Consider the following 110,408-nt stretch of genomic DNA (forward strand, 5'->3'; position numbering starts at 1 on the left):
TTTGGTGGTCACAGCACAAGTGAAACACCCGATCCCATCCCGAACTCGGAAGTTAAGCACTGTCGCGCCAATGGTACTGCGTCTCAAGACGTGGGAGAGTAGGTCACCGCCAAACCTAGTAAAAAGCCAACATTCTCTCAATACGATAACAATACGCAAAACCGCCCCGTGCCTCACCAGGCCGGGGCGGTTTTGTCGTTGGAAGGGGGGGCGAAGGTCCTCGATATCGTGGACTGATCTGCTGAGGGACCACCACGCGCCTCACCCCCCCACCGCACATCCAAGAAACCGCTCCACCCGCAACTGGACATCCTCCCACATCGGCAGCACATCAGCCCTGTAATCCAGCACCACAGCGACACCGCTGGCACGCAGCTCGTGGGTGCAGCTGCGCCGGGACAGGCTCTTGGAGGGCGAACATTCGATGATTGCACGGGGTGTGCCATTGGGATGTATGCCGACATAGATTTCGCGTTGCGGGTTGGCATCCGTGTTGGTCATTGGAATCAGGCCCAGATCATTCGGGGCGGCTTTCGGCCCTCCTTCGGTCAGTGTTCTCGACCGTGTCTCCAGGTTTTGGAAGTCACCGATCAGAATGGTGATAAACGCTGCCTGTTCAGACGATCCCCGTTGCGTTGCAGACATCCTGCGCGCTTGCGCACGGCTAACAGGCAGGAAATTCGTCAGCATCACCCGCAACAGCACCGACCCGTGCCGCAACCCGCTTTGCTGATCGGCGCGATCTTCCAGATAATCACGGGGCAGGCTGATCTGCACTTCGCCTTCGGACCCCATATCGAGGTAGAGCACCACCATGTCCGCCTCCGCCGTGAACAGGTGACAGGGATCCATTGTGGGGGTGTTTAGAAGCGTATCGTAACTGACCGCGCGCGCGGGCAAGGTGTTTGCGAGCGCGATGAAGCAAGTGGTTATCAGTGCTGAACAAATCTTCACACCTAACTATGCGCTCGTTTCCGCGTTTCGGCAAATCGGGCGCCGGAGCGGACGGTTAGCTATGGGTTGGGGATTGATACGCGAAGCTGAAGCGTTTCCAGGCCCGGATTAATGGGCGCGATGTCACCATTCGACCGATGATCAAGCGAGAGGCTGTAACGCACCCCGTCCGCGCGCTCATATCCGGCATCTATGCCCGAACGAAACTCGACCGGATGGCCCAGCATTGGCCCATCATCGCGCAGCCAGATGCCGGGCATGAAGGAAAACTGCGCAAACGACCTCCCGCCCCACAAATGAAACGCATTCACCGCGCCCACACCGATCCACACATCGCCCAGACTGTCCACCGAGGCGCCGATGGAGGGTTGAAAAGGGCCGAAGCTGAGCGGCAGGTCGTGGCGATAGTAAGCCTCGGCCCCGATGGAATCGGCCTCGAATATCAGTTTTCCTGCTGAGGCAACATGGCGTGCCACGATGGATGCGGGTTTCATGCAACCCGTGTCGCAGTAATTGACCCACATATCGATCAAACCGGTCAGCAGAAACAAGACCGCGAGCGTGCCATCCATCGTGCATCCTTCCATGTTCTCAGACAAGTAACCTGAGCAAATAGCAAAGTCACGTGCCCGACATCACATCGGCTTGCCGTATCTTGCGGCTGCGGACATCTACCTGAAAGACGAAAGCACTCGCCTCAAGCATCGGCTTGCTCGGTCGTTGTTCTTGTATGCGCTGTGCAATGACCAAACTCGGGAAGACATACGAACTTGGCTGAACCAAGGAGTTGTTTCCGAGAGATGGTCATGGTGGTGGCTATTCTCGGCATGAAAACGATCTAGAACGCATTGGCAAAAAGTACCAACGTATCGCATTGGATGAGCTACAGGCTCGTTTGGCGGACAATTATTGGACTATTGAAGGTTGGCCGGAGCGGCCTCACCAATTCAAGTACAGCCACAATGAATATCGTAGAAATATTGAACCGACGGTCCTGCCGACGGAGACTAGGTACCACCCCGGGATGCGTCTGGATGCTGGCTGGATGTCTGAACCTAAGATCACACTCCCAAAGGTGCAGGAAGCCGATCTAAAACAATGGCCTTTCACCGAAGACCCAACACATTCTATGTCTGAAAAACTGGTACGTGTGGATGCAAACGGAAAGCGTTGGCTGGTCCTATACGAGTTCCACCAAGCGGAAGAACACTATAGCAAACCAACCAATCGTGGTCATGGCAAACGGTATGATGAATTCAGGTTCTTCTACTGTGTGCTTCTAAAGAAGGGATATGCGTCTGAGTTTGCCGCTTATCTCGAACGAGAAGGTCACTTGCACGTACATGACTTTCAACCACGTGGCTTCACAAATGGTCCCTACCTTGGCGAGGCGTATTGGCGTGATACCTGGCAAGGCGAAAAGTTTGATAAGCATATTTGGAAAGCCCCAGCGGGTTGTGAATTTGCCATACCGATTTCTAACTATCACTGGGAAAGCAATATCGACAAAACTCTACCCGACGGTTTCTCCAATTATATGCCGCAGAAATGGTTTGCGGATGAGCTTGGCGTGAACATGTCAGGGAGAGGGCCACAATATTTTGAAGACGCGAATGGCAACACAGTGCTTCAATCGCAGCGTCCTTGTGAGCATCAAACAGCAGTTGTGATCGATGAGGCAGTGCTACTGCGGTATGTAGATGAGCACGAGGCGGAGCCAGTATGGATAATGGTCGCTGAACGGAACACATGGCCCGGCGGCGTGAATGGCGAGTCCTGTTATCGTCGATCTGAAGGGGCAGTTTGGTTGGACGGGACGGATTGGCAGCAAGTTGGGTGGTACAATGATACAAACCGTTGATTTGACGTTTTCGGCTGAATCAGCGTTTTCTGAATGACCGCTTATTGCGTAGCTGCTTTTCGATACTGCACTCGCAGAGAACGTCGGCTTCCCGCCCCGACTCACATAATGCCTTTTTAGAGTCCTAAATGTAGCACCAGCGTAGCACCGCCCAAACCGGCAACGCAAAAAGCCACCCGAAGGTGGTCGTTAACGCATTGATCTTACTGGCTTTTGTTGGTTGCGGGAGTAGGATTTGAACCTACGACCTTCAGGTTATGAGCCTGACGAGCTACCGGGCTGCTCCATCCCGCGCCAATGCGGTGTATATAGGCCGCTGATTTCAGGACTACAAGCGCATTCGGCAAAAAAAACAGGAACAAAAAGGGAGCTTGAAAAGATGTGTGTCAGCCGAACGGCGCGCATCCGCGTTGATCTTTCTGATTGCGTCGGTGACCCGCCTCATCAAGAGGCGGGTCAAGTTTGGGCTATTCCGCGCCGATTGCATCAAGGCCAGCGCGCGCGCAGGTCTCGTCAATGGCACCCGATGGCGCGCCGCCGACACCGATGCCACCAACAAGTGCGCCACCGATCTTGATCGGCAAACCACCTGCTTGGATGACCAGACGGCTGTCCATATCACGCAGACCACCGTTCTCGGGTTTTTCGCCGATGAACCCAGCCAAGCCAGTCGTGTCACGTCCCATGCTTGCAGAGGTAAACGCCTTGCCGGTGCTTGATCCAACGGTGTGCGGGCCTGCGTTATCGGCGCGCAAAATGACTTTGGTCACGCCGCTGCGGGCGACAATCGCGACGCTGACGTTATAACCTTCGGCCGAGCAAGCCTCGACTGCGGTTTGAGCGGCTTGTGTCGCCATGCTGAGCGGAAGGTAGGGGGCCGTTGGCAAGTCCTGCGCAAAAGCGGCGACAGGCGTTAATATTGCGGCAGCAAGTGTAAGTGCGCGGATCATCGGATGTTTCCTTTTGTTGAACTGATGCTCCCGTTTTAACCCCAACCCTTTGGTCACAACATTCGTAGCACCCGCAAGGATCTCCGTATTTCTACTGATCGGCGTTCGCTTCCAGCCAGTATCGCGTTAATTCGGCCGCCGAAGACGTTCCTGCCTTCGCCGCAATCGCGGCGCGGTGGCTTTCGACCGTGCGCGGTGACAGGCCAAGCGCGTCGGCGATTTGCTTTGTGGTCAGACCCTTCGCAATCATCTCAAGCACCTCTAGTTCCCGCACCGAGAGATGCCGAACCAAGGCCACGGCTTCTGCCCGTTCCGCCAGGTCCTGTTGTTGCCGTGCAAGCTCTGCATGGCCCTTTTGAATCGCATCGATTAAATCTTGCTCGTCGATGGGCTTGCTGAGGAAATCAATCGCGCCATTGCGAAACGCACGCCTGCAAGCCTCGATATCGCCATGCCCGGAGATGACGACAGTGGGCCAAGTCATGCCTTGGTCGGTCAGTTTCTCTTGCAGCTTCAGGCCCGAGATCGCGGGCATCCGAATATCAAGGACAAGACATCCAGGTGCGAGACTTGCCGTCTGATTCAGGAAAACTTCAGGGGAAGCAAAGCTGCGCACCTGAAGCCCAACAGTCTCGAGCAAAAGCGTCAGGGCGCTGCGGACCGCTTTATCATCGTCGACCAAGTAGACATATTTGTTCATGGCGACATCGTCTTGGCTGATAATGGCAAGGTCAATCGGAACGTGGTCTTCGCAGTATCATCTATGAGAGCAATATCGCCCCCCATTTCCTCGACCAAGCGTTGACACAGGGCCAAACCGAGCCCCGTTCCGTCCGTCTTTCCGGTGACGAATGGTTCAAAGATACGTAGCTTGATCTCATCAGGAACGCCCGGCCCGGTGTCGGTGACATCCAAGATCGCCAACCCTCCATTAACCGCAGTTCGGATCGTGATTTGTGCGCCTTGCGAAGCATCAAGCGCATTGCGGACAAGGTTGAAGACGACCTGCTCCAGCTCAACCGGGTCGGCATCAATGAATAGCGGCGCTTCCTGAAGCGACAGCGTGATCGTGGCGTCGCAGCTCTTGGCTTCCAGCGCCAGCAAACGCTTTACGGATTCAGCTGCATCATGCAGCGCACAAGGTTTTGAGGGCGCGCGGTTTGGTTTGCTCCAACGCCGCAGGCGGTCAAGAATGTCTGCCGCCCGCTGTGCCTGCGCGATAGTGTCATCCAGCACTGTGCCCAAACGGTTAACGTCCCCCCGTCGCACCAGATGCCGCCCCGCCTGCGCTTGGCTGAGAATTGCTGTCAACGGCTGCGCCAACTCATGCGCCATACCGCTGGCCATTTCACCCATCGCATTGACGCGCGATGCGTGTGCCAATCGGGTCTCCTGTGCACTCAGTGTGGCTCGGCTTTCGGCGTCTTTGGTGCGCGCGCGTTGCTTTAGTCCGAGGACGGATACAAAAAACAAGGCTGAGACCAGCAAAACTGCGGTCAGGACCTTTCCCGGTGGCAAAATATCTGCAAGACGAATGCTAAGGGCGGTCTCAAAAATGAACGGCTGCGACTGGCTTCCAAGTTGTTTTGAAAACCCGGCTTCGCCATGCGGCAACTCACCAACCAGCGTAGTTTGCCCGTCTGGTGTCAGCAAGCGCAAAGAAACAGACGGCTCTTGCCAGAACGGATCGTCGGTCGCCAGCAGCGCGCGTGCATCAATGACCAATGCCAACGCGTGCTGTGCTGCATCTGTATTAGGTGTTCGTTTAATGACCATATAGTGGTTAGGCATGGCCGGCATTTGCTGCACCTGCAAGGCTCCGGTCGAGCCACGCGCCATTTGAACCACCAACGCCGCATCTTCGCTCGCAAGGCCCGGCAGCGTTTGGATCACCGGGTCTGACGGACTAAACGGGATCACATTTACCGAGGAAATGCGCGGATAGAACCGCATGATCGTTGTTGCCACGTCCAACAACAAATCCTGACGCGCGCTCCCACCGGCGATAAAGATCGCGGATAATGACGTCAGATGCGCATCATGCTGATCCGCGCGTTGAGAGGCCAAGCGGTGAAGCGTAGCGCTTTTGGTACTCAGTTCGCGCACCAAACTTTGTCGTTCGACAAGCGCCAGCCCACTAAGCGCAAATGCAACGGCAAGAGCCCATAGCCCAAGGTATCGCCAGGTATTGTTCGCGTTTGAAGACATCATGCGCCTTCATCGCAGGTGACGCAGCGATCACCAATCCGTATTTCTACGGTCTCCACGAGAGCCCGAGCAACGTCACACCTGCTGATGTTTAATTCGGGCGAGGGCAAAGCCATTCTAAATCAAAGGGAAAGGGTTAAACGAGAGACGCTCAAAACACGGGCTCGCATCACCGCAGACGCACGGCATAATCAAACCAACCAGATGAGCTACACGCTCTCTAAGTTTAGGCTGCATTCGAACCCAAAATAACTCTGCCGACGGACACGAAGCGATTGAAGATCAGACCAACAGCAACTGAAAGGAATCTAACATGTCACTTACAAGAGCGTTTTTCGCATCGACACTTCTGTCGGCGCTTGCCTTGCCATCCCTGGCGGATGACCACAATGTTCAGTCGACGACACTGGCAACTGGGTTGTATTTGCCAGAGATGAATTCTGTAGAAGGCCGAAGCCTTTTCGCCTCTAAAGGTTGCGTCGTTTGCCATTCCATCAATGGTGTCGGTGGAACGGACGCACCAGTGCTGGATGCTGAATTCATGGATGTTCCGATGAACCCGTTTGAATTTACTGCTCGCATGTGGCGCGGCGCAGAAACGATGGTTGAGATGCAGCGCGACGAGCTGGGTTATGTCATCGAACTTGATGGTGATGAATTGGCCGCAATCATTGCCTTTGTTCATGACGCCGAAGAGCAGGCGAAGTTTTCAGAGGAAGATATTCCGGACGAGATTGCGGCGATGATGGGTGATATGCATTAACGGTCAGGTCAACTGGATGGTTGCTGCGCCCGTTCCTGGCGGGGCGTGCAAGGTACTGGCTGATGCGGCTTTTCGGGGTCCTGACCGAGATTGACGTGAAGGCGACCATGAAAATGAAGTGTCTGACATCTGCACCTATCCGCCGCGCCACCCGTAAGCAATATTCTGCGGAAAAGAAAATCAGGATCATGCTGGACGGCCTGAAGGGCGAAGACAGCATTGCCGAGCTGTGCCGACGCGAGGAGATTTCCAAGGCATCCAATGCAAATGGCCCAAGGACTGCATGGAGGCTGGCGAGCGACGTCTGGCAGGCGATAGGGTGCAACCTGAAGCCGCGGTCTGAAGGAAGCTGTGGTCGAACAGACACTCGAACTGCGTCAGCTTAAAAAGGCATGCTGGGCGATGGGGGGGGCGACCCCGAATGGGATATGCCGCATCTGAGAAACTTGAAATCGTCGGGCCGCTTAAATGACCAGTCGGAGCGGCATCAAACTGTGACAGGTCCAGATCCACTATGAAAACTGTCGGAACCCCGCGGGCGTCTAAGACGTGCCGAGCTATTCTGGGGTCATGACTGGATTGGCGCTTGGTAGTAATCTTTCAAAAGCTCATAATCGGTCCTTGTATGTGAAAGAATGGCTGCCTGTGCCGTTGGGGAAAGCATATCAAATTCGACTTTCTCTCCTTCGGTCTGTTCACGCGGAAGGATGATCCGCCTTCCAACAAGGCTGCTCAGTTGTTCTTCCAACAAAGGAATGTCCTCCAACCTAAAGATGGCGTCAAACCGATCCAGATCGTTGCCAATAAATGTGCTGATGGGCGCCGTATGATGCCAAATAGAATAGGACAGAGTCTGGTATCGTTCGAGCTTGCAGAAAAAGGAATCCCGATCAGGATAGAGCGAGAGACCGGGATGTCGCAGATGAAAGAGCAGTTGTTCGAACCGACGCGGAGCAGCATTTTTGCGGATGTCGTGATGGTGATGTACGCGGTTACCATAGGCCGAAAGAAGCCGTGATATAGGGTCTCGGATGATCGCGTAACGCCAGAACCCCTCTGTCGCTTTGAAATCATCCTCGCGGATTGGGTAGGTTGGAAACTGAGGATGCACGTGATCGGGGTCGCCAGACCATTGCTTGCCATGTTCGAGTTCGTAAAGGACCATCTTCATTGATGTGCTTCCAGCCTTTGGAACACTGAAAAATGCCAGTTTATGAATATCAAGAATTGCAGCCGGCAATGTTCTACCCTCTACCTTCCAAAAAAGTTGCCAACCGCTTGTCGACCAAGGCTGCACCGTCTGCCAACTGGCTCTGCAGCGCTTCGACAGAAACGATGTTGTTTTCAAGGAATGTGAGCGTGCCGGTTTCCTGTAGTTCCGTGTATTGCTTGCGCCAAGTATTGCCAACAGAGTGATCGAGCTCGGTGTTGTTGGTGTAGGCCCGACCACCTTTTTCGATTTTGTGGATATACTGTTCGCGCGAACGCAAAGGAAAATGTAAGATTTCCAGATTTGACATTTGTATGCGCGGCCAGAGAAACCCGGACACTGCGTGGTTTCCTTGCGCGACCGTTAGCCCGGAATTAGCGCGATGGGCCACCTTGGGCGGCAGAGGTAGGCCAAGCGGGTTGGTGGAAGAGGACTTGCGGTAGACCATGCGCTGCCAGAATGGCGAGCCGTCATCTTCCAGGCAGATAAAATCGTGCCGATTTGCGGAGATTATGTTGTGCCACCATTGTCGCGCGAACCACTTTTTGAGGCTGGTTTCGGGTGCCATCCAAAACTCGTCGGCGTCACAGTGTATCACCCAGTCAGCACCAGCTTCATGGGCCATGGCGGCCATTCTGCTAACCCATCTCGATTGAGAGTAAGTATCGTCGGTCTCACGGATATATGTTGCCACACCCTGATCGACATAGGGCTGAATGATATCGGGCGAGCGGTCGACGCTGAGGTTGTCGGTGACAATTACATGATCAACGCCTTGGGCAAGATGATAGCTCAGATTGGCTTCGAGAATATCCTCTTCGTCACGGACAAGAAGAGTCATGAATAACGCCATATATTACTATCTTTCTTGTTTGATTGCAGGGCGGTTGACCCGTTGGTCTTCTCACATAACAACTACAGGTTTTAGCACATGCGGGTTTGGCCTCAAGGCACATTGATCCAGAGACGCTCTGTTCAACAGTGAAAAAGGCGACATTACACTTCCCGAAATCCATGTGAACGGCAAAGCCGAACGCGCGTGCAGGTTCTTCTTCTTTGGCGTTGTGCGTTACGTTGAATAGCTCTGCTTGGTGGCTGCGGGTGAGCGAACTGTCGAAAGCAAATTCAGCGCGTGTTTAGTGAGCTTCGGTGTCAGATCCCCTGATGGGCAGCGTGTTTTTCGAATGGCGGTCACAGGCAGAATATGGATGTTCAACGTTGTTTGAGGTCACGCCAGAAGTCACAATCCGCACAGGTGACAGCACGAAGTCAGGCTCATCCGACCGTCTCCGACCGTCCATGTCTTCGCGCCTTTGTGCCGACATCGCCCGACGCATTCTGAGTGATAACCTTGCTTTCGCAAAGTCCCGCGTCAGGCTTGCAACTCGTCCATCCAAGGAGGGTTCGCGCCAGCGCGTGACACCGTAAAGGCTGCGATCCGCGCACCAAGGGTCAAGGCGGCCTGCAATTGGTCTGCCGAGATTTCGCGTATGGCGGCCTTGTTCAGCAAACCCATTTCGGACAGCTTTGCCAACACGCCTGCGTTGAATGTGTCGCCTGCGCCAACGGTGTCAACGACCGTAACCCGTTGGCTGGGCGCAGATGCATCAACCCCGTTTGCCGCAAAGGCAACGGCCCCCTTGGACCCCTTGGTTACGATAACGACGGACGGTCCAGTCTCCAGCAGTTGCCCCGCCTTGCTGGCCAGATCGCCGGGACCGGGCTGAATCCAGTCAAGATCTTCATCCGACACTTTCACGATGTCCGACACGGCCAACATACGACTGAGACGGTGTTTGTAGCGTTCGACGTCCTCGATGAAACTGGGGCGAATGTTCGGGTCCAGCATGACAAATCGATCCCTCGCATCGCGTTCGGCAAGATGCGCATAGGTGTCGGCACCCGGTTCGCAGGCAAGGCTGATGCCACCAAAATAGAGCGTTGTTACGCCGTCTGGCAGAGTTGGTAGGTCACTTGGCGCGAGCATCCTACCCGCCGAGTTTTCGTCGAAGAAAGAGTATGTTGCGTGGCCGTCGGTCAGCTTGACGAAGGCCAGCGTCGTGTGGCGGTCGGACTTTATTGTCAACGATGTGTCAACATGACTGGCCCCAAGCGCCTGTTCCAGTTGGGTGCCGAACATGTCGGTCGATAGCCCGGTCAGCATCCCCGTGCTGACGCCCAACCGCCCCAAGGCAATGGCCGTATTGAACACAGCCCCGCCAGAATGCGGCACAAATCCATCTTGGCCCATCCGCGTTGGCGTGGGGATCATATCAATCAGTGCTTCGCCACAGCAGAGAATCATGTGCCAGTCCTTCGATTATCGGTTTGGATCATCATTTATAACGATATAAACTTGCCTCGAGTCAACAAAAGCCTGACGGAATTGGCATATTTGCAGATATTTATTAGGGTTTTGCGCCATTCTATCGTTAGCATTCTTATTGATTAAAACGTTAAAAATTGTATCCTAAAGGCCTAGCAGTCAGGTGAAGTGGATGTCAGCACAGAAAAACCGGCCCACGCAACGCACCATCGCCGATCGGTTGGGCATTTCGGTCGGCGCTGTCTCGCGCGCATTGGCAAATGACGTCAAGATGTCGGAACAGACCCGCGCCCAGGTGCGCAAGGCAGCCGAGGATTTGGGATACGCACCGGATCGCGCGGCACAACGCCTGCGCACAGGGCGAACTTTCGTGATCAATCTAATTCTTCCGCCACATAATGAGATTCTCGGGTTCGGGAACTTGCTTGTTGGTGGCATCAGCGCGGGATTGCTTGGCACGCCCTTTGACTTGCTGGTTTGGCCTGATCACGGGGCCGATAAATCGCTGGACCGGATCGAAAGGATCGTTCGGAACAATCTGGCGGACGGTATTATCTTTTCGCGCACCTGCCCGGATGACAGTCGCATCCGATTTCTGTCCGAGGCCGGGTTTCCCTTTGTCACGCATGGGCGATCTGAACTGGCTACGCCGCACGCTTTTGTTGACTTTGACAACCAGGCCTTTGGTAAGCAAGCCGCCGAATTGCTGATCGCGCGCGGGGCAAAGCGGTTGGCGATTCTTCTTCCTGAAGACCGGTTCATGTTTCATCATCACCTGCTGCATGGCTTCATGACGGCAGTGCGCGTCGCGGGGGTCGATCATGAGATCCTCAGCGGGATGACGCTGGATAGCGACGGACATGATATTTCGAAGCAGTTGGGCAAGCGGTTGCAGGCCGCAAACGCGCCGGATGGGTTGATCTTTCCGGGTGATGTATCTGCATTGGCTGGGCTGGCTGCCATTCAGGATGCGGGACTGATCGTGGGGCGCGATGTGCATGTTGTGGTCAAGCAGACCTCCGGCGTGTTCGACTTTGTCCGTCCGCGCGTGGACAGCCTGCATGAAGATTTATCAGCAGCGGGGCGGTCTTTGGCCCAAATGATTATTGATCGGATCAACGGGGTCCCGGCAGCCGATCTTCAGCTTGTTCATCCAGCTATGACCGCGCCAACCCAAACATCTGTCACCACGGGCTAGATACGCGCAGCTTAAGCACCCAATTCGCAGAGGTTTTCCATGACGACACATCATCCGCTTACGCCCGCGCCCCGACACCAATTCGGCACGCCCGAACATCGCGATCAACTGATCACCGACGCAAAGCGGCAGTTCGCATTCTTCAACGCAAGTCTGCGATCCAATGGTGGGTTCCATGTGCTTGGCCATGACGGCACACCCCTTTCGGGCACTCTGCAGGAGCTTCACACAACCACGCGTTTGACCCACGCCTATGCGTTGGGAAAACTGGCGGGGTTAAACGGATGCGATGCGGTGATTGACGCTGGGATGGACTATCTTTGGAGCCATCATCGCGACGCGGATCACGGCGGATATCTCTGGGCGTTGGATGGCGATGCGGTGCAGGATGATCGCAAGCTCGCTTATGGGCATGTGTTCGTGCTTCTGGCCGGGGCCAGCGCCAAGCTGGCCGGGCATCCCGACGCGGATCGCCTGATCGACGACGTGACAAATATTCTTGAACAGAAGTTTTGGGAAGACGATGCAGGGTTGTTCGCGGATGAATGGAACCGCGACTGGTCGCCGTTTTCGACTTACCGCGGCATGAACGCGAATATGCACGGGGTTGAGGCTTTGTTGACCGCCTATGAGGCAACCGGGCGAGATCGGTATCTGGAACAGGCCGGTCGCATTCTTGCATTCTTCATCGGCAAGATCGGCCCGCCGGAAAGCTGGCGTCTGCCCGAGCACTATATGGAAGACTGGCAGGTTGATCGAGGCTACTCCGGCAATCCCATGTTCCGTCCGGCCGGCACCACACCGGGCCATTCTTTCGAGCTTGCGCGGCTCCTGTTGCAGTATTGGGATCTGCGCGGGCGTCCTGACGATGGGTCATACGAAAGTGCATGGGCGCTGACTGAACGTGCATGGATTGATGCTTGGGATGTCAAAAAGGGCGGGCTGTTCTATACGCTGGACTTTGGCGGTGCACCCGCGATCCGGGACCGTTACTGGTGGCCGGTGACGGAAGCGATAGGCGTGCTTGCCAACTTCCTGAAGCTCGACGGATCAGGCTTGCAGAACGATTGGTACAGCCGCCTGTGGCAGTTTGCGGACATCCATTTCATCGACCATGAACGAGGCGGCTGGTATCCAGAGATTGACGCGACGGGTCAACCGTCGGTCACGCAATTCAATGGCAAACCCGACATCTATCACTCGATCCAGGCATGCCTGTTTCCCTTGACGCCTGGGTTGTCGTCCGTGGCGCTCAACCTAGGTGGAATTCTTGAAAACTAAGCGGAGAAATGCGCGCAATATGATGTGTGTCATTGTGTGACTTCTTCAAATCAGTGCAATGGATCGGTCTGACCGGGCAATCACTGATCGGCCCGACACGTCTGAAAGAGGATCAAATGTATAAGAAAATTCTTGTCCCGATGGCGCTGGACCACGGCATCTCACCCGAGACACTGGAGATCGCCAGAAACCTTCTGGCAGAAGGTGGCGACATTACCGCATTACACGTCCATGAAGCCCCGCAAGCGTCGGTCAGCGCCTATCTGAACGACGATATCGTAAAGGCTGGGCGCGACCACGCCCACAGCATGTTGATGAAAAAAACTGAAGGTTTGGAAGGGGTCACGCCCGTTCTGCTGACTGGACACACGGCACGCACAATCATCGACTATGCGCATGAGCACGACTTTGATTGCGTCGTGATTGGGTCGCACAAGCCGGGACTGAGCGACTTTTTCCTGGGATCGACCGCAGCGCGGGTGGTTCGGCATTGTCGGTGTGCCGTGCATGTTCAACGAACGCGAGACTGACAAACTGAACTGCCCGGTGGGGGTCCCGGGCAGTTCAGGGGGGTTCGTCAGATTACGTCGTTGAAGAGCTGTGTGATGTTTTCTTTGGTCAGTTCGATCGGGTTGCCGCCACATGAGGGGTCGATCAAGGCACCTTTTACCAGCGTGTCGATATCGGGGTTGCTGACGCCAAGCTCGCGGATCCGCTTGGGGATCGTCATGCTGTCGTTGAAGTCCTGCACGAAGGACTGGAAGCCGTCAAAGCCGCCCTTGATGCCCAGGTATCCGGCGGCCAGGTCGAAGCGGTCCTTGATCGCGGGTGCGTTGAAGCGCAACACCGCGGGCATGCAGATCGCGTTGGTTGTGCCATGATGGGTGTGATACATCGCGCCGATCGGGTGGCTCAGCGCATGGATCGCACCCAGCCCTTTCTGGAAGGCCGTCGCGCCCATGGCCGCCGCGCTCATCATATGGCTCCGCGCTTCGATGTCAGTGCCGTCCGCATAGGCGCGGCGCAGGTTGTCGATCACCAGCTTCATCCCTTCAAGTGCGATGCCCTGGCTCATCGGGTGATAATGCGGGCTTGAATAGGCCTCGACGCAATGGGCGAAGGCATCCAGCCCGGTGCCAGCGGTGATGAATTTCGGCATCCCGACGGTCAGTTCCGGGTCGCAGATCACCACACTGGGCAGCACCTTCGGGTGGAAGATGATCTTCTTCTCATGCGTGTCCGCATTGGTGATGACGCTGGCGCGCCCCACTTCGGACCCGGTGCCGGCCGTGGTCGGCACGGCAACGATGGGCGCGATGGCCCCCGCGTCGGCGCGGGTCCACCAATCGCCGATATCCTCAAAATCCCAGATCGGTCGGGTCTGACCGGCCATGAAGGCCACCATCTTGCCCAGATCCAGCCCCGAGCCGCCGCCAAAGGCGATCACCCCGTCATGGGCGCCCGCCTTGAAGGCTTCGACGCCCGCCACCAAGTTCGCCTCGTTCGGGTTGGGATCAACCTCAGAGAACAGACCGCTGCCCAGCCCGGCGGCGTCCATGATGTCCAGCGTGTTCTTGGTGATCGGCAGGTCGGCCAGACCCTTGTCCGTCACCAGAAGGGGGCGCTTTATCCCCGCCTGCGCGCAGGCCTCGGGCAGTTCCTTGATGCGGCCTGCACCAAACTTGATCGCGGTCGGATAGGACCAGTTTCCTTGAAGGCTCATGGTGTTACCTTTTTCAGATGATAGGATTTCGGACGGGTCAGGTTGTGGAAGCCGATCACCGACAACCCGCCTCCACGCCCGGTGTTCTTGCAGCCGGTCCAGCACAGGCCGGGATCAAGATAATCGGCCCGGTTCATGAAGACCGTGCCGGTCTCGACCTGATCGCCCACGGCTTGCGCACGCTCCAGGTTGCGCGTCCAAAGCGAAGCTGTCAGACCAAACTCGCTGTCATTCATCAGGCGGATCGCCTCGGCATCGTCCTTGACGGCCATGATCCCGACAACCGGCCCAAAACTCTCATCCCGCATCACCCGCATGTCATGGGTGACATTGGTCAGGATCTGCGGCGTCAGATAAGTCCCGCCATCATCTTCCGGGAAGGTGTCGATATGCGCTGTCGCGCCATCCGCCAGCGCCTCGTCAATCTGGGCGCGCACTTCGGCGGCGAACCGCACATGCGCCATCGGGCCAAGCGTGGTCTCCGGGTCCAGCGGGTTGCCCAGCTTGTAGCCTTTCACGATCTCGACCGCCTTGGCGACAAACGCGTCAAACAGGCTTTCATGCACATAGATCCGCTCGATCCCGCAGCAGCACTGGCCTGCGTTGAACATCGCCCCGTCGATCAGCGTCTCGACCGCCGCATCCAGATCGGCATCCTCCATCACATAGCCGGGGTCTTTACCGCCCAGTTCCGTGCCCACGCCGGTAAAGGTGCCAGCCGCCGCGCGCTCCATCGCCTGTCCACCACCGACCGAGCCGGTGAAGTTCACAAAATCGAACGCATTGCCCGCGATCAGATCATTGGTCACGTCATGCGACAGAAACACGTTCTGGAACACCTGCTCGGGAATGCCTGCCGCATGGAAGGCCGCCGCCATCCGTTCGCCCACCAGAAGCGTCTGGGTGGCGTGTTTCAGCATGACCGTATTGCCCGCAATCAGCGCAGGTGCCACCGTGTTGATCGCCGTCATGTAAGGATAGTTCCAGGGCGCGACCACGAACACGACCCCATGCGGCAGCCGCTTGATATAGCGCTTGAATGTCTCGTCCTCGCCAACCTCGATATCGGCCAGCGCCTCGGTCGCGATGCTGGCCATATGAGACGCACGTTCATTGAACCCGCCAAATTCGCCGCCATAGCGCACGGGGCGCCCCATCATATGGGCCAGCTCCGGCACGATCTCGTCATTCATCGCACCCACGGCGGCAACCCCCGCCATCACCAAATCAATCCGCTCCTGAAGCGGACGTGCCGCCCATGCAGCTTGCGCATCGCGCGCGCGCCCGACCGCCGCAACCGCATCGTCCCGCGACAGCGTCTCGCGCGTCGCAAAGACCGATCCATCAATCGGAGAGATACATTCCAATATCTGCTTCATTCTGTCCTCATTTCTGAAACACCCCCGCATTTTCTTGTTGAAAATATCCCGGGGGACGCCGAAGGCGGGGGGCAGCGCCCCCTTATGCCCTCTCAAACCCACGCGCAATCTCCCAATCGGTGACAACACGCTCAAACTCTTCGATCTCGACCTCCGCCGCGCGGGAATAGTGATCCACGACCTCATCCCCCATCGCGGCGCGCAACATGGTGGACCCATGCAGCGCATCGCGGGCGGTGTGCAGGTTGCCCGGGATCATGCCGGTATCACCTTGATAGACATCGCCCACGGTCGGGGGCTGAAGCTCCAACCCTTCCTCAATCCCTGCAATCCCGGCCGCCAGCATCCCGGCAATGGCCAGATAGGGGTTCATGTCGGACCCCGGAATGCGGCATTCCACGCGTATTGCCTTGGTGCCTTCGCCGCACAGCCGGAACCCCGCCGTGCGGTTGTCCACCGACCAGATGATCCGCGTCGGCGCAAACGTGCCCTTCATGAACCGCTTGTAGCTGTTGATATAGGGTGCCATGAAATAGGTGTAATCCGGCGCATATTTCAAAAGCCCCGCCATGTAGTTCTTCATCAGCGCCGACATGCCCAGCTTGTCATCGGCATCGGCAAAGGCGGGGTTGCCGTCTTTCCACAGCGACTGGTGCACATGGCTGGACGAACCGACCCTGTCATGGTGCCATTTCGGCAGGAAACTTGCGGCATGTCCCTGCTGCCATGCGATTTCCTTCACCGCGTGCTTGGCGATGGAGTGATAGGCTGCGGTCTCAAGTGCGGGCGCGTATTTGATGTTCAACTCTTCCTGCCCGCACTCCGCCTCGCCTTTCGAGTTCTCGATCGGCAGCCCGGCATTCCACAGGTGATTGCGGATCGGCCGCATCACGTGTTCTTCCTTCGTCGTTTGCAGGATGTGGTAATCTTCGTTGTAGCCCGAGATCGGGGCGAGGTCGCGAAAACCCGCTTTGCGAATCTCGTCAAAGCTCTTCTCGAACAGGAAAAACTCCAGCTCGGTCGCGCACATCGCATCAAAGCCCATCTCGGCCAGACGCGCCACCTGACGCTTCAGGATGGCGCGCGGCGAATGGGGCACGTCTTCATGCGTGTGGTGATCCAGCACATCGCACAGCACCAGCACCGTCCCGTCCAGCCAGGGCACCGGGCGCAGCGTGTCCAGATCAGGCTTCATCACATAATCGCCATACCCACGCGCCCAACCGGTCGAAACATAGCCATCAGGCGTCCCCATCTCCAGATCCGTCGCCAGAAGATAATTGCAGCAATGGGTTTCCTCCCAGGCCCCCGCTACAAAGTGACCCGCATGAAACCGCTTGCCCATCAAACGGCCCTGCATATCGACAAAACAAACCAGAACCGTGTCAACTGCGCCAGCAGCGACATGAGACTTCAGATCATCAAACGAAAGTGTGGGTGACATTTTGTGAAAACCTTTTGAAAGTGTGCCGGGCGGCGGACCGCCCGGCAATATGCGTGATGCAATGCTTATCCGTAGCGATACGGACGTCCAGCCTTCTGCATCGTTGCGTTATAGGTCTTGATGATGTCCACAACCTTCGCTTTGGTTTCGCTTTCCGCGGCGATTTCGTCCCAGAACTTCACGGCGGCTTCTTCGACCTGCGCCCATTCGGCATCCGGGATGGTTGTCAGTTCCATCTTGGGGCCATTTACCCGCAGGCTGGCCTCACCGCCCCAATACCACCACTGACGATAATAGTGCGATTGATCACAGCAAACCCGGAACAGTGTTTTCAGATCGTCCGGCAGTTCGTTCCAACGGTCCATATTGGCGAAGAACGACCCGGCCCATGCGCCCGAGATGTTGTTGGTCAGGAAATAGTTGGTCACATCGGCCCAGCCGACGGTGTAGTCCTCGGTGATGCCGGACCATGCGATACCGTCCAGTTCACCGGTCTGGACCGCGACCTCGATATCTTCCCACGGCAGCGTGACGGGAACGACCCCGAACTGCGTCAGGAACCGACCAGCGGTCGGGAAGGTGAAGATCCGTTTGCCCTTCAGATCTTCAAGCGAATTGATTGGATCCTTGGTGGCAAAATGGCACGGATCCCACGCGCCTGCGCTGATATGCTTCACGCCGACTTTGGAATATTCCTCGTCCCAGATTTCGTTCAGTCCGTATTGGTTGAACAGAACCGGCACATCCAGCGAATAGCGGGACGCAAACGGGAAATATCCGCCAAACACGGTCACTTCGGTCGGTGAAGCCATTGAATCGTCATCCGACTGCACCGCGTCGATCGTGCCGCGCTGCATGGCCTGGAACAGCTCGCCAGTCGGCACAAGCTGATCCGCAAAGAACAGCTCGATCTGCATCCGATCACCGGCGATCTGGTTGAACATGTCGATGGCCGGTTTGACAACGTGTTCCGCCAGCGCGGGGCCGGCATAGGTTTGCATCCGCCATGTGATGGTGGATTGCGCAAGAACAGGCGTTGCAAGCGGTGCGGCCAAGGCGCCCACACCGGCACCGGCGATAAACTTACGTCTAGTTGTCATTTGTCTTTCTCCTTGTTGCAAAAGTTACGGCCTGTTCTGTCAGGCTCTTTCGTCTAGTTTCCGTACACCCACCCCGGCAGCCACAGCGCGATTTCCGGGAACAGGATGACCAGTGTAAGGGCCAGCACCATCACCAACACGAATGGCAGGATCGAACCGTAAATGTCGCGCAATGTGATTTCCGGGGGGGCCATCGCGCGCATCAAAAACAAGTTATAGCCAAAAGGCGGCGTCATATATGCAATCTGAGTCGTGATTGTATAAAGCACACCATACCAGATCAGATCGAAACCAAGCGCCGAAACCAGCGGCACATAAAGGGGCGCGACGATCACCAGCATCGCCGTGTCATCCAGAAATGTTCCCATCAGGATGAAGCTAAGCTGCATCAGGATCAGAATGACCCATGGATTCAGCCCCAGACGTTCCGTGAACAGCGTTTCAATCGCCTTCACGGCACCCAACCCATCGAACACGGCGCCAAAGGCCAGAGCGGCAAGAATAATCCACATGAACATGCAACTGATGCCAAGGGTCATACGAACGGATGTCTCGAACACTTCCTTGGTCATGCGCCCTTTCAGGACCGCCGCAAGAAATGCGGTCAGGGCGCCAATGGCCGAGCTTTCAACCAGCGATGTCCAGCCGTTGACGAAGGGCACCATCATCGCAGCAAAGATCACCAAGGGTAGCATCCCCGCGCGCAGAAGCGCCAGCTTTTCGGACATGGGGATGTCGCGTTCCTCTTCTGGAAGGGCAGGGCCCAACTCGGGGTTCAGGTGGCAGCGCACGGCGATATAGATGATGAACATCGCGGCCATCATCAGACCGGGCAATACACCTGCAAGCCACAACTGTCCGACAGGTTGCCGCGCAATCATCGCATAGAGGACCAGAACCACCGACGGGGGAACGAGGATACCCAAGGACGATCCGGCCTGAATGACGCCCGTCACCATCTTCTTGTCATAGTTCCGTTTCAGCAGTTCCGGCAGCGCAATCGTCGCCCCGATGGCCATGCCCGCAACACTCAACCCGTTCATGGCTGAAATCAGGACCATCAGACCAATCGTGCCGATGGCCAGCCCACCTTTAAGCCCACCCATCCAGACGTGAAACATCTTGTAGAGATCATCCGCGATCTTGGATTCCGACAGCACGTAGCCCATGAAAATGAACATCGGCAGGGTCAGAAGCGGATACCATTTCATCAGCTTCATAGCCGAGGAAAAGGCAAGGTCGTAACCACCCCGGTCGCCCCAAAGCACCAATGCTGCAATCACCGCCACGAAACCGATGGCGCCGAACACGCGCTGTCCGGTCAACAGCATCGCCATCATGGTTGCGAACATGAAGATCGCAATCAACTCATACGACATTGTCGATCTCCTCGCCGCGCAGGCGCAGAATGTCTTTGAACAGTTCGGAAAGGGCCTGTAGCAACATCAGCGCGATACCGGTGCACATGATCACTTTGATCGGCCATAGATAGGGGCGCCATGCGGTCGGGCTGCGCTCGCCACCGTATTTGAACGAATAAAGCGTGCTGTCGATACCGCCCCACAAGAGCACCCCCAGATAAAAGATCAGGAACAGGACGGTGATCGTATCGATGGCGGCCTTGCGACGTGTGCTCCACCCGCCATACAGAAGGTCCATCCGCACGTTCGACCCCATCTGGATCGAGTATGGGCCACCCAGAATGTAATAGGCGACCATCGCGAACTGCGCCATTTCCAACGTCCAGAGCGACGGGTTGAAGAAGGTTTTCGAGATCGACGACCACAACAGGATCGCCATCATGACGAAGATGCCATACATGGTCACTCGTCCGATGCGATAGTTGATCTTGTCAACGATGCTGATGAATTTGCGAAGCGCTATCATGTTTTGACGGTTTCCGGTGTGGAGATGTGCGCAGCGACTTGCGACAGAGTGGTGACGAGATGATCGGCCATCGCCTCGGCGGTTGCGGGCGTGTCGATCAGGTCGTTGCGAATTTCGATCATGACATTGTCCAGCCCACGCGCCTCGCCGTGCTTGGCCAGTGTGTAGGTCACGCCGTCACGGGCGGCATAGGGTTCGTTTATTGCCGCGCGGTATGTGCCCCGGTCGCGTTCGATGTTGACGGCCATCGTGGCGGCTCTGCTGTTGTTGTCGTGCAGGTATCCGATGTCCAGCGTTCGGCGCTGACCGTGAAAAACGGGTGTAAAACTGTGCACCGTCACCAACAGCACCGGCGTGTCCACGCGCGCAATCTGTCTATCAATCGCGTAATCTACCGTCGCGTGAAATGGCGCATGGACCGTGTCGAAACGAGACTGTTTGTCAATATCGTTCAGGTCAACATTGCCGGGAATGTCGAATACCTCGCTGCGGGACGGGGTGCAATCTGGGGCTTCCATGGGTCGGTTGCAGTCGTAAACCAACCGAGAGATCTCACCCACGACAAGGGGGGCATCAAGCCCGGTGCTCAGACACTTGGCGACATCCAAAGCGCCGATATCCCACGCCACGTGTGAGCCTTGCGCATCTTCAGACAGTCCAAGCGCGTCAAGTTCTGGTGGGATGAATCGGGATGCGTGCTCGCAGACCAGCACTATGGGTGCCAGCCCTGTCGAACCGATCAGCGCAGCCGCTGGCCAAGCTGTCCTGAGCATATTTCTTGCCCCCCTGTTTCGCGTTGTGTAATTATCACTACAACGAGTCTGCTTGTGTCAAGATATATTCTGTAGCTATTGTTACAGTGCTGGTACTGTTGATTGGAATGGTGACAAATGGGAAAGAAGCCTCTCGTCAAAGACCAGATCCGCAAGAAGCAGGATGAACTGACGGCGGCTGAGCGGCGGCTGACCGCCACGCTTCTTGACGATTCTCTGGTTGCGGGTTTGCAGTCCATTACCAAGCTGGCCGAAAGCGCCGAGGTCTCAACCCCGACGATTATCCGGCTGGCCCGCAAACTGGGCTATCAGGGCTTCCCGGACCTGCAAGACGCCATCCGCGAAGAGATCGCCGCCCAAATGAAAGAACCATTGGCGAAGCTGGAAACGGCTGAGTTGTCGGCAGGCAAGGATCATATCATCAGTCGTTTTGCCGAAGCGGTGTCGCGCAATATCAACCGCAGTCTGGAACGGCTGGATCTGGACGAATTCGACAAGGCTGCGGCGCTTTTGTCGGACCTGAACCGACGTCTGTATCTGCTCGGTGGCCGGATCACCCGGTCCAATGCTCATTACTTTTTCAACCATCTTCAAATCATTCGCCCGGGCGTGACGCAGCTGGATTTCTCGCCCAGTGTCTGGCCGCAATCGCTGTTGGACATGGACGAGAATTCGACGCTCATCGTGTTCGACATCCGACGGTATGAAAAGGAACTGGAGCGTCTGGCCAAGCTGGTGGTTGATCATGGTGCAAACATCGTGCTTTTCACCGACCAATGGGGGTCGCCTATTGAACGTTACGCGACCTTCTGTTTCCGCAGCATGGTCGAAGTGCCGTCAAGCTGGGATTCGACCCTTGCCATCAACTTTCTGATTGAAGCGCTGGTGGCAGAAATCCAAAGCCGCAGCGACAGCACCGACCGCATCGCGGCCTTGGAAGACATGATAGGTGAATCGCGAATATTTCGCAGCAACTGACCTGTTGCCGGCGCTTGGGTCGTGGCGCGGTGGTGAATCAGCTGGCGTCAGGTTTGTCGATCAATCCCTGCATCTTGCCGATCGCTGATCGCATGATCTCTTCCAGTCCAATGCGCACTTTATCTGCAAAGGCGACAAACTGCTCTAGCGCGGGTTGGACAGCAGGGAAGCGTTCGCCGATTGTGGGTGCGAAGATGTAAAGAATGGCCAGCAAACACGCCAGAACCACAACAAGAATGAACCCGCGACGGAACCCACCTGCTGCAACTTCGGCACTGTCGGCGGGGTCGACAACAACTTCGCCCGACTCATCCGCTGGCGCGTCGAGCGTCGAGTTTATTTCTTCTATATCAGGAAGAACATTACGCGCCTTGATGTCGTCGGATGTGGGCGCGGTTTCGTTCCGTGCCGCCGCCTGCTCATCCGCCATGGTGTTTTTGATGTTGTCGGCAGTCGCCGCCGGGGCATCATCCAGGCCAAGGTCCGGTTGGGTTTCCAGACCCTCCCGTTCGCTTTCGCGGGCTTTGCGTTCACGCTCGGCCTCTTCTTGCAGGATACTGCGGACACCGTCGTCCAACTGCCGCGCAGGCAAGGCTTCCTCGGAACTGTCACTGACCGCAGAGCCATCGTCAGCCGGATGGTCGGGGGTGTCTTCCGCCGTATCTCCGGCGTCCGTCACTGCCTCGTCATCGAGATCGTCGATGTTGTCGAAAGGGGATTGGGTGATACCCGCTTCCGCGCTGGGCGGCAATTGAAACCACCCATGTCCGCAATTGGAACACTGAACGTCACGCCCGTTTTCGGGCATTACACGGTCGTCTACTTCGTACTGCGCGCCGCAACTTGGGCAAACCAGACGCATATGCTTTCCTCGATCCCCGGCATTCGGCCCGGGTTTTCCCTGCCATTTCCGCCTCAATATGCCAGTTTCGCTGCGAAAATCAAACCTTTGCAAGCTGTCCATTGAAACAAATGCATAGCTGAGGCAAAACTGTCGCCAAACAAAGGTGAGGGCATCATGTGATCGAGCTGGAACAAGTGTCTTACGGATATGGGGACCACACTCTTTTATCCGACATTTCCATGAAACTTGCGCCGGGTTCGTTTCACTTTTTGACAGGCCCTTCGGGTGCCGGGAAAACGACGTTGATCAAGCTGTGTTATGCAGAGCTGATCGCGACGCAGGGCAGGGTTTCGCTGTTTGATCAGGATGCGCAACGGATGTCCCGGGATGACGTCGCGAAGGCGCGCAGGCGGATCGGCGTTGTGCATCAGGATTGTCAGTTTCTGGATCATCTGGGTATTGCGGAAAACGTGTCCCTTCCCCTGACGGTTTCTGGGCGCAGCCTTGAGAACCCATCCGAACTTGATGACCTGCTGGCTTGGGTGGGGCTGACGGCGCAGCGCGACGCCAAGCCGCCAGAATTGTCAGGTGGTGAACGACAGAGGGCCGCCCTGGCCCGAGCAGTGGTGATGTCGCCGGATGTCATATTGGCGGATGAACCCACCGGGAACATTGATTGGGACATGTCGCTTCGGTTGCTCAGACTGCTGGTCGAATTGAACAAGATGGGCAAGACAGTGCTGATTGCCACCCATGACATGAACCTGATCCGATCTGCCAAGGCACAAATTCAGGCACGGGTGTTACGCATTTCGAACAAGCAGCTCCACCAGGCAGGAGCGGACCTATGAACGCGCGAATGAGCAGTCTGATGCATTTTCTTGCCGGTGACGCGCAGGCGGATCGGGTCGTGCCGCCAACCGGTTACACCGCCCGATTGACGGTGTTTGCGGCGGCGTCGATGGCGTTTTTAGCGGTGTTTGCCCTGGCGCTGTCTCTGGCAACGGGCCGGGTGGCCGATCGATGGGGCGAGGCGCTTGCCAAAAGCTTGACCATCCGCATCACCGCACCGGTTGATCAGATGGACGCACAGGTATTGGCCGTGATGGAAATTCTGGCGACCACACCGGGGATCAAGAACGCCCGCCCGCTTGGCGATGACGAGCAGCGCGCGCTTTTGGAGCCGTGGTTCGGGCCTGATCTGCCCCTGGATCAACTGCCCATCCCGAAACTGATCGAAGTTGTCGAGGATGGAGAGGGGTTCGACGCCGACGGGTTGCGCGCGCGGCTTGCGGGGGAAGCCCCCGGCGCGATCCTGGACGATCACACGCGCTGGCGCGAGCCGCTTGTGCGGGCGGCCAAGCGGCTTCGGGCGCTGGGCTTCGTGGCTATTGTTCTGATCGCGGCCTTGTCAGGTGTGGTGATCACCTTGGCAGCCTCGGCGGCGCTGGCGGCAAATGAACAGGTGATCCGCGTGCTGCGACTTGTCGGAGCTCGGGACAGATACATCGCACACGCCTTTGTGCGCCGCTATACGTTGCGGGCGCTGGGCGGGTCCTCCGTTGGGACCGTGCTGGGCGCGTTGGCGATCTTCTTGATGCCGTCGACGGGCGATCAGGGGAACTTTCTGACGGGGCTTGGGTTTGAAGGCTGGCAATGGCTGTGGCCCTTGCTGATCCCGCCCCTTGCGGCGCTGGTCGCCTTTGGAGCGACGCGACGAACCGCCCAGACCGTCTTGCAGGAGAAACGATAATGCGCCACGCAGTTCAATGGCTTCGGTCGCTTGTATTCATTGTTCAGATGTATCTGATGATGGCGGTGCTGGCCGTGTTCTTCACGCCGCTGGCGATCTGGAACCGTGACTTTGCCTTTTCTGCGATCCACACCTATTGCCGCTGGGTGCGCTGGACGGCGGGCTGGATGGTTGGGCTGCGCACGGAAATCCGGGGCGAGGTGCCAATGGACGAGGTGGTCATTGCTTCGAAACACCAGAGCTTTCTGGACATCATCATGATCACATCGGCCGTGCCCCGTCCGAAATTCATCATGAAAAGACAGCTCAAATGGGCACCGATTGTTGGATATTATGCCTATCGAATTGGGTGTGTGGCTGTTGATCGCGGCAAGCGCGGCGCGGCAATCAAGCAGATGCTGGCGGACGTGAAGTCAGGGACGGCTTTGCCGGGGCAACTGATCATTTTCCCGCAGGGCACACGTGTCGGGGCGGGCGAGACCAAGCCTTACAAGATCGGCACCGGCGTTCTGTATCGCGAAACCGGACAGCCCTGTGTGCCCGCCTCGACCAATGTGGGGATGTTCTGGAAGCGCCACGGTATCATGCGTTACCCGGGCCTTGCCGTGGTTGAGTTCCACCCGCGTATCGAGCCGGGATTGGAGCTGAATGACTTCATGAAACGGCTGGAAGCAACCGTCGAATCCGGGTCGAACGCCTTGATGAAAGAGGCGAAGTTGGAGGTGGACGCATTATGGATTTCCTGAACTCGATCGAGGAACTTGAGGCGCTGTATGGAGCCCCCAGCATAGGGTCGCAGGTCAAGGTTGCAGATCACCTAATGCCGACCTATCGAAAATGGATCGAGGCGTCTCGCTTCTGCGTGCTGTCTACGGTTGGACCCGAAGGCACCGATGGCACCCCGCGGGGCGATGACGGGCCTGTGGTCATGATCCTCGACGCGCAGACGCTGGCCCTTCCGGATTGGCGTGGGAACAATCGCATTGATAGTCTGCGCAACATCGTTCGTGACCCGCGTGTATCAGTTATGTTCATGGTGTCGGGTTCAACGAACGTGGTGCGCGTGAATGGCGAAGCCCGCCTGACAACTGATGGCGCTTTGCGTGCGCGGTTTGAAAAGGGGGGCAAGCTACCCCAGACAGTTGCCGTGATCCGAATACACGAGGTCTATGTGCAATGCGCAAAAGCCATCATGCGGTCGCGCCTTTGGGCCGCTGGCGATGATAGCGGCGATCTTCCCAGCATTGGTGACATATTGAAGGACATGAGCGCGGGGGAATTTGGCGGGGAAGCTTATGACAAGGAATGGCCGGACCGCGCCAAGTCGACGATGTGGTGATGGTATGCGGCGCGCCTAGCCCGCGCTGAACTGTTCAAACGCCTCGCGTGCCTTGGCGCTAAAGGCAATCGACGGGCCGCCACCCATGTAAGACGCCATCGCAAGTGCCTCGTTCAACTCGTCCAGTGTGGCACCCAGACGCACCAATGACCGCACGTGGAAGCCGATACAGCTGTCGCAGCGGGTCGAGATGGCGATGCCAAGCGCGATGAACTCCTTGGTCTTTTCGCTCAACGCGCCGTTCGTCTTGGCGGCTCCGCCCATCTGCGCAAAGCCCTTCATTGTTAAAGGCATGTCTTTGGCAAGATGGTTTATGTTGCCTTCGGTTTCGGCCAGAAATGCTTTCCAGTCCACGCAATGTCCTCCTTCTGGGGAAATCGTGACTTAGCTTGGCAAAACGGGGCAAGCCAACCCGCGCCACGAAGACGTGATGCAGGTATCGGCGGGGGCGTCGTGTCAGGCCGCCAGCCCCTTCGACCCCATTTTCAGGAACTTTTCGCGACGTTCCTTCATCAGCGCATCGCCTTTCTGGCGCTTCTTCAGTGCTTTCAGCTCGGCTTCGACAGCTTTTCCAACGGCGGCGATAGCCTCGGCGCGCCCGCGTTGCGCGCCACCCAGGGGTTCGGGGATGATCTGGTCGATCACGCCGAGCTGTTTCAGATCCTGCGCGGTCAGGCGCAGGGCCTCGGCGGCTTCGCGCATCTTCTCGGAATCTTTCCACAAGATCGAGGCGCAGCCTTCCGGGCTGATCACCGAATAGATCGAGTGTTCCAGCATCATCACCGTGTTGGCGGTCGCCAGCGCAACCGCACCGCCAGAGCCACCTTCGCCGATGATGACAGAGATCACCGGTGATTTCACATTCAGGCTGCGTTCGGTTGACCGCGCGATCGCCTCGGACTGGCCGCGTTCTTCCGCGCCTTTGCCGGGATAGGCACCGGGGGTGTCCACCAGCATCACGATGGGCAGGCCAAAGCGGTCGGCCAGATCCATCAGGCGAATGGCCTTGCGATAGCCTTCGGGCCGTGCCATGCCAAAATTGCGTTCAATCCGCGACTTCGTGTCGTTGCCCTTCTCTTGCCCCATCACCACAACCGGGATGTCGCCAAGACGAGCCAGTCCGCCCATAACGGCGTGGTCATCGGCGAAGTTTCTGTCTCCGGCCAGCGGGGTGTATTCTGTGAACAGCGCTTCGATATAGTCTTTGCAATGCGGACGGTCGGGGTGGCGCGCGACCAGACATTTCCGCCAGGGCGAGAGGTCTTTATAGAGATCTTTAAGCAGCGTGCTCGCTTTGGCATCCAACCCAGCGGCCTCGCCCTCCACATCCATCTCTTCGTTTGAACGGGCAAGGGCGCGAAGCTCTTCTGCCTTGCCTTCGATTTCAGCCAGCGGTTTTTCAAACTCAAGATAGTTGGTCATGGCCCTGCCCCATTGCATAATGTTCATGCCTATATGCCGCTTGCCGCGCGGCAATACAACTGTTGCTCGTTTTATCCGCTATGCAAATTGGCAAGATTTATGCAGCGACGGCAGCGTAGAAATGACGGGAAAGAGTAAGAGGGAGCGGCTATGCGATACGAAGATCGGCTGTTGCGGGTGCTGACCTATATCCACGACAACCCGGATGGGGATTTGTCACTGGATCGGTTGGCAGATGTCGCGGCGATGTCGCGGTTTCACTGGCGTCGCGTGTTCCATGCGATGACTGGCGAGACGTGCGCGCAAGTCGTTCGGCGTATGCGTCTGCATCGCGCTGCGGGACGGTTGGTTCGAGAACAGACCGCTGTAGAGAATATTGCGCAGGCGTGCGGCTATCCCAATCCGCGCAGTTTTACCCAAGCGTTTCGCGCCTCGTATGGTGTGTCCCCGATTGCCTTTCGCAAAATCGGCCGGCTGGACGCCCCGGCACTTTTACAACGAATAGGAGATTTGACGATGCATCCCGTGGAAATTCGCGATAACCCTACCCGTCGCTTGATCGGTTTGTCCCATAAAGGCGCATACATGAACATCGGCGAGAAATTCGAAGCCGCAGCGGCCATGATCGGAGCGCGGAACTTGTGGGAAGATTGCGGGCCGATGATCGGTGTCTATTTTGATGACCCGGACGCTGTTGATGAAAAAGACCTGCGCAGTTTTGCGGGGGCGGAATGGCGTGGTGGTGACATACCGGACGGGTTCGAAACCGTCGAGATCAGGGGGGGGCGAACGGCGGTGATGACCTACAAGGGGCCATATGCCACCCTGAAATCGGGGTATGATGCGCTCTATGGGGGCTGGCTGCCGACATCTGGGGAAACCCCGGCAGACGCCCCGTGTTACGAGATCAACCTGAACGATCCGCGCGACACCCCGCCCGATGAGTTACTGACCGATCTCTGCATGCCTCTGGCACAACATGGCGGAGTGTGGTGGGGATGTCCCCGCCACACTTGCCGGCGTGCCTTAGCTGCCTGCGATCAGTTCAGCCTGGGCCACGATAACCTCGGCCTGCTTGATCGACGCGATATCGACAAGACGGCCCTTATAGACCGTGGCGCCTTCGCCGTTGGCCTTGGCCTGCTCCATGGCGGCGAGGATCTCGCGCGCTTCAGACACGGCTTCGTCTGACGGAGTGAATACTTCGTTTGCCAGCGCAATCTGCTTGGGGTGGATCGCCCATTTTCCCACCATGCCCAACGTGGCCGAGCGTTTGGCTTGCGCGATGTAGCCCTCATCATCCGAAAAATCTCCGAACGGCCCATCGACCGGAAGGACGCCGTGCGTGCGGCAGGCGGCAACAATGGCGGCTTGTGCCCAGTGCCACGGGTCCGACCAATGCCTTTCGCCCCCACGCAGCATGTAGTAGTTTTCCTGCGTGCCGCCGATCCCGGTGGTTTGCATCCCCATCGACGCCGCGAAATCTGCCGCACCCAGGGACATGGCTTGCAGACGAGGCGACGAGGCCGCGATGGCTTCGACATGCGCGATGCCTGCGGCACTTTCGATAATCACTTCGAAGCTGATTGGTTTGCTGCGGCCTTTGGCGCGTTCGATGGCAGTGGCCAGCGCGTCGACGGCATAGATATCCTCGGCGCAGCCGACTTTGGGGATCATGATCTGATCCAGCCGGTCGCCCGCCTGTTCCAGCAGGTCCACCACGTCACGATACCAATAGGGCGTGTCCAATCCGTTGATCCGAACCGAAAGATACTTGTTGCCCCAATCGACGGTGTTGATCGCCTCGATCGCGTTGGCGCGGGCCGCGTCCTTGTCTGAAGGGGCAACGCTGTCCTCAAGGTCGATATTGATCACATCGGCTGCGGATGTCGCCATCTTCGCGAACAGCTTGGTGTTGGAGGCGGGGCCAAACAACTGGCAACGGTTCGGGCGGGCAGGAGCGGCGGGTTGGATGCGGAAGGACATGTGTCGCCTTTCGGTAATGAAGTTGCGATTTCTTGGACGCAATCGTTATTAAATTACCGTGCGGTTCGCAAGATCATTTTGCAGATGCAGAATCTTTGTGCTGCGGCGGCACAGAAGCGCAAGGGATTAAGCGTATTCTATAAATAAGCAGAAGAACCTTCGGCCAATTTTGTAGTTTATGAAGGAAAATTCTAAATATTTTCGAATGTCCGCCGATTCCGCAAGAAATTTGATGCGATCCTCGTGGATTATCCCTTAACAAGATTCGACGAGGGCGCGATCATGATCAAGACACCATATCTGTTGTTTCTGGGCGATGCACCCGATCAACTGGCCGCCAAGGTTGCGCAGGGCATCAAGGACTGGCGGCCTGAGAACGCCGTCGGACAATACCGCATGGATGGCTGCAAGGCGGATCTGGGCCTGACGGATATGACCCTGCGCGAAGCCAGGGCAGCCGGAGCCAAGACGCTTGTGATCGGTGTGGCCAACCGCGGTGGTGTGATTTCACAAGCCTGGAAAAAGGTGCTGGTAATGGCGCTTGAGGAAGGGTTCGATCTTGCATCGGGCCTGCACAACCTGCTGCGTGACGAGCCTGATTTGGCCGCCGTGGCACAAGCCACCGGGCGTGTCCTGCATGATGTGCGTCTGCCCGAGGTAAGATATCCCATCGCCAATGGCAAGAAACGCACCGGCAAGCGGTGTCTGGCGGTCGGTACGGATTGTTCGGTGGGCAAGATGTACACGGCGCTGGCAATGGACAAGGAAATGCGTGCGCGTGGTATGAACTGTTCATTCCGGGCCACTGGGCAAACGGGTATCCTGATCACCGGTGATGGTGCCCCCTTGGACGCCGTGGTGGCGGATTTCATGGCGGGATCGGTGGAATATATTTCACCTGACAATGACCCCGACCACTGGGATTTGATAGAGGGGCAGGGGTCACTGTTCCATGCCTCTTATTCCGGGGTGACGATGGCTCTGATTCACGGTGGCCAGCCTGACGCCCTGATCCTGTGCCACGAACCGACACGGGAACATATGCGTGGCCTGCCGGATTATCGGTTGCCAACGTTGGAAGACCTGCGCGATGTCGCTCTGACTTTGGCAAAGGTCGTGAATCCCGCCTGTCAGGTCATTGGCATTTCGGTCAACACACAGCACATGAGCGAGGCCGACGCCGCCGCCTATCTGGCCGAGTTGGAAACCCGGATGGGCCTGCCTGCCACTGATCCGTTTCGCTTCGGGGCTGAAAAGCTGGTCGATGCGCTGGCGACGGTCTAGGCTACCCGTTCAGGGCACCAGGGGGCGGCAATGAAGATTTCAGTCACGGCGGACATTTTCAAACTGGCCGAGGTGTTCACCATTTCGCGCGGGTCGCGGACTGAAGCCAAGGTTCTGACGGTTCGCGTCCAGGATGGCGACCATCAAGGGTGGGGCGAATGTGTGCCCTATGCGCGCTATGGCGAAACGCTGGACAGCGTCACGGATGAAATCATGGGGCTGCCTTCTGACGTGACCCGGCAGGCGCTCTATGATCTGTTGCCGGCTGGCGCGGCTCGCAACGCGGTCGATTGCGCCTTGTGGGATCTGTTAGCCAAGCGCTCAGGCAAGCGCGTGTGGGAACTGGCGGGCTTGCCCGCCCCCGGCCCCGAGATCACCGCTTACACCCTGTCTCTGGCAGACCCCGCCCAGATGCAGGCGCAGGCGGCAAAGCACGCCCATCGCCCGCTTCTGAAAATCAAGCTGGGCACGCCTGATGATATGCCCCGGCTTGAGGCCGTGCGCGCTGGTGCTCCCAATGCCAAGATCATCATCGACGCCAATGAAGGCTGGTCCGCCGATGTCTATGCCGACCTTGCCCCGCATTTGGTGCGGCTTGGTGTCAGCCTTGTCGAACAGCCCTTGCCCGCAGGCAAGGATGAGGCGCTGATTGGCATGGAGCGCCCCGTGCCGGTTTGTGCTGATGAAAGCTGCCATGATCGCACCAGCCTGCCAAAGCTGAAGGGCAAATATGACGTGGTGAATATCAAGCTGGACAAGACCGGCGGACTGACCGAGGCGCTGGCGCTGCGTGACGCGGCCGCGGCCGAAGGCTACAAGGTCATGGTGGGCTGCATGGTCGGATCGTCGCTGGCGATGGCGCCGGCCACACTGCTCGCGCAAGGGGCGATGGTCGCGGATCTGGATGGACCTCTGTTGCTGTCCCAGGATCGGGACACGCCGCTTGTGTTCGACGAAAAAGGCGTCCACCCGCCCACTTCGGCTTTGTGGGGGTGAGGGCTTAGCTTCGCCCTGCTATCTGGGTCAGGAACACGCCAAGCCCCATGACCGCGATCCCGGACAGACGCCAGAAGGAAAGCGGGCTGGGCTGCGCCCCGAACAGTCCATAATGGTCGATGGCGGCGGCGGAGATGAGTTGGCCCAGCAGCACGAAGAACACCGCATTGCCGACGCCAAAACTGGGGGCCACCCATGTGATCGTCAACACGTAGAAGGCGACAAGACAGCCTGCGAAGAACAAATGCGGCGGCGACCCGACAGCGCCCCTGAGCGAGCCACCGGAGAACAGGAACACAACCCCAGCGGTCAGAAGCGCCACCAGAAACAGGATCATCCCGGCCGCTATCGGCGACCCCATGCGCTGACCCAATGCGGCGTTCAATGCGGCCAGAACCGGGATGCCAATCCCGGCGGTCAGCATGATGGCAGCGGATTGTGTTGCGGTTGGCATTCGATTTCCCTTTTGCATCTTTCACGGACCCGAGTATCAACAGCCAGAACAGGAATTGCCGCACGGGTCAATGCGCCCGGCTCGCGTCACACCAAGGAGAGACGACATGACCCGCACCGTTTACGTGAACGGAGAGTATTTGCCCGAAACAGAGGCCAGGATCTCGATCTTTGACCGGGGATTCCTGTTCGCGGACGCTGTTTACGAAGTGACAAGCGTTCTGGGTGGCAAGATGATTGCCTTTGACGGCCATGCGGAACGGTTGAAACGGTCCCTGAGCGAGCTGGACATGGACAACCCGATCTCGACCGAAGATCTGTTGGAGGTTCATCGCGAACTGGTGCGCCTGAACGGGATCGACGAGGGGTTGATCTATCTGCAAATCTCGCGTGGCGCGGCATCGGATCGGGATTTCGCTTTTCCTGATCCCGACGAGGTGAAGCCGACTGTGGTTCTGTTCACGCAGTCGAAGCCGGGTCTTGCGGAAACCGTGAGGCCGATGAAAGTCATCTCGATCGACGATATTCGCTGGGGGCGCCGCGACATCAAGACGGTGCAATTGCTTTATCCGTCGATGGGCAAGATGATGGCCAAGGCGGCGGGGGCTGATGACGCCTGGATGGTCGAAGACGGCTATGTCACCGAAGGCACGTCGAACAACGTGTATATCGTGAAGGACGGCAAGATCATCACCCGCGCGCTGTCCAATGACATCCTGCACGGGATCACCCGCGCCGCCGTGCTGCGCTATGCCGAAGAGGCGCAGATGGAGGTTGAAGAACGCAACTTCACCATCGAAGAAGCCCAGAACGCTGACGAGGCGTTCTTTACCTCGGCGTCCGCTTTCGTGATGCCCGTGGTGCAGATTGACGACAAAAAACTGGGTGGCGGCGAACCGGGGCGGGTGGCATTGCGCTTGCGTGAAATCTATCTGGATGAAAGTCTGAAAACCGCGGTTTGAGGGATTCACGCCCCGCATATGCAATGCAAGCCCCTTACCAGATGCGTTGTCGATTGCTCCCAGCCTCGGTTGCGGCCTGAACCGGCGCATGACCCGCTACCCACCCTGAACAGTCCTTGCCACGTGATCAGCGTCCACATGCGGCAAATATTCGTGGCAGCATACAAGCTGCCGAGCTTGGGAGGGCCGACACATGATTGATCCGAAAACAATAGAGAGTATTGCCGCCGACGACACGGCTGCCTGAAATTCGAAATCTGCGGAGGCTGCGGCATCTTTCTATGCGCCAGAGGGCGAAATCAGCATCAATCGCGGAGAGCCTTGGTCAGGGCGATCGCGCGTGCGCGAGATGGCAACAGGCTTCTACGCCGATGTCCCCGATCTTACATTAACCTGCGATGACGTTCGATGGTCGGGCAATCACGTCATCTTCCTCTGGACCTCTACTGGCACGCGGCGACCTCCGGCAACCCCTTGAATATCCGTGGTTGGGAGGAGTGGGAGGTTAACGATGACCACAAAGTGATTGCGTCCCTCGGTTGGTTCGACGCCGAAGACGACGCAAGGCAAGCCGAAGGTTGACGCCTCCGAAGATACATTTCATTCGGCAAGGGGCTTGTCTGTCATTCGGACGCTTTCTTATCCAAAGCGAAAGCTGGTGGCGGTGACGCCGCCAAAGATACCTTCTTCGTGATAGGTGACGGTTGCCTGTTCACCCTCCGCCGCGCCCAAGGCCACAAACAGCGGGACCAGATGATCCTCTTCCTTGTGCGCGATACGGGCCGATGGGGCCTGTTCCCAATTCAAAAGAGCCCGCGTGCGGTCCTTTTCTGGAAGCGTCAGCACCTTGTTTAACCACGTGTCGAACTCGGTCGATGGCACCCGTGCCTCTGGCCCCATCAGTCGCAGGTTGTGATAACTCAGGCCCGACCCGACAATCAGAACGCCTTCGTCCCGTAGTGGGGCAAGTGCGCGTCCCAATGCAAAATGTGCTGCTGGATCATAACCGTGTTGAAGCGAGACCTGATAGGTCGGCATGTCTGCATCGGGATACATGACCGCCATGGGGGCAAACACCCCATGGTCAAACCCTTGAGCCGGGCTCAACGTGGCGGGTAAGTCCGCGGCCTTGATCAGATCAAGTGTGCGACGTGCAAGCTCCGGTGCTCCGGGGGCGGGATACTGAATCTCGTAGGTTTCTGGTGGGAATCCGGAATAGTCATAGACCATCGGTGGGTTGGCAGATGACATGACCGCGAACGCGGCTTCCTCCCAATGCCCCGAGACCATCAGGACGGCTTTCGGAACCTCGGGAAGATGATCCGGCATCGCGGCCAGCGATGTTTCCAGTTTGGCAAACATACGGCGCATGTTGGGGATCCACGGCCACGGGCCGCCGCCGTGTGAGATAAAGTAGGTGGGCATCCTGGACATATGTGTTCCTTTCCGATGCACATAAGTTAAGGAGTGCGAGCGTTTTGGAAAATGGCAAAATCCGAACAGCCGCCCCGCGAAAATGCACAGATATCAGGATTGGGTGAAGGCAAAACACCCTTGGCTCGGCCGCCAGGTCGCGCCTGCGACTTCGTAATCCGTGATCAACTCCGGGCGTTCAAAGTCCGCGCAAAGCAAGTAACCCGTATCTGACAGTCTCGCATACCGATACGGCACTTGCGATGTGCGATCGGCCAGAGGAAGGTCTGTTCCGCAATCTTCCACAGGTGTAAGGTTCAATGGCAAACCGCCGCTGACGCCTGAGACACAGTTGACGAAGCTAGCCAAACTGCGCAAATCGGCCAGTCGCGCCATATCCCGTTTTTCGGCACGGGCGGTGGTAGGGCCGCCGGTGACGGTCAGCCCGGCAATGACAGCGGCAACCACAACCACGCCGATTGCCAAGGGGACGATTGTGTCACGTTGCATTGCGCGCCTCGTCCGCTTCCTGCCGGACATAGGTAAAGATCGTTCCCGCGACCCCGGCAACCACCAAGGCTTTGAGGGTAAAGCGGGCTGTCAGGTCGCCACTAAGCAGCGCATAGATCACCGCCATCAGATCGCCGAGAAGCGAGACGGAGGCAAGAAACAGCGTGACATAGCCGAACCATTTGCGCACGCCCGACCGGCGCTTGCCGGGGTCCGCTTTGGTCGCCTGAACCGTCTGTCGGTTCAGCACCAGAAACGTCGGTGTGAACACGATCAGAGCCGCGATGGACCACCGGGTCGAATTCAGCGTGTAACGACCAGCATTTTCAGCGAGGGGGTCCGCCATCCAGTGGTCAATCAGGTTGTGCAACAGCGCGACCAGATGCCAGGCGGTCATCGCAAGGGCTGCAAACATCAGACCATAGAAAAACGCCTCTCGCGCTGAAACATAGGGGCGCGGACGCGGCACAGGTGTTGGAAAGTCTATATCCGCCCACGCATCCAAGGCTTCGGAAACCTCGTTCGGTGCCCAGCCGGATCGGGTCAGCGCAGTCCGAATGTCGTCTCGGCTTTTGCCCGCCGCCAGCGCATCGCGGGTAAACTCGGCAAGCTGGTCGGACGGACGCATCAGCCCTTATCGCCCAACACGTTTTCTTTGAACGCCACGTCAAACGCCGCCTGCTTTTCCGGGGTTGCGTCTGTCTGGAACTTGGCCTTCCAGTTTCCATAAGGCATCCCGTAGAACGCTTCGCGCCCGTCTTCCTTGGACATTTCAATGCCACGCGCGTTCGCGGCTTCCTGATACCAACGGGACAGGCAGTTGCGGCAAAACCCGGCCAGATTCATCATGTCGATGTTCTGAACGTCTTGTCGGTCTTCCATCAGGTGTTTTTGCAACCGACGAAAGGCGGCGGCTTCAATTTCAATACGGGTTTGGTCATCCATGGCAGATCCTTTCGGTCGATAGCGTCACTTCATCAGGTGGGAGCGAAACCTGCAAGGTCAAGCGACGCGCTGATCTTGGGGTCTTGGTTGTCAAAGACCGGTCTTTGCCAGTGTCTCGGTCAGGATCGGGGCCAGACGTTCTGCCCAACAGCGCTGCTGGTCCTCGGTTTCGATCAGGTCGTTTCGGATTTCGATCAACACATTGACCCGCCCGGTCAGAACCGCGTGGCGGTCGATGCTATCACCGTCCAGATGCCCGCCATAGGGTTCGTTCTCACCCACGCAGAGGTCGGGTTCTTCCCTGAGCCGCGCAATCAAGGGGCTGGCCAGACGGCTGTCGCGATCATGAAGGATGGCGATATGCCACGGACGTTTCTCGCGCCCCTTCAGCTGTGGGGTATAGGAATGCATGGCGAGGATCACGGAGTTACTCTGCCGTGCGGCAAGCCGCGCGATGGCCCGATGATAGGGGCGGTGAAATGCGTTCAACCTGCGGTCACGTTCTTCGCGGTCAACGTGGCGGTTGGCGGGAATGATGGTGCCGTCATAGAGCTTCATCACCAGCGTCGGATCGTCCTCGCCCCGGTTGGGGTCAATCACCAGGCGCGAAAAATTTGACAGGATGGCGGGGGCGTCCAGAAGCTCGGACAGGTGGCGTGTGACGCCTGCGGCACCGACATCGTAAGCGATGTGGCGGGCCATGTCTTCGGCCGCAACACCCAGATCGCCCGAGCCGACGCAAGGCGGCACAGTATTGGCGGCATGGTCGCAAGTGACCAACCAGCGCGAGGGTCGATCCTCGCCCAGAATCGCGTAGGGATGGTATGTCATATCTGTGTCATTCATGTTTGCCAGACCCGTTTATGCGAGGCATTTGGCGAGCGCCAGTTGTCAGCGCTAACATTTTGGGGCATAGAGCAATCAACCCGCTAAAAAGACCAATAATAAGGAGAAGTGCCCCGTGAGACGCCACCGGAACGTAAAAATCGTCGCCACACTTGGCCCGGCATCCAGCGACTACGACACGATTCGGGCGCTGTTCGAAGCTGGTGCGGACGTGTTTCGCATGAATATGTCGCACGGCACCCATGACGAACAACGCGCCCGCCATGCGCTTGTGCGACGTATTGAAAAGGACATGGAACGCCCGATTGCGATCCTTGCGGATTTGCAGGGGCCGAAATTGCGTTGCGGTGTCTTTTCAGCCGGGGCTGCCGACATCGAGGAAGGTCAGGATTTCCGCTTTGATCTGGACGAAACGCCGGGCGAAAGCCACCGCGTCTGCCTGCCACATCCCGAAATCTTTGCGGCGCTGAAACCCGGATCGACACTGCTTGTAAACGACGGCAAGCTGCGCCTGAAGGTCAGGGAGTGCGGTGAAGATTTTGCGAATTGCGTGGTTGAGGTCGGGGGCACCATCTCTGACCGAAAAGGCGTGAACGTGCCGGATGTGGTGTTGCCGCTGGCTGCTCTGTCAGACAAGGACCGCGCCGATCTGGAGTTCGCCTGCCAGTTGGGCGTGGATTGGTTGGCGCTAAGCTTTGTGCAGCGAGCAGCCGACGTTGAAGAGGCCCGCGAACTGGCACAGGGTCGCGCGGCAATCCTGTCGAAGATCGAAAAACCGGCTGCTGTTGATGCGTTCGATGCCATTCTAGAAGCATCCGATGGGATCATGGTTGCACGTGGCGATCTGGGCGTCGAACTGCCCGTTCATGCCGTTCCCCCGATCCAGAAGCGCTTGATCCAATTGTGCCGCCGTGCAGGTAAGCCGGTGATCGTCGCCACTCAGATGCTGGAAAGCATGATCGAAAGCCCGATGCCGACCCGTGCCGAGGTGTCCGATGTGGCAAACGCCATTTATGACGGTGCCGATGCGGTCATGTTATCGGCGGAAAGCGCTGCCGGGCAGTATCCGATCGAAGCCGTGTCGACGATGAACGCCGTCGCGATCGAGGTCGAACATGATCAGACCTATCTTGATATGGTCGAAGCCTCACGGGTTGCCACGCGCAGCGGGGTTGCCGACGGGATCGTCGCCGCCGCGCGTGAGATTGCCGAGACAACGGATATCAAGGCGATTTGTTGCTTTACGCAGTCAGGAACGACCGCTTTGCTGACCTCGCGGGAACGGCCGCGTGTGCCGATCATCGCATTGACTCCCTTGCGGGGCACCGCACGGCGGTTGTGCCTGTCCTGGGGCACCAATTGTTTTGTTACGCCAGACGAGGTGCTGCGATTCAAGGCCGCCGTCGTGTCTGCGGCGCGGGCAGCACGTAGTGCCGGTTTCGCCACGGAAGCTGACCAAATCGTCGTCACCGCCGGTGTGCCCTTCAATGTGCCGGGCACAACGAATATCCTTCGCGTCGCCCCTTGCGACGAACGGCAAATTTTTGCCACAGATCAGGAGTAATCTGTCTTCGACGCACCAGGGTGGGTGTGGAGGAGAGAGTTATGAGGGAAGACACGTTTCTGGTTGTCGGGATCATAGTGCTTGCATTATCGATCCCGTCATTCTTGTCCGCAATCCGGGAAGGCCGGGCGCCACGGGTGCCAGCGATCATGTTCATGATCGGGGGTGCACTTATCGCGCTTGCGATGATGAACCGCCCCGGCGGCTATCAGATCGAGGACATTTTTACCGCATTCCGCACCGTTTTCGGTCGATTGAAGGTGATGCTGGCCGCCTGACGGATTTGCCCGCTGAACAGGGTAAAAACCACTTGCCAGCCTGAACTTTTCCGCCTATACGCCGCACTTCATGCGCGACCGGCTCAAGTGGCATGCCGAGTCGTGCGGAAACCGAACCCATGAAGGAGACGGAAATGCCCAAAATGAAGACCAAATCGAGCGCCAAGAAGCGCTTCAAGGTGACAGCGACAGGCAAAGTCCTGGCAGGTCAGGCCGGCAAACGCCATGGCATGATCAAACGTCACAAGAAATTCATTCGTGATGCACGTGGCACCACAACCCTGTCCGCCCCCGACGCCAAGATCGTCAAGGGCTTCATGCCCTACGACCGCTAAGAGGAGATACGGATATGTCCCGCGTTAAAGGTGGAACCACAACCCACGCCCGTCACAAGAAAGTCGTCAAGGCCGCGAAAGGCTATTACGGCCGCCGTAAAAATACCTTCAAGGTGGCGCGTCAGGCCGTCGACAAGGCGAACCAATACGCAACCCGCGATCGCAAGAACCGCAAGCGCAACTTCCGCGCCCTGTGGATCCAGCGGATCAACGCGGCTGTGCGCACACATGACGAGGCTCTGACATACTCGCGCTTCATCAACGGCCTGAATCTGGCTGGCGTTGAAGTGGACCGCAAGGTTCTGGCCGATCTGGCCGTGCACGAGCCCGACGCTTTTGGTGCCATCGTCGAAAAGGCGAAGGCCGCGCTCGCGTAACTCCATATCGGAGAGACAATTTTGGAAGCCGCGGACCTTTTCAGGTCTCGCGGCTTCTTGCTTTCTGACGCCCCGTTTCGTAGCAGGGGCATGACGTAAACAAAGGGGTCCGGGATGGACGATCTGAGGCAAAAATACATCGACGCTGTGGCTGCCGCGTCTGACGAGACCGCATTGGAAGACATCCGCGTTCAGGCGGTCGGCAAAAAGGGCGAGGTCGCTCTGAAAATGCGCGAGCTGGGCAAAATGACGCCCGAGGAACGGCAGATCGCAGGCCCCAAGCTGAACGCGTTGAAGGACGAGATCAACTCGGCCATTTCCGCCAAGAAATCCGCCTTGGCCGATGCCGCCCTTGACGAACGTCTGCGCACCGAATGGCTGGACGTCACCTTGCCGGGGCGCCCGCAACGCCAGGGCACCATCCACCCGATATCACAGGTTACGGAAGAAATCAGCGCGATCTTTGGCGACATGGGCTTCTCGGTCGCCGAAGGGCCTCAGGTTGAAAGCGACTGGTATAATTTCGACGCCCTGAACATCCCGGCAGAACACCCAACCCGGACCGAGATGGACACATTCTATATGACGATGCCGGACGGCGACAACCGCCCGCCGCATGTGCTGCGCACCCATACCAGCCCTGTGCAAATCCGCGCGATGGAGATGCAAGGCGCGCCGATCCGGGTGATCGCGCCCGGTCGTGTGTATCGCGCCGATTACGACCAGACTCACACGCCGATGTTCCACCAACTTGAAGGATTGGCGATTGACAAAGACATCTCGATGGCCAACCTGAAATGGGTGTTGGAAGAATTCTGCCGCGCGTTCTTTGAACTTGACGGGATCGAGCTGCGCTTCCGTGCCTCGCATTTTCCCTTCACGGAACCATCTGCCGAGGTCGACATCCGCTGCTCCTGGGCTGGCGGCACACTGAAACTGGGCGAAGGTGATGATTGGATGGAAATCTTGGGCAGCGGCATGGTGCATCCGCACGTGCTGAAATCGGCAGGCGTGGACCCCGACGAATGGCAAGGTTTCGCCTTCGGCATGGGCATCGACCGTCTGGCCATGCTGAAATACGGCATCCCCGACCTGCGTGCGTTCTTTGATTCAGACCTGCGTTGGCTCAGGCATTATGGCTTCGCGGCGCTTGACGTGCCGACGATGCGTGGGGGGCTGTCACGCTGATGCCCATTTGGATAAATATCAGTGTGGTTCTTTTGATGTGCCTGGTTGTTGTCTGGTGCGCACGTTCTCTGAGCAAGTCCATCGATCGCTCGATGGAAGCATCTGACGATGATGAAAGAGACGACGATGCAGGATGATATGGAAGACCTACAAGTCACATATCCCGGTGCGGGCACCTTCAAGTTCGGCGATAGCGCCGACTTGTCGGCCCGGTTGATCGACCTTGTGCGAACTGGCAGAAAACGAGCCACATGCGGCGCTTTGGCAGACTTCGAAGGTGAACCGGAAGCATTGCCGCAGGTTGGTCGCACCGATATCGCCACCAATTGGGATGGCACCCCTGCGCTGGTGATCAAAACAGTGAGCGTGCAAGAGATCCGCTTTTGCGACGTCACGGAAGATATGGCCTTGGCCGAGGGTGAAGACGACACGCTCTCCGGGTGGCGCAATGGTCACGAGGCCTATTTCGCCCGCAACGGCGGGTTCGACCCGGAAATGATGCTGGTGTTTGAGCATTTTGACCTGATTGAGGATTTGGCAGACCGCTGAGCGGTGCCATCGGAGGAAAGATATGAAATTCACCATTTCCTGGCTGAAAGACCACCTCGACACCGACGCAAGCGTCGATGAAATTGCCGAGGCCTGCACCGATCTGGGGCTTGAGGTTGAAGGCATCTACAATCCCTTGGACCGTCTGGGCGCGTTCACCTTGGCGCGCGTCAAATCCGCTGAAAAGCACCCCGATGCCGATCGTCTGCGCGTTTGCACGGTGGAAACCGACGACGGCGACAAGACCATCGTCTGCGGCGCGCCCAATGCGCGGGAGGGCATCACCGTGGTGCTCGCCAAACCCGGTGATTATGTGCCGGGCATTGACGTAACTCTTTCCGTCGGCAAAATCCGCGGCGTTGAAAGCCATGGCATGATGGCGTCCGAGCGCGAGTTGGAGTTGTCCGACGAACATGACGGCATTATCGAACTGCCCTCGGGCGAGGTGGGCGAGAAGTTCGTCGATTGGCTTGCCGCCAATGACCCCGACAGGGTCGATCCAGTCATCGAGATCGCGATTACGCCGAACCGCCCCGACGCGCTGGGCGTGCGCGGGATTGCGCGTGACTTGGCGGCCCGGGGTCTGGGCGTGCTGAAGCCATTGAAAGAGCATAGGGTCAAAGGCAACTTCCCCAGTCCGATCATTGTAACGATTGACGAGGATACGCGCGACGACAACCCGCTGTTCATGGGACGCTTGGTCAAGGGTGTGAAGAACGGCCCTTCGCCCGCATGGTTGCAAGCGCGACTGCGCGCGGTTGGGTTGCGCCCTATCTCGGCCTTGGTCGATATCACCAACTTCTTTACCTATGACATGAACCGCCCGCTGCACGTTTTCGACGCCGACAAGGTCAATGGCAACCTGCGCGTGCACCGCGCCAAAGGGGGCGAAATTCTCGTTGGTCTGGACGAGAAGGAATACACATTCGCGCCCGGTATGGTCGTGATTTCGGATGAGACTGGTGTGGAGTCCATCGGCGGTATCATGGGCGGTCTGCCCACAGGCTGCACGGACGAAACCACCAACGTATTCCTTGAGGCTGCGTTTTGGGACACGACCCAAATCGCCCGCACCGGGCGTGCGCTGAAGATCAATTCCGACGCGCGATATCGCAACGAACGCGGCATTGATCCGGAATACAACGTCCAAGCGATCGAGGCCGCGACCCAGATGATCCTTGATCTGTGCGGAGGGGAAGCCTCCGACGTTGTGATGGCGGGCGAGGTGCCGGACACACGCCGCGCCTATAAGCTTGACACCGACCGGGTGCAGTCGCTGGTCGGCATGGACATTCCGGCGGACGAGCAGCGCAGGACGCTGACCGCGCTGGGCTTCACCATCAAGGATGGCATGGCCCATGTGCCAAGCTGGCGTCCTGACGTGCAAGGCTCGGCCGATCTGGTGGAAGAAGTCGCGCGGGTGGCGTCCCTGACCAAGTTGGTCGGAAAGCCCTTGTCGCGCGCCCATGTTGGCGTGCCCAAAGCGATCCTGACGCCCATGCAGAAGCGCGAAGGTATGGCACGGCGGACCATTGCCGCGCTGGGCTATAATGAATGCGTGACTTACAGCTTCATTGATGCCGAAAGCGCTAAGCACTTTGGCGGTGGGGCAGATGTGACGCAGCTGCAAAACCCGATCTCAAGCGAGATGAGCCATATGCGCCCGTCCCTGCTGCCCGGTCTGCTGCAAGCCGCCGCCCGCAATCAGGCGCGTGGTTTCATGGATTTGGCGCTGTTCGAGGTTGGACCCGTTTTCCACGGTGGTGAGCCGGAAGAATATGAGCAGATGGTCACCGGCATCCTTGTCGGCCATACCGGTCCGCGCGACCGGTTCGGCGCGCGGCGTCCGGTTGATACCTATGACGCCAAGGCGGATGTCGAGGCGGTTCTGAACGCCATCGGCGCACCTGCCAAGCTGAGCTATCTGCGCGACATGAACGCGTGGTGGCATCCGGGGCGCTCGGCCAAGCTGGGTCTGGGACCGAAGAACATCCTTGGTGCGTTTGGTGAATTGCATCCGAAAGCCATCGCGGGCATGGACGTGAAAGGCCCGGTTGTGGCCTTTGCCGTGCATCTGACGAAAGTGCCGTTCCCGAAAGCCAAGGGCACGGGACGTGGTGCGCTGGGCGCGAGCGATTTGCAACCCGTGGAACGGGATTTCGCCTTCGTGGTGGATGCCGACCTGGAAGCGATCAATCTGGTGAACGCGGCCGCTGGCGCGGACAAGGCGCTGATCACTGAAGTGAATGTCTTTGACGAGTTTATCGGTGGATCGCTGGGGGAAGGCAAAAAGTCCCTCGCCATCACCGTGCGTCTGCAACCGCGTGATGCCACTTTGACCGACAAGGACATCGAAGCGGTCAGCGCAAAGATCGTCGAGAAGGTGGGCAAGGCCACCGGCGGCACTTTGCGCGGCTGATCTGACTTGCATGGCCCTGCGGGGCTGCGCCTATAAGGAGGAAAGACATGACCCTAAACGTATATCTATCCGGCGAAATCCACACCGATTGGCGCGAGCAGATCATCGACGGTGCAAACGGGTTGGATGTCACGTTTTCGGCCCCTGTGACCGACCACGATGCGTCCGACGATTGCGGCGTGACCATTCTTGGGGCCGAGGACAGCAAGTATTGGCACGACCATAAAGGTGCGATGATCAATGCCATCCGCACCCGTAAGGCAATCGAAGATGCCGATGTGGTCGTTGTCCGGTTTGGCGAAAAATATCGCCAATGGAATGCAGCTTTCGATGCCGGCTATGCCGCTGCAAAAGGCAAGTCCCTGATCGTTTTGCAGCAGCCGGAACATGACCATCCGCTGAAAGAGGTCGACGCCGCCGCCCTCGCCGTTGCGCGCGAACCACACCAGGTGGTCGAAATCTTGCGCTATGTTCTGACCGGTGGCCTGGGTAGTTAAAGAACCCTCAACAATCTACGGTTACTGGCGCACTGTTTTTCCCCGCGAAACAATATGCAAACGTGAATGCTTTGCGCTAGGCTTCGTGCAGGCTGGCGGAAACGTGCTGGCGACTAATGTGTAGTGAGGACAGTATGCTTCAAGAATTCAAAGACTTCATCGCCAAGGGCAATGTCATGGACATGGCCGTTGGTATTATCATCGGTGCAGCGTTCACCGCCATTGTCAGCTCGTTGGTGGCTGACCTGATCAATCCGATTATCGGATTGTTCCTTGGTGGTATCGACTTCACCAATATGTATGCAACCCTGTCCGGTTCCGTCCCGGAAGGTGCGTCGCTGGAAGCTGCACGTGAAAGTGGCGCTGCCGTTTTTGCCTATGGCTCGTTCATCATGGCAATCATCAACTTCCTGATCATCGCATTTGTCGTGTTCATGCTGGTGCGCTTCGTCAACAAGGCCAAAGATGCCGCGGCGAAGGAAGAGGAGGCGGCAGAGGAAGCACCTGCCGGGCCTTCCGAGGTCGATCTGCTGGTCGAAATCCGCGATGCGTTGAAGAAGTAAACGCGCCGCAGACTTTTTTTTTGAAGGGCGTCCCGAACCGGGCGCCCTTTTTTCTTCAGCCTTTTTCCAACGAGGGCACGCAATATCTATGTTTTTCGTTTGACACCGGGGGCGGGCCGGAATATCTGGACCTCCGATGTGAGATGGCGTGGTAGCTCAGCTGGTTAGAGCACAGCACTCATAATGCTGGGGTCGGCGGTTCAAGTCCGCCCCACGCTACCACATCCAGACAGTCGCCTGAGATGCAAAGAAAAGCCCTGCCATGTGCGGGGCTTCTTTCTTTTCTGGGGTCATTCCCGATGATAGGTCAGCGCGTTTCTGATGAACAATCGCAGCGGTTCGGTTGGCAGGGCTTGCCCGTCTTGAAACAGGATCGCGCGATTGCCGTCGAAGGTGAGCCCATCAGCGAACAGGCTGCGAAACTCTGCAATCAGGGTGGTCTGGCAATGGACGTAGAGCGCAAAACCACCTGTCTTGGGCACACCCAGCCGGATCGTGGTGCCAGACTTGCTGTCGGGCGTCAGATAGGCGGGTTGGCCCCATTTCAACGTCTCTTCAATACGGCCAACTCCCGGCGTGTCACGGACGGTTTCGAATATCAAATCGCGCAATTCCAGAAGCCCTGCGCGCGCGTCGCCTGGGAAGCCGGCGAACGTGTCGGCGACGGCTGCGTTTTGGAAAGAGCGTGAAAGATCGGGCATTTCGGAAAGGTGCGGCGACGCGCCATTGGTGTCAAAGAAAAAAGCCCCGCGAGGTGGCAGGGCTTTTTCGTTTCTTAACGTAAGATCAGATTTTCAGCGCGTCTGCGCCCGAGATATAGTCCAATCCAAGGGCTTCACCCACCGCGGCGTAGGTCAGCTTGCCCGCATGCACGTTCAAGCCGTTCAGCAGGTGTTCGTCATCCGCGCAGGCTTGCTTCCAGCCCTTGCCGGCCAGCGCCAGCATGAACGGCATCGTCGCATTGCCAAGCGCGATGGTCGAGGTGCGGGCGACCGCCCCCGGCATGTTGGCGACGCAGTAATGCATGATGCCGTCCACGTCATAGATCGGGTCGGCGTGGGTGGTGGCTTTTGATGTTTCAAAGCACCCACCTTGGTCGATGGCCACGTCGACCAGAACGGCACCGGGCTTCATGGTGGACAACTGGTCACGACTGATCAGCTTTGGTGCAGCCGCACCCGGGATCAGGACAGCGCCGATGACCATGTCTGCGGTGGTAATCAGCTCCGCCGTGGCAGCGGCGGTCGAGTACTGGTTCTTGAACGTGCCGCCAAAAACATCGTCCAGATACCGCAGGCGTGGCAGCGAACGGTCCAGAACGGTCACATCCGCGCCCATGCCAGCGGCGATCTTGGCGGCGTGGGTGCCGACGACACCGCCGCCGATCACGACAACCTTCGCAGGTCCCACACCGGGCACACCGCCCATCAGGACGCCACGGCCGCCATTGGCCTTCTGCAAGGTCCACGACCCGACCTGAGGGGCCAGCCGCCCCGCAACCTCGGACATCGGGGCCAGCAGCGGCAGGCCGCCGCTGCGGTCGGTCACGGTTTCATAGGCGATCGCCGTGCATCCGCTGTCCAACAGGTCCTTTGTCTGCTCGGGATCGGGGGCCAGGTGCAGATAGGTGAACAGAAGCTGACCTTCGCGCAGCATCTTGCGCTCGACCGCTTGGGGTTCTTTCACCTTCACGATCATATCAGCCTTGGCAAACACCTCTTCTGCGGTGTCCAGAACAGTGGCGCCAATGGCGGCATAGTCCTCATCCGTGAACCCGGCACCAATGCCTGCGTTGGTCTCGACGATGACGCTGTGACCGCGTGCGATCGCCTCGCCTGCCGCAGCGGGCGTCAGACCAACGCGAAATTCCTGCGGTTTGATTTCTTTCGGGCATCCGATCAGCATGGGGTTTCCTCCTCATTCCCTGTTGTCGGTTAATGTCGTATCTCAGGGTGTCAGTTTACTCGGTTGCTTACGCAATTGCTTTGAAAAGAAGAGTCGCTGCTGTTAGAAAGCGTCGAAGAAAACATCGAATAACGCGCAATACGCGCAAGAAATTTGTGAGATTATGGAACTGGACAGCATAGACCGTCGTATTCTCAGAGTGCTTCAGCGCACCGGCCGCATGTCCAATTCGGACCTGTCTGAAAAGATCAACCTGTCCCCTTCGGCATGCCATCGGCGTGTACAACGGCTGGAGGCGGAAGGATATATTCGCGACTATGTCGCCTTGTTGGACGCGCGCAAGATGGGTTGCCCCTCGACAATTTTTGTCGAGATCACGTTGTCTGGTCAGGCCGATGAATTGCTGGATGCTTTTGAACGCGAAGTGGCGTTGATCCCGGATGTTTTGGAATGTCATCTGATGGCCGGATCGGCGGATTATATCCTGAAGGTTGTCGCGGCCGATACCGAGGATTTTGCCCGCATCCACCGCCAACACCTGTCTCGTCTGCCTGGCGTGCAAGGGATGCAAAGCTCGTTCGCCTTGCGCACGGTGTTCAAGACCACGGCGCTGCCGGTTTAGGCGGCGCGCGCGGCCAGCGGCTGCTCTTTCACCGGCAGGTGAACGATTGCCGAGAACGCGCCGACGCCCACGCCAATCCACCACACCATGGTGTAGTCGCCAAACACGTCATACATCCGCCCGCCCAGCCAGACGCCCAGAAAGCTGCCCAACTGGTGCGAGAAGAAGACGATCCCGTAAAGCGTGCCCATATAGCGCAGCCCATAGATATGCGCGACCAGACCCGAGGTCAGCGGCACCGTAGCCAGCCACAGCGACCCCATCGCAATTGAAAAGACGATGACCGAGGTCGGTGTGATCGGCATCAGGATGAACATTCCGGCCACCACCGTCCGCGCCGCATAGATACCGGCCAGCAGATATTTTTTTGAGTATGTCTTGCCCAGATACCCCGCCAAAAGCGTGCCCGCGATATTGGCCAGCCCGATCAGTGAGATCGAGATCGCCCCAAGGGCCGAGGTGGTCGAGACGCCGATCGCTGCCAGCGTGCCGGACGGATCAATCGCGCCACTCATCTCGGTTACGAGGGCCGGGAAGTGAGCGGTGATGAATGCCAGTTGATAACCGCAGGAAAAGAAACCCAGAAAGATCAGCGAAAAGCTGGGGTCGCGCATCGCCTTGTTTAGGACCTGCCCCATGCTGTCCTCAAGCTCGGAGCGGGCGGCCATCGGTTGGGTCTTCATCAGGGGCAGCAGCGCCAGTGTCGCAAGGATCGCAGCGGCAAACACGATGAACACATTCTGCCAGGGCATGAAGCCCAGCAGATATTCTGCCAGCGGTGCACCAAACACCTGACCGGCTGACCCCGCAGCGGTCGCAATTGCCAACGACATTGACCGGTTCTCTTCGCTCGCTGCCCGCCCAACCACGGCCAGAATCACGCCAAAACCTGTGCCTGCGATCCCGAAGCCGACGGCGATTTCCAGCAATTGGTGGGCGCCGGGAGTGACCGCCTGGGATGACGTCACCAGACCGACCGCATAAAGCAGCGCCCCCATGATGATCGCTTTGCGATCCCCAATCTTTTCCGCAATCGCACCAAAGATGGGCTGACCGATGCCCCAAGCCAGATTCTGAATGGCGATAGCCAGCGAGAACTCGGCGCGTGGCCAGTTGAATTCGGCAGCAATCGGAATCTGAAACACCCCGAAACTCGCGCGGATGGCGAAGCTGACGAGGATAATCAGGCAACCGGCTACCAGGACAGGTGTAATCAGGGGCGCGCGCGTTTGAATCATTCAGGCAAAATCCGCGAAGTCGACCGATTGGTCAATTCTTCGTTTCTGATCTGTCACTTCACCTTTCCTTATGTGTGGAAGCGATTTATTCCTCGGCCATGGCAAACCTGATCGAGATTTACGAAGCCCTCGCCCGGAAGGGCGAGATCACCCGAGACCCGGCGCAAGTGGCGGCCCTGCCGGTGCTTGAAGACATCCGCGTTCATCTTGATGCGGCACCTGTGCGCAAGCGCGGGATATTGGGTGGGCTTTTCCATTCCAAACCTGAAGACGTGCCGCAGGGGCTGTATCTGTGGGGCGGTGTGGGGCGCGGCAAATCCATGTTGATGGATCTGTTTGTGGACAGCCTGGATGCCCGCGCCAAGCGCCGGGTCCATTTTCATGCCTTCATGCAAGAGGTGCACGAGGGCATGGCCGTTGCGCGCAAGTCTGGCATCGACGACCCGCTTGGCCCGGTGGCCCAACAGATTGCGGCCGATGTGCGTCTGTTCGCGTTTGATGAAATGCAAATCTCAGACATCACCGATGCGATGCTGGTGGGTCGGTTATTCGAGAAGCTGTTTGATGCAGGCGTCGTGGTGGTGACAACATCGAACCGCCATCCGGATGACCTGTATAAGGACGGGTTGAACCGACAACTTTTCGTGCCCTTCATAGAACTGATCAAAGAGCAGATGGTGGTGCATGAACTGGTCAGTCCAAATGACTACCGTCAGGACCGTCTGGCAGGCGAGCAGGTCTATTTCACCCCGGCAAGCGTTGACGCGCGCAAGGCCATTGATGCGATCTGGCGTGATCTGACGGGTGGCGAGGCCGCGCCGCTAATCCTGACGGTGAAAGGGCGGGACGTGGTTCTGCCGGCTTATCGCAATGGCGCGGCGCGGGCTGGTTTCCACGACCTGTGCGGGGCGATGTTGGGGCCGGGTGATTATCTGACCATCGCTCGAAATATAAAACTGTTGGTGCTGGAAAATATCCCGCGCCTTAGCAGGTCGAATTTCAACGAGGCGAAGCGCTTCGTGACGCTGATCGACGCGCTGTATGAGGCGAATGTCCGGCTGATCGCCTCTGCCGCCGCCCAGCCAGAGATGTTGTATGTCGAAGGCGAAGGATCGTTCGAGTTTGAGCGCACGGCCAGCCGTTTGCGCGAAATGCAGGACAAAGATTGGGGCAGCGAATGAAACGGGGCCGCCATTGGCGACCCCAAGGTCTTGTCCTGCCCGCCTAACTTAGCGCATCGCGACCAAAACCCGAACTTAGCCACCCGCGTTCAGGGACAACACATTCGGGCGCCGAAAAACGAGCCTAATGTGGTGAACCTGTGCCGGAAGCGGGAGTGGAAAGGGTGGTCTTTGCTTCAGTCACGGCCAAGCTTGTGATCACAAACCGATTTACGCCTTTCCGTGACAACCGAAACATAAGACCCCCTGGTCAAAGTACTGCTCGACAAGCCGTTCACTTATTGTGAACTTTACCTGAAGAATACCCTATTAGTAGTGGCTAACTGCTTATTCTGTCAACATATTGTGTCGAATCATATTCCGATTCGCCAAACCCGGAAAAAGTGATTCTTTTCGGGGGGTTGATGGATGAAGTGAATCCCAATGAAGCACATTGCGGAAAAATAATTTGTGATCACGGCAATCTTTTGTGCATATTCTTGGGGGTGGAATGGCCTAGCCGTTCATTTTCAGAACCGACCCGGCCAGATACAGTGAACCGCAGATCAAGATGCGACTGTCCGGGTCAGTCTTTCTGATCGCGACAATGGCGTCCAGCACGGACGCCGCCTCTGACGCATCAAGCCCCACATTTCGGGCTTCGCGGGCCGTGACATCGGCGGTCAGCGTATTTGCTTCGCCGGGAATGGACACTGCCGTCAGGCTGTCCGCCACACGTGCCAAAGGGCGCAGATAGCCTGCGATGTCCTTGGTGTTCAACATTCCGCAGATCAGATGGGTCGGGCGGTCGGGCAGGTCTGCCAGCACCTTGGCCAGCGTATCACCCGCAGCAGGGTTGTGGCCGCCGTCCAACCAAAGCTCGGTGTCCCCGGCAGCATCGACAAGCGGGCCGTGGCGCAAGCGTTGCATTCTGGCAGGCCAGGTCACATCGCGCATCGCCGCTTCGCATGCCGTATCGTCGTATCCCAACTGGCGCAGGGCGGCGATGGCGGCGCCTGCGTTTTCCAACTGATGGGGGCCGATCAGGGCGGGCATCGGCAGGTCCAGCAACCCGGTTTCGTCCTGAAAGATGAACCGCCCGTGTTCTTGACCCATATGCCAGTGCTGTCCATGCGCCAACAACGGGCAACCCAGCCGGGCGGCGCGCGCCTCGATCACCTCAAGGGCTTCTTCGGGCTGTGGTCCAACGATGCACGGCACCCCACGCTTCAGAATACCCGCCTTTTCCCCTGCGATGGCGGAAAGCGTGTCACCCAGAAACTGTGTGTGGTCGATCGAGATCGGGGTGATAATTGTCAATTCAGGCTTCGACACAACATTGGTGGCATCAAGCCGCCCGCCCAGACCGGTCTCCAGTAGTGTATAGTCGGCAGGCGTTTCGACAAAGGCCATCAGAGCTGCCACAGTCGTGATCTCGAAATAGGTGATGGTGTCGCCGCCATTGGCCGCATAGGCACGGTCCAGCACTTCAGTCAGGGTATCTTCACTGATCAGTTCGCCCGCCAACCGGATACGTTCATGGAAGCGCGCCAAATGCGGCGAGGTATAGGCATGAACCCGTTTTCCGGCACCTTCCAGCCCGGCGCGCAGCATCGCAAGGGTCGAGCCTTTGCCATTGGTGCCCGCCAGATGGATGACCGGTGGCAGTCTGTCCTGAGGATTGTCGACCGCATGCAAAAGACGCCAGACTCGGTCCAGCGTCAGATCAATGATCTTTGGGTGAAGGGACATCATCCGATCAAGGATGATATCCGAACCGCTTTCGCTCACGCTTTCTTCGCCTTCGTTTCCGCATCGACTTTCGGTTCGACTTTCGGTTCGGCGGGGGCAGTTTTGGCGTCGACTTTCGGCGCTGCAACGTCTTCTGGTTTTGGCAGATCGCCTTTCACTGCCGGGCCTTTGCCCGTCAGCATACGCAGGATGGTGACGAGTTCGTCTTTCATGTCCTTGCGGTGGGTCACACGGTCCAGCATCCCATGATCAAGCAAGTATTCGGCCCGTTGGAATCCGTCCGGCAGTTTCTCGCGGATCGTCTGTTCAATGACACGCGGACCGGCAAAGCAGATCAGCGCATTGGGTTCAGCAATGTGTACGTCTCCCAGCATCGCATAGGATGCGGTCACACCGCCGGTGGTGGGGTGGGTCAAGACCACGATATAAGGCAGTCCGGCTTCCTTCAGCATCTGCACCGCAACCGTTGTGCGCGGCATTTGCATCAAGCTCAGAATACCTTCCTGCATCCGCGCACCACCGGCGGCGGAAAACAGGACAAGCGGACGCTTGGCAGTGACGGCACGTTCAGCGGCGGCAATGATGGCATTACCCACATACATGCCCATGGACCCGCCCATGAAGCTGAAGTCCTGTGCCGCGGCCACGATCGGGGTGCGGCCAATTTCGCCTTCAGCAACCAGCATCGCCTCACGTTCGCCGGTATCCTTTCGGGCGGTCTTCATGCGTTCCGGGTATTTCTTCTGGTCTTTGAAATGCAATGGGTCGTCGACGGGGGCCGGGACGTTGACCTCGGTAAAGACGCCACCGTCAAACAGTGCGGTGAACCGTTCACGGGGCGTGATACCCATGTGATGATCGCAACTGGTGCATACGTTCAGATTCTCGGTAAATTCGCGGTGAAACAGCATCGTTCCGCATTCTGAGCATTTGGTCCACAAATTCTCAGGCACTTCGCGGCGCGAAAAAAGCGAGTTGATGCGGGGGCGGACGTAATTCGAGATCCAGTTCATCGCCTGTCTTCCTTGGTCGTTTGGTTTTAACTAGTCCGCCTGTTCGGCATTTGCAATTGGCTGGTTGCGCTGGGTCATCCACCACCACAGGGCAAAGGCGGCGACAACCACCGTAGTCTGAGACAGGATGGACCATGTCATTTGTGCACTGGTCAGGTCCATTTCGGTCAGGAAAAGCGAAAAGCCATCCAGCGTGCCCTTGGTGCCGGAAAAGATCAGCATGGCGTTGTTGCCAAAGTGCAAACCGGCAGCAGCACCGATATTTCCCGTGCGCAGTGTGACAACGGCCAGCAGGATACCGATAGTCGCTGTGTGCGTGACGTAGAATATGCTGTTGATGCCATAGGTGGCGGGATCATAGTGCAGCACCCCAAACGCAAGCGAAGGCAAGATTGCACATATCCAGATCGACCGAAATCGCGCGCGGAGTTGTTGAAGGACATAACCCCGAAACACCAGTTCCTCGGCGAAGATTTGCATCAGCACCAATATCAGCGCGGGCACAACCAACAGCGCCCAATTCACAAAGGGAATGGATTGTTGGGCTGAGGTTTCCTGTGCAGGTGACAGGAACAAGGGTTGAAGCAGTTGCACCAGGATCGCCGCGATGCTGATCCCGATGGCGATCAGCAGTCCGCGTCTGAAATGGAGCCAATTTACGCGAAGGGCGGGTCCAAACAAACTACGGTATCCGCGTTTGTGCAGCAGCCTGACTGTCACCCATAGCCCCAGATGATACCCCAGGAAAGTCAGGAAAAACACCGCTGCCTCGGCAGGGGTCGAGGCACCGAGCATACTGCCGGGATCGGTGCCAAGCAGATTGGCTCCAACGATTAAAATCGCAAAGGTCACGGCAAAAAACACCGCATGAATGATGATGATGCCAATGATCGTTCGCCACAATTGAATGTGGGGGAAAGCCGGAGACCAGAACGCTTTGGCGATCAAAAGACTGTCGGAAAAGGGGGAAACGGACACATGGATACCTGACGATGTAAACTCATTTACCCTATGATGAGGGCGATCTGATGGATGGACAACCGGGAAAAGTTGGTGGAAATTTGTGCACGTTGATGTGATGCCCGGATTGTGTTGCCTCGGGTGGGGGGAAGTAATGGTTGAAAAATCCATGAGCTGCGGAACCGCTGCGTGGCGCGTCGGTCTGGCGCTGAGTATGTTCTTGGGTCTGACCGGCTGCCTTGGTGGGGGGGAAACTGGACCCAACTTGTCGGAAAGCCCCATTTTCTCGGCAGAGCGAGCGACGCCGCGAGAGGATCTGGTTCGGAGCAAGGCCGTCATGGGCGGGGCAGTGACGATTGCCGCCCCCAAAGGATTCTGTATCGACACATCGGCGCATCAGGACACAGAAGCAGGCGCGTTCCTACCGATCGGAGCGTGTGCGGCCTTGACCAAAAACCCAGCAGACCCCAAGCCCGGAAAGCCTGCATTCCTGACCGCCACTGTCCTTCCGATGCCCATTCAAGCCTCCGCATTGCCAGATGAACCGGAGGCCCGACTGCGCGAGGCGCGCGGCTTTGTGCAAAGCGATGCTGGTCGCGCGGCGCTCAGCCGGGTGGGAAAGTCGGAGACTGTCACTTTGCTGGACGTGAAGTCGGCGTCTGGTGTGCTTTATGTCCGGGTCAGGGATACGTCGGACGGTCTGCCCCCGGCCCTGTCGAACACCACATGGCGGGCGTTTCTTGAGGTGAACGGGCGACTTGTCACGGCCAGCGCCACCGCATTCGCGGATCAGCCGCTCGGACCGGGAAAGGGGTATGAGCTGCTGCGAGAATTTGTCGCCCGGATTCGCAAGGCAAACAAGCGCTCCAATGGCGCTGGCGGCGTGAAAGGTTGGCTAGGTGGTTTGCGCAACTGACCCTATTCTGTTCTAAGAATGACTGCGGGCAGGCGGACGAATCTTAGCAGGGCGACACCACAATATGGCGCGACGTGTGAACGGAATCCTTGATCATTGGCTTCAGCGCCGGTCTTTGCTGCGCTGGCAATCTGTTCTGCGACAGGCTGACACTCTTGATCTTGCGGCGCTGCGCGGTGTTCGCACACATGCGCGCGCGCTGCGCGAAGCGCTGGATCGCGTGTTGCATGTGGCAGATGGGCGGCTGACTTTACCTTTGATCGGTTCGGACGCCATTCAAAAACCATTGCACAGTGATTGGGCATATCGTCCGGAACTGTGGCGTGGCCCACTTTCACCGCCGGGGCAATCCGCCGTAGAAAGCAAGACGAACTTCGGCAGTGAAGCAACGGTGTTTCACGATTGCCGGGTTTCGGAGCTGACGGTCCGGCAGGTCCGAAATACGCGTGAAAGTGACCTTGCGCCGTTCGGTCTGAGGATGGATGTCTTCGGGTTTGACGGATCGTTTCTGTCGCTCGTGGTCGAGCTTCCGAAAACCGCTGTCGAGGGGTTGAAACGCAATCACCTTGTGCGTCTGATGACACTGATCGAGATGGAAAAACCGTTGGAGGTTTTCGCGCGTCTGAACGTTCAGCACGGGCCGAACACCGAACAGATTGTCCGCGCCCTGCCGACTGATGAAACCGAGGCCATTGTGGAATTCGATCTTGCCTATACCAATCTGAACGAGAAACGGGTCGACCGCATGTGGGTTGATCTGGTGTTCGAGAATCCCGAGATGAGCCAGGTGATCCTGCGCGACGTGACATTCAGTCGTCGCCCGCGGGCAGAGGTCTGATAAGGAGCGTGAAGTGACAAAACCCCAGTTGGTAAAGGCACGTATACAAGCCGGCGTATGGGAAGGTGTTCTGACGATCGGGAATGCGCAGGACGACCCGCCAGATCTTCAGGTGACGCATCTGTCGCAGAAAATCAATGGTGTGACAGTGGCACCTCACCCGGATCAAAATGGCGCTTTCGTGGTGAAAGTGCCGATCCCAGCGGAGTTGCTGACCGATGGCGTTCAGACTTTCCTGATCACCGACAAGAACAGTGGTGCGACACTCAATTCGTTTTCGATCATGACCGGGCAACCGCTTGAGACGGACATCAGGGCCGAGGTCGATCTGTTGCGCGCAGAGCTGGACATGCTCAAACGCGCGTTTCGGCGGCACTGCATGGAAACCAGCTAACAATGTCCCGGCTGTTGGTCAGCGCGTGCCTGATGGGACAGAAGGTGCGGTATGACGGGCAGTCCAAGACATTTCTGCACGCTTGTTTGACGCGCTGGAAGGCCGAAGGCCGACTCGTGCCGTTTTGCCCGGAACTAGCCGGAGGCTTGGCGGTTCCGCGTCTGCCCGCCGAGATAGAGCCGGACTATGGTGGTGACGATGTTCTGGCCGGACGTGCCAGAGTATTGGACAACGCCGGGACCAATGTTACCGCCGCCTTCGTTACAGGTGCGAAGCGCGCTGTAGAAATGGCACGATCCCAAGGCTGCACCTATGCCTTGTTGACCGAGGCCAGCCCGTCTTGCGGATCGACGCTGCTTTATAGCGGGCATCACGATGGCGCGCAGCGGATCGGGTTCGGCGTTACCACTGCTGCATTGCGGGCCGCAGGTGTGGCCGTTTATGCTCCCAATCAGATCGACGCCCTGACCAGAGATTGCGCGTGGTAAACCCGCCCGGTTACGCAGCGTTTTGAATGACAGCGCGCGACCCCTCGTACAAGTTTGCCGCAACTGACAGGAGACCGCCAGCATGACCAGCTATCCGACCCTACTTGCCCCCCTTGATTTGGGCTTTACGACCCTGAAGAACCGCGTGCTTATGGGGTCTATGCACACAGGGCTTGAAGAACGTGGCGACTGGCCGCGCGTGGCTGAATTCTATGCCGAACGCGCCCGGGGTGGGGCGGCGTTGATCGTGACCGGTGGTATGGCTCCGAACCCCGAAGGTGGCGTGTATCCCGGTGCGGCAGGTCTTTACACCGACGAAGACATTGCCAATCACCGGATCGTCACGGATCGTGTGCACGCTGAGGGCGGCAAGATTGCGATGCAGATCCTTCACGCCGGGCGCTATGCCTATGGACCGGATTGCGTTTCGGCCAGCCCAATCAAATCACCAATTTCACCTTTCCCGCCGAAGGAACTGGACGAAGACGGCATCCAGAAACAGATCGCCGATTTCGCCACCGCCGCCGCCCGCGCGAAAGAGGCTGGCTATGACGGTGTCGAGGTTATGGGGTCGGAAGGCTATTTCCTGAACCAGTTCCTTGTCACCCACACCAACAAGCGCGAAGACCGCTGGGGTGGGCCGTATGAAAACCGGATGCGCTTGCCGATCGAGGTGGTGAAATCCGTGCGCGCCGCTGTTGGTCCCGAGTTCATCATCATCTATCGCTTGTCGATGATTGACCTTGTCCCCAACGGCTCGACCTTTGACGAGGTCGTGCAATTGGCGAAAGAGATCGAGAAGGCCGGCGCCACGATCATCAACACCGGCATTGGCTGGCACGAGGCACGTATCCCGACAATTGCAACCTCGGTCCCGCGCGCCGCTTTTACATGGGTCACGAAAAAGCTGATGGGGCGGGTGTCGCTGCCAATCATCACATCAAACCGGATCAACCACCCGGACGTGGCCGAAGAGGTGCTCGCCGGTGGCGCGGCGGACATGGTGTCGATGGCACGCCCATTTCTTGCCGACCCGGCGTTTGTTGCGAAAGCCGCCGAGGGCCGGGCTGGCGACATCGCACCTTGCATCGCGTGCAATCAAGCCTGTCTGGACCATACGTTCGGTGGCAAGATCTCGACCTGCCTTGTAAACCCGCGGGCCTGTTACGAGACAGAACTGCGCTATGACATGACCGACACGCCCAAATCCATCGCCATTGTGGGCGCGGGGCCTGCGGGTCTGTCCACGGCGCTTGTGGCCGACCAACGAGGTCACAGGGTTACGTTGTTTGATCGCGCCGATCAGGTGGGTGGGCAGTTGAACATGGCCAAGAAAATCCCCGGCAAAGAGGAATTCATCGGTCTGGTCGAATGGTATGAACGGCAGGTTGCGGCATCAGAGATTGACCTGCAACTGGGAAAAGAGGTGACTTCGGACGACCTTGATGGCTTTGACGAGGTGATCATCGCCACCGGTGTCATCCCCCGCGATCCGGGGATCGAGGGGCAGGAGTCCGACAACGTCCTGTCTTATATCGACGTCTTGCGCCACGAGGTGCCAGTGGGCGACCGTGTGGCGATCATCGGGGCAGGGGGTATCGGTTTCGATGTGGCCGAATATCTGACCCAAGCGGGTGACAGCCCGACCGAAAACCTTGACGAATGGCTGATCGAATGGGGCGTGACCGACCCGGCCAAGGCGCGTGGCGGGTTGTCACCGGATGGTCCGAAACCCGAAGCGCCTGCGCGCCATGTGACGCTGATGCAGCGCAAGGCCAAGACGCTGGGCAAGGGGCTTGGCAAGACCACCGGTTGGATTCACCGCGCGACCCTGAAAATGAAAGGGGTCGAGATGGTGGGCGGTGTGAATTACGAGCGGATTACCGATAATGGGCTGATGGTCTCAACTGGTGAAGCGCGGGATAACCCGCGTATGATCGAGGCGGACAATATCATCCTGTGTGCCGGTCAGGTCAGTGACCGCAGTCTTGCCGACGCGCTTGTGGCGCGAGGAAAGTCACCGCATGTGATCGGTGGCGCGGATGTGGCGACAGAACTTGACGCCAAGCGGGCAATCGACCAAGGATCGCGCCTGGCGGCCGCTCTTTGATCTGAACCACTGATCTTGAGGCGTTTGCTTCGGAGGTCACATGGTTTTCTTAGCCGTCTTTGCAGGTCTTATGCCCAGCTTCCTTCTTGTGGGGTTGGGTGGAGTTCTTCGCAAGCGTCTGTCTGAAAACGCGTGGCAAGGTCTGGATCGGCTGAATTTCGAGATCCTGTTTCCCGCGCTTTTGTTCGTGGCGGCTGCCAGCCGCCCCATCGACCCGGAAAAGCTTTTCATCATGGCACCTGTTGTTTGGTCCATCCTGTCTGTTGGATTGATCATGGGTTGGCTTGTTCGCGGTGTCGGGCCAGACCGGTTTCTGGATTTCGCGGGCACGTGGCAGGTTTGCTGGCGGTTCAACACGGCCCTGGGTCTGGTCGCTGTCGAGCTTCTGACCCATGGCGGCGCAGGCGAGATGGCTGTGGCGGTCGGCATGGGCGTCCCTGTGGCAAATCTGTTTGCGGTGTCCGCCCTGTCGCACGGCGGTGCGTTGGGCTTTGGGGCGACCGTGACCAAGGTGGTCCTGAACCCGTTTCTGCTGGCCAGTCTTGGCGGTGTCGTGTTTGGCTTGATGGGCTGGCGCTTACCCACCCCGATCATGGTCCCGATCGAGATGTTGGCGCGCGCAGCCATCCCCATCGCGCTTTTGTCGATTGGTGCGACCATGAACTGGGGTGCGTTGGCGCGGCTGGACCGGTTCAGCGGGGCGATCTGTGCGATAAAACTGGTGGTGCTGCCTGTATTTGCTTTGGGTGTCAGCCTGGTCCTGTCGCTGGATCCAGCCATTGCATCGGTGCTGATCGTGTTTGCAGCCCTTCCGACGGCCTCGGCGGCGCATGTATTGGCGTCGGCCTTCGGGGCAAACCGAAATCTGGTCGCGACCTTGATCGCCCAGACAACTTTGTTGGCTGCCATCACCCTGCCAATCTGGATCAGTATCGCAGAGCTAACCTTTTCAACACGATAGCCGACCGCGGTCGTTTCCAGAGCCATAACGATCCCGCAATTACCCCCGTATTGTCGGTTGTTCTTCACAGTCTTGCCCCAATTGGCCGGGATAAACGAGCGCACTGGGGTGAACTTGTTGGAAAGAGTGAAATGGATCGACTGACCGAAATGGAAGCCTTTGCCACCGTAGTGGACCAAGGCGGTTTCACGGATGCTGCCAAGAAGATGGGTATCTCGAAATCTGCGGTTTCCAAGCATGTCTCAAGTCTTGAGGCACGCCTCGGTGCCCGGCTTTTGAACCGCACGACACGGCGGGTCAGCCCGACGGAAATTGGCCTTGCCTATTACGATCGCGCGCGGCGCGTCTTGAATGATGCAGGCGAAGCGGATGCGCTCGTGACGTCCATGCAGTCGGCCCCGTCCGGTATCCTGCGCATTTCCGTAGCGACCGATTTTGGTGTTAATCACCTAAGCCCTGTGCTGGGAGAATTCTTACATGATTTCCCCGATGTGCATGTGAATCTGGATTTGGCCAACCGCTACGTTGAGTTGATTTCCGAGGGGTTCGATATGGCTATCCGTGTGGGCGAGTTGGAAGACAGCTCGCTTCGCGCCCGCAAAATCTCAACGACCACCCGCCGGATGGTTGGCAGCCCCGAATATTTCGAGCAGTATGGCCGCCCCACTCGCATCGACGACCTGAACGAACACAAACTCCTGCATTACTCGAACCAAAGTTCGGGCAATGTTTGGAAAGTTCCGGCCCCGTCAGGCGAGGTGCGGCAGGTCCGGTCTGCTGGCTGGCTGAGTGTGAATGACGGACAGTCGCTTCTGAATGCGGCCATTTCCGGTCTTGGAATCGCCTATTTGCCCAGTTTCCTTTATTCCGATGCGTTGGAGCAGGGGTTGGTCGTCGATGCGATCCCCGACTTGCCCCAGGATGTGCAGGGTATCTATGCCGTCTATCCTCCGGGCCGGTTCACTCAACCCAAAGTCCGCGCGTTTATCGATTTTCTGGTTCACGCCTTTGCCGATAAAGGGCCCGACAACTGGTAATTGGACCAGCGTCTAGTCAGTGCTGATCAATACCGCTTCTACCCGTCGGTTCATCTCGCGACCTTCTGCTGTCAGGTTGGGGGCGAGCGGCATCAGAAAGCCAACACCCTCGGCAGATAATTGCGCGGGGTTCACCTCGTATTGCTGGATCAGGCTGTTCATCACTGCGGTTGCCCGTTTGCGTGACAGTGTGACATTGCCTGCAAGGCTGCCCTCTGCATCTGTGTGGCCCACCAGAATGATCTCTCGCTCGGGGTTCCGATTTAGATAGGTCGCAAGTTCGTTCAGGACAGGCACGTTGCCGTCGGTCAATTCAGAAGACCCGGTCGCGAAGCTTAGCCCGTCAAGCACGGTGCGTCCGTTGTTTTCCAACAGCGCGCCAATGGGTCCGGATGATGGGATGCGCACAGCTGTTTGAGCCGAGATCGCCGGTGCCTTGGATGCCGCGCTGTCTTCCGGGTTGAGCTGCAACACTTCAATAAAAGCTGCCTCTTTCGAGCGACTGACCAGGACACTGGTCAGCTGACCCTCCTTGCGCGCGCTAAGATAATGATAATCGCCAAGGTCTACGAACATGTCAGGCGCTTTGAAATGACCCACGCCGAAGCGGAAATCATAGCCGCCGCAGGACACGGACTGACACTGAAACAATATGTCGAACCCATCCTGAATCAACTGGTCGCGCAGGCCGAGGAGGATCTGAAAGCTGGTTTGGCTGGTGCCATCCACTTTCCACGCCTGACGAACAATCTGACCTTCGGCGACGATGGAAGGCACCGCCTCGCCATTGAAGCGCTCTGTTGCAATGGTGGCGCGACCTGCGTCGTCGCGCTCTTCCGCGCGCAGTTTCGCCCCGGCTGGCAGATTGAACGCCTGGACAGGTTGCGCTGCACCGGTGGCAAACATCAGCACGGTTGCCAGCCAAAGGAATCGGGACAAGATCGTCATCGATTCTGGGCGTGATATTCGACGTTTGGTTGCATCCCGACAGCCGATGCCATGCGGTTGGACATCGAGAAAAACCCGACCGTAGCTGCAATATCCCAGACGTCCCGATCCGAGAACCCGGCTTGCCGCAATGCGTTGCGATCCGCCTCGGTTATTTCGGAGGATGCCTTGGCAACTTTCTCGGCAAAACCCAGCATTGCATGCTGACGGTTGTCCAGATCGGCCATGCGCCAGTTCATGACCATCGCTTCCCCCAGTTGCGGATTGCCGGACAGGGCGCGCACGGCGGCACCATGGGCGACCTGACAATACCAGCAGCGATTGATCGAGCTGACGACAACGGCGATCATCTCGCGCTCCAGCTTTGACAACCCGCTGTCGCCCAACATCAATTCGTTATACATCGCCGAAAACGCGCGCAATTTTTCCATGTCGAACGCATAGGCTTTCAGCACATTCGGGACGAGGCCAAGTTTCTCGTCGCAGATGTCGAAGTATTTCTGAATGTCCTCGGGCAACGGGTCGACCATCGGCAGGTCAAGCGCCGTCACACCATTGTTTTTGCGCGGCATGGGTGGTTCCCTTTATTGTGGTTTGGTGCGGTAATGGTAATGCCCGATCAAGTGCATCCCAATATTGGCATAAAGAGGATTTGCCGCGTGGTTGCCTTGGGTCACGATCAGGGCAACATACTTTGCCCCTTGAGCCTTCGCCCAGATCGCTGCCTGCTTCAGCAGGTTCAAACCCGTTCCCATCCGGCGCATTTCCTTGTCTACATGCAAGGCATGGACCATCGCGATCTCTCCGTGCAGGCCGACAAATCCAACACCTGACGGGGCATCGTCGGTGCGGGCCAGCAAACCCGTTTTGGGGCACTTGGCACGTTCCATCACGGCACGCCGTTCTTTGCCAACGCCACCAGCTTCCCACAGTTCATCCATGATCGACAGACTCGGCCAGATGGAAAAGGCCGAGACAGGTGGCGGGGCATTCTGGGTCAGCTCTTCAACCTCGATCACCCAGAAATTAACCGGATCGACAATCTGATAGCCGTGTTTTTCAAGCATATCGTCCAGATGCTCATCGCCATGACGGATTTGAAACAACGGATCCATCCCAAGCTCGCGCATGGCTTTTTCCGCGACGGGCAGGTCCGCTTCGGTGGTTGGCCAGTTTTCCGTCGCAGCCGAGACACGCTTGCCCCCACCAGCGCCATCACGGATGACCCATGCGCCGACGCGTTTTGTTTCGGCAGGTGGCCAAGTCGCTTCGCAAGCTTCAATAACTTTGTCAACGCTGGGAAGATTGTGTTTCATATGTCCTCCGAAAATAGTTGGGACAGGGTTTGGACGGCAGCATCAAGCCGGGCGGGATCTGTGCCCCGGATCACGATGTTCGCGCCGAAAATACCGTTTTGAATGAATGGATATGATCCGAAACTCAGGTCCGCGTTTTTGTTCGCCAGTTGCCCCAACGGGCCGGCGATCTCGCCTTCCCCGCGTTCGATCCGGATCGAACGGGATTGCAGAGGCGCACCCCCTGTCAAGTCGGGTATAACACTATCGACCATTGCCTTGAATACAGACGGAACGCCCGCCATCACATGCACGTTTTCCAGCGTGAAGCCGGGTGCGATCGACACTGGATTGTCAATCAACGTCGCGTGGTCCGGGATTCGCGCCATGCGCTGGCGTGCAGCGTTGAACTCCTGTCCCTGCCGTGCGTAATGGGCGGCCAACAGGTCGCGCGCATCGTCGCGGATGTCGATATGGTCATCAAAAGCGCGTGCGATGCAGTCTGCGGTGATGTCGTCATGGGTGGGGCCGATCCCGCCCGAAGTAAAGACGTGGTCATAGCTTTTGGAAAGCGCTATTACCGCTGTCTCGATCGCCGGGGCGTCGTCGGACACGACGCGCACTTCTTTCAGGTCAATGCCGTGCTCGGTCAGTTTACCCGCCAGGTAATGCATGTTTGCATCCCTTGTCCGGCCTGACAAAATCTCGTCTCCGATCACCAACATGGCGGCTGTCGGGTTTGGCATTGCTTGCTCCTTTCCTTCTTCCGGTATAGGCCCGCTCCATGCAATTTCCCAGCCCCCTTGTGCCCGCCAGACTCATTCGACGTTACAAACGTTTTTTGGCCGATTGCCTGCTGGAAGATGGTCGTGAAGTGGTTGCGCATTGTGCCAATCCCGGCTCGATGATGGGTCTGGCTGATCCGGGCATGAAAATCTGGCTGGAACCGAATGACGACCCCAAGAAGAAGCTGAAATTCGGCTGGCGGTTGGTGGACCATGAGAACGGGCATATGACGGGGGTCGATACGTCGGTGCCGAACCGCGCGCTGCGGGTGGCGCTGGACACGCGTTCGGTCGCGGGCTTGGGGGATTATCACACCGTCCGGCCCGAGGTGAAATATGGTGACAACAGCCGCATTGATTTTCTGTTGGAAGGCGATGATCGGCTGACCTATGTCGAGGTGAAATCCGTGACGCTGTCGCGCCAACCCGGTCTGGCCGAGTTTCCCGACAGCGTGACCGCCCGTGGCACCAAACATTTGGGCGAGTTGGCGAATATGGTTGCGCAGGGCCATCGCGCCGTGATGCTTTATCTGGTGCAGCGCACCGATTGTGATCGGTTTGATCTGGCACGCGATATTGACCCGGTCTATGGCGCGGCATTCGATGCAGCGCGCGCGGCAGGCGTTGAAACGATAGCTCTTGGCACGCGGGTCAGCCCCGAGGGTATTGAAATTGCAGGCCCTCTGGCGTCTTTGGCCTGAACATCCTATTTAGGGGCGAAGCAAGAGGACCAAACCATGGACGATACCATGCGCGTGACCAAAGAAGGCATTCGCCTATACGACACTTCCGATTTTACCGGGATGCATGCGGCAGGCCGTTTGGCCGCCGATATTCTTGACCGGATCGCGCCGATGGTAAAACCGGGCGTGACCACCGCCGAGCTTGACGCCGCGATTGAGGCTATGGTGGACGAGGCGGGCGCGGTTTCGGCAACGATTGGCTATAAAGGCTACAAACACGCGTCCTGCATTTCGCTGAACCATGTCGTCTGTCACGGTATCCCCGGATCGAAAACGCCCAAGGGCAAGAACGAAAAATCGGCTCGCAGACATGACGAACTGATTGACGGCGACATCCTGAATGTCGATGTGACGGTGATCGTGGACGGATGGTATGGCGACACCAGTCGAATGTATAAGGCTGGCACGATCAAACCCTTTGCCGAGCGTCTTATTCAAGTGACGCATGATGCGTTGATGAAAGGGATCGAGGCCGTGCGCCCCGGAAACACCTTCGGCGACATCGGGCACGCCATCCAGTCTCATGTGGAAAGCCAGCGCATGTCGGTGGTGCGCGACTTCTGCGGCCACGGTCTGGGGCAAGTGTTCCATGCCCCGCCGAACGTATTGCATTATGGGCGTCCCGGTATGGGTCCGGTGCTGGAAGAAGGCATGTTCTTCACCATTGAACCGATGGTCAATCTGGGCCGGCCGGAAACCAAGATCCTTGCGGATGACTGGACAGCGATCACCCGCGATAAATCGCTGTCTGCGCAGTTCGAACACTCGGTCGGTGTCACGGCAGATGGGTGCGATATCTTCACGTTGTCGCCTGCCGGAAAGTTCCACCCGACTTGGGATTAGGCTGCTGAAAACGCACAGATCGAGATTGTCGTATCCCCATATCGTCGCACATCAAGCAATTCGACCCCGTCCGGGGGCGTGACCGCCACGTTATCCTCCCACACGATCAGCGCATCTGGCGCAACCCAGCCCCCTTGCATGGCGGCGGTCAAAGCCTTTTCCCCCAGCCCTTTTCCATAGGGTGGATCCAGAAACACAAGATTATGGGGTTGGCCACCTCCCAACCGTGTCGCGTCGCGTTTGATAATGGTGGTTTCATCCGAACAACGACATTTCGCAATGTTCTCGCGGATCAGAGACAGGGATTTGCGGCCATCATCGACAAACGTCACATGGTTAGCACCGCGCGACAGGGCTTCCAGCCCCAGCGCGCCGGTGCCCGCAAACAGGTCCAGAACCCACGCGTCCTGAATTGGGTCGCCAAACCGCCCCCCGGTCAGCATCGAGAACAGGCTTTCGCGCACACGGTCAGTGGTGGGCCGCAGATGCGCACCGGCATCACCTTTGCCGACATTGGCCAGAGACAACCCGCGAAAACGCCCGGCAATAATCCTCATTTCAACAGCGGTTTCAGGTCAGCGGTTGGGTCGGCAATGATCGCCTTGTCCGGCGACTTGCTGCCTTCGATCAAACGTTTGCCGATCATATAGGCGCGCGGATCGTTCATCGCGTCCACCGCCAGAAGCGTATCACCCTGATAATACCAGAAGCTCATGCTGCCCTCGTGTTCGCCTGTCCGCGACACGATGTTGTCATAGCCTGCGTTCAGACCTGCGATTTGCAGTTTTACCTCATACTGATCCGACCAGAACCACGGTTTGGCAACATATTTGACGTTTTCGCCCATCATGTTGCGCGCGACCACCTCTGCCTGATCAATGGCATTGGGCACGCTTTCCAGCCGGATACGCGTGCCGCGATAGGGGAAAGAGGCGCAATCGCCCGCCGCCCAGATTGCAGGGTCTGACGTGCGGCCTTGCGCGTCGGTCTTAATTCCGTTGTCAATCTCAAGCCCGGCTGCTTCGGCCAGTGAGGTGCACGGAGATATCCCCACACCAACCACCGCGAAATCAACGTCAAGCGAGCTGCCGTCCGACAACACTGCTCCCGTCACACGACCGTCGCCGGTCAGCCGATCCAGCCCGACCCCTTCGCGAATATCAACCCCGTGGGCGCGATGCAGGGTGCGGAAATAATCCGACGTCTCAGGTGCGGCGACCCGTTGCAGGATGCGATCTGCCATTTCCACCAGCGTAACCCCAAGACCCTTCTTGGCGGCAACCGAGGCAGCTTCCAGTCCGATGTAGCCGCCACCAATGATCAACACGCGGCGGTCTTGCGCGAACTCGGCGGCCATTCTGTCGACGTCTTCCAGTGTGCGCACCACATGCACACCCTCAAGCGTGCCGCCAATCGCGGCGGGCAGGTGTCGCGGTGCAGATCCCGTGGTCAGAGCCAGTTGATCGTAAGGAACGCGTTCATCACCGATCACCACCTCGCGCGACGCTGCATCAATCGCGTCCACACGGGTGTCTAGTCGTAGCGTGATGTTGTTCTCCGAATAAAAGCTCTCGGGGCGTAGATAAAGGCGTTCCAACTCCATCTGACCCAGCAGATACGCCTTTGACAGCGGGGGGCGTTGGTAGGGCGGTGCAGGCTCGGCCCCGATCAGGGTGATGTCTCCGTCAAATCCGGAATTCCGCAGCTTTGCAACCAAGGACGCACCGGCTTGCCCGGCGCCGATGACAACAATGTGAGACATGTTGGGTTTCCATTCTTACTGACCTGACGCGGTTTTCAGACTATGACTGGAGGAACCGGAAACACAATCAGGGATGTTGAAAATGACACTTTCAGTAGGTGACAAACTGCCCGACGCGACCTTGTTGCGGATGGGTGCGGACGGACCAGAATCGGTCGAGCTTTCGTCACTGACGAAGGGGAACAGGGTGGTGATATTCGCGTTGCCTGGTGCCTATACCGGCACTTGCACGACGGCGCATGTTCCCAGCTTCATACGGACAAAACCGGAGTTCGATAAGAAAGGCGTCGACGCGGTGGTTTGTATTTCCGTCAATGACCCGTTCGTCATGGACGCATGGGGCGAAAGCACAGGTGCGGCTGCGGCAGGTATCACCATGTTAGGCGATGCAGAAGGTACGTTTACACGAGCTGTCGGTATGAGCTTCGACGCCCCACCTGCGGGCTTGATTAACCGCTCGCGCCGTTATGCGCTGTATGCGGAAGACGGTGTGGTCAAAGTGCTGAATGCCGAAGAAAACGCCGGGGTATGCGAAACCTCGGGCGGCGAGGCATTGTTGGCGGACCTGCCGGCCTAGTCACGCTCGTGCATGTCCGTCTTTCGAAAGGGGCCGTAGGAGGTCAGGATGTCGATATCCCCTTCAACGGCCTCTTTCTCGGCGGTCACAAATTGTTCGACCGCATCGCGAAATCCGGGTTCAGCGATCCAGTGCAATGAATGAGTCGCCACGGGCAGATACCCGCGCGCCAGTTTGTGTTCGCCTTGCGCACCGGCCTCGACCCTGCGCATCCCGTGCGAGATTGCGAAGTCGATCGCTTGATAATAGCAAAGCTCGAAATGCAGACAGGGGAAATGTTCCAACGCGCCCCAATAGCGCCCGAACAGCGTTTCGCGCCCGATCACGTTCAGCGCACCGGCAACAGCGCGGTCGCCCTCCACCGCCAAGACCAGCAGCACATCATCGCGCATTGTTTGATGCATCTCGTCAAAGAAGGCACGCGTCAGGTAAGGGCGACCCCATTTGCGCGCACCAGTATCCTGATAAAACCGCCAGAACGTGTCCCAATGGTGGGATTTTATGGCGTCGCCGGTCAGAGCGACGATCCTGCCACCAAAGTCCTGCGCCTGCCGTCTCTCTTTCCTGATCTGTTTGCGCTTTCGCGAACTCAGGCTGTCCAGAAACGCATCGAACGTCTGATATCCATGGTTTTCCCAATGAAACTGTTGCCCGATCCGATGAAGAAGTCCCATTTGTTCGCCCGCTTTCGCCTCTTCGCTTGTGCAGAAGGTGACGTGTGCAGAACTCAGGCCGTTCTCTGTGGCGATCTTGACAATGCCCTGCACCAATCCGGCCTGTCCAACGGTTTCGTAACCGGGTCGGGTCAGAAAGCGGCGGCCGCTGACGGGGGTAAAAGGAACCGCAACTTGCAGTTTCGGATAGTATCGCCCGCCCGCCCGTTCATAGGCATCTGCCCAACTGTAATCGAACACATACTCACCCTGACTGTGGGCCTTTGCATAGACCGGCGCGACGGCGATGATCTGCGCTTCTGCATGGACACTCAGGAAATGTGGCTGCCAGCCGGTGCCCTCGCCGACGCTGCGTGATGCTTCCAGCGCGGTCAGGAAGCGATGCGTCGTGAACGGATCGACAGGGCGTCCGCCGTCCGCCGTTTCAGGACAGGCGCAGGCATCCCAGTCCTTGGATGCAATACTGGCAAGGCTTTGATGGGTGCGGATTTCGATCTGAGTATCTGTCACCGTGACATTGGGCCTAACCCCACAAGCGCGGTCAAGCCGCATAGCCTTCAAAGGTGATGTTGTCGGCAATCTTGCGCGCTTCGATCTCGGCGGCTTTTGATTTGACCGTCCAGCACAGAACGGGCACGCCTTTTGCCTTCAACCTTGCGACAGCAGGGCTGCGAAGGTCCTGAATGTCATGGCTGATGAAACTTGCCTTCACCCGATCAAAATCAGGGATATCGCGAAGGTAGCGGCGTGTGGCGGCTGGCAGAAGCGGGTTGTCTTTTTCAAGAAAAGCCTCGGTGGTCAGGCCCAGGGCACAGGTCGGATCAAGTGCGCCGAGCGCAGCGACCGAATGCGGGTTGAACGACATGACAGCCACGTCGCCCGCATAGCCGGCAAGAGCACTGGCCACGGCGTATTCAAGCTGTCCGGTTCGTGGCCCCATTGCCCCATCCTGATCCTTCATTTCCACCAGCAAGGGCACGCGACCGGACACGATCCGAAGCACCTCTTCAAAAGTTGGAATGCCTTCGTCGCCATGATACAATGTAATACCGCCCAGTTCATCAGATGTACGTTGCTGGATTGGCCCGGACTGACCGGTCAAACGCCGCAGGTCATAGTCATGAAAAACCATGGCCTGCGCGTCTTTTGACAGTTGCAGATCAACCTCGATCCCATAGCCCGCCGCAATGGCCGCATGGATCGCTGCGCGTGAGTTTTCGGGACGACCCGCTGTCACATCGTGCAGTGCGCGGTGGGCAATCGGGCGTGCCAGAAAGCTGGCAGGCAGGGGAACTGGTGAACGGGTCATTTGATCTGGAAAATGCCCTCGATCTCGACCGCGACTCCAAATGGCAGGCTGGCGGCCGAAACGGCTGAACGCGCGTGTCGCCCAACATCCCCAAGCGCTTCGACCATGAAGTCCGACGCCCCGTTTATCACCTTAGGCTGGTCGCCAAACTCGTCCGTTGAGTTGACGAAGCCGACCAGTTTGACAACTTGTTGAAGGCGGTCCAGATCGCCATCACAGGCCGCTTTCACCTGTGCCAGCAGACTGATCGCGCAGCTGCGGGCGGCTTGGGCGCCTTCTTCGGCGGTCATGGTCTTACCCAGTTTTCCTGTCAGGAACGCGCCGTCTTTCATCGAGATCTGCCCCGATACATGCACCAGATCGCCGATTTTAACATAAGGCACATAGTTTGCAGCCGGTGCTGGTGCATCGGGAAGGGTGACACCCAGGTCTGCAAGTCGGGTTTCAAATTTGCTCATCTCGCGTCCTTTTCGATTGTCTTCGCGCTTGGCGTAGGGCGGTTGCTGGGACGCTAGCTTGCCATCCGTTTCCTGAAAAGGGTGAAAGCGATCATCACAACGAGCCTGCCAGCCCGGACGGGTTATTTTTCGCGCAGAGCGGTGCGGAAAAACGCGGTGAAAGGCTGCAACAGGTAAGATATCGGGCTGCGATCTGCGATCTTGATGAATACTTTGACCGGCATTCCAGGAAGTAGAATGGTATCGGTGGGCAAACGGGCACGTTGAGTCCGGTCAATGCCGATCTCAACCTCGAAATAGCCTTGCCCGGTTTGTTCGTTCGTGACCGCATCAGCCGATATCTTTTTGACCCTTGCTGTCACATCCGAACCATTTCGGGCCGCAATGGCCGGGAAGGTCAGCGTTACCGCTTGGCCGATAAAAAGCTGGTCAATATCTTGTGGGCTGATCCGCGCTGCGACCCGCAATGCGTCGTCCTGGGGGATGAGGGTCAGAATGGGCTGACCGGGCTGGATCACGGATTGTGGTGTCTGGATCACCAGTTGATGAACGAGACCGGAGACCGGGGCGCGAACGGTCAACCGCTCCTCCTCAAATTTGATGCTACGAAGTTTTTCGGACAGTTCGGCAGCTTTGGACTGTAAATCCCGCAACTCCGCAATCACCTGCTCACGATGCTCCGCGTCAAAAGACAGTTTTTGCAATCGGGTTTCAGTCAGCCGCAATTCCGCCTCGGCTCTGGTTGCAGCGATTTCGGCCAATCGGCCGGTCAGAACAGCCTCTTCCCGTTCAAGGGCCGCGATTCGGGGATACTGCGTCAATCCCTGATCCAGCAGATCACGTTGCCGCTGCAAATCTTCTCGAAGAAGGGCGATCTGTCGCGTCAACGCAACTGTTTGTGCATCCAACCCGCTTTTCTGCTGGTCGATTTGTGATGCACGCTGGTCCAGTTGAGCAGATCGGGTTTGGGTCAGTTCGCGGCGCGACAGAAACAGTCGGGTCTGCCCTTGCATTATCTCGGTCAGACTTGGACGATCCAGTGCGATCTGTTGCAGCGTGGATGGATAGATGACAGACGGCGCGTCGTCCCGTTCCGCCTTCAGACGAGCGATCCGTGCCAAGGTGTCGACCAGTTGGTTTTCCAGCACGGCGCGTCGCGACTGTTGGCGCGTATCGTCAAGCGTTAGAAGGATGTCGCCCGCGCTGACCATATCGCCATCGATTACCTTGACCGAGGTAACGACGCCGCCTTCGGGGTGTCGGACCGTATGGTTCGCGCGATCCGGGCGAACGATGCCATCGGCGACCACGGCACTCGCGATCTGCGCAGAGACAGACCATGCGCCAAAGCCAATGAGAAGGACCGCCAACGTAAGGAATCCGAACAACGTGATACCGCGAACTGACAGATCAGGCGTTGGCATCGCTACCTCGCTCAACATTGTGCAGGGCATGAAGCTGATAGGCGTTCCGCACGGTTTTCCTGAGGATGTCTTCGCGTGGTCCGAAGTCAGTGATGCGACCGCGATCAAGCACCATCAACAGGTCGCAATGCTGGATGACCGAGGGGCGGTGGGCCATGATCACGACCACCCCACCGCGCGCTTTCACACCTTGTATCGCGACGCTAAGTGCTTCTGATCCGTCAAGGTCGAGGTTCGAATTTGGCTCGTCCAGCACGACCAAAGGCGGCGCGCCATACAGCGCGCGCGCCAGGCAGATTCGCTGCAACTGGCCGCCGGAAATCGGGCTGTTTCCGGGCGTGACCACGGTGTCATAACCGTCAGGCAGGGACAGGATCACTTGATGCGCGCCCGCGGCGGTGGCCGCGGCCACAACATCGGCGTCGTCTGTATCCGGGTGAAATCCAGCAATGTTCTCGGCCACAGTCCCGTCAAAAAAAACAACCCGTTGTGGCAAATAGCCGATAGATCGACCAAGCTGGGCCGGGCCATAGTGATGGAGCGCCGCACCGTCCAACCGCACAGAGCCAGCCGACGGGCGGAGCGCACCAGTCATGACTTGTGCCAGTGTCGATTTTCCAGCGCCTGAGGGGCCAATAACCCCCAGTGCCGTGCCCGGCGACAACATGAAGGATATATTCTGCAAGACCGCAAAGCTCTGACCCGTTGGGATGACGGTGACGTTGCTGACCTGCACATTGGCTGCGGGAGTGGGAAGAGTTGTTCTTGTGGCCCCAACAGGCGCGTCTGAAAGATGCTGAGCCAGTGATTGCCAGGCTGCCTTTGCCTGTTGCGCGACGGGCCACTGACCGACGGCAATATCAATTGGGCCAAGCGCGCGCGAAAGCAGAATGGATCCGGCAATCATGGCACCCGGCGATATCGCACCCTGCAATGCCAGATAAGCCCCCAAACCCAGCATCGCCGACTGAAGAAACTGCCGGAAAGTTTTTGTCATCACGGCGAACAGACTTTGCTGGTCCGAGAGGCTCAACCCAGTGCCCAACGCGACAATGCGAAGTCGTTTCCAGCGGAGAGTTGTGGTTTCTGACAGCCCAAGCGCACGAACCAATTGCCCTTCGGTCTGCAACCGCCCCGCCATCTGATCGGCGTGCAGGGTCTGGTTTCTTAATACGGCCATTGGACCCCGTGTGAGCCATTGGTTAAGCGACGTAATCGTTACCAGAATCACGCCGCCCGATACCGCCAACGCACCCAGCCATGGATGAAACACCGTGATCGCCAGCAGAAAGACAGGCGTCCAGGGAAGATCAAAGAAAGCGGTCATGACCGGGCTTGAGAAGAGCCGCCGGATTGCATCGACATCGCGCACCGCGCTTGCAGTGACTGGCCGATCCTGGGGCTTCTGTTCCGAGTTCAGGTTCAAAAGGAAGATGCGTTCATCAAGGTCTGCTTGGAAACGGGCACCCGCGCGGGCCAGCAGGCGACCGCGCGCATAGTCAAGGCAACCCATCATAAGGAACAGAAACGCCATGAGGAGCGTAAGGGTGGCGAGAGTTGCTTCGGACCCGCTGCTCAGGACGCGATCATATATCTGCAACATGTAGATCGGTGCCGTCAGCGTCAAAAGATTGACAAAAATGGAAAAGATTGCCGCGTTTATCAGCAGCCCGCGCATCCTGTGTCGGATCTTGCGCAGCTCTTTCTGACCGTAAGCGTGTTGCTGGTGTCCCATTTGATCTGACCTGATGAAGGCCGCCATATGCGGTGCGCAGGCAGAGCGCGCTGGCTTCGGCGGGATTCGGCTTGTAAACTGTCGCCAAATAGACACATTAAAAGCTGCAAATCCCTTAACGGCTTTGCATTGAAACACTGCGCATTATGTGTCACCTCAACGTCCGACTGCCGCCAAAATAAAGATATCACTGTGACCAAACCGATTTCGAAGACTTTTCCGGCGATGGCTGGCCTGTTGCTTCTGACACTTGGGGCTTGTGCGCAGGCACCGGCGCCTTCGGGCTATGACGACCCGCATGAGGTGCAGAACCGCCGCACCCATGAGGCGAACGTTGATCTGGATCGCGCACTGATTTCACCGGCATCGACGGCTTATGGCGAGATTCTGCCGCGCGGTGTTCGCGATACGATCTCGGTTTTTTCGGACAATGCCGGATTGCCAGGCGTCGTGGCCAACAACATCCTGCAAGGCAATGTCGAAGATGCCGTTCACAATACCGTGCGGTTCCTGTTCAATTCGACCTTCGGGCTGTTGGGCATGGTAGACGTAGCAACCGAGATTGGTCTTGAAGAACGCGACAGCGATTTCGGCGAAACGCTACATGTCTGGGGTGCGTCTGAAGGCGATTATGTGGTGCTGCCGTTCTTCGGACCGTCGACTGAGCGGGACGGATTTGGCATTCTTGTCGACTTCGTGCTGAACCCACTGAGCTTGGCTTTGCCGACCGAAGTAAAACACCTTCCCAAGGTCACTTGGGTTCTGGCAAAGTTTGGCGACCGTTACACGTTCGGCGATACGATTGACGAGTTCTACTATAATGAAGACGGGTATGAGTTGATGCGGCTCTATTACCTTGATTCGCGCCGGTATGAGCTTGGCATCGAGGTCGAGGACAATGAGCTTGAGGATATTTATGATGCGTATGATGGGTAACGAAACCTCACTGACACGCCGCGCTGTTCTGGGCGGACTGGCCGGACTGGGTGTTTTGGCCCTGTTGCCGGGCCGCGCGATGGCGGCAATCGACGCCGCGAAAGCAGAAAACCTGATCGGTCAGGTTGTCAGCGATATCAACGGGATCATCAATTCCGGCACATCCGAAGCGACGATGATCAAAAGGTTCGAGAACGTATTTGCAAAATATGCGGATGTGGACTTCATCGCGTTGTCGGCGCTTGGCCCGGATGGTCGTTCAGCCAGCGCGTCGCAGAAAAGCGCATTCGTCAAAGCCTTCCGCGCCTATATCGCCCGCCGCTATGGCAGCCGTTTCCGCGAGTTTGAGGGTGGAAGCATCAACGTTGTCAGCTCGAAGCAGGTGAAAAGCCGATTTGAGGTTCTGACCAAGACCCAGCTCAAGGGAAAATCTCCGTTTGATGTGGTGTTTGTGGTATCGGCCAAGAACGGCAAGTTCATCGACATGCAGGTCGAAGGGATTTCGATCGTGAAGTCCGAACGCAAAGAAATCGGCGCGATGCTGGATCGCCGTGGTGGCGACCTGAACCAGTTGATTGCGGATCTCAAGGCCGGCTGACCCAGCCGCCCGTTCTTTCAGGCTTCAAACACCCCTGCGGTTGCGCAGGGGTGTTTTTCGGTTTTGGGGCATCATCTCCGCTGGGTTGCAAAAGATTGCAGGCGCAAGTATTTGAACGAAGCCGAGCAATGGAGGCAAGCAATGACAGGTGCGAACTGGCCCGGACGGACGCAGAAGGAAAGCCTTGGTTTTCTGTCACAAGTGTTGGCGCGTCGCGTGGATGAAGCGATGAAAAAGCAGTTGGCCGGTTTGGACCTGGATTTCCGGTTCTTCATGACCCTGATGCAGCTTCTTGCGCAGGATGGACAAAGCCAGCGAGAGTTGGGTTCAAAGCTGAACCTTCCCGAATATCAGGTCAGCCGAAATCTGGACGCCATGGCAAACGGCGGTTTGATTGAACGGCGCACAAACCCGTCCAGCCGCCGCACAACACAAGTGTTCCTGACGATCAAAGGGCGCACGCTTGCTGAAAAACTGCCGCCCCTGATCACCGATCTGAATGATCGCTTTTTAAGTGTGCTCACCCGTGATGAGCGCGTGATGCTGATCAACATGCTGCAACGGATACTGTCTCTAACGGATTGAAGTCTGTGTCAAAATTCGCGGCCTCAGTTCTTTCCAAAGATCGAGCGGAGCACACCAATCAGCGCGTCTTCGACCGCTTGGCCGACATTCTGCCCGCCTTGTGGGCGGTTGCCCTGTCCCTGGACAACGCGGCCATCCGATGTGATCACGCTCCCATCGAACTGCGGTGCGCTTCCCGGTCGGATCATTGGAAGCGGCGAGGGCACAAGCTCTGATTGGATGCGGACCATGGCTTCGCGCCACATCTGGGCGGGCAATCCGCCGCCGGTGACACCTTTCAGGGGCGTGTTGTCGTCATAACCCATCCACACGCCCATCACATAATCAGCTGTAAATCCAATGAACCATGCGTCGCGAGACGACGTCGTTGTGCCGGTCTTGCCTGCAATCTCAAGCCCTTCGATCTTGGCGCGACGTCCGCTGCCGGCTTCGACGACGCGGCTCATCATATAGATGAGTTGCTGTGCCGCCTGTTGCGAGATGACACGCTCGCCGATCCCGCCGGTCTGTGTCATCAAGGGGTCACTTTCGCCGACAAGGCTTAGTTCCGTTAAACCATAGGGGATCACCGCCGAACCACCGTTCAGAATGCCCGCAAAGGCACCTGTGGTTTCAAGCAATGTGCTCTCTGATGCCCCCAAAGCCAGCGCGGGGCCAGCCGCCAGATCGCTTTCGATGCCGAACATCGAGGCGACACTGCGCACGGCCTCCAGCCCCACGTCCTGGGCCACCTTCACGGCTGGAACGTTTAACGACCGGGCCAGTGCATCGGTCAGACTAACATTGCCATAATGCTGACGGGTATAGTTTTTCGGGCACCATTCACCCGACCCAGCGACGTTTACGCAATAGGGCTCATCGAGAATGAAATCATCCCAGCGATAGCCCATATCCAGCGCGGCCGCATAAACGAAGGGTTTGAATGCGGACCCGGTTTGACGTTTCGCCTGTGTTGCCCGGTTGAACGCGCCCGTCACTTTGGTTTCGCGCCCGCCGACCATACCGCGCACGGCGCCATCTGAGCTCATGACCACAATTGCAGCTTCTGCATCGGAGCCTTCAGAGATCTTGGTGGCGAAGATTTCTGCCATTGCCTCTTCGGCGGCTGTCTGTATCCGGGGGTCCAATGTGGTCTTGATGATCACGTCTTCGGTCGTCTTGCGCGTCAGGAAAGCAGGCAGGTCGCCCATAATCCAGTCGGCGAAATATCCACCGGTCTGTGCCTTCGCAGCACCGGACAGGGTGGCTGGGTTGGCTTGGTATTGTGCAGCATCCGCGTCGCTCAGATATCCCTGTTCATTCATCAGGCGCAGAACCGTTGCAGCCCGATCCTGTGATCGCTTCAGATCGGCAGTGGGTGCATAGACTGACGGTTTCGGCAACATGCCCGCCAGCATCGCAGCCTGAGCGGGGTTCAAGTCTGACGCAGGGATGGCAAAGTATCGCTGCGCTGCGGCATCAAACCCATACGAACCGGCGCCAAGATAGGCACGATTCAGATAGATGGTCAGGATTTCGTCTTTTGAGAACTTGGTCTCAAGCGCCAGCGCATAGACGGCTTCCTTGATCTTGCGGCGCAGCGAGCCTTGGCGACAATCGGCCTCATAGGCTGCTTCGTTTTTCCATTGGTCCGGGTCAAAAGGCACACCCAGACAAAGAAGTTTTGCGACCTGTTGGGTGAGCGTCGAGCCACCGTTACCTGACAAGGGGCCGCGACCTTCACTCAGGTTGATGCGAATGGCGCTCGCGATGCCGCGTGGGCTGATGCCCAAATGGCCGTAGAATCGCTTGTCTTCGCTGGCGACAACGGCGTCGCGCAGATAAGGGCTGACGGTTTCTGTGGTGATCGTGCGGCCACGTTGATCTCCGCGCCATGCGTAAACCGCGCCGTAACGGTCGAGAATCGTAACAGATCCCTTTGCCCGCCCGTCCAGAAGCGCATTCAAATCAGGAATTGTGGACGCGAAATAGAATACAGCAATCGCGACAATCAGCGCGACCACGGCCGCGCTTTTCCATGTCAGCCGCCAGATTAACCGAACGACCCAGCCGACCAAGAAAATCGGCCAGCCCAGAATACCCTTGGGCCGCTGTGTCCGTGCGGTGCGTTTGGTGGCGGGTTTACGTGTCTTGCGCCGAACGGGCTTCTTGGCCGCTGGCTTGGTTTTTGAATACCGCTTGTCTGCCACCAATTTGGGGCGCTTTGGTCCGGTTGGGCTCATGATACTGGTTCCGCGTCTGCTCGGTTGATCCAGATTAACGAATCGATTTCGAAGAGTGTAGCCGGTTCATCCGGCGCCTGCGACTTTTCGCAACGTCTAAAATTTAAGCACATCATTGTGCATGCGCAGCATTTTTTGCGCAACCACAGTTTTGGGCGTCGGCGAAGCTATGCCAACCCTGTCCTTCACCCGGTTCTGACGCACTGAATAGCACGGAAGGTATGCCGTTCCGTGCGTGCCCGGGATGTGGGACAGAAAGGAAAAGATCGTGAAACTGATCATAGCAGCGATCAAACCGTTCAAGCTGGAAGAGGTGCGCGAGGCGCTGACCTCGGTCGGGGTGACGGGGATGATGGTCACAGAAATAAAAGGATTCGGCGCGCAATCGGGCCATACCGAGATTTATCGCGGTGCGGAATATGCCGTGAATTTCCTGCCAAAAGTAAAGCTGGAGATCGTCGTTGACGATGATCTGGCACCTGATGTTGTCGAAACCATCGCCAAGTCGGCGCACACCGGCAAAATCGGCGACGGCAAAATCTTCACCCTCGATGTGGGCGACGCCTTGCGCGTGCGCACCGGCGAGACCGGCTTGGAAGCCCTTTGAGCGCGCGAAAGGAAATACAATGAAACATAAACTTGTAATATCGACAGCCCTGCTGGCAGCATTGCCCGGCTTGGCTTTGGCCCAAGAGGCGGGCGGCGAGGCCGCCGCCCATACGCAATTCATCCTCACATCCGTGCTGTTTCTTCTGGGTGGCATCATGGTGTTCTGGATGGCCGCAGGTTTTTCAATGTTGGAGGCTGGTCTTGTCCGTTCAAAGAACGTGACCATGCAGCTGACCAAGAATGTCGCGCTCTTTTCCATCGCGGCAATCATGTATTGGCTCGCGGGCTATGGCATCATGTATCCCGGTGAATGGCTGATCGAAGGCTGGCTTGGGCCGTTCTTTGCCGTGACGTCGCTCGATCCGGTTGGTGTTGCTGCCGATGCGGTGGACATTGGCTATGCCTCCGGCGCGTCTGACTTCTTTTTCCAGTTGATGTTTTGCGCCACCACGGCGTCGATTGTGTCGGGAACGCTGGCCGAACGCATCAAGCTGTGGCCGTTCCTTGCTTTCGTGGTCGTTCTGACCGGCTTTATTTATCCGATCGAAGCAAGTTGGCAGTGGGGCGGCGGCTGGTTGTCGGAAGCGGGTTTCTCGGACTTCGCAGGTTCCACCCTTGTGCACGCTGCCGGTGGCTTCGCCGCTCTGGCAGGTGTCCTGACCCTTGGTCCGCGCATTGGTAAATACAAAGACGGTCGCACCGTACCGATGCCGGGGTCGAACCTGCCGCTCGCAACGCTGGGGACATTCATCCTGTGGCTGGGCTGGTTCGGGTTCAATGGTGGTTCGCAACTGGCGATGGGCACGATCTCGGACGTGTCGGACGTGGCGCGGATCTTTGCCAATACCAACATGGCCGCAGCTTCGGGTGCCGTCGTTGCGATGATCATGACGCAGCTTCTGTTCAAGAAAGTCGATCTGACGATGACCCTGAACGGTGCACTGGCGGGTCTGGTGTCGATCACGGCAGAACCGCTGGCCCCGTCACTGTTCCAAGCACTGATCATCGGCGGTATCGGTGGGGTGATCGTGGTCTTTGTCGTGCCGCTGCTGGACAAGCTGAAGATCGACGACGTGGTCGGTGCGATCCCGGTTCACCTTGCGGCAGGTTTCTGGGGCACGTTCATCGTGGCCTGGACCAACGCAGACGCCAGCTATGGCACCCAGATCATGGGGTTCCTTGCCATCGGCATCTTTGTCTTCGTGGTCAGCTTCATCGTCTTTGCGATCATCAAGGCGACGATGGGTCTGCGTGTCAGCGAAGAGGAAGAAGTCAACGGGCTGGACATGGCCGAGCTGGGCATGGAAGCCTATCCCGAGTTCACCAACGGGTGATCAGAATAAATGTGCCGGGGATCAACCCCGGCACGCGTTGGCCGCGCAAAGCCAGGGCCAACAGGGAGAGAGAAGGGGGCAATCGCCTCCTTCTCTTTGTTTTTGCTAAGGGGGTGTTGGATGCTACTGTCAGATTGATCCACCGTGTTCCGATCTGCGGTAAAAGGAGAACTGACATGGAAATCACCATCGAGACTACGATTGACGCCCCCATCGATGCCGTTTGGACTGCCTGGACCACCCCAGAGGCGATCATTCAATGGAACGCAGCGTCAGATGATTGGCACACCACCAAATCCAGTGTGGATTTGAAAGTCGGAGGTGAATTCAGCAGTCGCATGGAAGCCAAGGATGGCTCCATGGGGTTTGACTTCTCCGGAACCTACACGCGCATCGAAAAACCAAACCTGCTTGAGGCAGAGTTTGGTGGGCGGAAGCTGCGTGTTCAGTTTTCTGAAGCAGGTGGAAAAACAACGATACGCGAAACGTTCGAGCCAGAGGACCAGAACTCTGCCGACATGCAGCGCGCCGGTTGGCAGGCGATACTGGATAACTTCAAGCGTTTTGTCGAAGCAGAAAGCGGAAACGCCTCCCGATAGATGTGTCGAGGTGCGTTGGATAACGTGTTACACCCCAACCTTCACAATCGCTTCTGCCAACAACGGCACCGTCTCTTCATTCAGACCCGCGATGTTCATCCGCGAGTCTCCGACCATATAGATGCCGTGATCGACGCGCAGCGCCTCGACCTGTTCAGGTGTTACACCAAGACGCGAGAACATGCCGCGGTGTTCGGCAATGAAGCCAAAGCGGTCTGACCCGGTGCGCGCGCGCAATTCGCTCGCCAGTTTTTCACGCAGGGACAACATGCCGGTGCGGACCTCTTCCAGCTCGGCCATCCAGTCGGCGCGCAGGCCGTCATCCTCAAGGATCATGGTCACAAGACGCGCGCCGTGATCGGGCGGGAAGCTGAAGTTCTGACGGTTCAGGTGGGTCAGGTTCTGCTGGGTGATGCCAGCCTGTTCAGCATTTTGCGAGATGCCGATCAGAAGCCCGGTGCGTTCGCGGTAGATGCCGAAGTTTTTCGAACAACTCGCCGCAATCAATGCCTCGGGAACCGTTTGCGCGATCAAACGAACACCGGCGGCATCCTGATCCAGCCCATCACCAAAGCCCTGATAGGCGATGTCGATCAGTGGCGTTGCACCTTTTTCGACGATCAGCGCGGCCACTTCTTTCCATTGCGGCAAGGTCAGGTTCGCGCCGGTCGGGTTGTGACAGCAGCCGTGTAACAGCACCGCGTCACCCGCCTTGATGCCCTTCAGGTCTTCCATCATTCCGTCGAAATCAACAGCGCGGCTTTCATTGTCGAAATAGCGATACTCGGCCATTTTCATGCCCAGATGCTTGATGATCGACGGGTGGTTCGGCCACGTGGGTGCGGACAGCCAGATCGTCGCGTCGGGAGAGGCCATCTTGATCAGCTCGACCGCTTGGTGAATGGCACCCGTGCCGCCTGGCTGGGCGGCCATGGACAGGCGGTCAGCACCGACACTTTCGCCCAAAACCAGACCAGACAGAGCGCGACAATACGCCGGGTCGCCAGCCAACCCGGTATAGGATTTCGTGCTTTCAAGATCCCACAACACCTTCTCGGCGGCTTTCACAGCGCGCATGACCGGGGTCACGCCTTGCGCATTCTTGTAAACCCCGACGCCAAGGTCGATTTTTCCTTCACGCGGGTCTTCGCGGTATTGGCTCATCAGCGCAATGATCTTGTCTTTGGGCTGAGGGTTCAGATTGTTGAACATCGTCTATTCTCCGGTCTCGACTTTCAGGTCGTTATACATGCCCCACTCGGCCCAACTTCCGTCATAGACGGCGTGGCGGTCATGGCCCATTCGCTCCAGCGCCAGCGCAAGGATCGCTGCGGTCACGCCCGATCCGCAGCTTAGGATCGCGGGCTTTTCAAGGTCCGCGCCCGCAGCTTCAAAGATGCCACGCATCTCCTCCGGAGATTTCATTGTGCCGTCGTCGTTCAGCAAACTGCCAAACGGCACATTCCTTGAGTTCGGGATATGGCCCGCACGCAACCCTTCGCGCGGCTCGGGCGCATCGCCGCGGAACCGTTCGGCAGACCGGGCGTCGATGATCTGATGATCGCCCAGCTTTGACGCTGCTGCAACCTGTGTGACGTCTTTCACCATATGGGCCTGTCGCACGACTGTCATGTGACGGTCGCGGACGACAGGGGGCAGGTCTTCGATGGGATGCCCCTCGGCCTGCCATTTCGGAAAACCGCCGTCCAACACGGCGATGTCCCTGTGGCCCATCAGGCGGAACATCCACCAGACACGCGCGGCGGAAAACAGACCCATACCATCATAGACGACGATCTGATGGCCATCGCCGATGCCCATGGCGCGGACGCGGGACATGAATTTTTCAACCGGGGGCATCATGTGCGGAAGGTCTGATCGCAGGTCTGCAATTTCATCTATGTCGAAATAGCGAGCGCCAGGAATATGTGCCGCGTCGTATTCGGCACGCGCGTCGCGGCCCATGTCCGGCATATACCAACTGGCGTCGATCACGCGCAGGTCCGGGTCTTTCAGATGCTTGGCAAGCCAGTCGGTTGAAACCAGCGTTCTTGGGTCGCTATGCGGCATGACTTTCCCTCCGGTCAGTTTGCCATATCTGCCTAGTGTGCAAGGCGCAGATACGCAAGTCTGCGTGCGCAAACATCGGAATGGGGCGGAAAAAAGGGAAGGCCGAAGCCTTCCCCTGTCACGCGTCATTAAAAATGTCTTCTTGCCCTATTTCACGTTCTGGTCAGGCCGGTTGGCAAATTTACCGTCGGGTGTGTTGGAACGCCTCAAAACGGCAGCGCCTTTGGTCACATTTATCAAACATCATTTACAGGGGGATATGTAAGGGGAATTGCAACCCGTGCCTCCCCTTACCGTCTGGTATTGTTGCGGAAATCCGCCTGTCGCCTAGGTGGAACCAACGCGCCGCAATGCCATCTCCAATGCCTCGCGAAACCGCGCGCGATCGGATTTTGAGAACGCGCGCCCGGCACCCTGCCGAAACGGGTCGGCGGCGCGCAAGTCTGTCATCAAATCCCGCATCGCAAGCTGTTCGCGCACATTGCTTTCGGTGAACCGCTCGCCGGAATGGCGTAACACCTGCGCCCCGGCTTCGACGCATTTGGCGGCAAGCGGGATATCACCCGTGACCACCACGTCTGATGGCCCCGCGCGATCTGCGATCCACATATCGGCCACGTCCGGCCCATCAGGAACATAGACCATTTCGACCAAGGGGTTTTGCGACGGACGCAACCCGCCATTGGATACGAAAAACACTTTGGTCTTGTGACGGGTGGCCACGGCTTCAGCTTCGGCCTTTACCGGGCAGGCGTCGGCATCCACAAAGACGACCACGTCAGATCAAGCCCAGAGCGCTTCGGCGTGGAAGCCAACATGTTCTTCCATGAACGAGGACACGAAGAAATAGCTGTGGTCATAGCCGGGCTGCATACGGAATACGGCTTGCTGGCGTCTGCTCGCGATAGCGTGGGCCAACGTTTCGGGGCGCAGAAGGTCGATGAACTGATCCTTGGTGCCGGTGTCGATCAACATCGGACCATCGAACCCGCGCTGGCGCATCAGGTGGCTTGCATCATGGGCCAACCAATCGGCATCTTCTTCATCGCCCAGATATGCCTCAAGCTGTTTGCGGCCCCAATCTGACGCGGTCGGATTGCAGATCGGAGAAAAGGCAGACACGGACCTGAACTGCTCGGGCAGGGTCATTGCGATGGTCAGGGCACCGTGCCCCCCCATCGAATGACCGGTGATGCCTTGTCGTTCAGGGTCCAGCGCGAAGTGGTCGAACACCAGCGCGGGCAAGTCTTCGATTATGTAATCCCACATCTGGAAGTTCGCGGCCCATGGATCCTGCGTGGCATTGAGGTAAAAGCCTGCACCTTTCCCCAGATCATAGGCGTCATCATCTGCCACATGATCCCCTCGTGGACTGGTGTCTGGAAAAATCAGGGCGATGCCATGTTCCGCCGCCCAGCATTGCGCGCCGGCCTTGGTCATGGCGTTTTCATGAGTGCAGGTCAGACCAGATAGAAACCAAAGAACAGGCACGGGGCCGTCTTGTGCCTCGACCGGGCTGAACAGCCCAAATGTCATGTCGGTGCCGGTCGCTTTTGATGCGTGTTTATAGACGCCTTGCGTGCCTCCGAAACAGGCGTTTTCTGATAACGTTTCCATCTGCGGCTCCCTCAACTGATGTGGGTGAGCTAACTAGACACGTGGTGCCAGTGCAATGGGAAATATGCGGACGAAAAAACAGATCATCGCGACCGACCAGAAAACGCCCCCAAGATGATAGAAATACGTGGGATCGCCGGTCCAGTCAGCAGTGACGCGCAGGACCGCGCCGACATGCACGAAATTCAGATACACGCGGTCGAATCGTGTGCCTTCGATTGGTCGGCCCGAATGACCCAAAAGGGCGCGTAGCATCATGATCATGGTGATCGAACCAATGGCACCTGCGCCAAGCGCATGGTGAACCTGCCCGATATTTGCAAGATTAGTCAGCGACGCCAGCGCCAGAAGCGTCATCGAGATCGGAAGCCACGCATAGCCCGCGTGCTGTGCAAACAAAAGCGGCTCTTGCGTGACGGCAAAGCCCCGCCAGCGTGATAAACGCAGGGCAAGGGCGATCGCAGCCAAGGCGGCCAGTATACCGGTGACAACACCCGGGTCGAACACGATCCAACTGGCAGCCGTTGCCGCGCTTAGGCCAATGGCAGCTTGATCGACCGGGCCAAATTCGGCGGGCAGGTTCTTGACCCCACGCTTTTTCAGCCAATTGCGGCTGAACGCCGGGGTCACTCGACCGCCGATGTGAACCATCAGGATAAATGTCAGGGCAAAGCCCATGGACAGCCCAAGCTGAGCATCTGACATCAAAAAGACGGCTTGCGCCAGACCCAGAGCGAGCACGACGCCAGCGACGACATAGTTGCGGCGGTTGCGGGCGGCAATCAGATCGCGCTGCACCAGCAGAGCAACAATCGGCAGAAAAGCCAAAGCCACAGTGTGTGACAGCGCACCGTCAGGGGCGGCAAACATGGCGATACGCGCGGTCAGCCAAAGGCCAAACAGACCCGCAACCGTTTTGGGCCCCAAGGCTGGGCGTCCCGTCCAGTTTGGGATTGCGGTGAACAGGAAACCTGCGATAGCGGCGGGCACATAGCCCCACAGCATCTCGTGTTGGTGCCACAGCAGGGGGTTGTTCATACGTTCAACCACACCGGCGTGATAGATCAACCATATGGGAATGGCAGTGCCGGCGAACAACGCCGCGAATGGAAAGAACAGGCGATATGCGCCGGACAGAAGGATCATGGGGACAACCAGGCAAGAATGGCAGAAACGGTTAGAATCGATGCGCTTGTCGATATCAGGATAGCCGACGAAACGCGCTGCGGCGCAACGCCGTAGTGCTGGGCCAGGATATAGACGTTGCCCGCCACCGGAAGCCCTGCTGCGGCGACCATGACACTGGCCGAGAACATGTCCACCGGAAAGACAAGGAATGCCAGAATGCCGACGGCCAGCGGGTGCAGGATCAGCTTGGCGAAAGACAGCCATACCGCAGTTCTGATCCGTTCGGCGGATTTGGCCGCAAGGGATGCGCCAATGGCAAACAAGGCACCGGGCGTCGAGGCACCTGCGAGCAGGTCCAGAAACCGACTGACCGGTTCTGGCAAAGCCCAGCCGGATGCCGCCCACGCAAACCCAAGCGCCATCGAGACAATCATCGGGTTGGTAATCAACCCTTTACCCACCGTTCCCAGAACCGCCGGGCTGATCCGCCCATCGCGCGATCCTGTGATCAGGATCACGATCAGACTGCCGAACAGGAACAGATCGACGGCCAGAACCAGCATCACGGGGCCTATGGCCGCTTCGCCCATAAGCAGCGCCAGCATCGGCACCCCCAGAAAGCCGGTGTTGCCAATGACCGCGCATTGCGCTTCGACGGCTGCTTCTTCCAGCCCGCGTCTGCGGAACAGGGCGACGGCAGTGGCCAACAGATAGACTGCCCCACCGCCAAGCGCGTAGGCCCAGATGAATGGCCAACTGACGACCTCGGACAGGCCAAGATTGGCGGAAAAGCGAAACAGCATGGCCGAAAGCGCGAAGTAGAATACGAAGCGCGTCAGATAGGCCGTGGCCTCAGGCGGGAAAAAGCCGCGCGCAGCGGCCCCGAAACCCAGTCCGATGACGGCAAAGAAAGGGAGTGTTTGCAACAGAACATCTATCATTGCCCAGCCCTAGCATGAGGATTACGCATTGACGAGATGTCTGTGCATCTTGCGGTGTGCAAACGCTTTTTGTGCGGCGAAGCTGACGTCAACCGCCCCCGATCAACGCCCCCGCAGCAAAGACCAGCGCGCCGCCAACGACCACTTGCAGCGTGGCTCGCATGAACGGGGTTTGCATAAAACGGTTCTGGATCCAGACGATGGCCCAAAGCTCGATGAACACGACAATAATGGCGATGGTCGTCGCGGTCCAGAAATCGGTGATCAGATAGGGCAGGGCATGTCCAAGCCCGCCCAGCGTCGTCATGATGCCGGACGCAAAGCCGCGCTTCACGGGGCTGCCGCGCCCCGACAGTTCGCCGTCGTCTGACGCGGCCTCGGTGAAGCCCATCGAAATGCCGGCGCCAACACTGGCAGCCAGCCCCACAAGAAAGGTTGTGTGCGTGTCCTGCGTGGCGAAGGCGGTGGCAAAGATTGGTGCAAGGGTCGAGACCGACCCATCCATCAAGCCCGCAAGGCCCGGTTGCACCCATGTCAAAACGAACTGGCGATGGGCGTCTGCATCTTCTTCCGACCGGGCATCGCCGCTCAGGTGGTCGGCTTCCAACTGCCCTGCGACATTGCCGTGGTCGGCTTCGGCGGCGGCAAGATCACCCAACAGCTTGCGGACATTGGCATCCGACGTGCGATCAGCGGCCTTGCGATAGAACTGTTCGGCCTGTCGTTCCATCTCGCGGGCCTCGCCCCGGATGGTTTCAAGCCCCAGATTTTCCACCAGCCACACCGGGCGGCGGGCATAGAACCCCGCGACATGCTCGCGCCGGATCAGTGGGATCATATCCCCAAACCGTGCCTTGTGGGCATCAATCAACAAGCGCCGATGCTCGTCCTCTTCCTCGGCCATGCCATCAAACACCTTGGCCGAGGCTGGATAGTCTGTGCGCAGGAGTTCGGCATACTGACGATAAATACGCGCGTCGTCTTCCTCGTTCGAGATGGCAAGGGCGAGAATTTCCTGTTCAGACAGGTCCGAAAAACGACGACGGTTAAGGGTGCCAGATAGCATGACATAGGCTCCTAAATTAGAACGGTTCTAATTTATGGGTTTTTCTCTGCGACACAACCCCACAAAAAAAAGTGGGGCAGGCGACCTTGCGGTGTCCTGCCACCTTTTACGTTTCTTCCAGTCAGGTGGTGCGTCAATAAAGGACGACGCCGCGGATGCTTTCACCCGCATGCATCAAGTCGAACCCCTTGTTGATGTCGTCCAGACCCATTGTGTGGGTGATCATCGGGTCAATCTCGATCTTGCCGTCCATATACCAATCGACGATCTGCGGCACGTCTGTGCGACCTCGCGCGCCACCGAAGGCTGTGCCGCGCCAGACACGTCCCGTGACCAGCTGGAAGGGGCGGGTCGAGATTTCGGCACCGGCAGGCGCCACGCCGATGATGACGCTTTCGCCCCATCCCTTGTGCGCGCTTTCCAATGCGGTGCGCATGACGCCGACATTCCCGGTGGCATCGAAGGTATAATCCGCGCCACCGCCTGTTAGTTCGACCAGATGGGCGACCAGATCACCCTCGACTTTCGAGGGGTTCACGAAATGGGTCATGCCGAACCGGGTCGCCATCTCGATTTTTGAATCGTTCAGGTCCACACCGACGATCTGATCCGCCCCGGCCATACGCAGGCCCTGCAACACGTTCAGGCCGATCCCTCCCAGCCCGAACACAATCGCGGTGGATCCGATTTCGACCTTCGCGGTGTTGATCACAGCGCCAATGCCCGTGGTCACGCCGCAACCGATATAGCAAATCTTGTCAAACGGAGCGTCCTTGCGCACTTTCGCCAATGCTATTTCGGGCAGCACAGTGTGGTTCGCAAATGTGGAACAGCCCATATAATGCAGGATCGGCGTTCCATCGAGCATCGAGAAGCGGCTGGTCCCGTCAGGCATCAGGCCCTGTCCCTGTGTCGATCGGATCGACTGGCACAGGTTGGTTTTTGGGTTCAGACAGTACTCGCATTCACGACATTCGGGTGTGTAAAGCGGGATCACGTGATCGCCAACCTGAAGTGAGGTGACACCTGGCCCGACCTCGACCACCACACCGGCACCTTCATGGCCCAGGATCGCGGGAAACAAGCCTTCTGGGTCTGCACCTGACAGGGTAAACAGATCGGTGTGACAAAGACCGGTGGCCTTGATCTCTACCAGAACCTCGCCCGCTTTCGGGCCGTCAAGGTTCACCTCCATAATCTCAAGCGGTTTGCCGGCTTCCACGGCGACGGCTGCACGGGTGCGCATGGTGTCTCTCCTATTCTATGTTACAGGCAGGTTGCGGGAAAGGCGCGGGATTTTCAACCTCGGTGCGACCTGCCCTTGCCATGTCACGACATTGCAAGGCAAATAGGGGGTATGAGGCTCTTCACTTTCCTGACCACCCTTTTGGCCCTGACCGGATGTCTGGCAACAACGCCTCCGGTGCCAGCGCCAGACACCTTCATCCCCAATTGTGGGCAGGACCGTTTCCGCGGACTGGTTGGACAGGATGCGGGAACCCTGCGCGAAGTTGACCTGCCACATGCGACGAGGGTCGTGAAACCCGGTATAACGCTGACACAGGATTATCGCCCCGACAGGCTGAATATCTCTGTTGATGAGGATGGCATCATCGACCGGGTCTGGTGTTCCTGACCCAATGATACAAAAGGGCGCCCGCATCCAAGACGCCCAATCCAAGCCCATCAATCGAGCCATAGTGTTTACGATGACCGCGATGGCAAGCCTTGCAGGTGATGCCGATTGGTCCCTAAGTCGCGTTCAAGGTGCAGGCGGCGCGTCATAGCGCGTGGATTCCACCCAGAACCAGGTCCGTGACAAGGTCGGCATATTCGTCACGATCCAGCCCTTTGCCGGGCCGGTTCCACATGTAATACCAGTTCAGGATGCCGAAAACCGACATCGTTACCGCGCGCAGGTTGCGGTTGCCCTCAAATGCCTCGGGTGCTTCGTTTTGCAGGGCGGCGCCCATCATGTCGATCAGGCGGCGCTGAAGATTGATCAGTGGGGCCTGCTGATCCGGTTCCAGCACGGAAAGGCTGTCCAGTTGCAGTTTGTGTTCGGCATCTGCACCGCGATAGGCCTGAAGGATCGCCCGTACAAGACCGCGCAACCCGTCGGTGCGCGGGGCGGCTTCGACCTCGGCCACGAGCCCAGATAGATGCGTGTCGAGGATGTCGAAAAGCAGCGCTTCCTTGCTGTCGTAATAGTGATAGATCAGCGCTTTCGACACGCCACAATGCTTGGCCGCCGCTGTCATCGAGGCGCGGTCGAACCCGTGTTCAGCGAAATAGGCGGCCGCCCCCTTGCGGATAGCGGCGCGTTTCTCTTCATGGTCGCGGGCGATCCCTCGTGGCATCGGTCACTCCTTCGGGCGGTTGTCGACGACCCTTACAGCTTTCCCTTCACTGCGTGCAACCTTGCCCCCGTCGGCAACATGCACCTTGGCGCTGACACCGACATTGGATTTGATCTTGGCCGACAAGGCGCGGGCGGCCGCCTCGGCACCCTCTTGCGGCAGCCCCTCGGCCATCTCGACGTGAACATGCATCTCGTCCATCCGGCCGGGGCGGGTCAGTTCGATCTGGAAATGCGGGCTGAGGGCGGGAACGTCCATCAACTGTTCTTCGATCTGGGTCGGGAAAACGTTGACGCCGCGCAGAATGATCATGTCATCCGACCGCCCGGTGATCTTTTCCATCCGCCGCATCGACCGCGCGGTGCCCGGCAACAGGCGGGTCAGGTCGCGGGTGCGATAGCGGATGATCGGAAAGCCTTCCTTGGTCAGTGAGGTGAACACAAGCTCGCCCAGTTCGCCATCCTCGACCACCTCGCCGGTGTCCGGGTTGATGATCTCGGGATAGAAATGGTCTTCCCAGATGTGCAGGCCGTCCTTGGTTTCGACGCATTCATTGGCGACGCCCGGCCCGATTACCTCGGACAGGCCATAGATATCGACCGCGTGCATGTCGAACGCTTCCTCAATCTCGCGGCGCATGTTGTTGGTCCATGGCTCGGCCCCGAAAATACCGACCTTCAGCGGGCTCTTGCGTGGATCAAGCCCCTGCTTTGCGTATTCGTCCAGGATCGAAAGCGCGTAAGACGGCGTCACGGTGATGCCATCGGCGCGGAAATCTTCGATCAGGCGCACTTGGCGTTGGGTCATGCCGCCGGACACGGGAACCACCGTCAGACCCAGCGCCTCGGCCCCGCCATGCACGCCCAAACCACCTGTAAACAGACCATAACCATAAGCGTTGTGCAGCACATCGCCCGGGCGCAGCCCCGAGGCGCGCATACAGCGCGCGACCACCGTGGACCACATCGCCAGATCGTTTTTGGTATAGCCAACCACCGTCGGCTGTCCTGTCGTGCCCGAGCTCGCGTGAACGCGCGCAATCGCGCTTCGTGGCACGGCAAACAGACCAAACGGGTAATTGTCGCGCAGGTCTTGTTTCACGGTGAAGGGGAACTTTGCCAGGTCAGACAGGTTTTGCAGATCGTCGGGGTGCACGCCCGCGTCATCGAAGCTTTTGCGATAAAACGGCACATTGTCATAGGCGTGTTTCAACGACCACTTCATGCGCTGAAGCTGAAGGGCGGCGATCTCGTCGCGCGATGCGATTTCGATCGGGTCCAGGTCTTCCTTGCGGGGCGTCAGGTCCTTCATGTCTCTCCTCCGGCGGGTCGGCGTCCCGCCCAATGTCAGGCGTCTTCGTCGAAATGCGTGCCGGAAATCTGGCGCGAATGGCCGCGAAAAAGGGCCACATTGCGCCCGTCTTCTCCGGTGACGGTTACGTCATAGATCCCGGATCGCCCGGTCCGGCTTGTCTCGCTGGCCGTTGCGGTCAGCAATTCACCCAGTTTGCCGGGCATTAGGTAGGTGATCGAGTTGTGTTGCGCGACAACACAGTGGTTGTAGCTGTTGCAAGCAAAGGCGAAGGCGCTGTCGGCCAAGGTGAATATGAACCCGCCGTGACATATCCCGTGCCCATTCACCATATTGCCGCGAACTTTCATCGAGATAACAGCATGTCCAGGGCCGATCCGGTCCAATGACATGCCCAAGCCTTGCGAGGCGGGATCGTCGTCCCACATCGCCTTGGCGGCGCGTTCTGCACGGTCTTGTGGCGTCATGTTCCCCCCCCCCACGTGTTCTGACGAGGATGCACAAAGCTGACCGTTCGGTCAATAGTGTTGTGTCATTGCACGCGCCCGCCCGGTCGCATCGTTGTCGGTGTCGGATAATGTGCGGAAAACGGACGCCCTAAGAAAGTAGACCCGGTGCCGCAAACTGGGTGGGGGCTGTTACCACGACACCGGGCTGAGCTCACGCTCTCTCTACAGGCTCAGATATGGCGGGTTAACGCGGCGTCAAAAAGGAAGCCCTGTGGTTTCTTCCGCACGAAAACGCGACCAAATCTGGGCAGGGATTGATTTGTTCACCTTTGATCGGCAAGCTGAAGGTATGAACATGCAAAACTTGACGCCCTTCCCCGGGCAGGGCCAACCGGACGACCAAGTTGTCTTTCATCGTAGGGAACTTGGCACCATTATGGGCCTTTATGGACGCATGGTCGCCGCTGGCGAATGGCGTGATTATGGGATGAGCTTTCTGCGCGAGGTTGCGATTTTCTCGGTATTTCGGCGCACTGCGGAAACGCCTCTTTACCGGATCGAAAAACGCCCCAAGCTGCGGAATCGACAGGGGCAGTATGCGGTGATCGGTATGGACGGGCGCATCCTGAAACGTGGCAGCGATTTGCAGGCTGTGCTCAGGGTGCTGGAACGAAAGCTGATCCGTGCCGTTGAATAAAGGTCAGAGCCGCCGACGCGCCGTGACCGGCCCGTCGCCTTGCGCTTCGATGCGGGCGACCCCGGCGGCGATGTCTTCATAGGCAACGGCCATATGATATGCGTTGGCATGGATCATGCGCATTTGATCGACCACCACTGCAACATGACCCTTCCAGAACAACAGATCACCGCGTTCAAGCGGTGCGTCCTCGGCAATTGCGGTGCCCAGCGTTTCCTGCATGTCGCTGTCACCGGGGCACTCATAGCCCGCTGCCAGAAGCGCGGCTTGCACCAGACCCGAACAATCGATGCCCGCGCGCGAGTTGCCGCCCCACAGGTAGGGCGTGCCCAGAAACAGCTCGGCATTGGTGACAGTATCGCCATGCGGCGTCCCAACCGGGCAAAGATGCGCTGTCGGCACGAAAAGCCCGGTATCGGTCTCCGAAAACCGATTGGCAGTGGCGACGATGGTTACTTGTGCACCAAATGACAGCGCATCCACTTCGTGTTGTTTCATGTCGGGGGCAGGGTAGAGATGCGAGCCAAGCGTGCAGACCCAATGAGTTGCCCGCACGTCGTCAGTCAGGCAAGCCGAGGCGATATAGCCGACATATCCGTCCTTTTCGGCCTGCATGAAGGCAAAGCCATCGTGGTCCTCCAACTGCAACACGCGTTCGCCAAACAGCGCCTGACGGTTGCGCGAGCCGTTCGGGGCTTTCAGTATATCCACCACACCACCCGCGATACGGCGCCATGTGCCTTGCGTATATTCAGGTGCATCGACTTGGTCGCGCAGGCTTTCATGCGCGACGCGCGCGTTGGCGGGGGTCAGGCGGGCATCCATCACAGATCCAACATGTCAGGAAGGGCCGCCAGCAGTGCTCGTGCGCCCATTCCGACCCCGCCCTTGGGGCGGGCAGGGGCGGCGTTGGGGTTCCAGCCATAGATGTCGAAATGCATATACCGCAAAGTGTCCGTGACAAATCGGTTCAGAAACAGCGCCGCGGTGATCGAGCCGGCAAAGCCACCCTTGGGCGCGTTGTCCAGATCGGCGATGCCGGGTTCAATCATCGTTTCATAGGGCTTCCACAGGGGCATTTCCCATACCGGGTCCGCGGCCGCAGTGGCCCCCTTGCGCAGCGCATCGGCATCGGCTGGCTGGGTCGCATAGAAGGGCGACAGGTCCGGGCCGACCGCGACCCGCGCGGCCCCGGTCAACGTCGCCATCGATACAATCAGCTCGGGCTTTTCTTCATCCGCCAAGGCCAGCGCATCGGCCAGGACCAGACGCCCTTCGGCATCGGTGTTGTTCACCTCGACCGTCAGACCCTTGCGCGAGGTCAGGATGTCGCCGGGGCGAAACGCATTGCCCGCGACCGCGTTTTCCACAGCCGGGATCAGGACCCGAAGCTGTAGTTTCAGCCCAAGCGCCATGATCATATGCGCCAGACCCAGCACGGTGGCCGCCCCGCCCATGTCCTTTTTCATCAAGCCCATGGACGCACCGGGTTTCAGGTTCAGCCCCCCGGTATCAAAACAAACGCCTTTGCCAACCAGTGTCAGCTTCGGGCCTGTCTCCCCCCAGCGCAGATCGATCAGCCGGGGCGCACGGTCCGCGGCACGGCCCACCGCATGGATCATTGGCAAGTTGTCCCTGAGCAGCGCATCGCCTGTGGTGATAGTGACCTTGGCGCCATGATCCTTCGCCAATGTGGTGATCGCTTGCTCCAGTTGGTCTGGCCCCAAATCTTCAGTCGGCGTGTTGATCAGATCGCGGGTCAGCGATTCACCCGCCGCGATCACCTCAAGCCGCTTTGCATCAATTCCGTCGGGTGCGACGATCATCGCTTCGGGCCGTTTCTGGTCGGCGTATCGGTCGAACCGATACCCTTCCAAAAGCCAGCCAAGCGCGGCTTCTTCCAGCGCGGTCGGGTCCAACGCGTGTTGTAGGCGATAGGTGCCTTTGGGCAGCTTGGCGCGTGCCGCAGCCATACCAAAGCGGTTGCGTGAACGGGCCGCCTCGTCACCATTGCCGACCAAGGCCAGCGCAGGCACGCCGTCTTCGTCCGGCACCACCAAAACTTCACCCAACGTTCCCTGAAAGCCATTTGCGCGTGCCCAGACGCGTGCGGGTTCCGGCAGGGCGCTCAGAACGGTTTCATCACCTTTTTCGATCGCAATCAGGGGAATGGCGTCCGGAGTCTCAGGGGCAAATGTCAGGGTCATCTTGGCCTCGGATATGTTGTTGCGAAGACAACTTAACGCGACAGCGCGGCACCGCAAGGCAAAGGCACGGGTCGGCTTGGAACCGCTTAGATCGACATATCCTGAATGTCCCACACGGCAATCAGGCTGCGTTCACTGATCCGGCCCAAACGCGCCACCGTTGCGTTGAAGGCCGGAAGGTCGCTTGTGTTGGACAGATCAAGCACATCGCGGGCCACCCGGCCAAGGCTTGTCATGCCGATTCTGTTGGCAATCGCGATCAGATTTCGCACCTGATCACGCAGATCTTCGGTTCGCCCTTGTCGGTGTGATTTCTGAACATCGGCCATGCCGATTGCCAAATCCTCAAGGGCCTGATTGACCTCTTTATCGGCACGCACCGGGCCCCATTGCACATACATGCGTTCCAATTGCGTGCGATCCAGCCGCACGGTTTCCCTGTGGCTTAACTTTACAACGACAGTCACCTGTTCACCCCTAGTAATATTCCCTCTCGTGGTGATCGTGACGTAACGGCCTCAAGAATTCGTATATGGATACTGCAAAATTTTCTCGAATTTCATACGATTGCCACCTACATACGGGGCAACAGGAATTGGAGGACATCATGGAACGCGCGCAACCGCTGCCCAACTATCTTGCTCAACGTTACCATGGCTGGAAGGCCACGGGGTATGCCGATAACCAATCCTGGTATCGACAACTTGCTGAACAGGGACAGCATCCGCGCGCCATGGTCATATCCTGCTGTGATTCTCGCGTTCACGTCACGGCGATTTTCGGCGCGGATCAGGGCGAGTTCTTCATTCACCGCAACATCGCAAACCTTGTTCCGCCATACGCGCCGGACGGTGATTACCACGGCACATCGGCGGCGATCGAATATGCCGTGACCGCCTTGAAGGTCGCCCATCTGATCGTGCTGGGTCATTCCAGCTGTGGCGGCGTGCATGGGTTTCACGAAATGTGCCATGGCCGCGCACCGGAACTGTCCGAAAAAACGTCCTTTGTAGGGCGTTGGATCGACATTCTAAAACCGGGGTATGAGCGTCTTGGCGGCAACGACGCCGAGATCGACAGCGCAACGCTTGAAAAAGAAGCCGTGCTTGTGTCGATGGAAAATCTGCTGACCTTTCCGTTTGTTCAGGACGCTGTGGCAGACGGCAAGCTGACGCTACATGGGTTGTGGAACGACATCGGCGAAGGCGGGTTGGAATATTACGACGCCAAGAGCAAGACGTTCCGTCCTGTCTGATCTGATTGGTCAGGTGGATGTTTCATAGCGCACTGCCCTTTTTGGTTGGCAACGCGATTTCGCTTTTCGCGAGGGTTGTGACAGCGGTGCGCGGCGTGTGGCAGGGGGTTGAGCCGGTGCCGCGCCAGCGCATCTATTTCGCCAACCACAGCTCGAACGGAGATTTCGTGTTGATCTGGACAGTGCTGCCGCCTGCGCTTAGGGGGCGCACCCGTCCGGTTGCCGGGTCGGACTATTGGCTAACCGGCAAGCTGAAAACCTTCATCGGGCGCGAGGTTTTCAATGCTGTTCTGATCGACCGCAATCCAGAGACCCGTCGCGAGGATCCCATCAGCCAGATGGTCACAGCGCTGGATGAAGGTGCAAGCCTGATCCTGTTTCCCGAAGGCACCCGTAACATGACCGACGACACGCTGTTGCCGTTCAAACCGGGGCTTTACCATCTGGCGCAGGCACGACCCGATGTGGAGCTTGTGCCGACATGGATCGACAACCTGACCTCGGTCATGCCGAAGGGCAAGGTGATCCCGGTGCCGCTTTTGTGCTCGGTCACATTTGGGGAGCCGCTCTGCGTGGTCGAGAACGAGGACAAGGCGGCGTTTCTGGCGCGCGCCGAGGCTGCGCTGACCAAAGTGGCAGACGAGGTTGCACGATGAATGCCCCTGCTGAATTCACCACCCTGATCAGCGGGGTCTTGGCAATCTTGATTGTCGCGTCGGTAATTGGTCAGGTGCTGAAGGCGCGGATCGGTCCGGATAACGAGGTGATCGACAACCTTGTCGCCCGAATCAATGCATGGTGGGGCATGGCTGTCCTGCTGGCGCTGGCCATGTTGGGCGGGCAGGCGGGTGTTGTCATCCTGTTTGCAGTGCTCAGTTTCGCGGGGTTGCGGGAGTTTCTGACCCTGACCGCCAAGCGGCGTGCCGACCATTGGGCCTTGGTGGTCAGCTTTTTCGTGATCCTGCCGGTGCAATACGTCCTGATCTGGGCGGATTGGTATGGCATGTTTTCTGTGTTCATCCCGGTCTATGCCTTCCTTTTGCTACCTATCGTCGTCGCCGTTCACGGTGACACGGATGGCTTCTTGACTCGCGTGGCCGAAACGCAATGGGGTCTTATGATCTGCGTCTTTGCAGCCAGCCATGTGCCTGCGCTTCTGTCGCTGAATATCCCCGGATATGAGGGCAAGAACGTGCTTCTTGTCGCGTTCCTGGTGGTCGTGGTGCAATTGTCGGATGTGCTGCAATATGTCTGGGGCAAGCTGATTGGGCGGCACAAAATCGCGCCGCGCCTGTCACCCTCGAAAACGTGGGAGGGGTTTCTGGGCGGGATTATCAGCGCCTCGGCGGTGGGGGCAGGGTTGTGGTGGATGACGCCGTTCACCCCGCTTGAGGCGGCAGGCCTGTCTTTGGTCGTCACCCTGATGGGTTTTTTCGGCGGGCTGGTGATGTCAGCCATCAAACGCGACAAAGGGGTGAAGGATTGGGGCCATCTGATCGCAGGCCATGGTGGGTTTATTGATCGGCTGGACAGCGTCGTTTTTTCTGCCCCCATCTTCTTTCACCTGACGCGCTATTTCTGGTCCGTCGCCTGATTTAATAGTTGAGGTCTCATGACACAACGACGACCCATCGCAACCCGCGACCGTAAATGGGCGCAGCGCGCCGCCTCCTGGCTTGCGCATAAAGACATCACGCCCAACCAGATCAGCCAAGCGTCGATCCTGTGCGCGGTGTTTGCGGGCACGGCCTTCTGGCTGTCAGGCGGGGCGTCGGCTGTTTGGCTGATCATTGCCGCGCTGTCGGTACAGGCCCGGCTGCTGTGCAATCTGTTTGACGGGATGGTTGCGGTCGAAGGGGGGCGCGCGGAATCCGACGGTCCATTCTGGAACGAGGCACCGGATCGCTATGCGGATATCGCGATCCTTGTGGGTATGGGTTTTGGGGTTGGCGTGCCTGCGCTGGGCTGGGCTGCGGCGACCATGGCTGTTCTGACCGCCTACACCCGCGAAGCAGGTGCTGCGCAGGGGTTGGAGCCTGACTTTTCCGGCCCAATGGCGAAGCAGCACCGCATGGCGCTTGCCACATTGGCCGCAGTGTTTGCGGTGTTTGCGCCTGTTGTGTTCGGGCTGGTCACGCTGGAGCTTGCCCTTTGGGTTATCTTTCTGGGCACGGCGTTCACGGCGCTTCGGCGCGGTAAGCGCATGATCGCTGCACTTAAATCGCGTTAATCCTCAATTCATGCTATCCTTTATCCATTATTGGAAGGGATTTACATGAAGCTTGTTTTTGGGCTGTTGAAGGGGTTCGCGATCGTCGTGGTCGCCCTGATCGCGATTGCGTTCTTGCTGCCGTCTGAAGTGTCCGTCAGTCGTTCAATACAGATATCTGCCCCCGCCGAGGACATCTTTCCACACGTCAACTCGATGCAAGCCACCGAAGCATGGTCGCCATGGCTGTCTCGCGACCCGAATGTAGAGCTTACCTATGAAGGGCCAGAGGACGGTGTCGGTAACACGCTTCGCTGGTCGTCTGATGAACCAAGTGTAGGGACTGGTATTCAGGTAATTACGGCCAGCACCCCCAACGAACGCGTGGAAACCGCGCTGGATTTTGGGCCGCAGGGATTGGCGAATGCCTATTTCGATCTGGAACCGGCGGACGGTGGGACATTGGTAACTTGGGGCTTTGACACGAAATTGGGCATGAATCCCTTTGCCCGGTGGATGGGCCTGATGTTCGACAGCTGGATTGGAGCCGATTACGAAAAAGGCTTGGCCAATCTGAAGGCGTTGGTCGAAGCTGGGTGACAATACGTCATTCAGGGCAAGATTGGCGGGACTTTCCAGATATTTGCCGAGTCTCCGTTTCTCACCCAGTCAGCCGAGTTGTCCCGCCTTTCCCCTTCATTTTCGTACATCGATCTTCACCAGAAACATGGCTTGGCCGATTGCGGCCGCAAGCGCAGTCGCGAAGACGATCCATGTTCCCAAGGCAGCGACAGCAAAGCCTCCGACAAGAGGGAGAACGAAAGCGGGTGCTGTCAGCGCGTTGAAATATCCGCTATAGGCGGGGCGTCGGTCGTCGGGTGATATCTCCATCAGCAGCCCGATAACCGCAATCGTCAGTCCATTCGCCAATGCGCCAAGAACGAAGAACACGACCAGCAAGATTGGCGCAACCAGCTCTGGCGGAAAGGGCATCAGCAGAAGAACCAGAAGGGCGATTGGCGGAGCTGTGCGGGCAATTGCGATTGCGCGCATCAGGCTCAATTTTCCCAAGCTATCGCCCCACCAGCCCCAAAGCGGATTTCCCGCAAGCGCTCCTATGGTCTGTGCACCGAGTAACAGCGCCACGTTCTCCAAACCTAACCCAAGGTGATCGGCCGCGACGACAAAAAAAGGAGCGGCGATGAGAACAGCGCCTCCGCACCATTGCGCAAAAACGAAGCGACGGAATACCGGATCGTTCTGGAACGTCACTGCACCCTCGCGCAAATAGGCCGTGAAACTACTCGCCGCGTTGGAAGGCGACTTCTGCTCGGGTTCTCCCATTGCAGTGAAGATCAAAGACGAGAGCAACATCAGGAACGCCGCGATCCCAAGCACGGCACCATAGGATGTAGGAAAATCGAGCGTTTGCAGCAAATTGTCTGCCAACGCCGCGACGACAAGGGCGACGATACCTCCACCGAAAAAGCGGATTGAAAGCATCCGGCTCCGGCGTTCCGACGGAACGGATCGGGCAACAATATCGTTGTAGGGAACGCCAACGATGCCGCTGAGAAAAGCGTAGAGAACCCAAAGCCCAAGGGTTAGTCCACCGAGTGTGGCATGGGTCCAACCGGCCGCCGCACCGATCCAAAGAACGATTGCGAGTATTGCTATGGCCGCTGTCCGTCCAAATGCGCCTGCAATATAAAAGGGCATTGAAGACGTCCCGCGACCGGCGAAATAACCGACGAAAAGCTGGGGCAGAAGCCAGCCGAGCCGCAGGATCGTCGAAACCGCGCCTACCGCGACCGTGCTGCCCGTCAATTGGAAAACCAGCGCCGACATCACGGTTGCACTGTCCACGGCCGCCGACCCTGCCTGAAATGCGGTGCCTGCACCTGCGACGTGCCAGAAGCGGCGGCGGGGGGTCATGTCCCGCTCCAATCCACAGGTTCTACGAACAGACCGAACCAGGCGGACCAGACACCCAGCCCGACAAAGATCACACCGACGAGCCAGCGACGCGGTCGCAACCAGTCTGCAAGCCGTTCGAGAGGCCGAGCAAGGCCGGGAATGATGGAAAGCGGCACCAGTGGGAGCGACAGCGCGATTGCGAAGACCGCCATCATCAGAAAACCAGTCGCCGCCGACCCGCTGAATGTCGCAGTGCCCATAAGCCCAAAAAGGATCGGTGCAGCGCAGGCGGGAATGTTCAGCCCGAACGCCAGTCCTTGCAGAAGCGGGTTGGAGGCAACCTTCCATCGTTCGGGCGCGAACCCGATGTGGTGGCGCATTGTTTTGTCCCAACCAGAGATTATCGCAAACCCAAGGCCAAGATAGATTGCGCCGAAAACAAGCCACGCACTTGTCTGCACCCCGATAAGGCGTTGGCCCAGCACGACGATCAAGCCACCAAATCCGCCCATGACGACGAGCCGTGCCAGAATAAAGATGAACGCTGCACTGATCCGCTGCCCCATCGAGCGGGCCCGCTGGCCTCCCAGAAACAGCATATGTGCGCCAATGGTGCAGGGTTCGATGAAGCCGAGTAACCCGAGGCCAAATGCTAGCAGCAGCGTTTGAAATGTGATCTCCATAAGTGCCTTTAATTTCATCAAATCTGGGGATTTATGCTAGACCTTCCACTTGCGGGAGGGTAAAGCGATTTTTCAGGAGTTGGCATTGGCTGCATTGCGGAACCATCCAATCTGGACCCTGAGTTGTCATTCCCACACGTAAGAAAGCCCCACCAGAAGGCAGGGCTCTCACAACTCACTCACTATGGGAATTCAGCCCTTCTTCAGAACCTCGCGGCCCAGAAGTTCCGCGATCTGAACTGCGTTCAGGGCGGCACCCTTGCGCAGGTTGTCTGACACACACCAGAGGTTCAGGCCATTCTCGACGGTCACGTCCTGACGGATGCGGCTGATGAAGGTGGCGAAGTCGCCGACACATTCCACCGGCGTGACGTATCCGCCGTCTTCGCGCTTATCCACGACAAGAATGCCCGGGGCTTCGCGCAGGATGTCGCGGGCTTCGTCTTCGTCCAGAAACTCCTCGGTCTCGATGTTCACCGATTCCGAGTGGCCAACAAAAACCGGAACGCGCACGCAGGTCGCAGTGACCCTGATCGACGGATCGACGATCTTTTTCGTCTCGGCGACCATCTTCCATTCTTCTTTCGTGTCGCCACTGTCCATAAAGACGTCAATATGCGGGATCACGTTGAAGGCGATCTGCTTGGGATAAACCGACGGGGCCACTTCCTGCCCCGGCACATACATGCCCTTGGTCTGGTTCCACAACTCGTCGATTGCGTCTTTGCCCGAACCGGATACCGACTGATAGGTCGACACAACAACCCGTTTGATCCGGGCGCGGTCATGCAAGGGCTTCAGCGCGACAACCATCTGCGCAGTCGAGCAGTTGGGGTTCGCAATGATGTTCTTGTTCTTGTAGTCGTGGATCGCTTGCGGGTTCACCTCGGGCACGATCAGCGGGATGTCGGGATCGTAGCGATAGAGCGACGAGTTGTCGATAACGACGCAACCTGCGGCAGCCGCCTTGGGGGCGTATTGCTTCGTGGCCTCGGACCCGACAGCGAAAAGCGCCATGTCCCAACCCGTGAAATCAAACGCATCCAGATCCTTGGTGGTGAGGGTGGTATCGCCAAAGCTGACCTCGGTGCCGAGCGACCGGCGCGACGCCAGCGCGACAATCTCGTCCACAGGAAACTGGCGTTCTGCCAGAATGTTCAGCATCTCGCGGCCCACGTTCCCCGTGGCACCAACGACAGCGATTTTATAGCCCATCACGGCCTCCTATATTGCATTCAGCCTGCCAAAGCCCTTGTGAGTCTGGACAGACCGAGGGCGTCCATAGCGCAAATGCCGCGCGCGCGAAAGCGTCATGCGTGCGATCTGCCATGTTTATCGTTGACTTGTGTGCTTTTCGCTGTGATACGGGCGCTATCTGTCCGGTCGACGCGTGAGCGACCCGCCCCAAGAAGCGAGGCAGACAGAGTCAGGGCGTATTGCCCTTTTCCCAAAAGTTCCCAAATCACGCGGGGTGCTGACGACCATTCGGCGCATTGGACAAGCGGTTCAGCGCGAGTATTGGCCGCAACCGATGCGATGGGCATAACGCCCCGACCCGCGTGACAGCGGTGTGCCAGAGTGCATGCCAGAAAGACGATTATGACAAAATTTGCAGAGCTCGGGCTTGACCCGAAGCTGGTCACAACCGTGACCGAAGCCGGATATAAAACGCCGACCCCTATTCAGATCAAAGCGATTCCGCTGGTCCTTGAAGGCCGCGATGTAATGGGCTTGGCCCAGACTGGCACCGGCAAGACGGCAGCCTTTGGCCTGCCATTGATCCACCAATTGCTGCGCAACCATGACAAGCGCGAACCGAAATCGGTCAAAGCGCTGATCCTTGCCCCCACACGCGAATTGGTGAACCAGATCGCGGTGAACCTGCGCGACTATGTCGACGGCACACATCTGAAAGTGCGCACCGTGGTCGGCGGCATGTCGATCAAGAAACAGATCAGCACACTGGCACCGGGTATCGACATTCTTGTCGCTACACCGGGACGTTTGATTGACCTTCTGGATCGTAAAGCAATCCGTCTGGATACGGCGTCATTCCTTGTGCTGGACGAGGCTGACCAGATGCTTGACATGGGGTTCATCCATGCGCTGCGCCGGATCGCCCCCGAACTGGGCACCCCGCGCCAGACCATGCTGTTCTCGGCCACCATGCCCAAACAGATGGAAGAACTGTCCCGCGCCTATTTGACCAACCCCGCCAGGGTGCAGGTATCACCTCCGGGCAAAGCCGCCGATAAGGTGACGCAGGGCATCTATTATTCGCCCGGCCGAAATGAGAAAATCACGCTGTTGATTGACCTTTTGCGCCATGACGCGGACTCGCTGTCGCTGGTGTTTTCGCGCACCAAGCATGGCGCTGAAAAGCTGATGAAAACGCTCGTCGCAGAGGGATTCAAAGCAGTTTCGATCCACGGCAATAAAAGTCAGGGTCAACGCGACCGTGCACTGGCCGCGTTCCGGTCGGGCGAGGCCCGCGTTCTGGTTGCCACCGATGTTGCCGCCCGTGGTATCGACATTCCGGGCGTCAGTCATGTCTACAATTTCGATCTGCCCGAAGTCGCCGAGAACTATGTTCACCGCATTGGCCGGACGGCCCGCGCCGGTGCAGGCGGCGACGCGATTTCTTTCGTATCAGGCGTCGAGCTTGGTCTGCTGCGCGACATTGAAAAAGTCATGAAGATCGAGATCCCGATCCTGGGCGGCACACGCCCGGTCGAGGAAAAACGCCCAACCCGCACCCAAGGTGGCGGCGGTGGCGGCGGTGGTGGACGTCGCGGCGGTGGTGGAGGAAGTGGGCGCAAACCCCGCGCCAACGGGGCAGCCCACGCAAAACCGCGCGCGGATGCCGCTCCGGCCAAAAAACGTCGTCCACAGCGACGCAGAAGCGCCTAGTCAGTGCGATCTGCGCTTAGCAGATACAGAAGACAGCCGATCAATCCCGGAACCGCAAAAAACAGGAACACGGCCTGATAGGGGGCCGTGACCGACACATCAGGGCCTTGTGCGGCTTGAAACACGCTGGCCGAAGCATATTGGAACAGCCCGACACCGCCGATCCCAAACATGTTCATCAGGGTGACACCGCGTCCCACCAGATGCGGTGGCACAAAGCTGCGGGCATGTGCGATGATCAGCGGGTAACTCGCCCCGAACAGCCCAATGGCCGCCATGATCAACGAAGCGCGCCAGGCGCCTGTGTCCGGCACAACCCACAACAGGAACACCAGCCCTACGGCAATCATGTTGCCGGGCAAGACGATCCATTTTCGGGTGTTGAACAGGCGATCCATCGGGCCATAAGCGAAACTACCAACCACCATGGCCATGGCGATACCCATGGTGGCCCAACCGATGCCCGTCGTCCCCAGCCCATAGACATCACGCAGATACGGACCCGCCCAACTGCCGCGCAACCCGGCGGCGGCGGTGTAATTCACAAGCATGATAGGGAAGATCGCCCAAAGCGCGGGCATCCTCAACAGGTCAAGAACCGACCCTTTCGAGGCACCGTCTTTTGCAACCAGTTTGGGCGGGTTGTCCACAGCCAGCATGATCATACCCGCCACCACAAGCGTCACCGCAGACATCGCCCAAAGACTGGCGCGCCACCCGAACTGCTCGACTGCCAGCGCCATCGGCAATGCGCCGGCGATGTTGCCCAGTGATCCTATGCCGATGACCATACCGGCCAGTGTTGCAAAAACCCTCGGGGAATAGATGCGGGCGAAGATGTAATAGCTTGCCATCAGAACCGGCGAACAGCCGATCCCGATCAACACCATCGCATAAAGTATATGATCCGGCGTGGTGGCCATCGCAAACACCGCGGCCCCGCCAGCTCCGCCAACAGCCAACAACGCTGCTGTCACCTTGCGCGGGCCGATATTGTCCAACCCCCAACCCACCGGAATCTGCATCAACGCAAACACCAAGAACCACGCCCCCGATGCGCGGGCCAGATCCTCGGGCGTTGCCCCCAGATCTGCCTTCAGAGCCGGTGTCATCACCGCCAGAAATGCGCGATAGAACTGGCTGAGGACATATGCAATGATCAGGGTGGCAATACCAAGCCGCATCCCAGCTTCCTTTCGACAACCCGCGCACAAGACACGGGCCTGCCCAACTTGACAAGACCAAGCGTTTCTTCTGGCCTGAAATATCCTGGGGGAGGGGGAAAGCCGACAGGCTTTCGCGCGGGGGCAACGCCCCCAGCGACGTCAGCCGCCCCGCACCGTGTCGATCATCAACTGCACATTTTCCGGGTCGGCATCCGGCGTAATCCCGTGACCCAGGTTGAAGATATGCGGGCCGTTCCTGAACGCCTCGACAACCTTGCGGGTCTCGTCCACCAGAGCCTGCCCACCCGTCACCATATGGCTTGAGGCAAGGTTGCCCTGCACACAGCCATCGACCTGTACGTGCTTGGCCGCCCAGTCCGGGCTGACCGAGTTATCAATCGCCACACAATCGACGCCTGTCGCCTTGGCAAAGCCGATATACCCGTCGCCCGCCTCGCGCGGGAATCCGATTACGGGAATGCCGGGGTGGCGCTCTTTCAGCGCCAGCGTGATCTTGCGGGCCGGTTCCACAGCGTATTTCCGGAAATCGTCGTCATTCAGCGACCCGGCCCAGCTGTCGAACAGCTTTACCACTTCGGCCCCGGCGTCGATCTGCATCGAAAGGTATTCTATGGTGGCCTCGGTCAGCCGGTCCATCACCGCCTCGAACAGCGGGCGGTTTTCGGCTTTCAGCGCATGGGCCGGGCCCTGATCCTTTGTGCCTTGCCCTGCGATCATATAGGTCGCGACGGTCCACGGCATTCCGGCAAAGCCGATCAGCGTGGTCTCGTCCGGCAACGCGCGGCGCAGGATGCGCACCGTTTCGTAAATCGGGTTCAGCGTCTTGTGGATGTCGTCCTTGCCCACCAGTTTGTCAAAATCGGCCTGGCTGGTGATGGTGGACAAGCGCGGGCCTTCCCCGGTGACGAACCACAAATCCGCGCCAAGCGCCTGCGGCACCAGAAGGATGTCGGCAAACAGGATTGCCGCGTCAAACCCATAGCGGCGAATAGGTTGCAAGGTCACTTCGGCTGCCAGTTCCGGGTTATAACACAGTTTCAGAAAATCCCCCGCTTCGGCCCGCGTGGCCCGGTATTCCGGCAGGTAGCGCCCAGCCTGACGCATCATCCAGATTGGCGGCGTGGGCAGCGTTTCGCCCGCCAATGCGCGTAGGATTGTCTTTTGCTGGGTCATGAGTGCGGGCCTTTCCTGTCGGCGTTTCAGACGTGGTCCCTCACACGCGACAGGATGTCAAGCGTGCGGGGTGCCGCAGGCATGGACAGCCCTGATCTTCCGTCGTAAACGATGGGCATGACACATGCATATCCGACCCCCGACACCCCCCTGAAAATCGGCACCCGCGGCAGCCCTTTGGCGCTGGCACAGGCGCATGAAACACGTCGCCGCCTGATGGCTGCGTTCGACCTTCCCGAAGCGGCGTTCGAGATCGTCGTGATCCACACCACCGGTGATGATCGTGCCCTGATCGACGCAGATCGCCCGTTGAAAGAGATTGGCAACAAGGGTCTGTTCACTAAGGAAATCGAAGAGGCGATGCTGGATGGCCGTATCGACATTGCCGTGCATTCGATGAAGGATATGCCAACCGAACAGCCCGAAGGGCTTGTTCTGGACTGCAACCTGCCGCGTGAAGATACCCGCGATGCGTTCGTGTCGATCAACTACAGGTCGATCCGTGATCTTCCCAAGGGCGCCGTGGTCGGCACCTCGTCCCTGCGTCGCAAAGCCCAACTTCTGAACCGTCGTCCCGATCTTGAGGTTGTCGAGTTTCGCGGAAACGTCCAGACCCGCCTGAAAAAACTGGAAGATGGGGTGGCCGAGGCGACTTTTCTTGCGATGGCGGGTCTGAACCGTCTGGGGATGGACGGCGTGCCGAAAACAGCGATCCCGACCGAGGAAATGCTGAACGCTGTCGCCCAAGGTGCCATTGGCATCGAACGGCGCGCTGACGATCTGCGCGTCAAAGAGATGCTGGATGCCATCCACGACGCGGAAACCGGCCAACGGCTGGCCGCTGAACGCGCTTTTCTCGGTGCATTGGATGGGTCGTGCGAGACCCCGATTGCGGCCCTTGCCACGCTGGATGGCGACACCCTGACCCTGCGCGGGGAAATCCTGCGCACAGATGGGTCAGAGGCAAAGTCAGATCAGATTTCGGGGCCTGTATCAGACGGACCCGCGCTTGGCATCAAACTGGCCCAAGAGCTTTTGTCACGTGCCGGCGACGATTTCTTCGACTGGAAGTAAGTCTTTGCCCGGCGCTGACGCCGGGCAAGATCCTCCATCTGATCAGATACGTTCGATGGCCAGCGCGATCCCTTGACCGCCGCCGATACACATGGTGATCAACGCTTTCGACCCGCCAATCCGCTCAAGCTCATACAGCGCCTTGATCGTGATGATCGCGCCGGTTGCCCCGACGGGGTGTCCCAAGGCGATGGCCCCACCGTTCGGGTTCACCTTGGCCGGATCCAGCCCCAACCCTTTGTTCACTGCGATGGCCTGGGCCGCGAACGCCTCGTTTGACTCGATCACGTCGAAATCGGCCACGGTCAGCCCGGTCCTTGCCAACAGGTTTTCGACCGCAGGCACCGGGCCAATGCCCATCACCTCGGGCCGCACGCCCGCGTGGCCATAGCCGATGATACGGGCCATGGGCGTCAGACCCGCGCGCTCAGCTGCGTCTGCACGTGCGAGCACCAGTGCTGCTGCTCCGTCGTTGATACCCGAGGCATTGCCCGCCGTAACCGTTCCGTCCTTCTGGAACACGGTGCGCAGACCGGCCAAAGCCTCGGTCGTCGTGGGTTTGGGGTGTTCGTCACGGGCAAACTGCACCGTTTCGCGGCGTTGTTTGACCTCGATGGGGACGATCTGGCTGTCGAAACGCCCTGCTTCAATGGCAGCGGCAGCGCGTGTCTGGCTTTCCAGGGCGAAAGCGTCCTGATCTGCGCGGCTGACATCATGCTCGGCCGCGACGTTTTCCGCCGTGACGCCCATATGCCCGGTGCCAAACGGGCAGTTCAATGCGCCCAGCATCATGTCTTGCGCGCCGGTGTCGCCCATCTTCTGGCCCCAGCGGGCTTGGGGCAGGATATACGGTGCGCGGCTCATGCTTTCGGCCCCACCGGCAACACCGTAATCGGCGTCGCCCAGCATCAGCGATTGCGCGATGGACACCACGGCCTGAAGCCCGGACCCGCACAGGCGGTTTACGTTCATTGCAGGTGTGGTGTCGGGAATGCCAGCCTCGATCATGGCGACCCGCGACAGATACATATCGCGCGGCTCGGTGTTGATCACGTGGCCGAAGGCCACATGACCGATCTGACCGGGTTCGACGCCTGCGCGGGCCATCGCCTCGCGCGTGACGTGGGCACCAAGGGCGCTGGGCGGCGTGGCCGCCAAACTGCCGCCAAACGTGCCAATAGCCGTGCGAGCGCCCCCAAGAATTACGATGTCGGACATGAGAATCCCCCTGTTGATTTGGTTCTGGGGCAGGATCGCACAATTGGGGCGACGTTGTCGCCTCTGACGCGCCGTCAGAAAAGGTGGTTCAGTCCGTGTAGGTTATGTCTTCTTCGGCAAGGTCGGTCCCCAAAGCCGCGATCAGCTTTCCGACGCGCTGGCGAAACTCGACGTCATTCTCGCCCAGAAGCGCGGACAAGTGTGCCTCATACGCGTGCGCGATCGGCGTCAGCACTTCGATCATCTCGTGCCCCTTGGGGGTCAGACTAAGCTCGACCAACCGCCGATCCTGCGGATTAACAGTCTTGGTGACGTAGCCCGCAGCCTCAAGCCGCGAGGCTGCACGGCTGACTTTCGGCTTGTCCATGTCGACGCGTTCGTGAATCTCGCGCACGCTGACGCTGTCCGCCTGGCTGAGATGAGCGACCACGCGCCATTCAGACACCGATATCCCATAAGCTTTGCGGTAATGGCGGGAAAATCCGGCACTGACTCGACTGGACAGCACCGCCAACTGATAAGGCAGGAAATCATCAAGTTTGAAAGTGGTCACGCGCAGGCCTTTCGTTTCGTTCCCGGCAGGTTGCCCTTATCTGCATCGCATGGCAAGGCGCACATCGGGCACGTGTCAGACCCATTTCGCAAAGGGCGGAAGGCTCATCAACACGGCATCGGCATCGTGACCGGTGGTCAGGCCGAACTTGGTGCCGCGGTCATAGACCAGATTGTATTCGGCATAAAGCCCGCGATGGATCAACTGCTTGTCCTTGTCGGCATCGGTCCATGGCGTGTCACAACGGGCTTCTGTCACCGGAACGAAGGCAGGCAGGAAGGCGCGGCCAACATCCTGGGTGAAGGCAAAATCAGTTTCCCAGTCACCGGTGTTCAGATCGTCATAGAATATCCCGCCAACGCCCCGCGCACGACCACGGTGCGGGACAAAGAAGTACTCATCGGCCCAGGCTTTGAATTTGTCATAATAGCTTAGATCGTGGCGCTGACAGGCAGCTTCCAGTTGGCTGTGGAAATGCGCGGTGTCTTCTTCATATTCAATGCAGGGGTTCAGGTCCGCCCCGCCTCCGAACCACCAGGCGTCCGGGGTCCAGAACATGCGCGTGTTCATATGAACGGCGGGCGTGTGTGGGTTTTGCATATGGGCCACAAGGCTTATGCCTGACGCCCAGAACCGGGGGTCATCTTCCATTCCCGGCACCCCACGTGCGGCCATGGCTTTCTGCGCGGATTTGCCCAGCGTGCCATAAACGGTCGAGGTGTTGACGCCGACTTTTTCAAAGACGCGGCCCCCGCGCATGACGCTCATTAACCCGCCACCAGCATCCGTGTCTTCGCCCGATGCGCGTGTTGTTTTGCTGACGTCGAACCGCCCGGCTGGCTGGTCGGCAAAAGGTCCGGTGGCCTGCGTGTCCTCAAGACCTTCGAATGCGTTGACGATCTGGTCGCGAAGGTCGCGAAACCATGCGCTGGCGCGGGCTTTCTGATCTTCCATCTTGTCGGTCATAAGGCTTTCCTTCAGGTGCGAGGTTGCACAACTCTTGTGGTCATAACAAAGGTAAGGTGAAAAAGGCGCGGCGTTAGTGGGCAGGGTTGCCAACGGCGTCCAACAGGCTGCGCCCGCCATCGACGGTCAGGATGTGACCAGTCATGAAGCCGGCCCCTTCCGACGACAGGAACTGCACAGCTTCCGCGACTTCATTGGCGGACGCGATGCGGCCAAGGGGGGTGCCCTCAAGAATATCCTCGCGCGTTTCACCGGCGTCGCGGATCGTGTCCTGTAAACTGGCGCTCATCACCGATCCAAAGGCGACAGCATTCACCCGGATGCGATTGGCAGCCAGCGCGACCGCCAGCGAACGGGTCATCTGATCCAGCGCGGCGCTGGCAATCGAATAGGCCATCAGGCCCGGTTGGGTGCGGCTGGCTGCAATGGACGAAAGATTTACGATGGCACCAAGCGGCGTGTTCTGGTCGTCATCGCCCAGTTCTTCGCCCTGCTGTATCATTCGTTTGGCCACCAATTGGCTGAGCCGCAGGCTGGTCATCAGGTTCTGATCCAGCAGGATCTGCACGGCCTTGTTGTCAGCATCCAGCGGATCGGTCAGCATGACCTGTCGCGAGGCATTCACCAATATGTCGACCCGCTCGAAGGCGTCGATGGTGGCAGATAGCAGGTTGGCGATGGTCAGCTTTTCACGCAGATCGCCCGCAAAAATACGTGTGTTTGACGGATCGTCCGTGTCACTGTCGGGGTTCGGACCCCATTCGTCTAACAATCGGGCCTCGTCTATATCGGCGCAGATGACATTCGCGCCGTTGTCGGCGAAATGGCGGGCGATCGACAAACCGATGCCATTGGCGGCACCTGTGATGATGGCGGTCTTGCCAGCGATGGAAAAGGACATGTGTGCCTCCTGATTCCCGGTGAGCCTAGCTGATCCTAGCGCCGTGTGCGACGTGGCTTTACGCCGCTGAGAAGCTTGAACCCCGGTGTGCCGCCCAGATCTTCGACGGTGTTGAACTGTTCCCCCAGCGTGTCTTCATAGGGCAGGTGGCGATTGGCCACCATGACGAAACGCCCCGATGGGGCAAGCATTGCGGCGGCGGCGCGAATGAAGGCCCGGCCAAGCTCGGGATCTCCGGCGCGCCCGGTGTGAAACGGCGGGTTCGAGATGACAACATCATAGGGCTGAGGTGGACAAAACTGGGTCGCATCGCCCCAGATGAAATTAGCGCGCGGATCATCCAGGTTCAGTTTCGCGCAGTCCAGCGCGACCAGATCGGCCTCGATCAGGTCAAGCGACGTGACGCCGGGTCGCTGAAGAATATGCCGCGCGAGATATCCCCAGCCAGCACCCAGATCGGCCACGCGACCGGTAATGTCATCGGGCATTGCGGCGGCCAGAACCGCCGATCCCTTGTCGATACCGTCGGCTGAAAACACGCCGGGGCAGGTGGTGAAGCCGCCCTCAAGCTGTGTGTCGGTGGCGGTCCAATCGCCAACATCGGCAGTGTCGAACCAGACCAGTTTGCCATGTGCCTTGGACAGCGCCCCAAGCAGGTTCGCCTTTTGCCGGATTGCTTTCAGCAGGCTGTCGATGCCGTCGGTCTTCTGTCCGTCCAGCAAGATCAACCCGCCATCGGTGGCTTTCGTGGCAGCGGCCACCCAGGCTTGCGCCAGCAGTTTTGATCGCGGTGCGCAGACCAGTGCTGCGTCAAACCCGCCGTCGGGCAATGTGTGAACCGTGTCGAACCCCCGGGATGTCCAGTGGGCATGATCGGGAAAGAAGCGGTTGTAGATGGTCACGCGGTCCTTGGGCAGCGCCGACACATCATGCCGCGTGTTGGGGCCAATGACCAGCAGGCGGCCATCCTGCGGCAATGACACAGCGCCATCGCGCAGGGCAAGGGACAATCTTGTGTGAAGCATGGTGGTCGCCGCTGGCGCGGCTACTCCTTTTCCATGGTGCACTGAAGCGGATGCTGATGTTCGCGGGCCAGATGCATCACTTGCGTCACCTTGGTTTCCGCAA

General features: G+C 58.3%; 118 protein-coding genes, 2 tRNA genes, 1 rRNA gene and 2 pseudogenes (1 of these 123 running past the window's edge). 54 read left to right on the plus strand and 69 right to left on the minus strand.

The annotated features are described in order from the left end of the window. Window positions 1-115 (plus strand): 5S ribosomal RNA (gene rrf / locus AC13C8_RS18385). A 146-nt stretch (window positions 116-261) separates the two neighbouring features. Here the strand turns inward: rrf and AC13C8_RS18390 are convergent. Both AC13C8_RS18390 and AC13C8_RS18395 read right to left on the minus strand, forming a co-directional pair. Continuing rightward, the gene (locus AC13C8_RS18390; protein ID WP_482848649.1) at window positions 262-852 is read right to left on the minus strand and encodes a hypothetical protein; all 591 of its coding nucleotides are present in this window, start codon (window positions 850-852) and stop codon (window positions 262-264) included. A 161-nt stretch (window positions 853-1,013) separates the two neighbouring features. After that, on the minus strand, window positions 1,014-1,526 hold the full coding sequence (locus AC13C8_RS18395; protein ID WP_091433796.1) for an acyloxyacyl hydrolase: 513 nt from the start codon (window positions 1,524-1,526) through the stop codon (window positions 1,014-1,016). A gap of 215 nt (window positions 1,527-1,741) precedes the next feature. Between AC13C8_RS18395 and AC13C8_RS18400 the strand changes: the two genes are divergently transcribed. Then, entirely contained in the window at window positions 1,742-2,815 is a 1,074-nt protein-coding gene (locus tag AC13C8_RS18400; protein WP_482848650.1) for a hypothetical protein, read from the plus strand. Window positions 2,816-3,032: 217 nt separating this feature from the next. On the opposite strand, the gene AC13C8_RS18405 is transcribed toward AC13C8_RS18400, so the two are convergent. From AC13C8_RS18405 to AC13C8_RS18420, 4 genes are all read right to left on the minus strand, one after another. Then, window positions 3,033-3,109 (minus strand) — tRNA-Met (locus AC13C8_RS18405). A 173-nt stretch (window positions 3,110-3,282) separates the two neighbouring features. Next, window positions 3,283-3,765 (minus strand): GlcG/HbpS family heme-binding protein, encoded by a 483-nt coding sequence (locus AC13C8_RS18410; RefSeq protein ID WP_482848651.1) that lies wholly within the window; start codon window positions 3,763-3,765, stop codon window positions 3,283-3,285. A 91-nt stretch (window positions 3,766-3,856) separates the two neighbouring features. Beyond that, on the minus strand, window positions 3,857-4,465 hold the full coding sequence (locus tag AC13C8_RS18415) for a response regulator transcription factor (protein WP_091431834.1): 609 nt from the start codon (window positions 4,463-4,465) through the stop codon (window positions 3,857-3,859). Then, window positions 4,462-5,871 carry a sensor histidine kinase gene (locus AC13C8_RS18420; RefSeq protein ID WP_482848652.1) on the minus strand — a complete coding sequence of 470 codons (1,410 nt, stop codon included), beginning with the start codon at window positions 5,869-5,871 and terminating at the stop codon, window positions 4,462-4,464. The genes AC13C8_RS18415 and AC13C8_RS18420 overlap by 4 nt, the downstream gene beginning before the upstream one ends. A gap of 466 nt (window positions 5,872-6,337) precedes the next feature. On the opposite strand from AC13C8_RS18420, the gene AC13C8_RS18425 reads away from it, so the two are divergent. Continuing rightward, window positions 6,338-6,736, plus strand: coding sequence for a c-type cytochrome (locus AC13C8_RS18425; RefSeq protein ID WP_482848653.1), 399 nt, complete (start codon window positions 6,338-6,340; stop codon window positions 6,734-6,736). A 107-nt stretch (window positions 6,737-6,843) separates the two neighbouring features. Beyond that, window positions 6,844-7,193 (plus strand): annotated as a pseudogene (locus AC13C8_RS18430) (transposase); the annotation flags it as partial. A gap of 111 nt (window positions 7,194-7,304) precedes the next feature. Here AC13C8_RS18430 and AC13C8_RS18435 read toward each other — a convergent pair. The 3 genes from AC13C8_RS18435 to AC13C8_RS18445 all read right to left on the minus strand — a co-directional run bounded on the left by AC13C8_RS18435 (window position 7,305) and on the right by AC13C8_RS18445 (window position 10,251). Further along, window positions 7,305-7,976 carry a sulfotransferase family 2 domain-containing protein gene (locus AC13C8_RS18435; RefSeq protein WP_177179365.1) on the minus strand — a complete coding sequence of 224 codons (672 nt, stop codon included), beginning with the start codon at window positions 7,974-7,976 and terminating at the stop codon, window positions 7,305-7,307. Between the two features lie 4 nt (window positions 7,977-7,980). Continuing rightward, entirely contained in the window at window positions 7,981-8,787 is an 807-nt protein-coding gene (locus AC13C8_RS18440; RefSeq protein WP_482848654.1) for a glycosyltransferase family 2 protein, read from the minus strand. Window positions 8,788-9,318: 531 nt separating this feature from the next. Further along, window positions 9,319-10,251 (minus strand): carbohydrate kinase family protein, encoded by a 933-nt coding sequence (locus AC13C8_RS18445; RefSeq protein ID WP_482848655.1) that lies wholly within the window; start codon window positions 10,249-10,251, stop codon window positions 9,319-9,321. Between the two features lie 193 nt (window positions 10,252-10,444). Between AC13C8_RS18445 and AC13C8_RS18450 the strand changes: the two genes are divergently transcribed. The 3 genes from AC13C8_RS18450 to AC13C8_RS18460 all read left to right on the plus strand — a co-directional run bounded on the left by AC13C8_RS18450 (window position 10,445) and on the right by AC13C8_RS18460 (window position 13,281). Next, window positions 10,445-11,470 (plus strand): LacI family transcriptional regulator, encoded by a 1,026-nt coding sequence (locus AC13C8_RS18450; RefSeq protein ID WP_482848656.1) that lies wholly within the window; start codon window positions 10,445-10,447, stop codon window positions 11,468-11,470. 39 nt (window positions 11,471-11,509) lie between these two features. Then, window positions 11,510-12,751 carry an AGE family epimerase/isomerase gene (locus AC13C8_RS18455; RefSeq protein WP_482848657.1) on the plus strand — a complete coding sequence of 414 codons (1,242 nt, stop codon included), beginning with the start codon at window positions 11,510-11,512 and terminating at the stop codon, window positions 12,749-12,751. Window positions 12,752-12,867: 116 nt separating this feature from the next. Continuing rightward, on the plus strand, window positions 12,868-13,281 hold the full coding sequence (locus tag AC13C8_RS18460) for a universal stress protein (protein ID WP_091432718.1): 414 nt from the start codon (window positions 12,868-12,870) through the stop codon (window positions 13,279-13,281). Window positions 13,282-13,328: 47 nt separating this feature from the next. Here the strand turns inward: AC13C8_RS18460 and AC13C8_RS18465 are convergent, their stop codons facing one another. From AC13C8_RS18465 to AC13C8_RS18495, 7 genes are all read right to left on the minus strand, one after another. Beyond that, window positions 13,329-14,474, minus strand: a complete 1,146-nt coding sequence (locus AC13C8_RS18465; protein WP_482848658.1) for an iron-containing alcohol dehydrogenase — start codon at window positions 14,472-14,474, stop codon at window positions 13,329-13,331. Next, window positions 14,471-15,853, minus strand: a complete 1,383-nt coding sequence (locus AC13C8_RS18470) for an aldehyde dehydrogenase family protein (protein WP_482848659.1) — start codon at window positions 15,851-15,853, stop codon at window positions 14,471-14,473. The genes AC13C8_RS18465 and AC13C8_RS18470 overlap by 4 nt, the downstream gene beginning before the upstream one ends. Before the next feature lie 82 nt (window positions 15,854-15,935). Beyond that, entirely contained in the window at window positions 15,936-17,297 is a 1,362-nt protein-coding gene (locus AC13C8_RS18475) for a glutamine synthetase family protein (protein ID WP_482848660.1), read from the minus strand. A gap of 65 nt (window positions 17,298-17,362) precedes the next feature. Then, the gene (locus AC13C8_RS18480; protein ID WP_091431815.1) at window positions 17,363-18,397 is read right to left on the minus strand and encodes a TRAP transporter substrate-binding protein; all 1,035 of its coding nucleotides are present in this window, start codon (window positions 18,395-18,397) and stop codon (window positions 17,363-17,365) included. 53 nt (window positions 18,398-18,450) lie between these two features. Beyond that, the gene (locus AC13C8_RS18485; RefSeq protein ID WP_482848661.1) at window positions 18,451-19,776 is read right to left on the minus strand and encodes a TRAP transporter large permease; all 1,326 of its coding nucleotides are present in this window, start codon (window positions 19,774-19,776) and stop codon (window positions 18,451-18,453) included. After that, window positions 19,766-20,284: a TRAP transporter small permease subunit gene (locus AC13C8_RS18490; protein ID WP_091431811.1), complete on the minus strand. Its 519-nt coding sequence runs from the start codon at window positions 20,282-20,284 to the stop codon at window positions 19,766-19,768. Before AC13C8_RS18490 ends, AC13C8_RS18485 begins: the two co-directional genes overlap by 11 nt. After that, window positions 20,281-21,057 (minus strand): N-formylglutamate amidohydrolase, encoded by a 777-nt coding sequence (locus AC13C8_RS18495; protein ID WP_482848662.1) that lies wholly within the window; start codon window positions 21,055-21,057, stop codon window positions 20,281-20,283. The genes AC13C8_RS18490 and AC13C8_RS18495 overlap by 4 nt, the downstream gene beginning before the upstream one ends. A 117-nt stretch (window positions 21,058-21,174) precedes the next feature. Here AC13C8_RS18495 and AC13C8_RS18500 point away from each other — a divergent pair, with 117 nt between their 5' ends. Further along, window positions 21,175-22,035, plus strand: coding sequence for a MurR/RpiR family transcriptional regulator (locus AC13C8_RS18500; protein ID WP_482848663.1), 861 nt, complete (start codon window positions 21,175-21,177; stop codon window positions 22,033-22,035). A gap of 37 nt (window positions 22,036-22,072) precedes the next feature. On the opposite strand, the gene AC13C8_RS18505 is transcribed toward AC13C8_RS18500, so the two are convergent. Then, window positions 22,073-22,897, minus strand: coding sequence for a zinc-ribbon domain-containing protein (locus tag AC13C8_RS18505; RefSeq protein WP_482848664.1), 825 nt, complete (start codon window positions 22,895-22,897; stop codon window positions 22,073-22,075). A 158-nt stretch (window positions 22,898-23,055) separates the two neighbouring features. Between AC13C8_RS18505 and AC13C8_RS18510 the strand changes: the two genes are divergently transcribed. From AC13C8_RS18510 to AC13C8_RS18525, 4 genes are read left to right on the plus strand one after another with little or no spacing between them, the layout of a single operon-like run. Beyond that, window positions 23,056-23,730, plus strand: a complete 675-nt coding sequence (locus AC13C8_RS18510; RefSeq protein ID WP_091431806.1) for a cell division ATP-binding protein FtsE — start codon at window positions 23,056-23,058, stop codon at window positions 23,728-23,730. Continuing rightward, window positions 23,727-24,632 carry a cell division protein FtsX gene (locus tag AC13C8_RS18515; RefSeq protein ID WP_482848665.1) on the plus strand — a complete coding sequence of 302 codons (906 nt, stop codon included), beginning with the start codon at window positions 23,727-23,729 and terminating at the stop codon, window positions 24,630-24,632. Before AC13C8_RS18510 ends, AC13C8_RS18515 begins: the two co-directional genes overlap by 4 nt. Next, entirely contained in the window at window positions 24,632-25,378 is a 747-nt protein-coding gene (locus AC13C8_RS18520; RefSeq protein ID WP_091431803.1) for a lysophospholipid acyltransferase family protein, read from the plus strand. Before AC13C8_RS18515 ends, AC13C8_RS18520 begins: the two co-directional genes overlap by 1 nt. Next, window positions 25,366-25,971 carry a pyridoxamine 5'-phosphate oxidase family protein gene (locus AC13C8_RS18525; RefSeq protein ID WP_091431801.1) on the plus strand — a complete coding sequence of 202 codons (606 nt, stop codon included), beginning with the start codon at window positions 25,366-25,368 and terminating at the stop codon, window positions 25,969-25,971. Before AC13C8_RS18520 ends, AC13C8_RS18525 begins: the two co-directional genes overlap by 13 nt. 15 nt (window positions 25,972-25,986) lie before the next feature. Here the strand turns inward: AC13C8_RS18525 and AC13C8_RS18530 are convergent, their stop codons facing one another. Then, window positions 25,987-26,325: a carboxymuconolactone decarboxylase family protein gene (locus AC13C8_RS18530; protein WP_482848666.1), complete on the minus strand. Its 339-nt coding sequence runs from the start codon at window positions 26,323-26,325 to the stop codon at window positions 25,987-25,989. A 102-nt stretch (window positions 26,326-26,427) separates the two neighbouring features. Then, on the minus strand, window positions 26,428-27,393 hold the full coding sequence (locus AC13C8_RS18535) for an acetyl-CoA carboxylase carboxyltransferase subunit alpha (protein WP_091432715.1): 966 nt from the start codon (window positions 27,391-27,393) through the stop codon (window positions 26,428-26,430). Between the two features lie 150 nt (window positions 27,394-27,543). Between AC13C8_RS18535 and AC13C8_RS18540 the strand changes: the two are divergent. After that, window positions 27,544-28,353: pseudogene (locus tag AC13C8_RS18540) on the plus strand (AraC family transcriptional regulator); the annotation flags it as partial. A 66-nt stretch (window positions 28,354-28,419) separates the two neighbouring features. On the opposite strand, the gene AC13C8_RS18545 reads toward AC13C8_RS18540, so the two are convergent. Beyond that, the gene (locus AC13C8_RS18545; protein WP_482848667.1) at window positions 28,420-29,379 is read right to left on the minus strand and encodes an L-malyl-CoA/beta-methylmalyl-CoA lyase; all 960 of its coding nucleotides are present in this window, start codon (window positions 29,377-29,379) and stop codon (window positions 28,420-28,422) included. Window positions 29,380-29,661: 282 nt separating this feature from the next. On the opposite strand from AC13C8_RS18545, the gene dgcN reads away from it, so the two are divergent. Together dgcN and dgcA are read left to right on the plus strand one after the other, a co-directional pair. Then, window positions 29,662-30,663, plus strand: a complete 1,002-nt coding sequence (dgcN, locus tag AC13C8_RS18550) for an N-acetyltransferase DgcN (protein WP_482848668.1) — start codon at window positions 29,662-29,664, stop codon at window positions 30,661-30,663. 30 nt (window positions 30,664-30,693) lie between these two features. Beyond that, complete coding sequence (gene dgcA / locus AC13C8_RS18555; protein ID WP_482848669.1) at window positions 30,694-31,659, plus strand: N-acetyl-D-Glu racemase DgcA; 966 nt, start codon at window positions 30,694-30,696, stop codon at window positions 31,657-31,659. 4 nt (window positions 31,660-31,663) lie between these two features. On the opposite strand, the gene AC13C8_RS18560 is transcribed toward dgcA, so the two are convergent. Next, on the minus strand, window positions 31,664-32,113 hold the full coding sequence (locus AC13C8_RS18560; protein WP_091432710.1) for a DMT family transporter: 450 nt from the start codon (window positions 32,111-32,113) through the stop codon (window positions 31,664-31,666). Window positions 32,114-32,219: 106 nt separating this feature from the next. Between AC13C8_RS18560 and AC13C8_RS18565 the strand changes: the two genes are divergently transcribed. Both AC13C8_RS18565 and AC13C8_RS18570 read left to right on the plus strand, forming a co-directional pair. After that, window positions 32,220-33,074, plus strand: a complete 855-nt coding sequence (locus AC13C8_RS18565; protein ID WP_091431793.1) for a D-amino-acid transaminase — start codon at window positions 32,220-32,222, stop codon at window positions 33,072-33,074. A gap of 304 nt (window positions 33,075-33,378) precedes the next feature. After that, entirely contained in the window at window positions 33,379-33,552 is a 174-nt protein-coding gene (locus tag AC13C8_RS18570) for a nuclear transport factor 2 family protein (protein WP_482848788.1), read from the plus strand. 161 nt (window positions 33,553-33,713) lie between these two features. Here the strand turns inward: AC13C8_RS18570 and AC13C8_RS18575 are convergent, their stop codons facing one another. From AC13C8_RS18575 to AC13C8_RS18595, 5 genes are all read right to left on the minus strand, one after another. Continuing rightward, complete coding sequence (locus AC13C8_RS18575; protein ID WP_482848670.1) at window positions 33,714-34,499, minus strand: DODA-type extradiol aromatic ring-opening family dioxygenase; 786 nt, start codon at window positions 34,497-34,499, stop codon at window positions 33,714-33,716. Between the two features lie 102 nt (window positions 34,500-34,601). Then, window positions 34,602-34,997: a hypothetical protein gene (locus AC13C8_RS18580; protein ID WP_091431790.1), complete on the minus strand. Its 396-nt coding sequence runs from the start codon at window positions 34,995-34,997 to the stop codon at window positions 34,602-34,604. After that, window positions 34,987-35,625, minus strand: a complete 639-nt coding sequence (locus AC13C8_RS18585; RefSeq protein ID WP_482848671.1) for a DUF5671 domain-containing protein — start codon at window positions 35,623-35,625, stop codon at window positions 34,987-34,989. The genes AC13C8_RS18580 and AC13C8_RS18585 overlap by 11 nt, the downstream gene beginning before the upstream one ends. Continuing rightward, window positions 35,625-35,942 (minus strand): DUF1244 domain-containing protein, encoded by a 318-nt coding sequence (locus AC13C8_RS18590; RefSeq protein ID WP_091431786.1) that lies wholly within the window; start codon window positions 35,940-35,942, stop codon window positions 35,625-35,627. Before AC13C8_RS18590 ends, AC13C8_RS18585 begins: the two co-directional genes overlap by 1 nt. Before the next feature lie 90 nt (window positions 35,943-36,032). Then, window positions 36,033-36,788, minus strand: coding sequence for an N-formylglutamate amidohydrolase (locus AC13C8_RS18595; RefSeq protein ID WP_407639069.1), 756 nt, complete (start codon window positions 36,786-36,788; stop codon window positions 36,033-36,035). A 115-nt stretch (window positions 36,789-36,903) separates the two neighbouring features. Here AC13C8_RS18595 and pyk point away from each other — a divergent pair, with 115 nt between their 5' ends. From pyk to AC13C8_RS18645, 10 genes are all read left to right on the plus strand, one after another. Then, window positions 36,904-38,352, plus strand: a complete 1,449-nt coding sequence (gene pyk, locus AC13C8_RS18600; protein ID WP_091431784.1) for a pyruvate kinase — start codon at window positions 36,904-36,906, stop codon at window positions 38,350-38,352. Window positions 38,353-38,393: 41 nt separating this feature from the next. Further along, window positions 38,394-38,630 (plus strand): hypothetical protein, encoded by a 237-nt coding sequence (locus AC13C8_RS18605; RefSeq protein WP_091431782.1) that lies wholly within the window; start codon window positions 38,394-38,396, stop codon window positions 38,628-38,630. Window positions 38,631-38,764: 134 nt separating this feature from the next. Beyond that, window positions 38,765-38,965 (plus strand): 50S ribosomal protein L35, encoded by a 201-nt coding sequence (gene rpmI, locus AC13C8_RS18610; protein ID WP_008560811.1) that lies wholly within the window; start codon window positions 38,765-38,767, stop codon window positions 38,963-38,965. 14 nt (window positions 38,966-38,979) lie between these two features. Then, complete coding sequence (gene rplT / locus AC13C8_RS18615; protein ID WP_091431780.1) at window positions 38,980-39,342, plus strand: 50S ribosomal protein L20; 363 nt, start codon at window positions 38,980-38,982, stop codon at window positions 39,340-39,342. A 114-nt stretch (window positions 39,343-39,456) separates the two neighbouring features. Continuing rightward, entirely contained in the window at window positions 39,457-40,530 is a 1,074-nt protein-coding gene (gene pheS / locus AC13C8_RS18620; RefSeq protein WP_091431778.1) for a phenylalanine--tRNA ligase subunit alpha, read from the plus strand. 126 nt (window positions 40,531-40,656) lie between these two features. Beyond that, a complete protein-coding gene (locus tag AC13C8_RS18625) occupies window positions 40,657-41,079 on the plus strand; it encodes an ASCH domain-containing protein (RefSeq protein WP_091432706.1) in 423 nt (140 codons plus the stop codon). Between the two features lie 22 nt (window positions 41,080-41,101). Next, the gene (gene pheT, locus AC13C8_RS18630; protein WP_482848672.1) at window positions 41,102-43,498 is read left to right on the plus strand and encodes a phenylalanine--tRNA ligase subunit beta; all 2,397 of its coding nucleotides are present in this window, start codon (window positions 41,102-41,104) and stop codon (window positions 43,496-43,498) included. Window positions 43,499-43,545: 47 nt separating this feature from the next. Further along, window positions 43,546-43,995, plus strand: coding sequence for a YtoQ family protein (locus AC13C8_RS18635; protein WP_091431775.1), 450 nt, complete (start codon window positions 43,546-43,548; stop codon window positions 43,993-43,995). Window positions 43,996-44,129: 134 nt separating this feature from the next. After that, window positions 44,130-44,558 (plus strand): large conductance mechanosensitive channel protein MscL, encoded by a 429-nt coding sequence (gene mscL, locus AC13C8_RS18640; protein ID WP_091431773.1) that lies wholly within the window; start codon window positions 44,130-44,132, stop codon window positions 44,556-44,558. A 145-nt stretch (window positions 44,559-44,703) separates the two neighbouring features. After that, a tRNA-Met gene (locus tag AC13C8_RS18645) sits at window positions 44,704-44,780 on the plus strand. 68 nt (window positions 44,781-44,848) lie between these two features. Here AC13C8_RS18645 and AC13C8_RS18650 read toward each other — a convergent pair. Then, window positions 44,849-45,259, minus strand: coding sequence for a DUF1801 domain-containing protein (locus AC13C8_RS18650; RefSeq protein ID WP_482848673.1), 411 nt, complete (start codon window positions 45,257-45,259; stop codon window positions 44,849-44,851). Window positions 45,260-45,344: 85 nt separating this feature from the next. Further along, window positions 45,345-46,463: an alanine dehydrogenase gene (ald, locus tag AC13C8_RS18655; RefSeq protein WP_482848674.1), complete on the minus strand. Its 1,119-nt coding sequence runs from the start codon at window positions 46,461-46,463 to the stop codon at window positions 45,345-45,347. Between the two features lie 163 nt (window positions 46,464-46,626). On the opposite strand from ald, the gene AC13C8_RS18660 reads away from it, so the two are divergent. Next, entirely contained in the window at window positions 46,627-47,085 is a 459-nt protein-coding gene (locus tag AC13C8_RS18660; RefSeq protein WP_091431768.1) for an Lrp/AsnC family transcriptional regulator, read from the plus strand. On the opposite strand, the gene AC13C8_RS18665 is transcribed toward AC13C8_RS18660, so the two are convergent. Further along, a complete protein-coding gene (locus tag AC13C8_RS18665) occupies window positions 47,082-48,323 on the minus strand; it encodes an MFS transporter (protein WP_482848675.1) in 1,242 nt (413 codons plus the stop codon). The genes AC13C8_RS18660 and AC13C8_RS18665 overlap by 4 nt on opposite strands. 98 nt (window positions 48,324-48,421) lie before the next feature. On the opposite strand from AC13C8_RS18665, the gene zapE reads away from it, so the two are divergent. Next, the gene (zapE, locus tag AC13C8_RS18670) at window positions 48,422-49,504 is read left to right on the plus strand and encodes a cell division protein ZapE (RefSeq protein ID WP_482848676.1); all 1,083 of its coding nucleotides are present in this window, start codon (window positions 48,422-48,424) and stop codon (window positions 49,502-49,504) included. Between the two features lie 495 nt (window positions 49,505-49,999). Here zapE and AC13C8_RS18675 read toward each other — a convergent pair whose 3' ends face one another. From AC13C8_RS18675 to AC13C8_RS18685, 3 genes are read right to left on the minus strand one after another with little or no spacing between them, the layout of a single operon-like run. Next, entirely contained in the window at window positions 50,000-51,274 is a 1,275-nt protein-coding gene (locus AC13C8_RS18675; protein ID WP_482848677.1) for a bifunctional folylpolyglutamate synthase/dihydrofolate synthase, read from the minus strand. Continuing rightward, complete coding sequence (gene accD / locus AC13C8_RS18680) at window positions 51,271-52,248, minus strand: acetyl-CoA carboxylase, carboxyltransferase subunit beta (RefSeq protein ID WP_482848678.1); 978 nt, start codon at window positions 52,246-52,248, stop codon at window positions 51,271-51,273. The genes AC13C8_RS18675 and accD overlap by 4 nt, the downstream gene beginning before the upstream one ends. 30 nt (window positions 52,249-52,278) lie before the next feature. Continuing rightward, window positions 52,279-53,226 carry a CPBP family intramembrane glutamic endopeptidase gene (locus AC13C8_RS18685; RefSeq protein ID WP_482848679.1) on the minus strand — a complete coding sequence of 316 codons (948 nt, stop codon included), beginning with the start codon at window positions 53,224-53,226 and terminating at the stop codon, window positions 52,279-52,281. A gap of 151 nt (window positions 53,227-53,377) precedes the next feature. Between AC13C8_RS18685 and AC13C8_RS18690 the strand changes: the two genes are divergently transcribed. From AC13C8_RS18690 to AC13C8_RS18720, 7 genes are all read left to right on the plus strand, one after another. Further along, entirely contained in the window at window positions 53,378-54,124 is a 747-nt protein-coding gene (locus tag AC13C8_RS18690) for a hypothetical protein (protein WP_177179360.1), read from the plus strand. Window positions 54,125-54,188: 64 nt separating this feature from the next. After that, window positions 54,189-54,962 carry a DUF6478 family protein gene (locus AC13C8_RS18695; protein ID WP_091431757.1) on the plus strand — a complete coding sequence of 258 codons (774 nt, stop codon included), beginning with the start codon at window positions 54,189-54,191 and terminating at the stop codon, window positions 54,960-54,962. A gap of 13 nt (window positions 54,963-54,975) precedes the next feature. Then, on the plus strand, window positions 54,976-55,356 hold the full coding sequence (locus AC13C8_RS18700) for a hypothetical protein (RefSeq protein ID WP_482848680.1): 381 nt from the start codon (window positions 54,976-54,978) through the stop codon (window positions 55,354-55,356). Window positions 55,357-55,358: 2 nt separating this feature from the next. Further along, window positions 55,359-55,844, plus strand: a complete 486-nt coding sequence (locus tag AC13C8_RS18705; RefSeq protein ID WP_482848681.1) for a 2-thiouracil desulfurase family protein — start codon at window positions 55,359-55,361, stop codon at window positions 55,842-55,844. 82 nt (window positions 55,845-55,926) lie between these two features. Next, a complete protein-coding gene (locus AC13C8_RS18710; protein ID WP_482848682.1) occupies window positions 55,927-57,954 on the plus strand; it encodes a 2,4-dienoyl-CoA reductase FMN-binding domain-containing protein in 2,028 nt (675 codons plus the stop codon). Between the two features lie 40 nt (window positions 57,955-57,994). Then, on the plus strand, window positions 57,995-58,915 hold the full coding sequence (locus tag AC13C8_RS18715; RefSeq protein ID WP_482848683.1) for an AEC family transporter: 921 nt from the start codon (window positions 57,995-57,997) through the stop codon (window positions 58,913-58,915). Window positions 58,916-59,046: 131 nt separating this feature from the next. Continuing rightward, the gene (locus AC13C8_RS18720; RefSeq protein WP_091431749.1) at window positions 59,047-59,952 is read left to right on the plus strand and encodes a LysR family transcriptional regulator; all 906 of its coding nucleotides are present in this window, start codon (window positions 59,047-59,049) and stop codon (window positions 59,950-59,952) included. Between the two features lie 12 nt (window positions 59,953-59,964). Here AC13C8_RS18720 and AC13C8_RS18725 read toward each other — a convergent pair whose 3' ends face one another. Genes AC13C8_RS18725 through AC13C8_RS18740 form a run of 4 tightly spaced genes read right to left on the minus strand, consistent with a single transcriptional unit; the run spans window position 59,965 to window position 62,941 of the window. Next, the gene (locus AC13C8_RS18725; RefSeq protein ID WP_482848684.1) at window positions 59,965-60,900 is read right to left on the minus strand and encodes an OmpA family protein; all 936 of its coding nucleotides are present in this window, start codon (window positions 60,898-60,900) and stop codon (window positions 59,965-59,967) included. Next, window positions 60,897-61,472: a peroxidase-related enzyme gene (locus AC13C8_RS18730; RefSeq protein WP_482848685.1), complete on the minus strand. Its 576-nt coding sequence runs from the start codon at window positions 61,470-61,472 to the stop codon at window positions 60,897-60,899. The genes AC13C8_RS18725 and AC13C8_RS18730 overlap by 4 nt, the downstream gene beginning before the upstream one ends. A 12-nt stretch (window positions 61,473-61,484) precedes the next feature. Next, entirely contained in the window at window positions 61,485-62,216 is a 732-nt protein-coding gene (locus AC13C8_RS18735) for a GNAT family N-acetyltransferase (protein ID WP_482848686.1), read from the minus strand. After that, window positions 62,213-62,941 carry a competence/damage-inducible protein A gene (locus AC13C8_RS18740; protein ID WP_091431742.1) on the minus strand — a complete coding sequence of 243 codons (729 nt, stop codon included), beginning with the start codon at window positions 62,939-62,941 and terminating at the stop codon, window positions 62,213-62,215. The genes AC13C8_RS18735 and AC13C8_RS18740 overlap by 4 nt, the downstream gene beginning before the upstream one ends. Before the next feature lie 38 nt (window positions 62,942-62,979). On the opposite strand from AC13C8_RS18740, the gene sfsA reads away from it, so the two are divergent. Together sfsA and map are read left to right on the plus strand one after the other, a co-directional pair. Further along, entirely contained in the window at window positions 62,980-63,681 is a 702-nt protein-coding gene (sfsA, locus tag AC13C8_RS18745; protein ID WP_482848687.1) for a DNA/RNA nuclease SfsA, read from the plus strand. A gap of 36 nt (window positions 63,682-63,717) precedes the next feature. Beyond that, window positions 63,718-64,566, plus strand: a complete 849-nt coding sequence (map, locus tag AC13C8_RS18750; RefSeq protein WP_091431739.1) for a type I methionyl aminopeptidase — start codon at window positions 63,718-63,720, stop codon at window positions 64,564-64,566. Here the strand turns inward: map and rsmD are convergent. Then, on the minus strand, window positions 64,563-65,123 hold the full coding sequence (gene rsmD, locus AC13C8_RS18755; protein ID WP_482848688.1) for a 16S rRNA (guanine(966)-N(2))-methyltransferase RsmD: 561 nt from the start codon (window positions 65,121-65,123) through the stop codon (window positions 64,563-64,565). The genes map and rsmD overlap by 4 nt on opposite strands. After that, a complete protein-coding gene (locus AC13C8_RS18760; protein WP_091431735.1) occupies window positions 65,120-66,328 on the minus strand; it encodes an NAD(P)/FAD-dependent oxidoreductase in 1,209 nt (402 codons plus the stop codon). Before AC13C8_RS18760 ends, rsmD begins: the two co-directional genes overlap by 4 nt. 82 nt (window positions 66,329-66,410) lie before the next feature. On the opposite strand from AC13C8_RS18760, the gene AC13C8_RS18765 reads away from it, so the two are divergent. Continuing rightward, window positions 66,411-66,905: a redoxin family protein gene (locus tag AC13C8_RS18765; RefSeq protein WP_482848689.1), complete on the plus strand. Its 495-nt coding sequence runs from the start codon at window positions 66,411-66,413 to the stop codon at window positions 66,903-66,905. Here AC13C8_RS18765 and AC13C8_RS18770 read toward each other — a convergent pair. The 5 genes from AC13C8_RS18770 to AC13C8_RS18790 form a co-directional block, all read right to left on the minus strand. Then, complete coding sequence (locus AC13C8_RS18770; RefSeq protein WP_482848690.1) at window positions 66,902-68,089, minus strand: GNAT family N-acetyltransferase; 1,188 nt, start codon at window positions 68,087-68,089, stop codon at window positions 66,902-66,904. The two genes, AC13C8_RS18765 and AC13C8_RS18770, sit on opposite strands and share 4 nt — an antisense overlap. Window positions 68,090-68,120: 31 nt before the next feature. Next, entirely contained in the window at window positions 68,121-68,888 is a 768-nt protein-coding gene (locus AC13C8_RS18775) for a glycerophosphodiester phosphodiesterase family protein (protein WP_482848691.1), read from the minus strand. Beyond that, window positions 68,885-69,346 (minus strand): RidA family protein, encoded by a 462-nt coding sequence (locus tag AC13C8_RS18780; RefSeq protein WP_091431731.1) that lies wholly within the window; start codon window positions 69,344-69,346, stop codon window positions 68,885-68,887. Before AC13C8_RS18780 ends, AC13C8_RS18775 begins: the two co-directional genes overlap by 4 nt. A gap of 122 nt (window positions 69,347-69,468) precedes the next feature. Continuing rightward, on the minus strand, window positions 69,469-70,770 hold the full coding sequence (locus tag AC13C8_RS18785; RefSeq protein WP_482848692.1) for an HlyD family type I secretion periplasmic adaptor subunit: 1,302 nt from the start codon (window positions 70,768-70,770) through the stop codon (window positions 69,469-69,471). Further along, window positions 70,757-72,505, minus strand: coding sequence for a type I secretion system permease/ATPase (locus tag AC13C8_RS18790; RefSeq protein WP_091432698.1), 1,749 nt, complete (start codon window positions 72,503-72,505; stop codon window positions 70,757-70,759). The genes AC13C8_RS18785 and AC13C8_RS18790 overlap by 14 nt, the downstream gene beginning before the upstream one ends. Before the next feature lie 192 nt (window positions 72,506-72,697). Between AC13C8_RS18790 and AC13C8_RS18795 the strand changes: the two genes are divergently transcribed. From AC13C8_RS18795 to AC13C8_RS18805, 3 genes are all read left to right on the plus strand, one after another. After that, on the plus strand, window positions 72,698-73,441 hold the full coding sequence (locus tag AC13C8_RS18795) for an MlaA family lipoprotein (RefSeq protein WP_177179358.1): 744 nt from the start codon (window positions 72,698-72,700) through the stop codon (window positions 73,439-73,441). Further along, window positions 73,422-74,039: an MlaC/ttg2D family ABC transporter substrate-binding protein gene (locus tag AC13C8_RS18800; RefSeq protein ID WP_482848693.1), complete on the plus strand. Its 618-nt coding sequence runs from the start codon at window positions 73,422-73,424 to the stop codon at window positions 74,037-74,039. Before AC13C8_RS18795 ends, AC13C8_RS18800 begins: the two co-directional genes overlap by 20 nt. Window positions 74,040-74,180: 141 nt before the next feature. Then, entirely contained in the window at window positions 74,181-74,624 is a 444-nt protein-coding gene (locus tag AC13C8_RS18805; RefSeq protein ID WP_482848694.1) for a MarR family winged helix-turn-helix transcriptional regulator, read from the plus strand. 23 nt (window positions 74,625-74,647) lie between these two features. Here AC13C8_RS18805 and AC13C8_RS18810 read toward each other — a convergent pair whose 3' ends face one another. Next, on the minus strand, window positions 74,648-76,846 hold the full coding sequence (locus AC13C8_RS18810; protein WP_482848695.1) for a transglycosylase domain-containing protein: 2,199 nt from the start codon (window positions 76,844-76,846) through the stop codon (window positions 74,648-74,650). 268 nt (window positions 76,847-77,114) lie between these two features. On the opposite strand from AC13C8_RS18810, the gene AC13C8_RS18815 reads away from it, so the two are divergent. From AC13C8_RS18815 to AC13C8_RS18825, 3 genes are all read left to right on the plus strand, one after another. Further along, a complete protein-coding gene (locus AC13C8_RS18815) occupies window positions 77,115-77,453 on the plus strand; it encodes a P-II family nitrogen regulator (RefSeq protein ID WP_091432692.1) in 339 nt (112 codons plus the stop codon). A gap of 19 nt (window positions 77,454-77,472) precedes the next feature. Beyond that, window positions 77,473-78,789 carry an ammonium transporter gene (gene amt, locus AC13C8_RS18820; RefSeq protein ID WP_482848696.1) on the plus strand — a complete coding sequence of 439 codons (1,317 nt, stop codon included), beginning with the start codon at window positions 77,473-77,475 and terminating at the stop codon, window positions 78,787-78,789. A 176-nt stretch (window positions 78,790-78,965) separates the two neighbouring features. Continuing rightward, window positions 78,966-79,388: an SRPBCC family protein gene (locus tag AC13C8_RS18825; protein ID WP_482848697.1), complete on the plus strand. Its 423-nt coding sequence runs from the start codon at window positions 78,966-78,968 to the stop codon at window positions 79,386-79,388. 27 nt (window positions 79,389-79,415) lie between these two features. Here the strand turns inward: AC13C8_RS18825 and AC13C8_RS18830 are convergent, their stop codons facing one another. The 8 genes from AC13C8_RS18830 to AC13C8_RS18865 all read right to left on the minus strand — a co-directional run bounded on the left by AC13C8_RS18830 (window position 79,416) and on the right by AC13C8_RS18865 (window position 87,456). Continuing rightward, on the minus strand, window positions 79,416-80,600 hold the full coding sequence (locus AC13C8_RS18830) for an amino acid aminotransferase (protein ID WP_482848698.1): 1,185 nt from the start codon (window positions 80,598-80,600) through the stop codon (window positions 79,416-79,418). Between the two features lie 3 nt (window positions 80,601-80,603). Continuing rightward, the gene (sseA, locus tag AC13C8_RS18835; RefSeq protein WP_482848699.1) at window positions 80,604-81,458 is read right to left on the minus strand and encodes a 3-mercaptopyruvate sulfurtransferase; all 855 of its coding nucleotides are present in this window, start codon (window positions 81,456-81,458) and stop codon (window positions 80,604-80,606) included. A gap of 327 nt (window positions 81,459-81,785) precedes the next feature. Beyond that, entirely contained in the window at window positions 81,786-82,235 is a 450-nt protein-coding gene (locus AC13C8_RS18840; RefSeq protein WP_482848700.1) for a YaiI/YqxD family protein, read from the minus strand. 6 nt (window positions 82,236-82,241) lie between these two features. Continuing rightward, the gene (fghA, locus tag AC13C8_RS18845) at window positions 82,242-83,075 is read right to left on the minus strand and encodes an S-formylglutathione hydrolase (RefSeq protein WP_091431712.1); all 834 of its coding nucleotides are present in this window, start codon (window positions 83,073-83,075) and stop codon (window positions 82,242-82,244) included. Between the two features lie 33 nt (window positions 83,076-83,108). Continuing rightward, on the minus strand, window positions 83,109-84,221 hold the full coding sequence (locus tag AC13C8_RS18850; RefSeq protein WP_482848701.1) for an NnrS family protein: 1,113 nt from the start codon (window positions 84,219-84,221) through the stop codon (window positions 83,109-83,111). Beyond that, window positions 84,218-85,144: an AEC family transporter gene (locus AC13C8_RS18855; protein WP_091431707.1), complete on the minus strand. Its 927-nt coding sequence runs from the start codon at window positions 85,142-85,144 to the stop codon at window positions 84,218-84,220. The genes AC13C8_RS18850 and AC13C8_RS18855 overlap by 4 nt, the downstream gene beginning before the upstream one ends. Window positions 85,145-85,232: 88 nt before the next feature. Then, on the minus strand, window positions 85,233-86,210 hold the full coding sequence (gene mbfA, locus AC13C8_RS18860; protein WP_091431705.1) for an iron exporter MbfA: 978 nt from the start codon (window positions 86,208-86,210) through the stop codon (window positions 85,233-85,235). Window positions 86,211-86,343: 133 nt separating this feature from the next. Further along, complete coding sequence (locus tag AC13C8_RS18865) at window positions 86,344-87,456, minus strand: S-(hydroxymethyl)glutathione dehydrogenase/class III alcohol dehydrogenase (protein WP_091431703.1); 1,113 nt, start codon at window positions 87,454-87,456, stop codon at window positions 86,344-86,346. A gap of 111 nt (window positions 87,457-87,567) precedes the next feature. Here AC13C8_RS18865 and AC13C8_RS18870 point away from each other — a divergent pair, with 111 nt between their 5' ends. Further along, on the plus strand, window positions 87,568-87,846 hold the full coding sequence (locus AC13C8_RS18870; RefSeq protein ID WP_091431701.1) for an I78 family peptidase inhibitor: 279 nt from the start codon (window positions 87,568-87,570) through the stop codon (window positions 87,844-87,846). 145 nt (window positions 87,847-87,991) lie between these two features. Here the strand turns inward: AC13C8_RS18870 and AC13C8_RS18875 are convergent, their stop codons facing one another. Genes AC13C8_RS18875 through paaI form a run of 3 tightly spaced genes read right to left on the minus strand, consistent with a single transcriptional unit; the run spans window position 87,992 to window position 90,348 of the window. Continuing rightward, complete coding sequence (locus AC13C8_RS18875) at window positions 87,992-88,570, minus strand: TetR/AcrR family transcriptional regulator (RefSeq protein ID WP_091431699.1); 579 nt, start codon at window positions 88,568-88,570, stop codon at window positions 87,992-87,994. A 3-nt stretch (window positions 88,571-88,573) separates the two neighbouring features. Then, a complete protein-coding gene (gene paaK, locus AC13C8_RS18880; protein ID WP_482848702.1) occupies window positions 88,574-89,881 on the minus strand; it encodes a phenylacetate--CoA ligase PaaK in 1,308 nt (435 codons plus the stop codon). A gap of 35 nt (window positions 89,882-89,916) precedes the next feature. Further along, entirely contained in the window at window positions 89,917-90,348 is a 432-nt protein-coding gene (gene paaI, locus AC13C8_RS18885; RefSeq protein WP_091431696.1) for a hydroxyphenylacetyl-CoA thioesterase PaaI, read from the minus strand. A gap of 331 nt (window positions 90,349-90,679) precedes the next feature. On the opposite strand from paaI, the gene AC13C8_RS18890 reads away from it, so the two are divergent. Then, on the plus strand, window positions 90,680-91,027 hold the full coding sequence (locus AC13C8_RS18890; protein ID WP_091432690.1) for a DUF2794 domain-containing protein: 348 nt from the start codon (window positions 90,680-90,682) through the stop codon (window positions 91,025-91,027). A gap of 3 nt (window positions 91,028-91,030) precedes the next feature. Here AC13C8_RS18890 and AC13C8_RS18895 read toward each other — a convergent pair whose 3' ends face one another. From AC13C8_RS18895 to AC13C8_RS18905, 3 genes are all read right to left on the minus strand, one after another. After that, a complete protein-coding gene (locus AC13C8_RS18895; RefSeq protein WP_482848703.1) occupies window positions 91,031-91,852 on the minus strand; it encodes a C40 family peptidase in 822 nt (273 codons plus the stop codon). Further along, window positions 91,852-93,234 (minus strand): leucyl aminopeptidase family protein, encoded by a 1,383-nt coding sequence (locus AC13C8_RS18900; protein WP_482848704.1) that lies wholly within the window; start codon window positions 93,232-93,234, stop codon window positions 91,852-91,854. The genes AC13C8_RS18895 and AC13C8_RS18900 overlap by 1 nt, the downstream gene beginning before the upstream one ends. A gap of 86 nt (window positions 93,235-93,320) precedes the next feature. After that, the gene (locus AC13C8_RS18905; RefSeq protein ID WP_482848705.1) at window positions 93,321-93,701 is read right to left on the minus strand and encodes a hypothetical protein; all 381 of its coding nucleotides are present in this window, start codon (window positions 93,699-93,701) and stop codon (window positions 93,321-93,323) included. A gap of 140 nt (window positions 93,702-93,841) precedes the next feature. On the opposite strand from AC13C8_RS18905, the gene AC13C8_RS18910 reads away from it, so the two are divergent. From AC13C8_RS18910 to AC13C8_RS18930, 5 genes are read left to right on the plus strand one after another with little or no spacing between them, the layout of a single operon-like run. Continuing rightward, complete coding sequence (locus AC13C8_RS18910) at window positions 93,842-94,489, plus strand: carbonic anhydrase (protein WP_091432687.1); 648 nt, start codon at window positions 93,842-93,844, stop codon at window positions 94,487-94,489. Between the two features lie 17 nt (window positions 94,490-94,506). Further along, window positions 94,507-95,145, plus strand: coding sequence for a lysophospholipid acyltransferase family protein (locus AC13C8_RS18915; protein ID WP_091431688.1), 639 nt, complete (start codon window positions 94,507-94,509; stop codon window positions 95,143-95,145). Further along, complete coding sequence (locus AC13C8_RS18920; protein WP_091431686.1) at window positions 95,142-96,083, plus strand: phosphatidate cytidylyltransferase; 942 nt, start codon at window positions 95,142-95,144, stop codon at window positions 96,081-96,083. The genes AC13C8_RS18915 and AC13C8_RS18920 overlap by 4 nt, the downstream gene beginning before the upstream one ends. A gap of 18 nt (window positions 96,084-96,101) precedes the next feature. Then, entirely contained in the window at window positions 96,102-96,719 is a 618-nt protein-coding gene (locus tag AC13C8_RS18925) for a CDP-alcohol phosphatidyltransferase family protein (RefSeq protein WP_091431684.1), read from the plus strand. A gap of 45 nt (window positions 96,720-96,764) precedes the next feature. After that, a complete protein-coding gene (locus tag AC13C8_RS18930; protein ID WP_482848706.1) occupies window positions 96,765-97,298 on the plus strand; it encodes an SRPBCC family protein in 534 nt (177 codons plus the stop codon). A gap of 96 nt (window positions 97,299-97,394) precedes the next feature. Here the strand turns inward: AC13C8_RS18930 and AC13C8_RS18935 are convergent, their stop codons facing one another. The 3 genes from AC13C8_RS18935 to AC13C8_RS18945 form a co-directional block, all read right to left on the minus strand. After that, complete coding sequence (locus AC13C8_RS18935; protein WP_482848707.1) at window positions 97,395-98,633, minus strand: MFS transporter; 1,239 nt, start codon at window positions 98,631-98,633, stop codon at window positions 97,395-97,397. Further along, on the minus strand, window positions 98,630-99,298 hold the full coding sequence (locus AC13C8_RS18940; RefSeq protein WP_482848708.1) for a hypothetical protein: 669 nt from the start codon (window positions 99,296-99,298) through the stop codon (window positions 98,630-98,632). The genes AC13C8_RS18935 and AC13C8_RS18940 overlap by 4 nt, the downstream gene beginning before the upstream one ends. Before the next feature lie 192 nt (window positions 99,299-99,490). Then, window positions 99,491-100,513: an aspartate-semialdehyde dehydrogenase gene (locus AC13C8_RS18945; protein WP_091431678.1), complete on the minus strand. Its 1,023-nt coding sequence runs from the start codon at window positions 100,511-100,513 to the stop codon at window positions 99,491-99,493. Between the two features lie 384 nt (window positions 100,514-100,897). Here AC13C8_RS18945 and AC13C8_RS18950 point away from each other — a divergent pair, with 384 nt between their 5' ends. After that, window positions 100,898-102,208, plus strand: a complete 1,311-nt coding sequence (locus tag AC13C8_RS18950; protein ID WP_482848709.1) for a DEAD/DEAH box helicase — start codon at window positions 100,898-100,900, stop codon at window positions 102,206-102,208. On the opposite strand, the gene AC13C8_RS18955 is transcribed toward AC13C8_RS18950, so the two are convergent. Together AC13C8_RS18955 and hemE are read right to left on the minus strand one after the other, a co-directional pair. Further along, the gene (locus AC13C8_RS18955; protein ID WP_482848710.1) at window positions 102,205-103,392 is read right to left on the minus strand and encodes an MFS transporter; all 1,188 of its coding nucleotides are present in this window, start codon (window positions 103,390-103,392) and stop codon (window positions 102,205-102,207) included. The genes AC13C8_RS18950 and AC13C8_RS18955 overlap by 4 nt on opposite strands. 141 nt (window positions 103,393-103,533) lie before the next feature. Further along, a complete protein-coding gene (gene hemE, locus AC13C8_RS18960) occupies window positions 103,534-104,568 on the minus strand; it encodes a uroporphyrinogen decarboxylase (protein ID WP_091431672.1) in 1,035 nt (344 codons plus the stop codon). Window positions 104,569-104,685: 117 nt separating this feature from the next. On the opposite strand from hemE, the gene hemC reads away from it, so the two are divergent. Then, window positions 104,686-105,642 (plus strand): hydroxymethylbilane synthase, encoded by a 957-nt coding sequence (hemC, locus tag AC13C8_RS18965; protein ID WP_091432684.1) that lies wholly within the window; start codon window positions 104,686-104,688, stop codon window positions 105,640-105,642. Between the two features lie 42 nt (window positions 105,643-105,684). Here the strand turns inward: hemC and AC13C8_RS18970 are convergent, their stop codons facing one another. The 6 genes from AC13C8_RS18970 to clpS form a co-directional block, all read right to left on the minus strand. After that, window positions 105,685-106,860 (minus strand): acetyl-CoA C-acyltransferase family protein, encoded by a 1,176-nt coding sequence (locus tag AC13C8_RS18970; protein ID WP_482848711.1) that lies wholly within the window; start codon window positions 106,858-106,860, stop codon window positions 105,685-105,687. A gap of 88 nt (window positions 106,861-106,948) precedes the next feature. Continuing rightward, window positions 106,949-107,413: a MarR family winged helix-turn-helix transcriptional regulator gene (locus tag AC13C8_RS18975; protein ID WP_482848712.1), complete on the minus strand. Its 465-nt coding sequence runs from the start codon at window positions 107,411-107,413 to the stop codon at window positions 106,949-106,951. Window positions 107,414-107,488: 75 nt separating this feature from the next. Further along, complete coding sequence (hemF, locus tag AC13C8_RS18980; RefSeq protein ID WP_482848713.1) at window positions 107,489-108,379, minus strand: oxygen-dependent coproporphyrinogen oxidase; 891 nt, start codon at window positions 108,377-108,379, stop codon at window positions 107,489-107,491. A gap of 73 nt (window positions 108,380-108,452) precedes the next feature. Next, a complete protein-coding gene (locus tag AC13C8_RS18985) occupies window positions 108,453-109,280 on the minus strand; it encodes an SDR family NAD(P)-dependent oxidoreductase (protein WP_091431665.1) in 828 nt (275 codons plus the stop codon). A gap of 35 nt (window positions 109,281-109,315) precedes the next feature. Continuing rightward, window positions 109,316-110,305 carry a class I SAM-dependent methyltransferase gene (locus tag AC13C8_RS18990; protein ID WP_482848714.1) on the minus strand — a complete coding sequence of 330 codons (990 nt, stop codon included), beginning with the start codon at window positions 110,303-110,305 and terminating at the stop codon, window positions 109,316-109,318. Window positions 110,306-110,325: 20 nt separating this feature from the next. After that, window positions 110,326-110,408, minus strand: the 3' portion of a protein-coding gene (clpS, locus tag AC13C8_RS18995; RefSeq protein WP_091431660.1) for an ATP-dependent Clp protease adapter ClpS. It continues 259 nt past the right edge of the window; only the last 83 of its 342 coding nucleotides appear in the window; its start codon lies off the right edge, out of view; the stop codon is at window positions 110,326-110,328.

Source organism: Aliiroseovarius sp. B-4 (assembly GCF_056857795.1).

What these genes read in the sequence shown, in the direction of transcription:
- AC13C8_RS18390 (WP_482848649.1), bottom strand. Translation starts at nt 852, where the DNA reads ATGGATCCCTGTCACCTGTTCACGGCGGAGGCGGACATGGTGGTGCTC.
- AC13C8_RS18395 (WP_091433796.1), bottom strand. Translation starts at nt 1,526, where the DNA reads ATGGATGGCACGCTCGCGGTCTTGTTTCTGCTGACCGGTTTGATCGAT.
- AC13C8_RS18410 (WP_482848651.1), bottom strand. Translation starts at nt 3,765, where the DNA reads ATGATCCGCGCACTTACACTTGCTGCCGCAATATTAACGCCTGTCGCC.
- AC13C8_RS18415 (WP_091431834.1), bottom strand. Translation starts at nt 4,465, where the DNA reads ATGAACAAATATGTCTACTTGGTCGACGATGATAAAGCGGTCCGCAGC.
- AC13C8_RS18440 (WP_482848654.1), bottom strand. Translation starts at nt 8,787, where the DNA reads ATGACTCTTCTTGTCCGTGACGAAGAGGATATTCTCGAAGCCAATCTG.
- AC13C8_RS18445 (WP_482848655.1), bottom strand. Translation starts at nt 10,251, where the DNA reads ATGATTCTCTGCTGTGGCGAAGCACTGATTGATATGATCCCCACGCCA.
- AC13C8_RS18450 (WP_482848656.1), top strand. Translation starts at nt 10,445, where the DNA reads ATGTCAGCACAGAAAAACCGGCCCACGCAACGCACCATCGCCGATCGG.
- AC13C8_RS18455 (WP_482848657.1), top strand. Translation starts at nt 11,510, where the DNA reads ATGACGACACATCATCCGCTTACGCCCGCGCCCCGACACCAATTCGGC.
- AC13C8_RS18460 (WP_091432718.1), top strand. Translation starts at nt 12,868, where the DNA reads ATGTATAAGAAAATTCTTGTCCCGATGGCGCTGGACCACGGCATCTCA.
- AC13C8_RS18465 (WP_482848658.1), bottom strand. Translation starts at nt 14,474, where the DNA reads ATGAGCCTTCAAGGAAACTGGTCCTATCCGACCGCGATCAAGTTTGGT.
- AC13C8_RS18470 (WP_482848659.1), bottom strand. Translation starts at nt 15,853, where the DNA reads ATGAAGCAGATATTGGAATGTATCTCTCCGATTGATGGATCGGTCTTT.
- AC13C8_RS18475 (WP_482848660.1), bottom strand. Translation starts at nt 17,297, where the DNA reads ATGTCACCCACACTTTCGTTTGATGATCTGAAGTCTCATGTCGCTGCT.
- AC13C8_RS18480 (WP_091431815.1), bottom strand. Translation starts at nt 18,397, where the DNA reads ATGACAACTAGACGTAAGTTTATCGCCGGTGCCGGTGTGGGCGCCTTG.
- AC13C8_RS18485 (WP_482848661.1), bottom strand. Translation starts at nt 19,776, where the DNA reads ATGTCGTATGAGTTGATTGCGATCTTCATGTTCGCAACCATGATGGCG.
- AC13C8_RS18490 (WP_091431811.1), bottom strand. Translation starts at nt 20,284, where the DNA reads ATGATAGCGCTTCGCAAATTCATCAGCATCGTTGACAAGATCAACTAT.
- AC13C8_RS18495 (WP_482848662.1), bottom strand. Translation starts at nt 21,057, where the DNA reads ATGCTCAGGACAGCTTGGCCAGCGGCTGCGCTGATCGGTTCGACAGGG.
- AC13C8_RS18500 (WP_482848663.1), top strand. Translation starts at nt 21,175, where the DNA reads ATGGGAAAGAAGCCTCTCGTCAAAGACCAGATCCGCAAGAAGCAGGAT.
- AC13C8_RS18505 (WP_482848664.1), bottom strand. Translation starts at nt 22,897, where the DNA reads ATGCGTCTGGTTTGCCCAAGTTGCGGCGCGCAGTACGAAGTAGACGAC.
- AC13C8_RS18515 (WP_482848665.1), top strand. Translation starts at nt 23,727, where the DNA reads ATGAACGCGCGAATGAGCAGTCTGATGCATTTTCTTGCCGGTGACGCG.
- AC13C8_RS18520 (WP_091431803.1), top strand. Translation starts at nt 24,632, where the DNA reads ATGCGCCACGCAGTTCAATGGCTTCGGTCGCTTGTATTCATTGTTCAG.
- AC13C8_RS18525 (WP_091431801.1), top strand. Translation starts at nt 25,366, where the DNA reads ATGGATTTCCTGAACTCGATCGAGGAACTTGAGGCGCTGTATGGAGCC.
- AC13C8_RS18535 (WP_091432715.1), bottom strand. Translation starts at nt 27,393, where the DNA reads ATGACCAACTATCTTGAGTTTGAAAAACCGCTGGCTGAAATCGAAGGC.
- AC13C8_RS18545 (WP_482848667.1), bottom strand. Translation starts at nt 29,379, where the DNA reads ATGTCCTTCCGCATCCAACCCGCCGCTCCTGCCCGCCCGAACCGTTGC.
- dgcN (WP_482848668.1), top strand. Translation starts at nt 29,662, where the DNA reads ATGATCAAGACACCATATCTGTTGTTTCTGGGCGATGCACCCGATCAA.
- dgcA (WP_482848669.1), top strand. Translation starts at nt 30,694, where the DNA reads ATGAAGATTTCAGTCACGGCGGACATTTTCAAACTGGCCGAGGTGTTC.
- AC13C8_RS18560 (WP_091432710.1), bottom strand. Translation starts at nt 32,113, where the DNA reads ATGCCAACCGCAACACAATCCGCTGCCATCATGCTGACCGCCGGGATT.
- AC13C8_RS18565 (WP_091431793.1), top strand. Translation starts at nt 32,220, where the DNA reads ATGACCCGCACCGTTTACGTGAACGGAGAGTATTTGCCCGAAACAGAG.
- AC13C8_RS18575 (WP_482848670.1), bottom strand. Translation starts at nt 34,499, where the DNA reads ATGCCCACCTACTTTATCTCACACGGCGGCGGCCCGTGGCCGTGGATC.
- AC13C8_RS18580 (WP_091431790.1), bottom strand. Translation starts at nt 34,997, where the DNA reads ATGCAACGTGACACAATCGTCCCCTTGGCAATCGGCGTGGTTGTGGTT.
- AC13C8_RS18585 (WP_482848671.1), bottom strand. Translation starts at nt 35,625, where the DNA reads ATGCGTCCGTCCGACCAGCTTGCCGAGTTTACCCGCGATGCGCTGGCG.
- AC13C8_RS18590 (WP_091431786.1), bottom strand. Translation starts at nt 35,942, where the DNA reads ATGGATGACCAAACCCGTATTGAAATTGAAGCCGCCGCCTTTCGTCGG.
- AC13C8_RS18595 (WP_407639069.1), bottom strand. Translation starts at nt 36,788, where the DNA reads ATGAATGACACAGATATGACATACCATCCCTACGCGATTCTGGGCGAG.
- AC13C8_RS18605 (WP_091431782.1), top strand. Translation starts at nt 38,394, where the DNA reads ATGAGGGAAGACACGTTTCTGGTTGTCGGGATCATAGTGCTTGCATTA.
- rpmI (WP_008560811.1), top strand. Translation starts at nt 38,765, where the DNA reads ATGCCCAAAATGAAGACCAAATCGAGCGCCAAGAAGCGCTTCAAGGTG.
- rplT (WP_091431780.1), top strand. Translation starts at nt 38,980, where the DNA reads ATGTCCCGCGTTAAAGGTGGAACCACAACCCACGCCCGTCACAAGAAA.
- pheS (WP_091431778.1), top strand. Translation starts at nt 39,457, where the DNA reads ATGGACGATCTGAGGCAAAAATACATCGACGCTGTGGCTGCCGCGTCT.
- AC13C8_RS18625 (WP_091432706.1), top strand. Translation starts at nt 40,657, where the DNA reads ATGCAGGATGATATGGAAGACCTACAAGTCACATATCCCGGTGCGGGC.
- pheT (WP_482848672.1), top strand. Translation starts at nt 41,102, where the DNA reads ATGAAATTCACCATTTCCTGGCTGAAAGACCACCTCGACACCGACGCA.
- AC13C8_RS18635 (WP_091431775.1), top strand. Translation starts at nt 43,546, where the DNA reads ATGACCCTAAACGTATATCTATCCGGCGAAATCCACACCGATTGGCGC.
- mscL (WP_091431773.1), top strand. Translation starts at nt 44,130, where the DNA reads ATGCTTCAAGAATTCAAAGACTTCATCGCCAAGGGCAATGTCATGGAC.
- AC13C8_RS18650 (WP_482848673.1), bottom strand. Translation starts at nt 45,259, where the DNA reads ATGCCCGATCTTTCACGCTCTTTCCAAAACGCAGCCGTCGCCGACACG.
- ald (WP_482848674.1), bottom strand. Translation starts at nt 46,463, where the DNA reads ATGCTGATCGGATGCCCGAAAGAAATCAAACCGCAGGAATTTCGCGTT.
- AC13C8_RS18660 (WP_091431768.1), top strand. Translation starts at nt 46,627, where the DNA reads ATGGAACTGGACAGCATAGACCGTCGTATTCTCAGAGTGCTTCAGCGC.
- AC13C8_RS18665 (WP_482848675.1), bottom strand. Translation starts at nt 48,323, where the DNA reads ATGATTCAAACGCGCGCGCCCCTGATTACACCTGTCCTGGTAGCCGGT.
- zapE (WP_482848676.1), top strand. Translation starts at nt 48,422, where the DNA reads ATGGCAAACCTGATCGAGATTTACGAAGCCCTCGCCCGGAAGGGCGAG.
- accD (WP_482848678.1), bottom strand. Translation starts at nt 52,248, where the DNA reads ATGAACTGGATCTCGAATTACGTCCGCCCCCGCATCAACTCGCTTTTT.
- AC13C8_RS18690 (WP_177179360.1), top strand. Translation starts at nt 53,378, where the DNA reads ATGAGCTGCGGAACCGCTGCGTGGCGCGTCGGTCTGGCGCTGAGTATG.
- AC13C8_RS18695 (WP_091431757.1), top strand. Translation starts at nt 54,189, where the DNA reads ATGGCGCGACGTGTGAACGGAATCCTTGATCATTGGCTTCAGCGCCGG.
- AC13C8_RS18705 (WP_482848681.1), top strand. Translation starts at nt 55,359, where the DNA reads ATGTCCCGGCTGTTGGTCAGCGCGTGCCTGATGGGACAGAAGGTGCGG.
- AC13C8_RS18710 (WP_482848682.1), top strand. Translation starts at nt 55,927, where the DNA reads ATGACCAGCTATCCGACCCTACTTGCCCCCCTTGATTTGGGCTTTACG.
- AC13C8_RS18715 (WP_482848683.1), top strand. Translation starts at nt 57,995, where the DNA reads ATGGTTTTCTTAGCCGTCTTTGCAGGTCTTATGCCCAGCTTCCTTCTT.
- AC13C8_RS18720 (WP_091431749.1), top strand. Translation starts at nt 59,047, where the DNA reads ATGGATCGACTGACCGAAATGGAAGCCTTTGCCACCGTAGTGGACCAA.
- AC13C8_RS18725 (WP_482848684.1), bottom strand. Translation starts at nt 60,900, where the DNA reads ATGACGATCTTGTCCCGATTCCTTTGGCTGGCAACCGTGCTGATGTTT.
- AC13C8_RS18730 (WP_482848685.1), bottom strand. Translation starts at nt 61,472, where the DNA reads ATGCCGCGCAAAAACAATGGTGTGACGGCGCTTGACCTGCCGATGGTC.
- AC13C8_RS18735 (WP_482848686.1), bottom strand. Translation starts at nt 62,216, where the DNA reads ATGAAACACAATCTTCCCAGCGTTGACAAAGTTATTGAAGCTTGCGAA.
- AC13C8_RS18740 (WP_091431742.1), bottom strand. Translation starts at nt 62,941, where the DNA reads ATGCCAAACCCGACAGCCGCCATGTTGGTGATCGGAGACGAGATTTTG.
- sfsA (WP_482848687.1), top strand. Translation starts at nt 62,980, where the DNA reads ATGCAATTTCCCAGCCCCCTTGTGCCCGCCAGACTCATTCGACGTTAC.
- map (WP_091431739.1), top strand. Translation starts at nt 63,718, where the DNA reads ATGGACGATACCATGCGCGTGACCAAAGAAGGCATTCGCCTATACGAC.
- rsmD (WP_482848688.1), bottom strand. Translation starts at nt 65,123, where the DNA reads ATGAGGATTATTGCCGGGCGTTTTCGCGGGTTGTCTCTGGCCAATGTC.
- AC13C8_RS18760 (WP_091431735.1), bottom strand. Translation starts at nt 66,328, where the DNA reads ATGTCTCACATTGTTGTCATCGGCGCCGGGCAAGCCGGTGCGTCCTTG.
- AC13C8_RS18765 (WP_482848689.1), top strand. Translation starts at nt 66,411, where the DNA reads ATGACACTTTCAGTAGGTGACAAACTGCCCGACGCGACCTTGTTGCGG.
- AC13C8_RS18775 (WP_482848691.1), bottom strand. Translation starts at nt 68,888, where the DNA reads ATGACCCGTTCACCAGTTCCCCTGCCTGCCAGCTTTCTGGCACGCCCG.
- AC13C8_RS18780 (WP_091431731.1), bottom strand. Translation starts at nt 69,346, where the DNA reads ATGAGCAAATTTGAAACCCGACTTGCAGACCTGGGTGTCACCCTTCCC.
- AC13C8_RS18785 (WP_482848692.1), bottom strand. Translation starts at nt 70,770, where the DNA reads ATGCCAACGCCTGATCTGTCAGTTCGCGGTATCACGTTGTTCGGATTC.
- AC13C8_RS18790 (WP_091432698.1), bottom strand. Translation starts at nt 72,505, where the DNA reads ATGGGACACCAGCAACACGCTTACGGTCAGAAAGAGCTGCGCAAGATC.
- AC13C8_RS18800 (WP_482848693.1), top strand. Translation starts at nt 73,422, where the DNA reads ATGATGCGTATGATGGGTAACGAAACCTCACTGACACGCCGCGCTGTT.
- AC13C8_RS18805 (WP_482848694.1), top strand. Translation starts at nt 74,181, where the DNA reads ATGACAGGTGCGAACTGGCCCGGACGGACGCAGAAGGAAAGCCTTGGT.
- AC13C8_RS18810 (WP_482848695.1), bottom strand. Translation starts at nt 76,846, where the DNA reads ATGAGCCCAACCGGACCAAAGCGCCCCAAATTGGTGGCAGACAAGCGG.
- amt (WP_482848696.1), top strand. Translation starts at nt 77,473, where the DNA reads ATGAAACATAAACTTGTAATATCGACAGCCCTGCTGGCAGCATTGCCC.
- AC13C8_RS18825 (WP_482848697.1), top strand. Translation starts at nt 78,966, where the DNA reads ATGGAAATCACCATCGAGACTACGATTGACGCCCCCATCGATGCCGTT.
- AC13C8_RS18830 (WP_482848698.1), bottom strand. Translation starts at nt 80,600, where the DNA reads ATGTTCAACAATCTGAACCCTCAGCCCAAAGACAAGATCATTGCGCTG.
- sseA (WP_482848699.1), bottom strand. Translation starts at nt 81,458, where the DNA reads ATGCCGCATAGCGACCCAAGAACGCTGGTTTCAACCGACTGGCTTGCC.
- fghA (WP_091431712.1), bottom strand. Translation starts at nt 83,075, where the DNA reads ATGGAAACGTTATCAGAAAACGCCTGTTTCGGAGGCACGCAAGGCGTC.
- AC13C8_RS18850 (WP_482848701.1), bottom strand. Translation starts at nt 84,221, where the DNA reads ATGATCCTTCTGTCCGGCGCATATCGCCTGTTCTTTCCATTCGCGGCG.
- AC13C8_RS18855 (WP_091431707.1), bottom strand. Translation starts at nt 85,144, where the DNA reads ATGATAGATGTTCTGTTGCAAACACTCCCTTTCTTTGCCGTCATCGGA.
- mbfA (WP_091431705.1), bottom strand. Translation starts at nt 86,210, where the DNA reads ATGCTATCTGGCACCCTTAACCGTCGTCGTTTTTCGGACCTGTCTGAA.
- AC13C8_RS18865 (WP_091431703.1), bottom strand. Translation starts at nt 87,456, where the DNA reads ATGCGCACCCGTGCAGCCGTCGCCGTGGAAGCCGGCAAACCGCTTGAG.
- AC13C8_RS18870 (WP_091431701.1), top strand. Translation starts at nt 87,568, where the DNA reads ATGAGGCTCTTCACTTTCCTGACCACCCTTTTGGCCCTGACCGGATGT.
- AC13C8_RS18875 (WP_091431699.1), bottom strand. Translation starts at nt 88,570, where the DNA reads ATGCCACGAGGGATCGCCCGCGACCATGAAGAGAAACGCGCCGCTATC.
- paaK (WP_482848702.1), bottom strand. Translation starts at nt 89,881, where the DNA reads ATGAAGGACCTGACGCCCCGCAAGGAAGACCTGGACCCGATCGAAATC.
- paaI (WP_091431696.1), bottom strand. Translation starts at nt 90,348, where the DNA reads ATGACGCCACAAGACCGTGCAGAACGCGCCGCCAAGGCGATGTGGGAC.
- AC13C8_RS18890 (WP_091432690.1), top strand. Translation starts at nt 90,680, where the DNA reads ATGAACATGCAAAACTTGACGCCCTTCCCCGGGCAGGGCCAACCGGAC.
- AC13C8_RS18895 (WP_482848703.1), bottom strand. Translation starts at nt 91,852, where the DNA reads ATGGATGCCCGCCTGACCCCCGCCAACGCGCGCGTCGCGCATGAAAGC.
- AC13C8_RS18900 (WP_482848704.1), bottom strand. Translation starts at nt 93,234, where the DNA reads ATGACCCTGACATTTGCCCCTGAGACTCCGGACGCCATTCCCCTGATT.
- AC13C8_RS18910 (WP_091432687.1), top strand. Translation starts at nt 93,842, where the DNA reads ATGGAACGCGCGCAACCGCTGCCCAACTATCTTGCTCAACGTTACCAT.
- AC13C8_RS18915 (WP_091431688.1), top strand. Translation starts at nt 94,507, where the DNA reads ATGTTTCATAGCGCACTGCCCTTTTTGGTTGGCAACGCGATTTCGCTT.
- AC13C8_RS18920 (WP_091431686.1), top strand. Translation starts at nt 95,142, where the DNA reads ATGAATGCCCCTGCTGAATTCACCACCCTGATCAGCGGGGTCTTGGCA.
- AC13C8_RS18925 (WP_091431684.1), top strand. Translation starts at nt 96,102, where the DNA reads ATGACACAACGACGACCCATCGCAACCCGCGACCGTAAATGGGCGCAG.
- AC13C8_RS18930 (WP_482848706.1), top strand. Translation starts at nt 96,765, where the DNA reads ATGAAGCTTGTTTTTGGGCTGTTGAAGGGGTTCGCGATCGTCGTGGTC.
- AC13C8_RS18935 (WP_482848707.1), bottom strand. Translation starts at nt 98,633, where the DNA reads ATGACCCCCCGCCGCCGCTTCTGGCACGTCGCAGGTGCAGGCACCGCA.
- AC13C8_RS18940 (WP_482848708.1), bottom strand. Translation starts at nt 99,298, where the DNA reads ATGGAGATCACATTTCAAACGCTGCTGCTAGCATTTGGCCTCGGGTTA.
- AC13C8_RS18945 (WP_091431678.1), bottom strand. Translation starts at nt 100,513, where the DNA reads ATGGGCTATAAAATCGCTGTCGTTGGTGCCACGGGGAACGTGGGCCGC.
- AC13C8_RS18950 (WP_482848709.1), top strand. Translation starts at nt 100,898, where the DNA reads ATGACAAAATTTGCAGAGCTCGGGCTTGACCCGAAGCTGGTCACAACC.
- AC13C8_RS18955 (WP_482848710.1), bottom strand. Translation starts at nt 103,392, where the DNA reads ATGCGGCTTGGTATTGCCACCCTGATCATTGCATATGTCCTCAGCCAG.
- hemE (WP_091431672.1), bottom strand. Translation starts at nt 104,568, where the DNA reads ATGACCCAGCAAAAGACAATCCTACGCGCATTGGCGGGCGAAACGCTG.
- hemC (WP_091432684.1), top strand. Translation starts at nt 104,686, where the DNA reads ATGACACATGCATATCCGACCCCCGACACCCCCCTGAAAATCGGCACC.
- AC13C8_RS18970 (WP_482848711.1), bottom strand. Translation starts at nt 106,860, where the DNA reads ATGTCCGACATCGTAATTCTTGGGGGCGCTCGCACGGCTATTGGCACG.
- hemF (WP_482848713.1), bottom strand. Translation starts at nt 108,379, where the DNA reads ATGACCGACAAGATGGAAGATCAGAAAGCCCGCGCCAGCGCATGGTTT.
- AC13C8_RS18985 (WP_091431665.1), bottom strand. Translation starts at nt 109,280, where the DNA reads ATGTCCTTTTCCATCGCTGGCAAGACCGCCATCATCACAGGTGCCGCC.
- AC13C8_RS18990 (WP_482848714.1), bottom strand. Translation starts at nt 110,305, where the DNA reads ATGCTTCACACAAGATTGTCCCTTGCCCTGCGCGATGGCGCTGTGTCA.